At 68.5% G+C, this 95,973-nt stretch carries 90 protein-coding genes, 3 tRNA genes and 2 pseudogenes (1 of these 95 running past the window's edge); 50 read left to right on the plus strand and 45 right to left on the minus strand.

Annotation, left to right across the window (positions count from 1 at the left end):
* Positions 1-193, plus strand: partial view of a hypothetical protein gene (locus KZC52_RS10560; RefSeq protein WP_247624009.1) — the 3' portion only. 1,010 nt of this gene lie to the left of the window's left edge; 193 of the gene's 1,203 nt are visible here — the last part of the coding sequence; its start codon lies beyond the left edge, outside the window; the stop codon is at positions 191-193.
* Between the two features lie 66 nt (positions 194-259).
* The gene (locus tag KZC52_RS10565; protein WP_247624010.1) at positions 260-1,870 is read left to right on the plus strand and encodes a hypothetical protein; all 1,611 of its coding nucleotides are present in this window, start codon (positions 260-262) and stop codon (positions 1,868-1,870) included.
* A 24-nt stretch (positions 1,871-1,894) separates the two neighbouring features.
* Here the strand turns inward: KZC52_RS10565 and KZC52_RS10570 are convergent, their stop codons facing one another.
* From KZC52_RS10570 to KZC52_RS10590, 5 genes are all read right to left on the minus strand, one after another.
* Positions 1,895-2,473, minus strand: a complete 579-nt coding sequence (locus KZC52_RS10570) for a DUF4291 domain-containing protein (protein WP_247624011.1) — start codon at positions 2,471-2,473, stop codon at positions 1,895-1,897.
* Between the two features lie 154 nt (positions 2,474-2,627).
* Positions 2,628-3,422, minus strand: a complete 795-nt coding sequence (locus KZC52_RS10575; protein WP_247624012.1) for a hypothetical protein — start codon at positions 3,420-3,422, stop codon at positions 2,628-2,630.
* Positions 3,419-4,066: a hypothetical protein gene (locus KZC52_RS10580; RefSeq protein WP_247624013.1), complete on the minus strand. Its 648-nt coding sequence runs from the start codon at positions 4,064-4,066 to the stop codon at positions 3,419-3,421. The genes KZC52_RS10575 and KZC52_RS10580 overlap by 4 nt, the downstream gene beginning before the upstream one ends.
* Positions 4,067-4,163: 97 nt before the next feature.
* Positions 4,164-5,153, minus strand: a complete 990-nt coding sequence (locus KZC52_RS10585) for an aldo/keto reductase (protein ID WP_247624014.1) — start codon at positions 5,151-5,153, stop codon at positions 4,164-4,166.
* A gap of 44 nt (positions 5,154-5,197) precedes the next feature.
* Positions 5,198-5,995: a siderophore-interacting protein gene (locus KZC52_RS10590; RefSeq protein WP_247624015.1), complete on the minus strand. Its 798-nt coding sequence runs from the start codon at positions 5,993-5,995 to the stop codon at positions 5,198-5,200.
* An 80-nt stretch (positions 5,996-6,075) separates the two neighbouring features.
* On the opposite strand from KZC52_RS10590, the gene KZC52_RS10595 reads away from it, so the two are divergent.
* Complete coding sequence (locus KZC52_RS10595; protein WP_247624016.1) at positions 6,076-6,597, plus strand: hypothetical protein; 522 nt, start codon at positions 6,076-6,078, stop codon at positions 6,595-6,597.
* Positions 6,598-6,653: 56 nt separating this feature from the next.
* On the opposite strand, the gene KZC52_RS10600 is transcribed toward KZC52_RS10595, so the two are convergent.
* The gene (locus tag KZC52_RS10600) at positions 6,654-7,445 is read right to left on the minus strand and encodes an SDR family NAD(P)-dependent oxidoreductase (protein ID WP_247624017.1); all 792 of its coding nucleotides are present in this window, start codon (positions 7,443-7,445) and stop codon (positions 6,654-6,656) included.
* Between the two features lie 85 nt (positions 7,446-7,530).
* Between KZC52_RS10600 and KZC52_RS10605 the strand changes: the two genes are divergently transcribed.
* Complete coding sequence (locus KZC52_RS10605) at positions 7,531-8,016, plus strand: MarR family winged helix-turn-helix transcriptional regulator (RefSeq protein WP_247624018.1); 486 nt, start codon at positions 7,531-7,533, stop codon at positions 8,014-8,016.
* Between the two features lie 86 nt (positions 8,017-8,102).
* Here KZC52_RS10605 and KZC52_RS10610 read toward each other — a convergent pair.
* Positions 8,103-8,185 (minus strand) — tRNA-Leu (locus KZC52_RS10610).
* A 178-nt stretch (positions 8,186-8,363) separates the two neighbouring features.
* On the opposite strand from KZC52_RS10610, the gene KZC52_RS10615 reads away from it, so the two are divergent.
* Genes KZC52_RS10615 through pknB form a run of 7 tightly spaced genes read left to right on the plus strand, consistent with a single transcriptional unit; the run spans position 8,364 to position 17,281 of the window.
* Positions 8,364-9,080: an FHA domain-containing protein gene (locus tag KZC52_RS10615; protein WP_247624019.1), complete on the plus strand. Its 717-nt coding sequence runs from the start codon at positions 8,364-8,366 to the stop codon at positions 9,078-9,080.
* On the plus strand, positions 9,073-9,609 hold the full coding sequence (locus tag KZC52_RS10620) for an FHA domain-containing protein FhaB/FipA (RefSeq protein WP_247624020.1): 537 nt from the start codon (positions 9,073-9,075) through the stop codon (positions 9,607-9,609). Before KZC52_RS10615 ends, KZC52_RS10620 begins: the two co-directional genes overlap by 8 nt.
* Before the next feature lie 7 nt (positions 9,610-9,616).
* Entirely contained in the window at positions 9,617-10,924 is a 1,308-nt protein-coding gene (locus KZC52_RS10625) for a PP2C family protein-serine/threonine phosphatase (protein WP_247624021.1), read from the plus strand.
* A complete protein-coding gene (locus KZC52_RS10630; protein ID WP_247624022.1) occupies positions 10,921-12,306 on the plus strand; it encodes an FtsW/RodA/SpoVE family cell cycle protein in 1,386 nt (461 codons plus the stop codon). Before KZC52_RS10625 ends, KZC52_RS10630 begins: the two co-directional genes overlap by 4 nt.
* Positions 12,303-13,757, plus strand: coding sequence for a penicillin-binding transpeptidase domain-containing protein (locus tag KZC52_RS10635; protein ID WP_247624023.1), 1,455 nt, complete (start codon positions 12,303-12,305; stop codon positions 13,755-13,757). The genes KZC52_RS10630 and KZC52_RS10635 overlap by 4 nt, the downstream gene beginning before the upstream one ends.
* Complete coding sequence (locus KZC52_RS10640) at positions 13,754-15,532, plus strand: serine/threonine-protein kinase (protein ID WP_247624024.1); 1,779 nt, start codon at positions 13,754-13,756, stop codon at positions 15,530-15,532. The genes KZC52_RS10635 and KZC52_RS10640 overlap by 4 nt, the downstream gene beginning before the upstream one ends.
* Before the next feature lie 54 nt (positions 15,533-15,586).
* Positions 15,587-17,281 (plus strand): Stk1 family PASTA domain-containing Ser/Thr kinase, encoded by a 1,695-nt coding sequence (pknB, locus tag KZC52_RS10645; RefSeq protein WP_308194254.1) that lies wholly within the window; start codon positions 15,587-15,589, stop codon positions 17,279-17,281.
* Positions 17,282-17,290: 9 nt separating this feature from the next.
* On the opposite strand, the gene KZC52_RS10650 is transcribed toward pknB, so the two are convergent.
* The 3 genes from KZC52_RS10650 to KZC52_RS10660 are packed head-to-tail and all read right to left on the minus strand — an operon-like array spanning position 17,291 to position 18,883.
* Positions 17,291-17,920: an anthranilate synthase component II gene (locus tag KZC52_RS10650; protein ID WP_247624025.1), complete on the minus strand. Its 630-nt coding sequence runs from the start codon at positions 17,918-17,920 to the stop codon at positions 17,291-17,293.
* A complete protein-coding gene (locus KZC52_RS10655; RefSeq protein ID WP_247624026.1) occupies positions 17,917-18,072 on the minus strand; it encodes a hypothetical protein in 156 nt (51 codons plus the stop codon). The genes KZC52_RS10650 and KZC52_RS10655 overlap by 4 nt, the downstream gene beginning before the upstream one ends.
* A 16-nt stretch (positions 18,073-18,088) precedes the next feature.
* On the minus strand, positions 18,089-18,883 hold the full coding sequence (locus KZC52_RS10660; protein ID WP_247624027.1) for a class E sortase: 795 nt from the start codon (positions 18,881-18,883) through the stop codon (positions 18,089-18,091).
* 102 nt (positions 18,884-18,985) lie between these two features.
* Between KZC52_RS10660 and KZC52_RS10665 the strand changes: the two genes are divergently transcribed.
* Positions 18,986-19,225 carry a cell division protein CrgA gene (locus tag KZC52_RS10665; RefSeq protein WP_247624028.1) on the plus strand — a complete coding sequence of 80 codons (240 nt, stop codon included), beginning with the start codon at positions 18,986-18,988 and terminating at the stop codon, positions 19,223-19,225.
* A gap of 183 nt (positions 19,226-19,408) precedes the next feature.
* On the opposite strand, the gene KZC52_RS10670 is transcribed toward KZC52_RS10665, so the two are convergent.
* Together KZC52_RS10670 and KZC52_RS10675 are read right to left on the minus strand one after the other, a co-directional pair.
* On the minus strand, positions 19,409-20,311 hold the full coding sequence (locus KZC52_RS10670) for a rhomboid family intramembrane serine protease (RefSeq protein WP_247624029.1): 903 nt from the start codon (positions 20,309-20,311) through the stop codon (positions 19,409-19,411).
* A 21-nt stretch (positions 20,312-20,332) separates the two neighbouring features.
* The gene (locus KZC52_RS10675) at positions 20,333-20,890 is read right to left on the minus strand and encodes a peptidylprolyl isomerase (protein WP_247624030.1); all 558 of its coding nucleotides are present in this window, start codon (positions 20,888-20,890) and stop codon (positions 20,333-20,335) included.
* A gap of 146 nt (positions 20,891-21,036) precedes the next feature.
* Between KZC52_RS10675 and KZC52_RS10680 the strand changes: the two genes are divergently transcribed.
* Together KZC52_RS10680 and KZC52_RS10685 are read left to right on the plus strand one after the other, a co-directional pair.
* Positions 21,037-21,561 (plus strand): DNA helicase, encoded by a 525-nt coding sequence (locus KZC52_RS10680; protein WP_247624031.1) that lies wholly within the window; start codon positions 21,037-21,039, stop codon positions 21,559-21,561.
* Between the two features lie 65 nt (positions 21,562-21,626).
* Positions 21,627-22,055 carry an aminoacyl-tRNA deacylase gene (locus tag KZC52_RS10685; RefSeq protein WP_247624745.1) on the plus strand — a complete coding sequence of 143 codons (429 nt, stop codon included), beginning with the start codon at positions 21,627-21,629 and terminating at the stop codon, positions 22,053-22,055.
* A 25-nt stretch (positions 22,056-22,080) separates the two neighbouring features.
* Here the strand turns inward: KZC52_RS10685 and KZC52_RS10690 are convergent, their stop codons facing one another.
* Positions 22,081-22,503, minus strand: a complete 423-nt coding sequence (locus KZC52_RS10690) for an NUDIX hydrolase (protein WP_247624032.1) — start codon at positions 22,501-22,503, stop codon at positions 22,081-22,083.
* A 136-nt stretch (positions 22,504-22,639) separates the two neighbouring features.
* On the opposite strand from KZC52_RS10690, the gene KZC52_RS10695 reads away from it, so the two are divergent.
* Together KZC52_RS10695 and KZC52_RS17580 are read left to right on the plus strand one after the other, a co-directional pair.
* Positions 22,640-23,101: a DUF1801 domain-containing protein gene (locus KZC52_RS10695; RefSeq protein ID WP_247624033.1), complete on the plus strand. Its 462-nt coding sequence runs from the start codon at positions 22,640-22,642 to the stop codon at positions 23,099-23,101.
* A gap of 27 nt (positions 23,102-23,128) precedes the next feature.
* On the plus strand, positions 23,129-24,244 hold the full coding sequence (locus KZC52_RS17580; protein ID WP_247624034.1) for a M24 family metallopeptidase: 1,116 nt from the start codon (positions 23,129-23,131) through the stop codon (positions 24,242-24,244).
* A gap of 37 nt (positions 24,245-24,281) precedes the next feature.
* Here KZC52_RS17580 and KZC52_RS10705 read toward each other — a convergent pair whose 3' ends face one another.
* Both KZC52_RS10705 and KZC52_RS10710 read right to left on the minus strand, forming a co-directional pair.
* Positions 24,282-24,731 (minus strand): NUDIX hydrolase, encoded by a 450-nt coding sequence (locus tag KZC52_RS10705; RefSeq protein WP_247624035.1) that lies wholly within the window; start codon positions 24,729-24,731, stop codon positions 24,282-24,284.
* Between the two features lie 199 nt (positions 24,732-24,930).
* A complete protein-coding gene (locus KZC52_RS10710) occupies positions 24,931-30,975 on the minus strand; it encodes a GH92 family glycosyl hydrolase (protein WP_247624036.1) in 6,045 nt (2,014 codons plus the stop codon).
* Positions 30,976-31,166: 191 nt separating this feature from the next.
* Here KZC52_RS10710 and KZC52_RS10715 point away from each other — a divergent pair, with 191 nt between their 5' ends.
* Positions 31,167-32,177: a LacI family DNA-binding transcriptional regulator gene (locus KZC52_RS10715; protein WP_247624037.1), complete on the plus strand. Its 1,011-nt coding sequence runs from the start codon at positions 31,167-31,169 to the stop codon at positions 32,175-32,177.
* A gap of 70 nt (positions 32,178-32,247) precedes the next feature.
* Here KZC52_RS10715 and ilvD read toward each other — a convergent pair whose 3' ends face one another.
* The gene (gene ilvD / locus KZC52_RS10720) at positions 32,248-34,152 is read right to left on the minus strand and encodes a dihydroxy-acid dehydratase (RefSeq protein WP_247624038.1); all 1,905 of its coding nucleotides are present in this window, start codon (positions 34,150-34,152) and stop codon (positions 32,248-32,250) included.
* 82 nt (positions 34,153-34,234) lie between these two features.
* Here ilvD and KZC52_RS10725 point away from each other — a divergent pair, with 82 nt between their 5' ends.
* Positions 34,235-35,059, plus strand: a complete 825-nt coding sequence (locus KZC52_RS10725) for a helix-turn-helix transcriptional regulator (RefSeq protein ID WP_247624746.1) — start codon at positions 34,235-34,237, stop codon at positions 35,057-35,059.
* A 72-nt stretch (positions 35,060-35,131) separates the two neighbouring features.
* On the opposite strand, the gene KZC52_RS10730 is transcribed toward KZC52_RS10725, so the two are convergent.
* The gene (locus tag KZC52_RS10730; RefSeq protein ID WP_247624039.1) at positions 35,132-35,401 is read right to left on the minus strand and encodes a hypothetical protein; all 270 of its coding nucleotides are present in this window, start codon (positions 35,399-35,401) and stop codon (positions 35,132-35,134) included.
* A gap of 170 nt (positions 35,402-35,571) precedes the next feature.
* On the opposite strand from KZC52_RS10730, the gene KZC52_RS10735 reads away from it, so the two are divergent.
* Complete coding sequence (locus tag KZC52_RS10735; RefSeq protein ID WP_247624040.1) at positions 35,572-36,069, plus strand: DUF3253 domain-containing protein; 498 nt, start codon at positions 35,572-35,574, stop codon at positions 36,067-36,069.
* A gap of 16 nt (positions 36,070-36,085) precedes the next feature.
* Here KZC52_RS10735 and KZC52_RS10740 read toward each other — a convergent pair whose 3' ends face one another.
* The 15 genes and pseudogenes from KZC52_RS10740 to dnaA form a co-directional block, all read right to left on the minus strand.
* Complete coding sequence (locus tag KZC52_RS10740; RefSeq protein ID WP_247624041.1) at positions 36,086-36,619, minus strand: hypothetical protein; 534 nt, start codon at positions 36,617-36,619, stop codon at positions 36,086-36,088.
* Between the two features lie 242 nt (positions 36,620-36,861).
* Positions 36,862-36,934, minus strand: a tRNA-Ala gene (locus tag KZC52_RS10745).
* A gap of 25 nt (positions 36,935-36,959) precedes the next feature.
* Positions 36,960-37,033: transfer RNA gene (locus KZC52_RS10750), tRNA-Ile, on the minus strand.
* An 85-nt stretch (positions 37,034-37,118) separates the two neighbouring features.
* Positions 37,119-38,069: a hypothetical protein gene (locus KZC52_RS10755; protein WP_247624042.1), complete on the minus strand. Its 951-nt coding sequence runs from the start codon at positions 38,067-38,069 to the stop codon at positions 37,119-37,121.
* The gene (locus KZC52_RS10760) at positions 38,066-38,755 is read right to left on the minus strand and encodes a LuxR C-terminal-related transcriptional regulator (RefSeq protein ID WP_247624043.1); all 690 of its coding nucleotides are present in this window, start codon (positions 38,753-38,755) and stop codon (positions 38,066-38,068) included. Before KZC52_RS10760 ends, KZC52_RS10755 begins: the two co-directional genes overlap by 4 nt.
* Positions 38,743-40,011 carry a sensor histidine kinase gene (locus tag KZC52_RS10765; RefSeq protein WP_247624044.1) on the minus strand — a complete coding sequence of 423 codons (1,269 nt, stop codon included), beginning with the start codon at positions 40,009-40,011 and terminating at the stop codon, positions 38,743-38,745. The genes KZC52_RS10760 and KZC52_RS10765 overlap by 13 nt, the downstream gene beginning before the upstream one ends.
* 187 nt (positions 40,012-40,198) lie before the next feature.
* Complete coding sequence (locus tag KZC52_RS10770; protein ID WP_247624045.1) at positions 40,199-40,603, minus strand: DUF3566 domain-containing protein; 405 nt, start codon at positions 40,601-40,603, stop codon at positions 40,199-40,201.
* Complete coding sequence (gyrA, locus tag KZC52_RS10775) at positions 40,600-43,158, minus strand: DNA gyrase subunit A (RefSeq protein ID WP_247624046.1); 2,559 nt, start codon at positions 43,156-43,158, stop codon at positions 40,600-40,602. Before gyrA ends, KZC52_RS10770 begins: the two co-directional genes overlap by 4 nt.
* A gap of 77 nt (positions 43,159-43,235) precedes the next feature.
* On the minus strand, positions 43,236-45,320 hold the full coding sequence (gene gyrB, locus KZC52_RS10780; RefSeq protein ID WP_247624047.1) for a DNA topoisomerase (ATP-hydrolyzing) subunit B: 2,085 nt from the start codon (positions 45,318-45,320) through the stop codon (positions 43,236-43,238).
* A gap of 118 nt (positions 45,321-45,438) precedes the next feature.
* The gene (locus tag KZC52_RS10785; protein WP_247624048.1) at positions 45,439-45,966 is read right to left on the minus strand and encodes a DciA family protein; all 528 of its coding nucleotides are present in this window, start codon (positions 45,964-45,966) and stop codon (positions 45,439-45,441) included.
* On the minus strand, positions 45,963-47,141 hold the full coding sequence (gene recF / locus KZC52_RS10790; protein ID WP_247624049.1) for a DNA replication/repair protein RecF: 1,179 nt from the start codon (positions 47,139-47,141) through the stop codon (positions 45,963-45,965). Before recF ends, KZC52_RS10785 begins: the two co-directional genes overlap by 4 nt.
* A 90-nt stretch (positions 47,142-47,231) precedes the next feature.
* Positions 47,232-49,043, minus strand: a complete 1,812-nt coding sequence (locus KZC52_RS10795; RefSeq protein ID WP_247624050.1) for an amidase family protein — start codon at positions 49,041-49,043, stop codon at positions 47,232-47,234.
* A gap of 50 nt (positions 49,044-49,093) precedes the next feature.
* Positions 49,094-49,858, minus strand: a complete 765-nt coding sequence (locus KZC52_RS10800; RefSeq protein ID WP_247624051.1) for a cohesin domain-containing protein — start codon at positions 49,856-49,858, stop codon at positions 49,094-49,096.
* A gap of 159 nt (positions 49,859-50,017) precedes the next feature.
* Positions 50,018-51,163 carry a DNA polymerase III subunit beta gene (gene dnaN / locus KZC52_RS10805; RefSeq protein WP_247624052.1) on the minus strand — a complete coding sequence of 382 codons (1,146 nt, stop codon included), beginning with the start codon at positions 51,161-51,163 and terminating at the stop codon, positions 50,018-50,020.
* A 515-nt stretch (positions 51,164-51,678) separates the two neighbouring features.
* Positions 51,679-52,953 (minus strand): annotated as a pseudogene (gene dnaA / locus KZC52_RS10810) (chromosomal replication initiator protein DnaA); the annotation flags it as partial.
* A gap of 437 nt (positions 52,954-53,390) precedes the next feature.
* Between dnaA and rpmH the strand changes: the two are divergent.
* The 12 genes from rpmH to KZC52_RS10870 all read left to right on the plus strand — a co-directional run bounded on the left by rpmH (position 53,391) and on the right by KZC52_RS10870 (position 63,493).
* The gene (gene rpmH / locus KZC52_RS10815) at positions 53,391-53,528 is read left to right on the plus strand and encodes a 50S ribosomal protein L34 (RefSeq protein WP_013584598.1); all 138 of its coding nucleotides are present in this window, start codon (positions 53,391-53,393) and stop codon (positions 53,526-53,528) included.
* A gap of 6 nt (positions 53,529-53,534) precedes the next feature.
* Positions 53,535-53,882: a ribonuclease P protein component gene (gene rnpA / locus KZC52_RS10820; RefSeq protein ID WP_247624054.1), complete on the plus strand. Its 348-nt coding sequence runs from the start codon at positions 53,535-53,537 to the stop codon at positions 53,880-53,882.
* Entirely contained in the window at positions 53,879-54,229 is a 351-nt protein-coding gene (gene yidD, locus KZC52_RS10825) for a membrane protein insertion efficiency factor YidD (RefSeq protein ID WP_247624055.1), read from the plus strand. The genes rnpA and yidD overlap by 4 nt, the downstream gene beginning before the upstream one ends.
* Positions 54,230-54,232: 3 nt before the next feature.
* Positions 54,233-55,297 carry a membrane protein insertase YidC gene (gene yidC, locus KZC52_RS10830; protein ID WP_247624056.1) on the plus strand — a complete coding sequence of 355 codons (1,065 nt, stop codon included), beginning with the start codon at positions 54,233-54,235 and terminating at the stop codon, positions 55,295-55,297.
* Entirely contained in the window at positions 55,297-55,788 is a 492-nt protein-coding gene (locus KZC52_RS10835) for a Jag family protein (protein ID WP_247624057.1), read from the plus strand. Before yidC ends, KZC52_RS10835 begins: the two co-directional genes overlap by 1 nt.
* A gap of 31 nt (positions 55,789-55,819) precedes the next feature.
* Entirely contained in the window at positions 55,820-56,446 is a 627-nt protein-coding gene (rsmG, locus tag KZC52_RS10840) for a 16S rRNA (guanine(527)-N(7))-methyltransferase RsmG (protein ID WP_247624747.1), read from the plus strand.
* A 15-nt stretch (positions 56,447-56,461) separates the two neighbouring features.
* On the plus strand, positions 56,462-57,019 hold the full coding sequence (locus KZC52_RS10845; protein WP_308194255.1) for a GNAT family N-acetyltransferase: 558 nt from the start codon (positions 56,462-56,464) through the stop codon (positions 57,017-57,019).
* Between the two features lie 2,102 nt (positions 57,020-59,121).
* A complete protein-coding gene (locus KZC52_RS10850; protein WP_247624058.1) occupies positions 59,122-60,045 on the plus strand; it encodes a ParA family protein in 924 nt (307 codons plus the stop codon).
* Positions 60,045-61,022, plus strand: a complete 978-nt coding sequence (locus KZC52_RS10855; RefSeq protein WP_247624059.1) for a ParB/RepB/Spo0J family partition protein — start codon at positions 60,045-60,047, stop codon at positions 61,020-61,022. Before KZC52_RS10850 ends, KZC52_RS10855 begins: the two co-directional genes overlap by 1 nt.
* Before the next feature lie 146 nt (positions 61,023-61,168).
* Positions 61,169-62,617, plus strand: a complete 1,449-nt coding sequence (locus KZC52_RS10860; RefSeq protein ID WP_247624060.1) for a sugar porter family MFS transporter — start codon at positions 61,169-61,171, stop codon at positions 62,615-62,617.
* Positions 62,618-62,627: 10 nt separating this feature from the next.
* On the plus strand, positions 62,628-62,963 hold the full coding sequence (locus tag KZC52_RS10865; protein WP_247624061.1) for a tryptophan synthase subunit alpha: 336 nt from the start codon (positions 62,628-62,630) through the stop codon (positions 62,961-62,963).
* Positions 62,964-62,974: 11 nt separating this feature from the next.
* Entirely contained in the window at positions 62,975-63,493 is a 519-nt protein-coding gene (locus KZC52_RS10870) for a GrpB family protein (protein ID WP_247624062.1), read from the plus strand.
* Between the two features lie 193 nt (positions 63,494-63,686).
* Here the strand turns inward: KZC52_RS10870 and trxA are convergent, their stop codons facing one another.
* The 4 genes from trxA to KZC52_RS10890 all read right to left on the minus strand — a co-directional run bounded on the left by trxA (position 63,687) and on the right by KZC52_RS10890 (position 68,914).
* Positions 63,687-64,010 carry a thioredoxin gene (gene trxA, locus KZC52_RS10875; RefSeq protein WP_247624063.1) on the minus strand — a complete coding sequence of 108 codons (324 nt, stop codon included), beginning with the start codon at positions 64,008-64,010 and terminating at the stop codon, positions 63,687-63,689.
* Between the two features lie 66 nt (positions 64,011-64,076).
* On the minus strand, positions 64,077-65,051 hold the full coding sequence (gene trxB / locus KZC52_RS10880) for a thioredoxin-disulfide reductase (protein WP_247624064.1): 975 nt from the start codon (positions 65,049-65,051) through the stop codon (positions 64,077-64,079).
* A 93-nt stretch (positions 65,052-65,144) separates the two neighbouring features.
* Positions 65,145-66,761 (minus strand): murein biosynthesis integral membrane protein MurJ, encoded by a 1,617-nt coding sequence (gene murJ, locus KZC52_RS10885; RefSeq protein WP_247624065.1) that lies wholly within the window; start codon positions 66,759-66,761, stop codon positions 65,145-65,147.
* Positions 66,758-68,914: a DUF6049 family protein gene (locus tag KZC52_RS10890; protein ID WP_247624066.1), complete on the minus strand. Its 2,157-nt coding sequence runs from the start codon at positions 68,912-68,914 to the stop codon at positions 66,758-66,760. The genes murJ and KZC52_RS10890 overlap by 4 nt, the downstream gene beginning before the upstream one ends.
* Before the next feature lie 123 nt (positions 68,915-69,037).
* Here KZC52_RS10890 and KZC52_RS10895 point away from each other — a divergent pair, with 123 nt between their 5' ends.
* From KZC52_RS10895 to KZC52_RS10910, 4 genes are all read left to right on the plus strand, one after another.
* Positions 69,038-70,519, plus strand: a complete 1,482-nt coding sequence (locus KZC52_RS10895) for a DUF7059 domain-containing protein (RefSeq protein WP_247624749.1) — start codon at positions 69,038-69,040, stop codon at positions 70,517-70,519.
* 29 nt (positions 70,520-70,548) lie between these two features.
* Entirely contained in the window at positions 70,549-71,607 is a 1,059-nt protein-coding gene (locus KZC52_RS10900; RefSeq protein ID WP_247624067.1) for an LLM class flavin-dependent oxidoreductase, read from the plus strand.
* 154 nt (positions 71,608-71,761) lie between these two features.
* The gene (locus tag KZC52_RS10905) at positions 71,762-72,412 is read left to right on the plus strand and encodes a dihydrofolate reductase family protein (RefSeq protein ID WP_247624068.1); all 651 of its coding nucleotides are present in this window, start codon (positions 71,762-71,764) and stop codon (positions 72,410-72,412) included.
* Between the two features lie 59 nt (positions 72,413-72,471).
* Positions 72,472-74,484 (plus strand): MSCRAMM family protein, encoded by a 2,013-nt coding sequence (locus tag KZC52_RS10910; protein WP_247624069.1) that lies wholly within the window; start codon positions 72,472-72,474, stop codon positions 74,482-74,484.
* Between the two features lie 93 nt (positions 74,485-74,577).
* Here KZC52_RS10910 and KZC52_RS10915 read toward each other — a convergent pair whose 3' ends face one another.
* Both KZC52_RS10915 and KZC52_RS10920 read right to left on the minus strand, forming a co-directional pair.
* Complete coding sequence (locus KZC52_RS10915; protein ID WP_247624070.1) at positions 74,578-75,054, minus strand: ASCH domain-containing protein; 477 nt, start codon at positions 75,052-75,054, stop codon at positions 74,578-74,580.
* Between the two features lie 21 nt (positions 75,055-75,075).
* Positions 75,076-76,872: an alkaline phosphatase family protein gene (locus tag KZC52_RS10920; protein ID WP_247624071.1), complete on the minus strand. Its 1,797-nt coding sequence runs from the start codon at positions 76,870-76,872 to the stop codon at positions 75,076-75,078.
* A gap of 73 nt (positions 76,873-76,945) precedes the next feature.
* On the opposite strand from KZC52_RS10920, the gene KZC52_RS10925 reads away from it, so the two are divergent.
* The 5 genes from KZC52_RS10925 to KZC52_RS10945 all read left to right on the plus strand — a co-directional run bounded on the left by KZC52_RS10925 (position 76,946) and on the right by KZC52_RS10945 (position 82,217).
* Positions 76,946-77,239, plus strand: a complete 294-nt coding sequence (locus KZC52_RS10925) for a hypothetical protein (protein WP_247624072.1) — start codon at positions 76,946-76,948, stop codon at positions 77,237-77,239.
* A gap of 35 nt (positions 77,240-77,274) precedes the next feature.
* Complete coding sequence (locus KZC52_RS10930; protein ID WP_247624073.1) at positions 77,275-78,702, plus strand: CCA tRNA nucleotidyltransferase; 1,428 nt, start codon at positions 77,275-77,277, stop codon at positions 78,700-78,702.
* A gap of 144 nt (positions 78,703-78,846) precedes the next feature.
* The gene (locus KZC52_RS10935; protein WP_247624074.1) at positions 78,847-80,169 is read left to right on the plus strand and encodes a GAF domain-containing protein; all 1,323 of its coding nucleotides are present in this window, start codon (positions 78,847-78,849) and stop codon (positions 80,167-80,169) included.
* A 108-nt stretch (positions 80,170-80,277) separates the two neighbouring features.
* Positions 80,278-81,828, plus strand: a complete 1,551-nt coding sequence (gene exaC, locus KZC52_RS10940; RefSeq protein ID WP_247624075.1) for an acetaldehyde dehydrogenase ExaC — start codon at positions 80,278-80,280, stop codon at positions 81,826-81,828.
* Positions 81,828-82,217: a DUF779 domain-containing protein gene (locus KZC52_RS10945; RefSeq protein WP_247624076.1), complete on the plus strand. Its 390-nt coding sequence runs from the start codon at positions 81,828-81,830 to the stop codon at positions 82,215-82,217. The genes exaC and KZC52_RS10945 overlap by 1 nt, the downstream gene beginning before the upstream one ends.
* A 93-nt stretch (positions 82,218-82,310) precedes the next feature.
* On the opposite strand, the gene KZC52_RS10950 is transcribed toward KZC52_RS10945, so the two are convergent.
* The 3 genes from KZC52_RS10950 to KZC52_RS10960 form a co-directional block, all read right to left on the minus strand.
* Positions 82,311-82,952 carry a Pr6Pr family membrane protein gene (locus KZC52_RS10950; RefSeq protein ID WP_247624077.1) on the minus strand — a complete coding sequence of 214 codons (642 nt, stop codon included), beginning with the start codon at positions 82,950-82,952 and terminating at the stop codon, positions 82,311-82,313.
* Between the two features lie 307 nt (positions 82,953-83,259).
* Positions 83,260-84,387 (minus strand): DUF3137 domain-containing protein, encoded by a 1,128-nt coding sequence (locus tag KZC52_RS10955; protein WP_247624078.1) that lies wholly within the window; start codon positions 84,385-84,387, stop codon positions 83,260-83,262.
* Positions 84,384-85,358: a hypothetical protein gene (locus tag KZC52_RS10960; RefSeq protein WP_247624079.1), complete on the minus strand. Its 975-nt coding sequence runs from the start codon at positions 85,356-85,358 to the stop codon at positions 84,384-84,386. Before KZC52_RS10960 ends, KZC52_RS10955 begins: the two co-directional genes overlap by 4 nt.
* 47 nt (positions 85,359-85,405) lie before the next feature.
* Here KZC52_RS10960 and KZC52_RS10965 point away from each other — a divergent pair, with 47 nt between their 5' ends.
* On the plus strand, positions 85,406-85,762 hold the full coding sequence (locus KZC52_RS10965; RefSeq protein WP_247624080.1) for an avidin-fold protein: 357 nt from the start codon (positions 85,406-85,408) through the stop codon (positions 85,760-85,762).
* A gap of 5 nt (positions 85,763-85,767) precedes the next feature.
* On the opposite strand, the gene KZC52_RS10970 is transcribed toward KZC52_RS10965, so the two are convergent.
* Positions 85,768-86,355: an Lrp/AsnC family transcriptional regulator gene (locus KZC52_RS10970; protein ID WP_281731253.1), complete on the minus strand. Its 588-nt coding sequence runs from the start codon at positions 86,353-86,355 to the stop codon at positions 85,768-85,770.
* 152 nt (positions 86,356-86,507) lie between these two features.
* Between KZC52_RS10970 and KZC52_RS10980 the strand changes: the two genes are divergently transcribed.
* The 5 genes from KZC52_RS10980 to KZC52_RS11000 are packed head-to-tail and all read left to right on the plus strand — an operon-like array spanning position 86,508 to position 91,689.
* Entirely contained in the window at positions 86,508-88,091 is a 1,584-nt protein-coding gene (locus KZC52_RS10980) for an ABC transporter substrate-binding protein (RefSeq protein WP_247624081.1), read from the plus strand.
* 14 nt (positions 88,092-88,105) lie between these two features.
* Positions 88,106-89,167 carry an ABC transporter permease gene (locus KZC52_RS10985; protein ID WP_247624082.1) on the plus strand — a complete coding sequence of 354 codons (1,062 nt, stop codon included), beginning with the start codon at positions 88,106-88,108 and terminating at the stop codon, positions 89,165-89,167.
* Positions 89,164-90,072 (plus strand): ABC transporter permease, encoded by a 909-nt coding sequence (locus KZC52_RS10990; RefSeq protein ID WP_247624083.1) that lies wholly within the window; start codon positions 89,164-89,166, stop codon positions 90,070-90,072. Before KZC52_RS10985 ends, KZC52_RS10990 begins: the two co-directional genes overlap by 4 nt.
* A complete protein-coding gene (locus KZC52_RS10995; RefSeq protein ID WP_247624084.1) occupies positions 90,069-90,857 on the plus strand; it encodes an ABC transporter ATP-binding protein in 789 nt (262 codons plus the stop codon). Before KZC52_RS10990 ends, KZC52_RS10995 begins: the two co-directional genes overlap by 4 nt.
* Positions 90,850-91,689 carry an ABC transporter ATP-binding protein gene (locus KZC52_RS11000; protein ID WP_247624085.1) on the plus strand — a complete coding sequence of 280 codons (840 nt, stop codon included), beginning with the start codon at positions 90,850-90,852 and terminating at the stop codon, positions 91,687-91,689. Before KZC52_RS10995 ends, KZC52_RS11000 begins: the two co-directional genes overlap by 8 nt.
* Positions 91,690-91,746: 57 nt before the next feature.
* Here KZC52_RS11000 and KZC52_RS11005 read toward each other — a convergent pair whose 3' ends face one another.
* On the minus strand, positions 91,747-92,457 hold the full coding sequence (locus KZC52_RS11005) for a hypothetical protein (RefSeq protein WP_247624086.1): 711 nt from the start codon (positions 92,455-92,457) through the stop codon (positions 91,747-91,749).
* A 202-nt stretch (positions 92,458-92,659) separates the two neighbouring features.
* Here KZC52_RS11005 and rpsF point away from each other — a divergent pair, with 202 nt between their 5' ends.
* The 4 genes from rpsF (at position 92,660) to rplI (ending at position 94,334) form a co-directional block, all read left to right on the plus strand.
* Positions 92,660-93,028 carry a 30S ribosomal protein S6 gene (rpsF, locus tag KZC52_RS11010; protein WP_029264265.1) on the plus strand — a complete coding sequence of 123 codons (369 nt, stop codon included), beginning with the start codon at positions 92,660-92,662 and terminating at the stop codon, positions 93,026-93,028.
* 5 nt (positions 93,029-93,033) lie between these two features.
* The gene (locus KZC52_RS11015; protein WP_050723584.1) at positions 93,034-93,540 is read left to right on the plus strand and encodes a single-stranded DNA-binding protein; all 507 of its coding nucleotides are present in this window, start codon (positions 93,034-93,036) and stop codon (positions 93,538-93,540) included.
* A gap of 75 nt (positions 93,541-93,615) precedes the next feature.
* Positions 93,616-93,870, plus strand: a complete 255-nt coding sequence (rpsR, locus tag KZC52_RS11020; RefSeq protein ID WP_017829850.1) for a 30S ribosomal protein S18 — start codon at positions 93,616-93,618, stop codon at positions 93,868-93,870.
* Positions 93,871-93,881: 11 nt separating this feature from the next.
* The gene (rplI, locus tag KZC52_RS11025; protein ID WP_247624087.1) at positions 93,882-94,334 is read left to right on the plus strand and encodes a 50S ribosomal protein L9; all 453 of its coding nucleotides are present in this window, start codon (positions 93,882-93,884) and stop codon (positions 94,332-94,334) included.
* Positions 94,335-94,567: 233 nt separating this feature from the next.
* Here the strand turns inward: rplI and KZC52_RS11030 are convergent, their stop codons facing one another.
* Positions 94,568-95,056: a hypothetical protein gene (locus KZC52_RS11030; RefSeq protein ID WP_247624088.1), complete on the minus strand. Its 489-nt coding sequence runs from the start codon at positions 95,054-95,056 to the stop codon at positions 94,568-94,570.
* Positions 95,057-95,428: 372 nt separating this feature from the next.
* Positions 95,429-95,973: pseudogene (locus KZC52_RS11035) on the minus strand (hypothetical protein); the annotation flags it as partial.

Below are 95,973 nucleotides of genomic sequence, written 5' to 3' on the forward strand. Positions count from 1 at the left end.
GCAGATCGTCCGAGCCGCGGAGCGCTCCCTGCGAGGTGAGCGCCGCCCGAGCGACTCCCCCCGGCCGCACGACGACGAGGAGTGGACGGCGCAGCAGTGGGAGGCGAACGACGACCGCCTGCTCGACGCCGGCATCGAGCACGACCGCCCCGTGCTCGAGCGGATCACCGACCTCAGCGATCCGCGGGCGTGACCGGCTACACGCTCTGGGACGAGGGGTAGCGCGCGGGCGAAGGCACGCCGTTAGCCTGGTGGGGTTATGAGCGAAACGCGAGCGATCGACGAAGCCCCTCTCTACTCCGCCGAGTTCCTGATGACGGCGCTGCCCGACTTCCTCGAAGAGGTCTGGCGTCGGGACTCACGGCGGCCCGACGACCTTCTCGCCGCCGTCTCCGCGGTGGGCCTGACCGTCGATGACGACGCCCGTGTCGCCGCGGTACGGCCGGCTGCACCCTTCCGGTTCCGACTGGCGGAGGCGGGAGAGGCGACGCTCGAACGCAAGCTGAGGGCTGCCGTCACGAAGCGCCTGGGCAAGGCATCGGGCGACGACCGAGCCTGGAACATCGGCCGCTTCCGTGCCGGACTGATCGCCTCGGCGACGCGCGTGGAGGTGCGCCTGTTCGCCGTGTACGCGGTGACCGAGATGCGTGCGGCGGCGGTCGAATGGCTCGAGGGAACGGATGCCGAGGACTGGGCGATCCGCCACCGCTTCATCGATGGCCGGTCGCCGTCGGAGCAGGCGGCCGACGCCTCGCGTGAGCACTTCGTGCCCCGCTCGTACCTCGACCTCGACGACGAGGAGAGCCCGCGCGTCACGCTTCTCCTCCCGGCCACCACGCGTGCGCCCGGCTCCCGTGCGGCCGATGATGCGGGTCGTCTCGCCGACATCGAGAGCTACGTCACGGAGGCGCTCGGCCCCGCCACGGAAGAGGGGCGATGGGCGCGGGGCGCCCGCGAGTTCACCCTTCGACCCGGCGCCCCGACGAGTCGACGCCCCTACGTCAACGCGGCGTTCTCCACGGTCGCCACGGCGGGCCCGGCGGGCCCGGCGGGCACGTCAGGCCCGGCGGCCACGGCCCCGGCGGCGGCCCCGGCGGCGAGCGACGCACCCCCGGCGACCGCGCCGGAGTCCGCCCGACCGAAGGCGCCGGAGTACTCCCCCGACCACCTGCTGACCGCGATCCCCGCTCTGATCGACGACCTCTGGCGACGGGAATCGCGCGACGCCGACGCGATCCTCGCGGCTTTCGAGGCGAACGGCCTGGCCGCCGACGACGTACGACCGGAGCTCTCGTCGCTGCATCCGTACGTCCATCTCGTCTTCACCGCCGAGCCGGATGCCGGCTTCGAGCGGCGTCTGCGCGCCGCGATCACGAAGCGGGTCGGCAAGCCGTCCGGCACCGACAAGCACTGGAATCTCGGGCACCTCACCGCCACGGTCACCGCCACGAACCGCAGTCTCGGCCTGCGTCTGTCGCCGGATTACTCGGCGATCGAGCTGCGCGACGCCGCGGCCGACTGGCTCCAGGGCGCGGAGGCCACCGCCTGGGCAACCCGCCACCGCTACCTCGACGATCGCTCCCCGCTCGACAGGGCCGCCGATTCACCACCGCGCTTCTTCCCCTCGGCGGTGCGTGTGTACCTCGACGCGTCGCCCGGCCCGCGCGCAACGTTCTTCATGGCACCGGGCACGCGCGCCCCGGGCACCCGGCCGGACGATGACGACGCGCGCTTGGCGTCGGTGGAGCAGTACCTGACGGAGGCACTGGGACCGGCCGAGGGTCCGGGGCGCTGGGTGCGCGAGAACCGTGTCTTCACGATCCGCCGCATGCGCAGCCGCACCCGATCGATCGAGTTCAGAACGCTCTGAGCGGCGGGTGTCCGGCCCGACGGATCAGCGGTCCGAGGGTGTGATCCGCCGCGTCAGCGCCGGCGGCAGCGGGTAGGCGCGCTCCGGGGGCAGCAGACGACGCGCGCGATCGGCCTGACCGCTCTGCACGAGCGTGGCGATCTTGCGGACGGTCGGCGTGAGGTCGTCGATCCCGAGCGTCCACTCGTCGGCGAGCGTGCGGATGAGCCCGCGACCCACGCCGACCTGGATGCTGTAGTGGTCGAGTGCCGCACCGCGGATCGAGCGCTCGGGGTCCCACTGCACGTGCACGGCCGCGTCGGCGACGGCATCCGGATGCGACGTCGTCAGCACCGATCGCGAGAGGGCGGTCTCCCACCCCTCCCTGCTGAGGCGCACCGCCAGGATGCGTTGCTGGCCCGGCTTGCGCGCCCAGTTGCTGCGATGCATGAGCCAGAGGAACGACGGCTTGATCCACGTCATCCGCGTGAACGAGAAGGGGGTGACGAAGCGGCCGTTCGCGAGCGCCGCATCGGCGATCGCGTCGGAGTACGCCTGGTACATCACGATGCTGTCGGTGTCGTGATCGGCGCGGATGCCGTACATGCGCGGCGACTGAGCCATCGGCCCTGCTCCCCTCCACGGCACGCCGAACGCGTGCTCCCCAGGAAGGAAGACGAGTCAGTGCCCGAAATGTGACGCGGATGCCGTGCACGACGACGCGAAGAGCCTGGGTCCCTGAGCCTGTCGAAGGGTGCCGCCCGAGAAACCCGTCTCCTCACCGATCGGCGAAGACCTCGATGCGGTCGCCGCGCATGATCAGTTCGAGGCCGGTGCCGTCGCCGAAGCGGTCGCGCAGCGCCTGGGGCTGAGCGGACGTGACCTCGATCCGGATCACCGGCGGGAACGACCCGGCGTCGCACCCCCACGCCGCGATCTGGAAGCCTCCGGAGTCTCCGAGGAGCTCCTCCGTGTCGATCGCGACGATGCACATCGCGTCCGATTCATCGAACGACAGCCACTCCACGCCGCGGGCGATCGTCAGACCGGCGAACTCCTCGAACAGCGCCGCGTCGGGCCCCTTCTCGCCGAACGACTCGGGCCACGAGGCATCCGGGTCGACCGCGATCTCGGCCACCAAACGCGGGTCGGCCGACCGCACGGCCGCCGCGACGGCCGCGGATCCGAACGCGGCGAGCGCGATGCACGCCGCGCCCAGCCACAGCCAGGGTGCCGACGGCCGCGGCGTGAAGAGGGTGCGCAGGCGGGAGGGCGACGGATGCTCGGGCTCCGCGTTCTCGGCGTCGATCGCCGGCGGCTCACCGGTGCGAGGGAGTTCGCCGCTGCGGCCGAACTCATCGGGCGCAGCATCCGTCGCCGACTCCTCGACCGGCGGCGCGGGGGCGACCGAAACGACGGGAACCTCACGAACCGGCGCCGTCACGACCAGCGCCGCCGGTGCCGCCTGCGCCTCGAGCGCGCGCAGCCGGGCGATCGCTGCGGGGTCGCCGTCGATGTCGGCATCCCGCCCGTAGGCCCGCGCACGCAGGGCCCGCAGCTCGTCATCGCTCATGCGTCGGCCCGTCCTCCGAGCACGACGACCGAGTCCGCGCGCGATCGGGCGGCCCGCAGGGCCACCGCCCCCAGCGCTCCGGTCGCGACGATCCGGGTGAGCAGGAGGACGTTGGCGACGAGCACGATCGCGTTCATGTCGGTCACCGTTCCCGAGAGCAGGAAGAGCTCCATGAGCGAGGCGAGCACGACCGCGGCGAGCACTGCCGCCGGGGTGTACCGCCACGGGTCGGGCAGGGTGCTGCGAGTGAAGCCCGCGACGACCACGCCGCTCAGCGCGATCTTGACGATCGCGTCGATGAACACGGGCGCCGAGGAGGACACGCCGAACACGGCGAGCAGCAGGGGCGGGCCGGCGACGATCCAGACGGCCAGAAGGCCCAGGGCGACGATCGCGCTCCTGCGCAACCCGACCGACGGATGCCTCACCCCGGCGATCGCCGCGGTGATCAACGCGAGACCGAACCCCGCCGACGTCGCCACGCTCAGTGCGCTGAGCACGCCCCCGTCGAGCGTGCCGGGCAGACTGCGATACGCGGCGAGCAGGGCCGTCAGCAGGAACAGCGCTCCCGAGGACACCCACCAGCGCGACCACCGCACCGGTGCACTCTCGACGGCGATCGGCGGGGTCTCCGGTCGGCTCATCGCCCATCACCGTCCTTGGTCATGTGTGTTCGCAGCTCTCTCCCGAGCGTACCGACGCGCTCGACCTGCGGCGCCCCTCAGAACCCTGCGGCGCCTCTCAGAACCCCTCGGCCTCGCGGGGCGTGTAGGCGCTTTCGAGCGCGTCGATCTCGGCGGGTTCGAGACGGATGCCGACAGCCGCGACCGCGTCGTCGATGTGGGCCGCACGGGTGGCGCCGACGATGGGCGCGGTGACCGCCGACTGCTGCGCGACCCAGGCAAGGGCGATCTGCGCGCGGGAGACGCCCCGATCGGATGCCACACGGGCGACGGCCTCGACGATCGACCGGTTGGACTCCTCTTCGCGGTGGTAGAGCGTCGCGCCGAAGGCATCCTTCCCCGTGCGATTCGTCGTCTCGTCCCAGTCGCGGGTCAGGCGGCCCCGCGCGAGCGGCGACCACGGCAGCACCCCGACGCCGGAGTCGAGGCAGAACGGATGCATCTCCCGCTCCTCCTCACGCTGCAGCAGGTTGTACTGGTCCTGCATCGACACGAACGGGGTCCACCCGTTCTGCACGGCGACATGCTGCGCCTTCGCGAACTGCCACGCCCACATCGACGAGGCGCCGATGTACCGCGCCTTGCCCGAGCGCACGATGTCGTGCAGCGCCTCCATCGTCTCCTCGATCGGCACCTCGGGGTCCCACCGGTGGATCTGGTACAGGTCGACGTAGTCGGTGCCGAGGCGCCGCAGGCTCGCGTCGATGCCCGAAAGGATGTGCCCGCGGCTGAGGCCGGCCTGGTTCGCGCCGGGTCCCATGCGCCCGTGCACCTTGGTGGCGAGCACGATCTCGTCGCGGCGGGCGAAGTCGGCGAGCGCACGGCCGACGAACTCCTCGCTCGTGCCGTCGGAGTAGACGTCAGCGGTGTCGAACGTCGTGATCCCCGCTTCGAGGGCCTGCCGGATGAGGGGTCGGCTCGACTCCTCATCGAGCGACCAGCCGTGCGCGCCGCGATCCGGGGCGCCGAAGCTCATGCATCCGAGCACGACGGGCGAGATGCGCAGCCCCGATCGTCCGAGTCGTACGTGGTCACCGGGCTCGATCATGAGTTCTTCCTTCTCGTGGGTGTTCGACGGATGCCGGACGGCGACTACTCGATCTGTCCGATCGGCTCGCGCTTCTCGGCCTGGAACTGGTCCTCAGCGCGACCGCGCGCCCAGTACGCCGAGATCGAGAGCGACTCGCGGGGCACCTCGCGCTGCTTCAGCAGGGCGCGCACCTCCTTGATCGTGCCGCGCTCCCCGTGGGCGAAGACCCCGGGGGTGCCGTCGGCCCAGGGCAGGTCGGCGAGGGCGGTGAGCAGTTCATCGTCGGTGGCGGTCCAGCGCACGCTCACGCCGGAGGGCGCCGCGGGCAGCACCCGGTCCGACGGGTCGGCGACCGTCAGGATCACGTGGCCGACGGCATCCGATTCCATCGCTTCGATCGCCGAGGAGATCGCCGGCAGCGCCGTGTGGTCGCCGACGAGAAGATGCCAGGGCGTCGACGGCTCGGGCCGATACCCGCCCCCGGCACCGCTCACGACGAGGGTGTCGCCCGGCTGCGCCCGGCGGGCCCACGGACCCGCGACGCCCTCGTCACCGTGCACGACGAAGTCGATCACGATCAGGCGCGCCTCGGGGTCGGCCGAACGGACCGTGTAGGTGCGCCGCGTCGGGAGCTTCTCGGGGCTCTCCTCGCGCAGCTGCGCCAGATCGTACGGCGGCACGAGGCCGTGACGGGGGTCGGCGAAGAGGATCTTCACGTACTTGTCGGTGTAGACGTTGTCGGTGAAGTCCGAGTAGCCGTCGCCGCCGGCCGTGATGCGGATCAGATCGGGACTGACCTGCTCGACCTCCTGCACGGTGAGAACTGCTTGTGCGGGTGGCTTACGAGGCTGGTCGGTCATCTGCATCTCCCGAGGTGTCGAACGTTCCCTCCAGTCTGCCCGGGATGCGAGGGCTGAGGGCGCCCTGACATGATGAGCGGGTGATCTTCCAGCCCCGACGCGGTGTGATGGCGGGCGCGGTCCTCCTGGCCGCAGCCGTCGTGCTGAGCGCATGCGCGGCCACGCCCTCGCCCGCAGCCCCGTCGGATGCCCCGGCCATCGAGACACCGATCACGGCCTCCCCTCTCCCGAGCGCAACGCCGTCCGGCGACCTCGGCCCGGTCGAGAGCTTCCTCGCCTGGCTCGAAGCCTCGCGCGCCCCCGACGCCGAAGCGGCGTGCGCCGGTCTCTCCCCCGAACTCGCCGCGCGCATGATCGCCGAACTCAACGGCAGCGGCGCGTTCGCGGTGAGCACCTGCGCCGAGATGATCACCGCCACCGCCGACCTGTATCGCGCGACCGCGCAGAGCAGCGAGGTCGATGTGACGATCCAGGAGCAGACAGAGAACGACGCCACCCTCTTCGTGACCTACCTCGCCTCCGGCGATTGCGGCACGGTCGTCATGACGCGCGAGGTGACCGGTTGGATCATCACCGAGAGATCCGAGGAGTGTGCCGTCTGATCCGTTCGCGCTGATCCGTTCGCGGCTGATCCATTCGCGGCTGATCCGTTCGCGGCTCACAGCATCGCGGTGAGCACGCCTCCGTCGGCGCGGAGGGCGGCACCGTTGGTCGCCGAGGCGACGGGGCTCGCGAGGTACGTGACGAGGCTCGCGATCTCGGTCGGTTCGAGGAATCGCTCGAGCAGCGTCGTGGCGTTCTGGCCGATGATCGCCTGCTTCATGGCGTCGGCGGGCAGCGACTGCGCTTCGGCCACCGCCGCCACGGTCGCGGCCACCCCGTCGGAGTACGTGGGTCCGCCGAGCACCGTGTTCACGGTGACCTCGGTGCCGCGGGTGAGCTTGGCGAGGCCGTTGGTGAGGGCGATCATCGCCGCCTTGGTCACGCCGTAGTGCACCATGTCGGCGGGAACGTTCACGCCGGACTCGCTGCTGATCGAGACGATGCGCCCCCACCCGCGATCGAGCATGCCCCCGAGAACCTGCCGCGACAGGCGCACGGCGCTCATGAGGTTCACGTCGAGGTAGCGCGACCACTCGTCGTCGGAGGTCGCCGAGAAGTCGGCCAGGCCGAACAGTCCGACGTTGTTGACGAGGATGTCGACGTCGCCGAGATCGGCGAGAAGGCGCGCGACCTCGTCGGGCTTCGCGAAGTCGGCGACGAGACCGTTCGGGTGGGATTCCGGATGCTCCGCCCCGAGCCGCGCGACGGCGCTGTCGAGGCGCTCGGCGTTGCGACCGTTGAGCGTCACCTGCACGCCCTCCGCGGCGAGCGCTGCGGCGATGGCGTAGCCGATCCCCTGGGTCGAGCCGCTGACGAATGCCTTCCTGCCTGCGAGTCGCAGATCCATGTTCGATGTCCTTTCACTTGCTTGAGCAAGTCACGGTACAGACTTTCACTTGCTCAAGCAAGTCAATTCGGGATACCCTGGGGCCATGCCGAACACGAACGCCGACCACGGCCTGAGCTCCGACGAGCTCGCGATCTGGGCCCCGCTCGCCACCCTGCTCGAGCGCCTGCCCACCGCCCTCGACGCGCAGCTGCAGCGCGACAGCGGGCTCACGCACTTCGAGCACGGCATCCTCTTCGCCCTGCGCAGCGCCCCCGAGCGCACCCTGCGTCTCAGCGTCCTCGCCGCCTACGCGAGCTGCACGCTGTCGCGCCTGTCGCGCGCGGTCTCCCGACTCGAGACGAAGGGGTGGGTGCGTCGCGAGATCGACCCGAGCGACGGACGCTTCACCCTCGGCATCCTCACCGACGCCGGCGCGCAGGTGGTCGCCGAGTCGACCCCCGCCCACCACGCGCTCATCCGCAACCTCGTGTTCGACACCCTCACGGATGCCCAGGCGCGGCAGCTGGGGGTCATCAGTCGGAAGGTGGCGGAGGCCGCGGGGCCGGGCGGTGTGTGGAGTCCGGCGTGAAACGACGCGAAGCCGCATATACGGCCGGACTTCTCCGCACGCGAAAGGCCCGGTTCCACAAAGGAACCGGGCCTTTCAACTCGCTGTGCGCGAGGGGGGACTCGAACCCCCACGCCCGCAAGGACACTGGCACCTGAAGCCAGCGCGTCTACCATTCCGCCACTCGCGCGAGTGTCTCGTTCCGAAGAACTCAACCTCGTAAGGCTATCACGCGTCGCGACCCCACGAGAAACTCCCCCCATACCCCAGAAAACCCCGGAAATCCGCGACTCCGAGCCCGTCGCGGGGCGGATCTTCAGCACACCTGGCTACGATGTCCCTACCAGTTGGCATGCCAGAGGAGCCCAGTGGGACTACTTGACAGCTTTGAGAAGGGTCTCGAGCGCGCCGTGAACGGCGCGTTCGCGAAGACCTTCCGCAGCGGCATCCAGCCGGTGGAGATCGCTTCGGCGCTGCGGCGCGAGGCCGATACGAAGGCGGCGGTCGTCAGCCGCGACCGCATCATCGCGCCCAACAACTACGTCGTGCGCCTCAGCGCCGACGACGCCGAGCGGATGCGCGGACTCGGCGGCGCTCTGACCGACGAGCTGCACGCCCTGCTCACGAAGCACTCGAAGTCGCAGGGCTACAGCTTCGGCGGCCCGCTCTCGATCGTGCTCGAACCCGACGAGAAGGTGTCGACGGGTACGGTGCGCGTCAGCTCCGGAACGGTCGAGGGCCGTGTGAGCTGGGAGGCCGTGGTCGACGTCGACGGTCGCCGGCACCGCATCACCCGCGCGCGCACCGTCATCGGACGCGGCACGGATGCCGACATCACCATCGCGGATGCCGGATCGAGCCGTAAGCACGCCGAGATCCTCTGGGACGGCGAGCGCGCCATGATGCGCGACCTCGGCTCCACCAACGGCACCAAGGTGAACGGTCAGAAGCTGCGCGAAGCGGCCCTCCCCTCCGACACCACGATCACGATCGGTCGCACCGATCTCGTCTTCCGCGTGGTGCCGCAGACGGTACCTGCGCGTGTCAGCGACGCCACCCGTGCGTTCGGAGGCATCCATGAGTGAACTGGTCCTCCTGCTCCTGCGCATCGGTTTCCTGGTGCTGCTGTGGTTCTTCGTGTTCGGCGTGGTCTACTCGCTGCGCGCCGATCTCTTCGGCGTGAAGGTGCGCAAGCTCCCCGCCGAGGCCGCTGCGGGTGCCCCGGCATCCGGCTCCGCGGCTCCGGCCGCCCCCGTCGCGAAGCCGGCCTCGGCGAAGCCCGCCTCCGCCAAGCCCTCCACGGGTCCGGCGACCGTCGCGACCGCCCAGCGTCTCGTCATCACCTCGGGCCCGAAGGCGGGGCTCGAACTCCCCCTCGGCAACGACACCCTCACGATCGGCCGCTCGAGCGAGTCCGCCCTCGTGATCCGTGACGACTACACGTCCAGCCACCACGCCCGCCTGATCCTGCGCGGCGACGCGTGGGCGGTGCAGGACCTCGACTCCACCAACGGCACGTTCGTCGCGGGCCAGCGCGTCGGCAACTCCCCCGTCTCGCTGTCGCTCGGCACCCCCATCAAGGTGGGCGCCACGACCTTCGAGCTGCGAGCCTGACGCCGGCATGGTCTTCGAGGGCTCGAGCGCCGCGATCTCCCATACGGGCAAGATCCGCTCCAACAATCAGGACTCCGGGTACTCCGGAGCCAACCTGTTCGTCGTCGCCGACGGCATGGGCGGTCACGCCGGCGGTGACGTCGCATCGAGCCTCGCGATCCAGCGCCTCGAACCGCTCGATCAGGCGTACGCCTCGACAGACGACGCGCAGGCATCGCTGCAGGCCGCGGCGACGACCGCGGCGGGCGATCTCATCCGCGCCGCGAAGGACCGCCCCGAGCTCGCGGGCCTGGGCACCACGGTCAGCGCGATCATCATGGTCGACGAGTACGCGGTCATCGGCCACATCGGCGACTCGCGCATCTACCTGTACCGCGACGACGCCCTGACGCAGATCACGGCCGACCACACCTTCGTGCAGCGGCTCGTGGACTCGGGCCGCATCACGCCCGAGGAGGCGCGCTACCACCCGCGTCGCTCGGTGCTCATGCGCGTGCTCAGCGACATGGACTCCGACCCCGAGCTCGACATGTTCGTCATGCCGACGCAGCCGGGCGATCGCTGGCTGCTCTGCTCCGACGGCCTCTCGGGGGTCGTCGACGAGAACCGCATCCTCAAGGCGATGCGCCTGGGCCTCGCGCCGGGGCGCACGGCCGACAACCTCCTCAAGCAGGCCCTCGACGGCGGCGCCCCCGACAACGTCACGATCGTGATCGTCGACGTCGGCGGACAGCATCCGCTCTCCTCCGGAACGCCCACGATCGTCGGCGCGGCCTCGAACCCCTCGGGCATCATCGTGCCGCCCGTGCGCGCCCCGCGCGGCAACTGGCTGCACCCGGTGCGCCAGGCGGCCAACGATCCCAGCCACTTCGAACCGGCCGCCGAGTACCTCGAAGAGCTCATCGAGGAGGATCGTCGGCGCGCGACCCGTCGCCGCGTCGGCTGGATCGCCGCGATGCTCCTGGTGCTCGCGATGCTCGGCTTCGCCGCGTTCGCGGCCTACAGCTGGACGCAGACCCGCTACTTCATCGGCGCCGACGACGACAGCGTGGTGATCTTCCAGGGCGTGCAGCAGAACATCGGCCCGATCACCCTGTCGACGCCCGTCGAAGACACCGACATCCTGCTCGCGAACCTGCCGGAGTACCAGCGCGCGTCGGTCGAGCGCACGATCACCGCCCGCTCGCTGTCGGATGCCATGGCCATCGTCGACCGTCTGCGGGCGGGTGCCGATGCCAACGCGCTTCCGACCCCGCTCCCCACACCGACGCCGACGCCTTCCGAGACTCCCGCCGAGGACGGAGGTGACGGATGAGCACCGACGTCTCCGCCGACACCGCGGTCCTCAAGGCGCTCAAGCGCATCCGCACCCCGCAGAAGCAGCGCAACCGCGAGTTCTGGCTGCTCCTGTTCGCCGTGCTGATCGCGGGCTCCGCGCTCACTCTCGTGCAGCTCGGCGCCCTCGGCACCGTCGACCCCGTCATCCTCGCGATCGGCGGCGGCCTGGCCGTGCTCGCCTTCGCCCTGCACATCGTGCTGCGGGTCGTGGCGTCGGATGCCGATCCCTTCGTCGTCCCGATCGCGACTCTGCTCACGGGCCTCGGCATCGCGATGATCTACCGGATCGACATCGCCAAGTCGTTCACCGGGTGGGATGCCTATTCGACGAAGCAGCTCGCCTGGACCGGCATCTCGTTGGCGGGCGCGATCGCCGCGGTGATCCTGCTGCGCAACTACCGCGTCCTCTTCCGCTACACGTACATCTTCGGCTTCGCGGGCATCGTGTTCCTGCTGCTGCCGTTCGTGCCCGGCCTGCGCATCCCCGACGCGAATGCGGCCGTGTGGGTGTCGCTCGGCGGGGCGTTCGCCTTCCAGCCGGGTGAGATCGCGAAGATCTGCCTCGCGATCTTCTTCGCGGGCTACCTCGTGCGCACGCGTGAGAGCCTCACCTCGGTCGGCACGCGCTTCCTCGGCATGACCTGGCCGCGCATGCGCGAACTGGGTCCGGTGCTGGTGGTGTGGCTGATCTCGCTCGGCATCATCGTGCTGCAGCGCGATCTCGGTACCGGAACCCTGATCTTCGGCATGTTCGTGGCGATGCTGTACGTCGCCACCGGCAAGACCAGCTGGGTCGTCATCGGCCTCGGGCTCGTGGCGGCGGGCGTCGCGCTCGCGACCCAGATCCTCAGCTACGTGCGCGGGCGCTTCATCAACTGGCTGTTCCTGTTCGACCCGAACCAGGTCGACCCCGAACGTGCCGGCTACCAGCCCATGCAGGGGCTCTTCGGTCTCGCGCACGGCGGGATGCTCGGTACCGGTTGGGGCCAGGGCCGCCCATGGGTCACTCCCCTGGCCCACAGCGACTACATCATCACCAGCCTCGGTGAGGAGATCGGCCTGATCGGCCTTTTCGCGATCCTCTGCCTGTACATGGTGTTCGTCAGTCGCGGGGTGCGCATCGGTCTCGCCGGTCAGGACGACTTCGGCAAGCTGCTCGCGATCGGGTTCTCGTTCACGATCGCCCTCCAGGTCTTCATCATGGTCGGCGGTGTCACCCGCCTCATCCCGCTGACGGGTCTGACCACGCCGTTCCTCGCCGCGGGCGGTTCGTCGCTCGTCGCCAACTGGCTCATCGTGGCACTGCTGCTGCGCATCTCCGACGGCGTACGCCGCCAACCGAGGGTGGTGATCGGATGACCCGTGAGTTGCGTCGCCTGAGCATCGTGATGCTCTTCATGTTCATCGCGCTGTTCGCCGCCACCAGCTGGATCCAGGTCGTCGACGCCGATGCGCTGGCCCAGAACGACAACAACCAGCGCACGCGCCTCGACAGCTATGAGATCCAGCGCGGCTCGATCATCATCGACGGTACGAACGTCGCCACCTCCGTGCCGTCCGACGATCGCTATCAGTTCCAGCGCGTGTATGCCGACGCCGGCATGTGGGCGCCCGTCACCGGATACTTCAACGCCGCCCTCGATTCCCGCACCGGCATCGAGCAGGCGATGAACGCCGATCTCTCGGGAACCGGATCGAGCGCATTCTTCTCCGAGATCGAGCGCATCCTCTCCGGGCAGCCGCAGACCGGCTTCAGCGTCGAGCTCTCGCTCGATGCCGCGGCCCAGAAGGCCGCCTACGATGCGCTCGGCGGGCTGCAGGGCGCGGTCGTCGCGATCGAACCCAGCACGGGCCGCATTCTGGCGATGGTCTCGACGCCCGGTTTCGACACGAACCTGCTCGCCACGCACGATGCGGATGCCGCGAACGCGACGTACGACCAGCTGGTGCAGGATCCGCTCAAGCCGCTCTCCAACCGCGCGATCGCCGGCGACCTCAACCCGCCGGGCTCGACGTTCAAGCTCGTCGTTGCGGCAGCCGCCTACGCGAGCGGTGACTTCACGCCCGACTCCACGCTCCCGAACCCCGCGTCGTACACGCTTCCCGGGTCGAGCAACCGCGTCTCGAACGCATGGGGAGGCACCTGCGGCGGCGGTGAGACCGTCACGATCGCCGAGGCGATCCGCCTGAGCTGCAACATCCCCATGGCCGAGCTCGCGGTGAAGCTCGGAGACGACGCGATCCGCGAGATGGCGGAGAAGTTCGGCTACAACCAGAGCTTCGAGACGCCGCTCGTCTCGACCGCCTCGAGCTACCCGCGCGCGCTCGACGACGCGCAGACGGCCCTCTCCGGATTCGGACAGGGACAGGTCACGGCGACGCCGTTGCAGGTCGCGATGATCTCGGCCGGAATCGCGAACGACGGCCTGGTGATGAACCCGCGGATGGTCGATCAGGTGATCGGCAACGACCTCTCGGTCGTGCGTTCCTACGACGACACCGAGTTCGGCCGTGCGCTCGAGCCCGACATCGCCGACGAGGTGACGGATGCCATGGTCGCGAGCGTCTCAACGGGCGCTGCGCAGGGTGCAAGAATAGACGGGATCGACGTGGCCGGTAAGACCGGCACCGCTGAGAACGGAAACAAGCCGCACACGTTGTGGTTCACCGGCTTCGCGCCGGCGGACGACCCCGCTGTGGCGGTGGCAGTCGTCGTCGAAGACGGCGGAGGACAGGGTCAATCCGGATCCGGCGACACGATCGCCGCTCCGATTGCGAAGAAGGTCATAGAGGCGGTGCTGGGCAGATGAGACCGACGCAGGGTGTGTCGTTCGGTGGTCGTTACGAGCTGCAGTCGCGTATCGCGATCGGTGGCATGGGTGAGGTCTGGGAGGCGACGGATCACGTCATCGGACGTACCGTCGCGATCAAGATCCTCAAGGACGAGTACATGGGCGACCCCGGGTTCCTCGAGCGCTTCCGCGCCGAGGCCCGTCACGCCGCACTCGTCAACCATGAGGGCATCGCGAGCGTGTTCGACTACGGCGAGGAGAACGGCAGCGCCTATCTCGTCATGGAGCTCGTGCCCGGCGAGGCGCTGTCGACCGTGCTCGAGCGCGACGGCGCGCTGAGCGCCGACAAGACTCTCGACATCGTCGCCCAGACGGCATCCGCTCTGCAGGCCGCGCACGCGGCGGGTCTCGTCCACCGCGACATCAAGCCGGGAAACCTGCTGATCACGCCCGACGGCCGCGTCAAGATCACCGACTTCGGTATCGCGCGCATCGCCGACCAGGTGCCGCTCACGGCCACCGGTCAGGTCATGGGAACCGTGCAGTACCTGTCGCCCGAGCAGGCCTCGGGTCACCCGGCCTCCCCCGCGACCGACACCTACTCGCTCGGCATCGTCGCCTACGAATGCCTTGCCGGGAAGCGCCCCTTCACGGGCGAGTCGCAGGTGGCGATCGCGATGGCGCAGATCAACGAGCAGCCGCCGCCGCTGCCGCCGACCGTGCCGATCCCCGTGCAGAACCTCGTGATGGCGATGATCGCGAAGAAGCCGAGCGACCGTCCGTCGTCGTCGGCCACCGTCGCACGCGCCGCCCAGGCGCTGCGCCGCGGCGACCTGAACTCCGCGGCGATCGCCGTGCCCGCCATAGCGACGGGCGGCGTCGCCGACGACGCGACGCGCATCCTCACCGCGAGTGGCGACGACGGGGCTACCCGCGTGCTGCCGACCACGGCGCAGCTCCCCACCGGAGCCGGCGACGACGAGGCGACCGACGGCAAGAAGAAGAAGCGCAGCCCGTGGACGTGGCCGCTGGTCGCTCTGATCGCCCTGCTGGTGATCGTGCTCGGCGGAACCGTCTTCGCGCTCATGAACCAGGGCGACAGCGACGCCGACCCGACGCCGAGCACGTCGACCTCTCGCACCCCCACCCCGAAGCCCACTCCGACAGAGACGGAGACGCCCGCCCCGGAGCCGGTCGACGTCGATGCCCTGCAGTTGCCGGGTATGACGTGCGACGCGGCTCTCGCCGCCGCACGCGGTGCGGGCCTCGTCCCCAACTGCGTGACCGGAACGACCGTCGCCCCGTCCGCCGACCTCGTCGGCGCTGTCGAGCGCGTGGAGCCCCGTGGCTCGGTGGATGTGGGCAGTGACATCACGCTCTACCTCTACGCCGACCAGGCCGCGGTCGGAGCCCCGACCAACGCGCCGACGTTCTCGGGCACGTTCCTCGAGGGCGGCTCTGCGACGATCAACTGGACGGCGTTCTCCTGCCCGAACGGCACCGGAACCCTTTCCTCTTACGAGGTGACGATCACGAACGCATCCTTCGCGGGTCCCGGCCAGCCGGCCGTGACCACGAAGAGCTTCGGACCGAACGAGACCACGGCGGGAATCTCGATCAACACCGGCACGGCCGGGCAGGTCGTGACCGGCACCTACAAGGCGTTCTGCGGCGACCGCGAGTCCGGAAACTCCCCGCAGGGGCAGTCGACCGCCATCCAGGGAGCGGCCGTCGATCCGGGCAACGGCGACGACGGCGGAGACGGTGGGAACGGCGGGAACTCAGGCAACTGAGGGTAGCCTTTACTCCACCACACATCACGTCCAGTTGTCCCAGGGGGGTCATCCGTGTCCACAGAGCCACGCGTTCTCGCGGGTAGGTACCGCGTCGACGAGCTCATCGGGCACGGCGGCATGGCGAAGGTCTACCGCGGGTACGACCTGACCCTCGGGCGCGAGGTCGCGATCAAGATCCTCGATCCCGACCTGGCGCGCGACACCGCGTTCCGCACCCGGTTCCGGCTCGAGGCGCAGGCGGCGTCGCGCATGTCGCACCCCTCGATCGTGCGCGTCTTCGACGCGGGCGATTCGGCGGCGGACGCCTCGTCCGACGATCCGCCCTACATCGTGATGGAACTCGTCAAGGGGACGCTGCTCAAGGACATCATCGCGGCCGGCCCCGTGCCCCTCGACGACACGATCCGCTACGTCGACGGCATCCTCGAGGCGCTGAACTACTCGCACCGTGCCGGCGTCGTGCACCGCGACATCAAGCCGGGCAACGTCATGGTCACGCCCGACGGCAAGGTCAAGGTGATGGACTTCGGCATCGCCCGTGCCGTCTCGGACTCCTCGTCGACGGTCGCCGAGACCACGCAGATCATCGGAACGGCCGCGTACTTCTCCCCCGAGCAGGCCAAGGGCGAGCCCGTCGACGCGCGCGCCGACCTCTACTCCACCGGCGTGGTGCTCTACGAACTGCTCACCGGTCGTCAGCCCTTCCGCGGCGAATCGCCCGTGGCCGTCGCCTACCAGCACGTCAGCGAGACCCCGGTGCCGCCGACCGAGCTCAACGAGGACTCCCCGGGCGCCCTCGATCCGATCGTGCTGCGCGCTCTCGCCAAGGACCCGTACCAGCGGTACCCGGATGCCGCGCACTTCCGCTCGGCCCTCGACGCCGCGGTCGCGGGCGAGGCTCCGACGCGCAAGCAGCTGGGCGCACTCACGAGCGAGCTCTACGGTGCCAACCCGCGCCAGGCGCAGGAGACGGCTCGATCGCTGCGCCAGCTCAGCACCGACACGACGATGGCGCGCACGCAGTCCGGCCCGCCGGTGGCGTGGATCTGGGCCGGTGTGGCCCTTCTCGCCGTGCTCATCGCCTCGGTGCTGTTCTGGGTGGTCACAATGCGTCCCCCCGAGGTGCCGCAGACCGCTCGCGTGGTGCCCGACCTGGTCGACGTCGCCTCCGACCGCGCCCAGGCCGATCTCTCCGAACTCGATCTCGAGGCGAAACTGGTGCTCGAGACGAGCTCCGACATCGCCGAGGGCAACGTCACGCGCACCGATCCGCAGGCCGGTGTCGCCGTCGCGAAGGGCGACCTGGTCACCATCTACGTCTCGACGGGTCAGGAGACGGTCGCCGTCCCGGCCATCGAGGGCATGGCGCTCGATGCCGCCCGTCAGGCACTGGCGGATGCCGGACTCGAACTCGGCACGGTCATCCAGAGGAACGAACCCGAGATCGCGGGCGACACGGTCATCGAGTCGAGCCAGCCCGCCGACGCCGAGGTCGCGCCCGGAACCGTGGTCAACCTCGTCGTCGCGAGCGGCAAGATGGCTCTCTATAACCTCGCGGGCTTCACGGTCGACGCGGCGAAGCAGGAGCTCGAGAAAATCGGTCTCGTGCCCAGCCCGGTCGACCAAGGTGAGTGCGCGCCGAAAGAGGTCCCGAACACTGTGCTGTCGATGTCCGCGGCGCCCGGTGACGTGGCGATCGGGACAACCGTCGAGCTGCGCTTCTGCTCGACCGCCCCCGCAGGCTGACCCCGGCGGTCACACCAGGGCGGTGAGGCCCGCCGACCGCGCCACGGCATCCGTGTCGCCGGCGAGGGCGAGCCAGTTCGCCAGCAGGCGATAGCCGCTCTCGGTGAGCACGCTCTCGGGGTGGAACTGCACACCGACGATCGGAAGGTCGCGGTGCGCGATGCCCATGACGGTGCCGGACGCCGTGTGCGCGGTCACGCGCAGCGCCTTGGGCAGATCGGATGCCGCGACCCCGAGCGAGTGATACCGCCCGACGTCGAAGGGGGAGCGGATGCCGTCGAACAGCGCCGACCCGTCGTGCACGACCGCCGACACCATGCCGTGCATGAGCTCGGGCGCAGCGGTCACCGGGGCGCCGAAGGCCTCGCCGATCGCCTGGTGCCCGAGGCAGACGCCGAGCAGCGGCATCCGTCGTTCGGCCGCGAGTCGTACGGCATCCACCGACACTCCGGCGTCCGCCGGGGTGCCGGGGCCGGGGGAGAGGAGCAGGGCGTCGAACTCCGGAAGGAGCGCGTCGAGTTCGGCGGCGTCGACGGCGTCCGCCTCGATCATCGAGGTCTCGGCGCCGAGCTCGTGGAGGTAGCCGACCAGGGTGTGCACGAAGCTGTCGTGGTTGTCGACCACGAGCACCCGGGTCATTCGAGGTCGACCTCGCCGGGGTTGATGATGGGGCTGATCCACGGGAAGACGTACCAGAACAGCCCGTAGAGGATCGCGGCGACGGCGACGAGCACGATGAGCAGGCGGATCCACCAGGGGCCGGGCAGCAGGCGCCAGATTGCGGCGTACATGTTTCTCCTCGTGCCTCTAGATGGACGGTGCGGCCGGGGGCGGCGGCGGGTCGGTCAGTGCCGGGGGCGGACCCTCGGCACGGGGCTGGAAGCTCTCGAACACTCCGTAGGCGACGATGCGCTCAGCCAGCGAGTACAGGGGAGAGCACGCGGTGAGGGTGATGTAGCGCTCACCGGTCGCGACCTCGGGCATCTGCGGCACGTCGGCGAGCACGTCGGTCTGCGTCGGCTTGACGTACTCGAGGGTGCGGAAGCGGTAGGTGAACCAACCGTCCTTCGTCTCGACGACGATCGCGTCGCCGATCTGGAGCTTGTCGAGCTGGTTGAACGGCTTGCCCCAGGTCGTGCGGTGCCCGGCCATCGCGAAGTTGCCGACCTCGCCCGGCATCTTCGAGTTCGTGTAGACGCCGATGCCGAGGTTGTCGAGCGTGCGGGCACGCGTCGTGCCGCCGTAGATGCCGTAGTTGTAGTCGGCACCGAAACGCGGGATGTGCATCTGACCGAGCTGCTCGGTGTCGGCCGGTGCTGCGGGGATCACCGGCTCGTAATACGTCGAGCCGTCGTCGCCTTCGACGAGCGGGGGGAGCTCGGGCGTGGGACCTGCGGCCCACTCCGCCGAGACGGCCGCGCCCTCTTCGTTCTTCTGGGCGGCGATGATGATGTCGCCGATCCACATCTGCCACGCGACGAACAACAGAACGAGTACGCCGGCGGTGAGCAGGAGCTCCCCGAGAACGCTCGCGAACGTGGCGCGCGAACGTCGACGGGACCGTCGCGCGCGTCGCCCCCCAGGCACGACGGATGCAGTCATGGCGTGATCTTATCCCGTCGCGCTGTGGGTGCGCCGCGACCGTCGAGGAGCGCCCCGGCATCCGCACTCGGGATCATCACTCGATTTCGGTACAATGCTGGAATGGCACGAGACCGAAAGACCGAAGAACCCGCTGTCGAGCGCGCCGAAGGCGACGCCGCTCCCAACGCCGTGTGGTTCAAGCCGGTGATGATCGGCTTCATGCTGCTGGGCCTCGCGTGGATCCTCGTGTTCTACATCTCGGGCCAGCAGTTCCCGATCCCGGGCCTCGGCAACTGGAACCTCGGCATCGGCCTGGGCATCGCGCTGATCGGTTTCCTCATGACCACGCGCTGGCGCTGAGTTCAGCACCCACGACTTCCGAAGGCCCCTCGCTCCGGCGAGGGGCCTTCGTCGTTCCGGGCGGGGCTGTATCCCCAGGAACTCACAAGCCGCCCACAGAGTTATCCACAGGTCTATCCACACCTGGGGAGAATTACACCGGTGTTATTCACAGGTGTTAACAGAGTTGTTAACAACCCCTCATCAGGCCAGAATGATCAGCGGTGGAACGACGAAGACCACGACGAGCAGCACGACCGTCAGCGCCGCCAGAGCGACGATCTGCCAGATCCGCTGCTCTCGCCGCTTCGTCTTGACGATGATGTAGGCCACGAGCGCGCCCACGACGAGTCCGCCGAGATGGGCCTGCCACGAGATGCGCCCGCCGCCGAAGAAGAGTCCATAGACGAAATTGATGCCCAGGATCACCAGGAGTCCGGTGACATTGGCTCCGATGTGGCGGCCGATGATGAGCAGAGCCGCCATCATGCCGAAGATCGCACCGGATGCTCCGACCGTCGGCTGACTCGGGTCGAGAAGGGCGACCATCACCGAGCCACCGAGACCACTGATCAGGTAGAGCGCGAGGAAGCGCACCCGCCCGAGCATGGGCTCGAGGCTCTGGCCGATCAACCACAGCGCGAGCATGTTGAGGGCGAGATGGATGAACCCGCCGTGCGCGAACACCGCCGTGAGCAGGCGCCAGGGCTGGAAAGGCGCTCCGGACAGATCGGGGTAGAGGTACGCCGCCGCGAACACCATCTGCTGCGTGAGCGCCTCGCCCACCCCGGGAATGAGCTGGATGAGACCGACCAACGAGGTCACCGCCAGGAGGGCGTACGTGACCAGAGGGCGTCCGCTGCGGGTGGTCCCCATGACGGCGGCCGTCGAACCGCCACCCCAGCGTCGCTCGGCGCGCTTCTGCGCGGGGGTGCGGTTCTTGCGCTCGGCCTTCATGCACTCGGGGCAGATCACCCCGACCGCGGCGGGCGTCTGGCATTCGCCGCAGATCGTGCGCAGGCAGCGCTGGCAGAGCACGAAGCTCTGCCGATCCGGATGCCGGTAACAGAAGTTGTCGCGATTGCTCGCGAACTCAGGCGTCGTCATCCGGATCGGCGATCGCTGTCGTCAGGCCGCGACGATGTCGATCGACTGGAGCACGACGGGCTCGATCGGGCGGTCGCCGGCAGCGGTGGGAACCGAGCCGATCTTGTCGACGACGGCCTTCGAGGCGTCATCGGCGACCTCGCCGAAGATCGTGTGCTTGCCCTTGAGCCACGGGGTCGGGTCGGTGGTGATGAAGAACTGCGAGCCGTTCGTGCCCTCGACCTCGCCCGTGATGGCGTTGCGGCGCAAGCCGGCGTTCGCCATCGCGAGGATGTACGGCTGGTCGAAGTTGAGCTCGGCGTTGATCTCGTCGTTGAAGTTGTAGCCCGGACCGCCGACGCCCTGACCGAGCGGGTCGCCGCCCTGGATCATGAAGTTCGGGATGATGCGGTGGAAGATGACGTCCTTGTAGAGGGGACCCTCGCCCGGCTTACCGGTCGCGGGGTTCGTCCACTCCTGGGTGCCGTCGGCGAGGCCGACGAAGTTCTTGACCGTCTTCGGGGCCTGGTCGCCGAAGAGGTTGATGACGATGTCACCGTGGTTGGTGTGCAGGGTTGCGACATGGGAAGCGTGAGGCATACGACCATTCTCGCAGAGCTTCCGGTGTGTTCGCCGGGTTCTCCTGCACATCTCGGGATAAGTCAAGGGGTGGGCGATTCCCTCCCCCCGTACAGACTTGTCTGGCAGGATGGGGAACCCGTACTCCACATCGACAGGAGAGCATCGTGAGCCTCAGCCGCAAGCGGAAGAAGCAACTGCGTCGTCTTCAGAAGGACGCGAACCAGCTCTGGGAGGCGCAGCAGGAGCTCGTCGGGCACGCTGCCGGCGTCGCCCGAGAGGCCAGCCACCAGCTCGGACACTCCTACCGGGAGCAGGTCGTGCCGGTCGTGCAGGACGCCTACAACCGTCGCGTCGCCCCCGTGGTCGACCGCGGCGTGAAGATCGGCAAGCACGTCGTCGACGACAAGGTCGTGCCGATCGTCGGAGGCGTCGTGGGCACGGCACTCAGCGCCTGGGACGTCGCCAACAACAAGCGTCACGGCATCGTCGCCCCGGTCTCGAAGAAGATCAAGAAGGCGCAGAAGGCCCACCAGAAGAAGCAGCAGCAGAGCTCGGGCCTCGGCTCGATCGTCGCGCTGATCCTCGGTGCCGCCGCAGCCGCCGCTGTGCTCTACGCCGCATGGACCGCTCTGCGTGCGGACGACGAGCTCTGGGTCGCCGACGACCCGCTCTCCGCGCCCGACGCGTGAGCGCCGAACACTCCACCGACCCGCACGCGCGGGTCACCGACGCCGCCGCCGCTCGCGGTCTCGACATCGAGATCCGCGAGCGGCCGGAGGCGCGGAGCCTCTTCGAGGCAGCCGAGCTCCTGGGGCTCGACCCGTCCGGCATCGTGAAGACCCTCGTGGTCAAGCGCGCCGACGACACCTATCTGTTCGCCCTGATCCCGGGTGGACGCTCGATCTCGTGGCCCAAGCTGCGCGCCGTCGTGGGCGTGAACAAGCTGCGGCTCCCCGAGGCCGACCTGGCACTCGCTGCCACCGGTTACGAACGGGGAACCATCGTGCCGATCGGCAGCACGACCGACTGGCCCGTCTTCGCCGACGAGTCGATCGTCGGACAGCGCATCGCCATGGGAGCGGGAGCGCACGGATACAGCCTGTTCGTCGACGCCGACGACCTCATCGCCGCCTACGGCGCCACCGTCGCCGACATCTCGGTTCCCGAGGAACCCCGGGCCTGAGCATCCGCTCGCTCGCGTGTCGCGGTCAGAAGATCCCGGCCATGCGCAGCGAGATGTCGACGAGCTTGACCCGCTGAAGCTCCGCGACCGCCGAGCGCGTGAACCATCCCGCCATGTCGGTCGACCCGTCGGTCTCGTAACGCAGCTTGCCGCCCGTCACGGTCGCCCGATAGACGATGCGGAGGGTGTGCAGCGGCTGATCGGCCTTGTGCACGCGCTGGCTCGCGGGAATGACCCGGGAGTGGATGCCGAGCAACTCGCCGACCTTCACGGTGTACCCGGTCTCCTCGCGGAGCTCGCGGCGCACGGCGTCTTCGGGAGACTCCCCGGCCTCGAGCCCTCCACCGGGCATCGTCCACGCGACGCGGCGGCCCTCGATCCAGCGCGCGAGGAGCAGGCGGTCGTCGTCGTCCGTGACGACCGCGTATGCCGCCACACGCAGGTCCATTCCCCCACACTAACCGGCGCTCACCGGGGGATCTCCGCGTATGACGGATGCCGCGGGCGATCGATCACGAATCGAGAAGCCACGCGGCCCCCGGCGTCCTTACGCTGAGATCACCGCACCGATGAGAGGAGTCGTCATGGCCGACGACAAGAAGACCGACACGAAGAACTTCACCGCCGAAGAACGCGAAGCCATGCAGGCCGCCGCCCAGGAGGCCAAGGCGAAGCGCTCCCGCGCGAAGAAGACGCCCGAGGAGCAGCGCGCGGCAGGGGAGGCCGACCTGCGGGAGGCGATCGCCAAGCTGCCCGACGAGAACGACAAGAAGCTCGCCACCGCGCTGCACGAACTCGTCATGGAGGTCGCGCCCGACCTCATGCCCCGCACGTATTACGGCATGCCCGGGTGGGGGAAGGACGGCAAGGTGCTGTGCTTCTTCCAGCCCGCGAGCAAGTTCAAGGTGCGTTACGGCACGTTCGGCTTCGAGCCCATCTCGAACCTCGACGAGGGCACGATGTGGCCGACCGCCTATGCTCTGCTCGAACTCACCCCGGCGAACCGCACGCTGCTCACCGAGCGCATCCGTCTCGCCATCAGCTGAGGCCCGCGGCGGAGTAGCGTGGGCCGGGTGAGCACTCCGCCCTTCTCCTCCTCCGTATACTCCGCCCGTCTCGAGCGAGCATCCGCTCTCGCCGCCGAAGCGGGGCTCGACGCCGTCATCGTCGGCCCCGGTCCCGACCTGCAGTACCTGATCGGGGTAGAGGGAGACACGATCGAGCGGTTGACCGCTCTCGTGATCGGGCCCGGTGTCGCGCCGACCGTGGTCGTGCCCCGCATGGAACTCGCGAAGGTGCGCAGCACGGCGGTCGGCACGCTCGGCCTCGCGGTGTCGGACTGGGTCGACGGCGAGAACCCGTACGACCTGGTCGCGGACGCCGTCGGATCGGTGGCGCGGGTCGGGGTGTCCGATGCCCTGCCCGCCCTGCACGTGATCCCGATCGGCGAGCGCCTGGGCGTGCGTCTCGAGCTCGCGACGCCCGTGCTGCGGGAGGGTCGCATGATCAAGGATGCCGCCGAAATCGCCGAGCTGCGTCGGGCGGGCGACGCGATCGACGCCGTGCACCGCCGCGTGCCCGAGTGGCTGCGCGCCGGTCGCACCGAACGCGAAGTCGCCGCCGACATCGCCCGGGCCATCGTCGCCGAGGGTCACGAGACCGTCGAATTCGTGATCGTCGGGTCGGGGCCGAACGGCGCGGACCCGCATCATGAGGTGTCGGATCGCGTGATCGAAGAGGGCGACATCGTGGTCGTCGACATCGGGGGAGCGGTGCCCAGCGGCTACAACTCCGACAGCACGCGCACCTATGCGGTTGGCGCCCCCGATCCGGAGGCGGCTGAGCGCATCGCCGTACTCGTGCGCGCGCAGCAGGCGGCAGTGGACGCCGCACGGCCCGGGGTCACGGCATCCGAGGTCGACGCCGCCGCCCGGCAGGTGCTCGCGGATGCCGGGCTGGGCGAGGCCTTCCTGCACCGCACGGGTCACGGCATCGGCGTCTCCGTGCACGAGGAGCCCTACATCGCGCCCGGAAACGACCTGGTGCTGCGCGAGGGCATGGCCTTCAGCATCGAGCCCGGCATCTACTTCTCGGGGGAGTGGGGCGCCCGCATCGAGGACATCGTCGTGCTCACCGCCGACGGCTGCGAGCGCCTCAACACCTCCGAGCATTCCCTGCGCTCGGTCTGAGCGCTCGCGCGGGGTGGGGGCGCTGGGACGGGAGAAATCAACTGGCGAGTGGGTGCCAGTGGCGTTCGGTCAGCGTCGCGAGATCGACCCAGGTGCCGTCGATGATCGGGGCATCCGGAGACGCCCACACGCCGAAGTGGGCGCGCGGAGTCGGCCAGGGGTAGTCGTCCACCGGACGCTCGACGACGTTGCGCACGGCACCGACGAACGCGAGATCGGCACCGAGACCCGCCACCTCCGCGGCGAGCGCGCGGATCGCGACCGATCCGTCGAGATCGTTCGCAGCCGTCAGTCCCGTCGGGAGGTCGAGCTTTCCCGTCTCCGCCCGGGGGACGCAGAACACCTCGTCACCGCGGCGAAGGAGCAGCCTCACCATCGACATCGGGCTCGACGGACTGTCCCGCCGCACGACTTCGGCCCGGCCACCCGGCGGGAGCCACGGGGCATCCGACGTCACGCGGACGACGATCTCGTGCTCGGCATCCATCCCGTGAGCGTATCGGGCGGTCACGTGGTGGGACGCTTCGACAGGCTCAGCGACCCAGCGGACGTGCCCTGACCCAGCGGACGTGCCCTGACCGCAGGAACTGGGTCCCTGAGCCTGTCGAAGGGCCCGCCACGAGAAAGGCGAAGCCGCCCTCCCCCGGGGGCGGGGAGGGCGGCTTCTGTGGGGAGTGGAGCGGGGGTTAGGACTCCACGCGGCGTCGGCGCAGCACCAGCACGCCACCGGCGGCGAGCAGGAGCAGCAGCACCGCGATCGCGGCGATCGGGACGGTTCCGCCGGTTCCGGCGAGCCCGTCGCCGCCACCACCGCCACCGACCGGTGCGGCAGTGATCGTGAGAGCGCCTTCCGCGGTCAGACCGGAATCTGCTCCGACGGCGATCAGCGTGTGGGCGCCGACCTCCGCGTTCGTCGGGATCGTCACCTGGAGTCGGAATGCTCCGGACTCGTCGGCGACGGCATCCGTCAGGTGGATCGGCTCGGAGTGCAGCGTCAGCGACACGACCTCGCCCGAGGCGAACCCGCGACCGGTCACCTGCACCGTGCCACCCTGCTGAACGGTCGACGCTCCGATCACGAGCTCGGCCTCGAGCACCGGGGTGTCGCGCACGTCGATCGTGAGAGGCGCCGACTCCGAGGCGCGGAACGCCGTGTCGTCGGCCGGCACGAACCGGGCGATGTAGGTGTGCGCACCCGAGGTCGCGATGGTGACGTCGGCCGTGGCCGTGCCACCGGTGACCTCCGCCGAGCCGACGATCTCGTCGCCCTCGAAGAAGTCGACCTTGCCGGCGGCGCCCGCGGGCTTCACCGTCGCGATCAGCGGGATCGACTCGCCCGCGACCGGGTCGTCCGATCCGGCCGACAGCGAGACCGACGTGTTGCGCGGGGCCGTCGGGTCGACGGCCACCTGGACCGCTCCACGAGCCTCGACCTTCGAGACGTCGCCGAGCGCCACCACCGGGTGCGCGCCGTCGATGGCATCCACCGGAACCGTGATCTCGGCACTGATCGCACCGTTCCCATCGGCCTTCACGACCACCGGGGTCTCCGAGTCGATGCGCACCGACACGTTCTCTCCGGCGGCGAAGCCCGAACCCGTGATGGTCACCCGGTCTCCCGGGGCGACCGTGCCCTCGGGCACCTGGATCTCGGGGGCGTACTCGGGCTCGGGGTCGACGACCCCGATCTCGAGCTGCGCATCCGCCGACCGCACGCCGTCGTCGGCCGTGACCGTCACCGTGTAGGTGCCGGCGGTGGCGTAGGTGTGCGTTCCCGTGACCGCGCCGTCGGCGATCGTCACTTCGGCGACAGGAGTTCCGTCACCCCAGTTGACGAGTGCCGACGTCTCGCCCTGACCACCGGCGATCGTCGCGAGCGTCGCGTCGAACTCCTCGCCCGCGATCTGACCGTCGACCGTTCCGGCCGTGACGCTCAGGGGAGCGGCTGCCGTGCGGTCGCCGTCCGAGGCGAGAGCGAAGATGTGCACGCGTCCGTCGTTGAGCGAACCCGCCTCCTTCGGCATCGTGAGCGACTCGACGACCTTCGGCGCACCGTCTCCATCGACCGCCAGCGGGATGCCGGCGGTGGCGTAGATGGCGGTGTTCTTCACCGAACCCTCGGGACCCGTGCCCGAGAGGCGGCCCTCCGAGATCGTCAGCACCGTGTTGCCCTTGTAGGGGTTGCCGGATGCGCCGACCCAGTCGCCCAGGCTGATCGTCACCTGCTGCGTCGTGCCGTCGGTGAAGTGCAGCGTCGCGACCGAGTCGCGGTTGCTCTCGGTGGCGGTTCCGATGAACGCGATCTGCGTGGCACCGGTGCCGAGCGACACCTTGACCGTCTGACCCTCGCCCGTGATGTTGTCGGGCTGGCCGGCCGGGATCGCCGGCAGGTCGTAGGTCAGCGTCGTGTTCGGGACGGTCAGGGTCTGACCCTGCACGAAGCCGTCGGCGTTGATCTTGTCGCGGAAGTACCCGTGGCCCTGCGAGTCGCAGTTCGCGGCCGTGACGCCCAGATCACCGATGCAGACGTTGTTGAAGGCGCCGACCAGCGTCTCATCGCGGAACGCGGTCACCATCGCCGTGGTCTGGGCCACCGCTCCGGCCGAGTCCCGCACCGTGATCGCTGCCGAGTACGTGCCCGGCTTCGTGAAGGTGTGCGGTGCGCTCACCTTCCAGCCACCCAGGTCGTCGCGCGTCAGCGTCACGTCGGTCACCGCGACGCCGTCGCCGTAGTCGACCGTGACGGTGTAGCCGGAGGCATCCGTCTCGGTCCCGACGATGGTGGCGAGGGTTCCCGTGAACTCGGTGTCGACCGCGACCCGCTGCGGCGATCCGGCCGAGATGGCGAGACCGTCGGCGGCGGATGCCGAGGCGAACAGTTCGACCTCCGAGAGCGCGAGCGTCGCGGCATCCGTCTTCAGCGTCAGCTTCACGCTCGTGAAGCCGTCCTGGTTCGCGGTCGTGAACGGTCGCGTCTGCGTGTCCCAGGTGAAGGACTGCGCCGTGCGGCTGTCGATCTCGGTCCAGGTGGTGCCGTCGACCGAGCCCTCGAGCGTCCAGCTCGACGGCGCGTTCGCCCTGTTCGCACTCGTGAGTGTGTACTGGCCGATCGAGACCGGACCGGACTGAGACGTCCAGACGAGTTCGGCGGTGTCGCCCGTGAACGCCACGTTGGAGCTCATGTTGTCATCGACGAGCGACCCGACGGGGGTTCCGTCGGTGGCCGTCAGCACGCCGCGTCCGGCCTTCGTCGCGTCGACCAGGGTCGCGGGCACGTCGAGCTCCTCACCGAGGTCCTTCGCACCCCACGCCGAGGGCGTGTCGCTCATCGTGAAGTCGAGCGTTCCGCCCGCGCGGACGAGGTCTCCGTCGAAGGTGGTCTCGGTGATCGGGGTGCCGTTGATGCTGGCGCCCGCCACGTAGTCCTTGCCCGCGGACGCCCCGGGGGCGTTGATGACGAGCTTCTTGCCGCCGATGTTCAGTGTCGCGCTGTCGAATAGCGGCGTACCGATCGTGTAGTCGCCGGAGCCGACCTCGAGCGGGTAGAAGCCGAGCGCCGAGAAGACGTACCAGGCCGAGAACTCGCCGTTGTCCTCATCGCCCGGGTAGCCCTGGCCGATGTCGTCGCCGATGAAGAGGCGGTCCTGGATGTCGCGGATCAGCTCCTGCGCACCCGAGGGGTCGCCCGCCTCGGCGAGCACGTAGGGGATGTGGTGCGCGATCTGGTTCGACATGCCGAGCATGCCCAGTCGCACGTCACGCGCCTCGCGCGCCTCGTGGATGCCGGAGTAGTCGGCCTTCTCGCGCACGGTGAGGAAGTCGTGCATCACGTCGACCAGGCCCTGGCGTCCGCCGTAGAGCGCGGCCAGGCCGTCGACGTCGTGCGGCGCGTGGAAGCCGAAGGTCCAAGCGCTCGCCTCGGTGAAGGCACCGCCCCACGCCTTCTTGTCGAAGTCGGCGCCCGAGGTCCACGAGCCGTCGGCGTTGCGCGAGGTGAACGTGCCCGCCTCCGGGTTGAACATCTCGCCGTAGTGCTCGGCGCGCGCCTCGAAGTACGTCGCCTCCTCCTTTAGCTGAGCGACGCGGTCGGCGGGGGTGTTCGGGTCCTCCGACAGGGCCTTCGCCATCTCGGCGATACCGAAGTCGTTGATGTAGCCCTCGAGACCCCACGACGCGCTCTCGTGGGTGGTGGCCTCGGTGTAGCCGAGGAAGATCGACTGCCCGAGTCCCTTGCGGCCGACGGCGTTGGATGCCGGCAGCACGGTCGCGTTCTTCACCGCGGCGTCATAGGCCTCGAGTGCCGTGTCGGTCGAGAGGGCGCCTGCGAGGTACGCCTCGGCGAACGCGACGTCGGAGCTCGTGCCGGTCATCAGGTCGGCGTAGCCGGGAGACGACCAACGTGCGATCCATCCGCTGTCGCGGTACTGCTGCACGAAGCCGTCGACGAGTTCTTCGGTCACGTCGGGGTAGAGCATCGAGTACAGCGGCCAGGCGGTGCGGTACGTGTCCCAGAAGCCGTTGTTGACGTAGATCTTGCCGTCGACGATCTTGGCGTTGGTCTGGGTGTCGCTCGCCGAGCCGGTCGTGCCGGCCACGGGGCTCGCGTACTTGTAGACCGGGTCCGCCTCGGTGCCCGTGTTCTCGAACTGCGAGTTCGGGTACAGGTTGAGCCGGTACAGGCTCGAGTAGAGCGTGATGAGCTGCGTGTCGGTCGCGCCCTGCACGTCGTCGACGACCGAGAGGCGCTCGTTCCAGGCATCCTTCACCGCGGCGTGGGCGTCGTCGAACGAGACGTCCTTCAGTTCGAAGTCGTGGTTCTTCTTCGCCTGGTCCTGCGAGATGAACGACGACGAGATGCGCAGCTCGACCGAGCGGTCACCGGTCGTGTCGAACGAGGCGAAGCGCGCGGTGCCGTTGCGGTCGCCGACGGTCGTCGGGCCGGCCGTCGCGGGTGCGCGGTCGAAGGTGCCGTAGACGAACATGCGGGTGCGTCCGGGCCAGCCGGAACCTCCGTCGACCCAGCCGCTGACCGTGTCGCCCGAGATCGAGAGCTTCGACGAGTTCACGAGCTGATCGATGAGGATCGAGCTCGCGTCGCCGGCGAACTCGAAGCGGTAGATCGCACCGTGGTCGGTGGCGGTCACCTCGGTGCGGATGCCGTTGTCGAAGGTGACGTCGTAGATGTCGGGCCGCGCGATCTCGTTCTCGTGCGTGAACGTGAGCTTGCGGTCGTTCAGGTTCGAGGTCGGGTTGGCGTTCGCGGCGGGGAGCACGGCGAGCTGGTTGCGGTCGCCCATCCAGATGCTCGGCTGGTGCGAGAAACCGATGCCGTTGAGTCCGGGCTTGTTCTGCGCGTTGTTGGCGCGCTGGTACTGGTAGATCGTTCCGGTGTTGTCCGCGTTCGTCATCGGGGTGATGAAGTTGAAGCCGTTGGGCCAAGCCGTCGCGGGCAGGTTGTTGCCGCGGGAGAAGCCACCGGTCGAGTTCGTGCCGCGGCGGGTGTCGACGTACGACACGAGTCCGTCGGAGTCATCGAGCGGGGTCGCGGCGTCGATCTCGACGTCGTCGAGCCAGCCGGTGAACGCGGTGGCCGCGGTCGGCGCCTCGATGTTCTTCACGTCCGCGCCCGGGTGGGAGTACGTGAAGCGGATGTCTTCGACGGTGCGACCCTCGAAGGCTCCGAGGTCGACGGTGACCTTGTTCCACTGGTTGGGCCAGAGCCTGTTCGAGCGGCCCTGCTCGGTGGCGGTGACGGGGTAGCCGTACGAGTCGGTCACGCCGGGCGTCGCGGCGAGCGTGGTGCCGTCGTCGAAGGCGAGATCGACGGCCACGAAGGTGGCCGCGTACGTCTGCTCGCCGTCGAGCACGGGGAAGACGAGGTACGACAGCTGGCTGTCGCCGTCGACGATCACATCGACGTTCTCGTAGAGGGTGGTGGTCGACGATGCGGCGCCGGCGTCGAGGTGACGGCCCGAGTACTGCACGGCCTTGGTTCCGGTGAAGCCGACGCCGGTCTTGGCGGTGTCGGACGCCGTCGGACCGTTGCCGACGACGACACGCAGGTCGCTCGCGGTCGGGGCGCCGTCGCTCACCGCGATGGGCTCGAAGTCGGCGAGCTGGATGAGGTTGGTGGTGGGCGTGCGGTTCTCGGTGATGTCGAGACGGTAGTAGAGGAACGGCGCGCTCGGCGCAGCCAGTTCGAACGTGCGGGTCTGACCGCGCGCGGTGAACATCTCCCCGGTCCGCTCGTCGACCGGGGTCCAGTCCGTGCCGTTGTTCGAGCCCAGCACGCGGAAGTTCTTGGGGTCGCGCTCCTGCGCGTCGCCACCCGAGGTGAGCGTGTACTTCTGCAGCGGCTGCGCGGCGGTGAGCTGGTACTGCAGCCACCCCTTGTTGACGAAGGCGAGCCACTTGGTCGAGGCGTTGGCGTCGGCGGCGAACACGGCGGCTTCGTTCGGCGCGTTCTGCGCCGAGGCCGTGACACCGTTCGGCGCGATCGCGGGCAGCATGCTGCCGGGGGCGAAGCGGTCGCCGGTGATGTTGACGGCTTCACCGGTGCCCGCGAGTGCGGGCACCGCATCCGTCGATTCGAAGGACGACGAGAACGTCCCTCCTGCTGCAGCCGCCGCGGGGAGCGGCGTCAGCATGGCCAGGGTCACCGTCACGGCGGCGCCGGCGGCCGCCCAGATGCGACCTGCGGGTCGTGCGTTCCTCTTACGGGGAACAGTCATGGTTGCTCCTCAAACTCCACTGCGGTGTGTCGTTCGCCTGTCGCAGATACCGGGGGGCGGGCTGCGCGACGTTTATGACATCGCTGTCATAGATCGAGACACTAACACAGCGGATGCCGTGGGCGGAAGATGCATCCCCCATCGGATGACCCGTCATAATGAGCAGATCGCTCGAGGCGGTAGAGGAACAGATGACACCACACGAAGACGGGGCCGCACCCCGCCCCACGCTCGCGCAGGTCGCCGCACGCGCCGGCGTGAGCCTGAAGACGGCATCGCGTGCACTCGGAGGCGAGTCGTACGTCAGCGAGAAGACCCTCACGAGCGTGCTCGCCGCAGCCGCCGAGCTCGACTACCAGCGCAACGCTGCCGCGAGCCTCCTCGCCAGCGGTCGTCTCGCGGATTCGCTCGGACTCATCACCGGAGACTTCACCAACCCGTTCTACTCGGCTCTCGCCCAGGCCGTCGAAGACGAGATCCGCCCGCGCGGTATGCACCTGTCTGTGGCGAACTCCCGCGAGTCCGCCGAGCAGGAGAAGCGCGTCGCGCACGACCTCGCCGACCGGCAGACCAAGGCGGTCATCACGGTCTCGGCGATGACCGATCACGCCGACTACGCGACGCTGCAGGCCCGCGGCATCCCGGTCGTCTTCGTCGACCGGCCGGCCGAGAATCTCGCCGCCGACTCCGTCGTGTTCGACAACCGCGAGGGCGGGCGCCTCGTCGCCCAGCACCTGATCGATCGCGGACACCGGCGCATCGCGTTCATCGGCGACTACGCCTGGCTGCCCACCTACCGCGCCCGTCTCGCCGGCATGGGCGACGTGCTCGACGGGTCGCCGGTCGCCTGGCGCGAGCTGCTGCGCACCGACGCGCACGACGTCGCATCGTCGCGCGAGTGCGTGCGCGAACTGCTCGCCCTCGACGAACCTCCGACCGCGATCGTCGCCGGCAACAACCGCGTGCTGCTCGGCGTCATGGAGGAGATCGCGACGACGGATGCGCCGCCCGCCGTGATCGGCTTCGACGACCCGGAGTGGGCGACGGTGCTCGGGATCAGCGTCGTGACCGGCGACGTCGAAGAGCTCGGGCGGTCGGCCGCACGCCTGGCGCTCGCCCGCCTCGGCGACCGGACCCGTGAGCCCGAGAGCGTGGTGGTGCCGATGCGCCTGATCGAACGGACGTCGACCCGCTCACAGTGATCGTGAGGGGTCAAGACACGCCGCAGGCGTGCAGTCGCGTGCGGCGTGTTCTGACCCCTCAGCGTCGGGTTCAGACGAGCGCGGACGCCCGGCGAACCTCCTGCTCGCGCAGGGCGTTCTCGACCGCCTCGACGTCGCGCACCGCACCGCGGTCGGCCGAGGTCGCCATGGCCGCGTAGGCGCGCAGCGCCAGGGAGACGGGGCGCTGACGGTCGACGGGACGGTACCCACCGGCGTCCAACAGGCGCGCACGACGCTGCTCGAGTTCGGCCTCGCTGACCTCGAGGGTCATGCCGCGGGTGGGGATGTCGATCGAGATGATGTCGCCGTCCTCGACGAGCGCGATGACGCCGCCGGATGCCGCCTCGGGCGAGACGTGCCCGATCGACAGACCCGAGGTGCCGCCCGAGAAGCGGCCATCGGTGATCAGGGCGCACACCTTGCCCAGTCCGCGGCCCTTGAGGAACGACGTCGGGTGCAGCATCTCCTGCATGCCCGGGCCGCCCTTGGGACCCTCGTAGCGGATGACGACCACGTCGCCCGGCTGGATCTTCTTGCCGAGGATCTTCGCGACCGCCTCCTCCTGCGACTCGCACACCACCGCCGGGCCCGAGAAGACCAGGATCGACGGGTCGACGCCCGCGGTCTTCACCACGGCGCCGTCGACGGCCAGGTTGCCGCGCAGCACGGCCAGACCACCGTCGACCGAGTAGGCGTGGTCGACATCGCGGATGCATCCGTTCTCGCCGTCCTCGTCGAGAGCCGCCCAGCGCTCCGACTGCGAGAACGCGCTCGACGAGCGCACGCCACCGGGAGCCGCGAACCACAGATCCTTCGCGACGTCGGTCGCCTTTCCGCCACGGATGTCCCAGTCGTCGAGCCAGGCCGCGAACGACTCCGAGTGGATGGTGCTCACGTCTTCCTTCAGCAGACCGCCACGACGCAGCTCGCCGAGCACGGCGGGGATGCCGCCCGCGCGGTGCACGTCCTCCATGTAGTACATGCGGCCGTAGGCCGGGTTCGGGGCGATCTTGGCGAGGCAGGGCACGCGACGCGAGATCGCATCGATCTCGTCGAGGCCGAAGTCGATCCCGGCCTCGTGGGCGGCGGCGAGCAGGTGCAGGATCGTGTTCGTCGATCCGCCCATCGCGATGTCGAGCGCCATCGCGTTCTCGAACGCGGCGAAGCTCGCGACCTCGCGCGGCAGCACCGAACGGTCGTCCTCGTCGTAGAAGCGACGGGTGATCTGCACCGCGACCTCGCCGGCCTTCTCGTACAGCGCGCGACGAGCGGTATGGGTGGCGAGCACCGAACCGTTGCCCGGCAGGGCGAGGCCCAGCGCCTCGACGAGGCAGTTCATCGAATTGGCGGTGAACATGCCCGAGCACGATCCGCAGGTCGGGCAGGCGTTCTCCTCGATGCGCTGGATGTCGGCATCCGACACCGTGTCGTTCGCCGCCTCGGAGATCGCGTCGACCAGGTCGAGGGTGCGCACCGATCCGTCGACCAGCGTCGCGCGACCGGCCTCCATCGGACCGCCCGACACGAACACCGTGGGGATGTTCAGGCGCAGCGCGGCCATGAGCATGCCGGGGGTGATCTTGTCGCAGTTCGAGATGCACACGAGCGCGTCGGCCTGGTGCGCGTTGACCATGTACTCGACCGAGTCGGCGATCAGGTCGCGCGAGGGCAGCGAGTAGAGCATGCCGCCGTGACCCATGGCGATGCCATCGTCGACGGCGATCGTGTTGAACTCGCGGGGGATGCCGCCCGCCGCCGAGATCGCGTCGGAGACGATGCGTCCGACCGGCTGCAGGTGCGTGTGGCCGGGCACGAACTCGGTGAAGCTGTTCGCCACGGCGATCATCGGCTTGCCGAAGTCGGCGGCGTTGACGCCGGCGGCGCGGAAGAGGGCGCGGGCTCCGGCGGCGTTGCGGCCATGCGTGACGGTGCGGGAACGAAGAGGGGTGGGCATGGTTCCACTTTCGTGGGACGGGACGGATGCCGGAAGACGGCGCTGACACTAGTAGTGAGAGCACTAGGTTTGTTCTGTGGCCGTGGACGAGGAGCAGCGCAGAGAACTGGGCGCGTTCCTCCGTGCCCGGCGCGAGCAGCTCGACCGCGGCGCCTACGGCCTGCCGCCCGCGGGGCGCGGCCGCACGATCGGTCTGCGCCGTGAGGAGATCTCGTACCTCTCGGGCGTCAGCGTCACCTGGTACACCTGGCTCGAGCAGGGGCGTGACATCAATCCCTCGCGGCAGGTGCTGGATGCCGTCGCCACGGCGCTGCACCTGACCGTGGCCGAGCACGACTACGCGCTGCGCCTGGCCGGGTTCGCACCCGCACGGCCCGGCACGGGTGAGGCGGTCGAGACCGCACCGGCCCACGTTCAGCGCTTCCTCGATGCGCTGGAGGAGCACCCGGCCTACGCACTCGCGCCCGACTGGGGCGTCGCCGGGTGGAACGCCGCTTACGAGGCGCTCTATCCGAACGTCGCCACCACACCGCCCGAGAAGCGCAACCTGCTCTGGCTGATCTTCACCGACCCCGCCGTGCGCGACCTGCTCGACGACTGGGACGACACCAGCCGCCGCTTCCTCGCCGAGTTCCGCGCCGAGGCGGGGCCGCGACTCGGTGACCCGCGCTATCGCGACCTCGTCGGGCGGCTGATGGAGGCGAGCCCGGAGTTCCGCGAACGCTGGGAGAGCCACGACGTGCGGGGGTTCGAATCGCGCGAACGCGTGTTCCGGCATCCGTCACTGGGCAGGCTCGTGTTCGAGCATCACCAGCTGCGGCCGTCCGACCAGACCGACATCCAGCTGGTCGTCTACACCCCGGCGGATGCCGCCGCCCGCGCGAGGTTCTTCCGCCGGAGGGACTGAGTTCCTATCGGTGAGGAGTCAAGACACGCCGTGCCGAGCCGCACGCTCGGGGCGTGTCTTGACCCCTCACGATCAGGAGTCGACGGGCTTGCCCAGCAACCCGTGCTTCTCCTCGATCTCGACCTGCTCGTAGAGGCCGGCATAGTTCTCGCGGTGGTCGGGGTCGTCGGTGAGGTTCTCGCGGATGTGCATCTCCCACACCACGTTCTCGAACTCCGTCTCGAGCATCTCCCGCACGCGGCGGTGCAGTTCGTCGAAGACCTCGGGCGGGGCGAGGAATCCGATCGAGAGCTCGGCCAGGTCGAAGGTGCTCGCGTCGGTCAGGTCGCTGTTCTCGGTCATGCGCGCCAGGCTAGTCGCGGTACCTGCGTGTCGTCCTCGCGAGAGGTCAGAACACGCCGTGCCCGAGCGGACGATGACGGCGTGTCTTGACCCCTCAGGCGCTGTGCACGGCTTCGCACCCGCGCGTCAAGTCCCTTCATCTCCGAGGGAACCGCGCGCAGAGTGACTCCATGTCCACCTCCACCGACCACCGCACCGAGCCCGAGCGCACGCCGGACGGCCACCACTTCGTGATCGACGGACGGCGTTGGCGGGCGACGGATCCGTCGATCCCCGACTCGTTCCGGCAGGAGCTGGTCGACGAACTGATGGCCGCACGCCGCGCCGTCAAGGACGGGGAGACGGATGCTCGGGGGCGCGTCCAGGACGCGAAGGTCGCTCTCGGAGAGCGCGGACACCCGTGGTGGGAGCAGCGAACCGGCAGCGGGTTCGACGAGAGGATCGCCGCCGCCATCCGCACTCTCACGCGCCGACGGGAGGGTTCGTCGATCTGCCCGAGCGACGTCGCCCGCACCGTGGGTGGCGACACGTGGCGCGATTCGATGGACGACGTGCGCCGGATCGCCGGAGCCCTCGCCGCGCAGGGCGACGTCGTCGTCACGCAGAAGGGCGAGCCCGTGCGCATCGATCACGTACGCGGACCGGTGCGGATCAGCGCCATCCGCTGAGAAGTGCGCGGGACGGTCACTCGACCCGCTGGAGGGCGACGGCGTAGACGGTGGGAGCTCCGTCGAGATCGAGCATCACGCTCATCCCGGTGCCGGTGGTGGTGAGGTCGAAGGCGATGGTGGCGTTCGTGCACTCGATCGGTTCGGTGCTCGGGTCGCTGTCGAGTTCGCCCGCCTGGAGGGTGATGGTGCCGTCGCCGCGGCAGGCGATCTGCCCCTGGTACGTGCCGGCGGGCACCGACGAGAAGCTCGTCAGGTGGTGCGCGGAGGTGTGCTCACTCAGCCAGCCCGAGAACGTACCGGTGCCCTGGGCGTCGTCGGCCCAGGTGATGGCGGTGTTCGCCCAGTCCTTGATGTCGTCGACGGGAATCGGCAGCAGGGCCGCGTCGGTGTCGGCATCCGCGGTCGGAGTGGGCGTCGGGGTCGGGGCGGCCGAAGCGGATGCCGAGGGCGCAGGCGTCCCGGCATCCGTCGGCGCACCCGTGCACCCGGTGAAGGCGATGCCGACCGTCAGCAACGCACCGATGGTGAGTCCTCGTCTGATGTCCATGCGTCCCACGCTACGGAGATCGACCCACGGGATCGAGTCGATCGCCCGCACTCGGAGGAGGTACGGAGGTTCGCTCCGACGCTCAGGTTGGGGGCGGAGGCGGGAACAGCGGCGATGGAATATCGGTGCTCTCAGAATCCGGCAGCAGACGCCCGAAGAGTTCTTAACAGAGTTGTTAACACCTGTGGAAACGAGAAGGCCCCGCACTCGGCGGGGCCTTCTCGAACTGTCTCAACACAGTGTGGAGCCTAGGAGATTCGAACTCCTGACATCCTGCTTGCAAAGCAGGCGCTCTACCAACTGAGCTAAGGCCCCGAGGGGTATTTCTTGAGTTGATGTGTGGGCCCACCAGGACTTGAACCTGGGACCTCTTCATTATCAGTGAAGCGCTCTAACCACCTGAGCTATGGGCCCGTCAACCTCCGAAACTTTACCGGAGATTCGCCGAAACTCCCAATCGAGCGCGGGGACCCGGGCGAGTCCCCGCGCTCGTGGGCGGTCAGCGGCCCGGACGGATCGTCACGCCACCGGCCGAGAGCGAGACCTCGATGCTGCGTCGGGCGCTCGCGGACTGCTCGACCCGAGCATCGAGGGACCCGGCGTCGACGCTCTGGGTGATGTCGTACGCGACATCCGGCACCGTGAGATCGACCGAACCCGCGCTCACCTCGACCGTCGTCCGCGTCGGGGCGGTTCCGGTCAGTTCGACATTGAGTTCTCCGGCCGAGACGCTCAGCGATGCGTCGTCGACGTCGGCGAGGACGATGTCGGCACGGCCCGCGCTCATGTCCACCGCCAGAGCGGTCGCCGACCCTTCGACATCGAGCGCCCCCGCGCTCACGTCGATGTCGAGAGCACCGAAGTCACCGACGACGTCGAGGCTTCCGGCGTCGAGCGTCAGGTCGGCGTCGATCGCGTCGGTGCGAAGAGCCTCCGGCAGGGTCAGCACGGCGACCTCGCCCTCACGGCCCCAGTCGCCGAACCACCAGTCCCAGCGATTGTCGGGACTGCGCACCACCAGTTCGTCACCGTCGCGCTCGATGGTCCAGTCCGGGCCACGGCGGTTCGAGATGGAGAGTTCCGCCTGATCGACGTCGCCGAACTCCACACGCATGCTGCTGGCATCGGCGTCGACGGTGAGGGAGTCGATGCCGTCGACGTCGATGCCCTGCACGGTGTCACCACCCGCGTTGCTCGCGACACTGACGTTGCTCATCGCCCCGATCGCCGCCGTTCCCGCCGTACCGACGAGGGCGATTCCGCCGACCACCGCGGTGACGATCGCGATCGCGGTCACCCCGCCCGATCGTGCACCGGTACCGGCCGGCCCGCCGGGCGCGGTCGGCGGGGGTGTGGGCGGAACGGATGCCGTCGGCTGGGGCGGCGCGGATGCCGGCGGGGGAGTGAGCGGGATGTGTCCGCCCTGGTGGTCGTTCTGGTCGGTGCTCATCGCGCCGCTCCGTTCTGGGTGGCCGGCGGGATGGGACCGCCGGTGTTCTCGATGTGGGCGAGGGCGGCGAGCACGCGGCGGTTTCCCGACTCGTCCTGCTCGAACCCGAGCTTCTGGAAGATGGAGGTGATGTGCTTCTCGACGCTCGCCTCCGAGACGAAGAGGAGTCCGGCGATCGCCTGGTTCGACTTGCCCTCCGCGATCAACGCCAGCACGGTGCGTTCGCGCTCGGTGAGCCGCAGCATCCGATCGTCGCGATTGCGCCGCGTGAGCAGCTGCGCCACCACCTCGGGGTCGAGCACGGTCGCGCCCTCCGCGATGCGCTGCACCGACTGCAGGAACTCGGCGACATCGGCGACCCGGTCCTTGAGCAGGTAGCCCAGCGGGCCGCCCTGTGCGGCGATCAGATCGGAGGCGTAGCGCTCCTCGACGTACTGCGAGAGCACGAGGAGGGCGAGCGACGGATGCGTCGACCGCAGTCCGAGCGCCGCACGGATGCCCTCGTCGGTGAACGTCGGGGGCAGCCGCACATCGAGGATGCAGAGTTCCGGATCCGTCGTGGCGACCGCCTCGGTGAGTCCCGAGGTGTCGGGGAGTGCCGCGACGACCTCGTGGCCGGCGTCCTCGAGCAGACGCACGAGACCCTCGCGCAGCAGGACCGAGTCCTCGCAGATCAGGATGCGCATGGCACGTTCACCTCCAGGCTGGTCGGGCCGCCCTGCGGGCTCTCGAGGCGGAAGGTGCCTCCCGCGGCGAGCACGCGGTTGGCGATCCCGTCGAGTCCGCCACCGGGCTGCACCTGCGCGCCGCCCATGCCGTTGTCCTCGACGCGGGCCCAGAGCGTGTTGCCCTCGCGGATCCGCACCGTCACTCGCGCTTCGCTGGCCCGCGAGTGCTTCGCGGCGTTGGTCAGAGACTCGGCGATCGAGAAGTACATGGCCGCCTCCGCCTCACGACTGCATCGTCCGTCCATGCGGACGTCGAGCGAGACCGGGATGTGCGAGCGACCGGCGAGTGCCGACAGGGCCGCGTCGAGTCCCCGGTCGTCGAGCACCGAGGCGTGGATGCCGCGGGCGAGCTGTCGGAGTTCGGTGATGGCGGCCTTCGTGGACGTGTGCGCCTCGGCGATCAGTTCCTTCGCCGCATCGGGATCGGTCTCGATCTTCTGCTGGGCGAGCCCGAGCGTCATGCCGACCGAGACGAGTCGCGGCTGGACGCCGTCGTGCAGGTCTCGCTCGATGCGGGTGCGTTCGACGTCGGCGGCGCGCACGGCTCCCTCACGCTGCGCGGTGGTCGTGCGCACCTGCTCGGTGAGTTCGGCCTCACGGCTGCGCACCACGATCGCGAGCGACAGTGTGCGGTGGAGAAGGGCGAGACCGATCATGCCGGCGACCGACGCGGCGATCCCGAGGATGCCGACGAGCGGGGCCCAGGCGACGAGCAGGGCGCCACCGCCGAACGGACCGACCACCGATTCCGCGGAGGTGAGGGGCGCGAAGGAGATCACGACCGACCACGCGAACGCGGCGGCGAGACGCAGCACGATGAAGCCCAGCACCACGGCGATCGCGAAGTTCGCGAGCGCCCGCCACATGCGTCCGTCGATCGTCTGGCGGCCGAGAGCACGGAGCCACCCGCCGAAGCCGGGCCGTTCGCGCGGCCGCAGACGCAGCGGCGCGATCGGCGTGCGGTAGAGCGCGCTCACCCGGGCGACCTCGAACCAACCGACGCCGAAGAGCGCGTAGACCAGGCCGACGAGGAAGACCACCCCGATGCCGAAGGCGAAGAGCAGTCCGAGGCCGGTTCCGAGTATCCCGCCGAGAGCGGAGAAGATGATGCCGCCGATGACGCCCACTCCCGCGAGATGCAGGATGGTGAGCGGGATCCTCAGCGGCGGCTTCACGGCCGTCGCCTGCGGCGGGGTCGCAGTCTGTGTCGTCATGATTCCAAGGTACGGGCGCGCAGATCGCGCCGACACCGAGGAACCCGGACACCTGGGTTCGGGTTTTCCCTACCCCCGCGCGCCCTTCGTCTCGTCGCTACGCTCCTCGCTCGGGAACCGGTCCCTGAGCGAGCGAAGAACGACGAAGGGGCGGATGCCGCAGCATCCGCCCCTTCATGAAAATCGGTCAGTTCGACATGAAGCCGACGAGCAGGCCGCCGGTGACCTTCACCGCGAGGTTGTAGATACCCGCGATCACGGCGCCGAGCACCGTGAAGACGATGAGGTTGAGGATCGCGACGACGGCAGCGAAGGCCATCACCTGCGGAAGTCCGACGACCTCGGTGAGCTTGAACGCGTTGTCGGTGATGCCCGCGAGGAACGAATCGGCCGTGGTCAGCACGTTCGTCGCCTGCAGCACGAGGTAGATCAGGAAGAACGACACCATCGTGACGACCGCGAGGGCCACAGCTCCGAGGAAGGAGAGCTTCACGGCCGACCAGAAGTCGACGTAGACCAGGCGCAGGCGAACCTGCTTGCCACCGGTCTTACGGGTGGATTTCTTCGCGAGCTTGTCGGCTACCGTGCTCATGCGTCCGTGCTCTCCTCGGGGGTCTCTGTCGTCTCGGTGACGTCTGCTGCGGCATCCGCCTCATCCGTGTCGTCTTCGTCGGAGAGGCCACGTTCGCCGTTGCGGGCGATCGCGAGGATCCGGTCGGCTTCCGTCGTCCGGGCGAACACCACTCCCATGGTGTCTCGGCCCTTGGCGGGCACCTCGGCCACGGCAGAGCGTACCACCTTGCCGCTGGACAGAACCACAAGGACCTCGTCGTCTGCGGAGACGATCAGACCACCCGCGAGAGTGCCCCGATCGTCGTGCAGCTTGGCCACCTTGATGCCGAATCCGCCGCGTCCCTGGACGCGGTATTCCTCGACGGCCGTGCGCTTCGCGTACCCGCCGTCGGTGACGACGAACACGAATCGGCCGGGGGCGGCGACGGATGCCGAGAGCAGACTGTCGCCCTCGCGGAACTTCATGCCCTTCACACCCGCGGTCGCTCGACCCATCGGACGCAGTGCCTCATCGGTGGCCTGGAAGCGCACCGACATTCCCTTGCGGCTGATGAGGAGGATGTCGTCCTCGGCATCGACCAGCAGAGCGCCGACCAGTGCATCGTCGTCGTTCAGGCGGATCGCGATGACGCCGCCCTGACGGTTGGTGTCGTACGCCTCGAGGCGGGTCTTCTTGACGAGACCGTTGTGCGTGGCGAGCACCAGGTACTCGGCGACCGCGTAGTCGCGGATGTCGAGGATCTGAGCGATGCTCTCGTCGGGCTGCATCGCCAGCAGGTTCGCGACGTGCGTGCCCTTCGCGTCGCGGCCGGCCTCGGGCACCTCGTAGGTCTTGGCGCGGTACACGCGACCCTTGTCGGTGAAGAACAGCAGCCAGTGGTGCGTCGTCGTGACGAAGAAGTGCTCGACGATGTCATCCGCTCGCAACTGGGCGCCCTTGATGCCCTTGCCGCCGCGGTGCTGGGAGCGGTAGTTGTCGCTGCGCGTGCGCTTGATGTAGCCGTCGCGCGTGACGGTGACGACCATCTCCTCCTCGGCGATGAGGTCTTCCATCGAGACGTCGCCGTCGTAGCCGTGCAGGATGTGCGTGCGGCGCTCGTCGCCGAACTTGTCGACGATGCCGGTGAGCTCTTCGCGGATGATCGTGCGCTGGCGGCCCTCGTCGGCGAGGATCGCCTTGTAGTCGGTGATGAGCGCTTCGAGCTCGTTCGCCTGATCGATGATCTTCTGACGCTCGAGCGCGGCGAGGCGACGGAGCTGCATCTGCAGGATCGCCTCGGCCTGGATCTCGTCGATGTCGAGGAGCTTCTGGAGTCCCTCGTTCGCCTCCTGCGTGGTCTGCGACCGGCGGATGAGCGCGATGACCTCGTCGAGAGCGTCGAGCGCCTTCAGATACCCGCGCAGGATGTGCATCCGCTTCTCGGCCTCGTTGAGGCGGAACTGCGTGCGACGCACGATCACTTCGATCTGGTGCGCGATCCAGTGGCTGATGAACCCGTCGATCGCGAGGGTGCGGGGCACGCCGTCGACGATCGCGAGCATGTTCGCGCCGAAGTTCTCCTGCAGCTGCGTGTGCTTGTACAGGTTGTTGAGCACGACCTTGGCGACGGCATCGCGCTTGAGCACGACGACCAGTCGCTGACCCGTGCGGTCGGAGGACTCGTCGCGGATGTCGGCGATGCCCGTGATCTTGCCGTCGCGGGCGAGATCGCCGATCTTGACCGCGACGTTGTCGGGGTTCACCTGATACGGCAGCTCGGTGATGACCAGGCAGGTACGACCCTGGATCTCCTCGACGTTGACGACGGCGCGCATCGTGATCGATCCGCGGCCGGTGCGGTACGCCTCGTGGATGCCCTTGGTGCCGAGGATCTGCGCGCCGGTCGGGAAGTCCGGGCCGGGAACGCGCTGGATCAGGCCGTCGAGCAGTTCTTCGCGGGTGATGCCGGGGTTGTCGAGGGCCCAGAGCGCGGCCTCCGACACCTCGCGCAGGTTGTGCGGCGGGATGTTCGTGGCCATACCGACCGCGATACCGACCGAGCCGTTGACGAGGAGGTTCGGGAACCGGGCCGGGAGGACCGTCGGCTCCTGGGTCTGACCGTCGTAGTTGTCGGTGAAGTCGACCGTGTCCTCTTCGATGTCGCGCACCATCTCGAGCGCGAGCGGGGCCATCTTGGTCTCGGTGTATCGCGGGGCGGCGGCTCCCATGTTGCCGGGCGACCCGAAGTTGCCCTGGCCGAGTGCCAGCGGGTACCGCAGCGACCACGGCTGCACGAGACGGACGAGGGCGTCGTAGATCGCCGAGTCGCCGTGCGGGTGGTACTGACCCATGACCTCGCCGACGACACGGGCGCACTTCGAGAACGACTTGTCGGGGCGGAACCCGCCGTCGTACATGCCGTAGATCACGCGGCGGTGCACCGGCTTGAGGCCGTCGCGCACATCCGGCAGCGCGCGGCCGACGATCACGGCCATCGCGTAGTCGAGGTAGCTGCGCTGCATCTCCGACTGCAGGTCGACCTGGTCGATCCGGCCGTGGTCGTGCTCGGGGACGGGGCGTTCTTCGTCAGTCATGTGGTTTTCGATTCCGGTCGTTCAGTCTTGTCGAAGCATCCGGGACCCTTCGACAAGCTCGGGGACCCAGGGTGGCGTCAGATGTCGAGGAAGCGGACGTCCTTGGCGTTGCGCTGGATGAAGGTGCGGCGCGATTCGACGTCCTCACCCATCAGCACGCTGAAGATCTCATCGGCGGCCGCGGCATCCTCGATCGTCACCTGACGGAGGGTGCGGGTGGAGTGATCCATCGTGGTCTCCCACAGCTCCTTGGCGTTCATCTCGCCGAGACCCTTGTAGCGCTGGATGCCCGCATCCTTCGGGATGCGCTTGCCGTTGTCGAGGCCGTACTTGAGCAGCGCGTCGCGCTCGTCATCGCTGAACACGTACTCGTGCGGCGAGTTCGACCACTTCAGGCGGTACAGCGGCGGCATCGCGAGGTACACGAAGCCGGCCTCGATGAGTCCGCGCATGTAGCGGAACAGCAGGGTGAGCAGCAGCGTCGTGATGTGCTGGCCGTCGACGTCGGCATCCGCCATCAGGACGATCTTGTGATAGCGGGCCTTCTCGATGTCGAAGTCCTCGCCGATGCCCGTGCCGAAGGCCTGGATCATCGCCTGGACCTCTTTGTTGCCGAGGGCCTTGTCGAGGCGCGCGCGCTCGACGTTCAGGATCTTGCCGCGGAGCGCCAGGATCGCCTGCGTGTGCGGGTCGCGACCCTGCACCGCGGAACCGCCGGCCGAGTCACCCTCGACGAGGAAGATCTCGCTGATCGACGGGTCCTTGCTCGTGCAGTCCTTGAGCTTGTCGGGCATCGCGGCCGACTCGAAGACGCTCTTGCGACGCGCGGTCTCACGCGCCTTTCGAGCCGCCAGGCGCGCGGTCGCCGCATCGATCGCCTTGCGGATGACGTTCTTCGCCTGGCTCGGGTTGCGCTCGAACCAGTCGCCGAGCTGATCGCCGACGACCTTCTGCACGAACGCCTTCGCCTCGGTGTTGCCGAGCTTGGTCTTGGTCTGTCCCTCGAACTGCGGCTCGCCGAGCTTGATCGAGATGACGGCGGTGAGCCCCTCGCGCACGTCGTCGCCCGAGAGGTTGTCGTCCTTCTCCTTGAGCAGGTTGTTCGCACGCGCGTACTTGTTGACCAGGGTGGTCAGTGCGGCGCGGAAGCCCTCTTCGTGCGTTCCACCCTCGTGCGTGTTGATGGTGTTCGCGTAGGTGAAGACGTTCTCGGTGTACGAGGTGGTCCACTGCATCGCGACCTCGAGCGAGATCTTGCGCTCGGTGTCCTCGGACTCGAACGCGATGATCTCCTCGGTGACGACCTCGGCGTGACGCACCTTGTTGAGGTACTCGACGTAGTCGACGAGTCCGCGCTCGTAGAAGAAGACGTCGCCAGGCTGCTTCTCGATCGTCTGCCCGGCCTCCTCGATCTCGTAGGTCGAGGACGGACGCTCGTCGCTCAGCTCGATGCGGAGTCCCTTGTTGAGGAACGCCATCTGCTGGAAGCGCGTGCGCAGGGTGTCGTAGTCGTACTCGGTCGTCTCGGTGAAGATCGATCCGTCGGCCCAGAAGGTGATCGCGGTTCCGGTCTCGTCGGTCGCCTCACCCTTCTCGAGCTGCTGCTGCGGGGCGCCGCCGTCGGCGAAGCTGTGCCGCCAGACGAAGCCCTTCTGCTTGACCTCGACCTCGAAGCGCGTCGACAGCGCGTTCACGACCGAGGAGCCGACGCCGTGCAGACCGCCCGAAACGGCGTAGGCGCCGCCGCCGAACTTGCCACCGGCGTGCAGGATCGTGAGCACGACCTCGACGGTCGACTTGGTCGGGTCGGAGGAGTGCGGATCGACGGGGATGCCGCGGCCGTTGTCGACCACGCGCACGCCGCCGTCGGCGAGGAGGGTCACCAGGATCGTGTCGGCGTAGCCGGCCAGCGCCTCATCGACCGAGTTGTCGACGATCTCGTAGACCAGGTGGTGCAGACCGCGCGGACCGGTGGACCCGATGTACATGCCGGGGCGCTTGCGCACGGCCTCGAGACCCTCGAGGATCTGGATCGAGTCGGCCCCGTATTCGGGGAGATCGCCCGCGGGTGCGTTCGATGTTCCTCCGGTCGCACCCGTCGAAGGGTCGGGGGTTCCCCCGGTGGTCGATTCGGACTCGTCGGCGGGGGATTCAGGCGTCATCAGAAGACATTCTCCACATCGATATTGCGAACTCCCAGTCTAGCCGGGTTTTCGCTCGAAATATCGCTCAACGGCCGCGTGTGGGCCTCTGAGAGGTTTTACCCCCTTGCATGGTGCCCTACCCGTAGGTATCGCGCGGGCCCCGCCCTGGAACGACTCTGGGACCCCATTTCCAGGAGGGGACGTCCGGTCCGATGAAGCGGAGGTTCTCGACGCCGGCATCCGGATACCGTCGTCCGATCTCGGTGAGGATGGTCGCCCGCATGTACTGCAGGTTCTTCGCCCACGCGGTGGAATCGCACTTCACCGTCAGCAGCCCGCGCTCCAGCGAGACCGGTTCCGAGTGCTTCGCGGTATCGGCACCGGCGAGATCGGCCCATTGCCGCACGAGGTCCTCCCGGGCGAGGGTGATCTGCCAACCGGAGTCGCGGCTGAGCTTGTCGAGCACGGCGCCGAGGGCACCGGGGTCGCGGCCGGGAGCGAACGGGGCGTTCTCGTCGTCGATCGAGACGCGCTTCTTCTTGCGCCAGTTCTTGGCGCTGGGCTTGAGTCCTCGCAGACGCAGGTAGGTCGCCACCGTCTCGGGCGCTTCGGGGGCCGGTACCTCGGATGCCGGAAGGGATGCCGGATTCACGATGTCGTTCATTCGTCGCCCCCCGACCGCTCGTCGCTGATGGTTCCCGCGGTGATCCGCACGACGTGCGCATGCAGCACCTCGGGGATATCCTCCTCCACGGCCGCGGTCACCACCACCTGCTCGTAGCCCGCGGTGAGCGCAGCGAGCCGCTGACGACGGTCGGCATCGAGCTCGGCGAAGACGTCGTCGAGGATCAGCACCGGGTCGCCGGCCGGGGATTCGCTGCGCAGCAGCTCGGCCGAGGCGAGACGCAGCGCGAGCGCGACGGACCAGGATTCGCCGTGCGAGGCGTAGCCCTTCACCGGGAGCGAGCGGACGCGCAGCACCAGATCGTCTCGATGCGGACCCGTCAGCGTCAGTCCCCGGTCGAGCTCGTTCGAGCGCTTCGACGCGAGCGACGCGCGGAACTGCTCGGCGACGGCCGCCGGCGTCACGGCATCCTCGGGCGCGGTGGCGGCATCGTCTTCGTCTTCTTCGGGATCCCCGCCGCGGATCGACAGCGCCCACTCGAGCTGGGGTCGATGATCGGCGCCCGCGATCGCGGCGTACGCATCGGCGACCGGCTGCTGCAGGTCGTTGGCCAGGCGCTGGCGCGCGACGATGATCTCGGAGCCGAGCGCGACCAGCTTGTCGTCCCAGACGTCGAGAGTGCTCAGGCCCTCACCTCGGATGCCGCGGGCCCGGGCCGACTTCAGCAGCGCGTTGCGCTGCTTGAGCACACGGTCGTAGTCCGCGAGCACGGCGGCGAGGCGAGGCGTGCGCTGGATGAGCAGCTGGTCGACGAAACGGCGGCGCGACGACGGGTCGCCACGCACGATCTGAAGATCCTCCGGGGCGAAGAGCACGACGTGCGCGTAACGCGGCAGCTCGTTGGTCTTCGACGGGGATCCGTTGATGCGCGCCTTGTTCGAGCCCTGCCGATTCACCTGGACCTCGGCGAGCACCTTACGCTCCCCGTGCGAGAGTCGCGCGCGGATGATCGCGAACTCCTGTCCGTCGCGCACCATGGGGGCGTCGGACGAGACCCGGTGCGAGCCCAGCGTGGCGAGGAAGACCACGGCTTCGGCGAGATTCGTCTTTCCCTGCCCGTTCCGGCCGACCAGGACGTTCGGTCCGCGGTGCAGAGCGAGTTCGGCGGTCGCGTAATTGCGGAAATCCACCAGACTCAGATGCTCCACGATCACGGAGTCAGCCTACCTTCGGGGTCGGACATCTTCCCCGGCGGAGCCGGACCGGCGACTGCCCGAGCTGTTCGAGCAGTCGCCGGTCGTGGATCACGGCAGCGGGCCGTAGAGCGACGGCGCCGTGCGGGCATCCGTCGCCTGCTCGAACGCGTACGCCAGACCGAGGAGGGTTCCCTCGTCGAAGTCGCGTCCGAGGAACTCGAGGTTCACGCCGCTGCCGGGCAGCGTCTCACCCGCGATCGTCTGCCCCATCGGCACGGTGACCGACGGCATCCCGGTGTTCGGGCTCAGCCGCATGTTGGTCCCCTGGGTCCCGTAGGCGTTCGTGCTCGGATAGACGATCGCGTCGAGGTCGAGATCCTCCATCATCTGCGTCACGAGCGTCTTGCCGGCCGCGAGCTGCACGGTGTGCGTACCGGTCTCGCCCGCCCAGCCCTGGTAGGTCGCTTCGGTGACCGCATTGCGCGCGACGTAGATCGACCGCCGCGAGGTGACGAAGCTGTTCGTCGCGAGGATGTCGGTGAGAGTGCGCGCCTCGACATCGGGGCCGAGATGCGTGGCGATGTACTCGTCGAGATCGTGGAGGAACTCGTTCGTCGACCCGGAGCCCTCGTTCAGAACGGCGGAGAACCCGGACGGAGGAGTGATCGGCACCACGGTCGCGCCCTGCGCGGTCAGCGCTGCGGTCGCCTCGGAGAAGAGTCGCACGGTGCCGGCGTTGGTTCCCACCATCGACGAGACGTAGCCGATCCGCGCGCCCTGGAGCGCATCCGTGTCGAGGAACGAGGTGTACGACTCGGGCACGAGGCCCTCCTGTCGTGCGGTGACGGGATCGGCGTCATCGACTCCCACCACCGCATCCAGAGCGACGGCGGCATCGATGACGGAGCGAGCCATCGGCCCACCGGTGTCCTGCGAGAGAGCCAGCGGGATGATGCCGTCGCGGCTGGCCAGACCCACCGTGGGGCGGACACCGACGAGCTGGTTGTACGACGACGGGACACGGATCGACCCGCCCGTGTCGGTGCCGAAGCCGATGCCCGCGAGGTTCGCGGAGATCGCGGCTCCCGTGCCACCGCTGGATCCGCCGGCCGTCCGGGTCGTGTCGTACGGGCTCGCCACGAGTGACGTCGCTCCCGGCTCCTGGAACGAGGAGAACTCCGAGACGAATCCGTAGGCGAACTCGTCGAGGCTGGCCTTCGCGAGGATCACGGCGCCGTCGCTGCGGAGTCCGCGCACCATCGACGCGTCGGTCGCGGTCTGGTTCTCGTTCCAGCAGGCGCATCCACCGGTGGTGACCATGTCGACCGTGTCGTAGTTGTCCTTCAGCGCGATCGGCACGCCCAGCAGCATGCTCGTCATGCCGTCGGATGCTCGGATCTCGTCGGCCGCAGCCGCATCGGCGAGGGCCTTCTGGTTCACCGTGATGATCGAGTTGAGCGGACGGCTTCCGCCGGGCACGACCGTGCGGTCGTACGCGGCGATCCGGTCGAGGTATTCCTGCGTGATGCTCTGGGAGGTCGCGACTCCCGCATTCATCGCCGCCTGCATGTCGATCACGGATGCTTCGACGAGCTCGAAGGGACCGTCGTCGTAGATGATCCGCTGCGAGAGATCGGCGAGATCGAGGATCGTGAGCTCGCCGTCGGCATCGGTATCGAGGACGGCCACTCGGGACCAGTCCGGCGACGACGCCGTGAGGCCGAGGGATTCGGCGGCGACGGACAGATCCGCGGCCGTCACCATCTCGTCACCGGTCACGTCGAGCTCGCTGTAGTACGGCGGGAGGCTGACGGTCGCCGGTGCCGCCGCCGTCGCTGCTCCGCTCGCCATCCCGGCCGCGACGATCGTGGAACCCACGACCGAGACGGCGGCGACGATCCGCAGGGTGGTCTTCTTCACAGTGGTGTCTCTCCTGGTTCTCGGCTTCTCTGCTCGGGTGTCGTGCGCGGTCATCGGGTCCTCCGTCGAACGGCGATGACGGTGCCCGACGCGATGGCGGCGATGGCTCCCGCACCGAGGATCAGCCAGGGTGCGGCATCCGCGCCCGTGACGGCGAGCGAGCCGTCCGTCGTCGTGCCCGATCCGGAACCGGAACCCGAACCCGATCCGGTGTCGGGATCGCCGCCATCGGAGCCACCATCGGAGCCTCCGTCACCGGGCCCCGGCTCGGTGTCCTCATCGGCGGTGATCTCCACCGTCGTCGACGTGCCCGGCGCGTCGGAATCGACCGTCGACGATGCGGTGCTCGAGTCGACGATGCGTCCGTTCGCGATGTCGAGCGAGGCGTCGCCCGCCTCGAGTGCGGTGAAGGTGAGTGTGACCAGGGTCTGCGTGCCGGTCAGACCGGGTGAGGTGCCGAGCCGGGTCGCGGCGACCGCGATCTCACTGCCCGAGTCGGTCGCCGATCCGAAGCCGCCGGTCGGGAGGATCTCGCTGTCGGCGACGAACGCGAGGAGGTCGGGGTCGTAGGCGATGTCGAGCTCGTACGCGTAGGCGTCGACCAGGCCGGTGAACACCGCGCTGACGGTGATCGTGTCACCGACGGACACCGACGTCGGAGCGGCGGTGAGGGTGGCGGTTTCGTAGGAGTCGGGCACCACCACGGCCGAGGCGGGTGATGCCGCACCGAACGCGAGGAGCGTCGCGGCCGTGAATGCGACGCCGGATGCGAGCGCTCGCAACCGGCGGAATCGGGCAGGGGGGATCTCGGGCATGCGGAGCGTCTTTCGTCTGGAGAGACGAGCTCGGCTGCACGGCTACGCGGAGCAGCCGTGCTCAGGGGGTACGGCTGACTCTCGCAGTCGGGTGTTTCGCATTCTGAGCGCTATGGTTTCCGGCGCGTAACGGCCGGAACCGGGGCTCAGCGCAGGGGCTCAGCGCAGCAGGAGGTTCGGCTGCAGGAGGTACTTGAACGAGTCGAGACCCGCCTGGTCGACCGAGGTCTGGCTCGTGATCAGCACCGGGCTGAGCTTGTTGGCGTTGTCGCTCGAGGTGAACGTGACGCGCACGAACTCGCTCTTCACGGCTCCGAGCGCCTCGATCAGGTACTGCGGGTTGAGGCCGAGCACGACCTCTTCGCCACCGGAGAGGATCGCGTCGACCGACTCGGAGGCGCGAGCGTGCTCGCTGCCCGAGGCATCCATCGTCACGCTGTCGCTCGAGAACGTGAACCGCAGCGGAGCCGCGCGATCGAGCACGAGGGCGACACGACGCACGGCCTCGATGAGGTCGGCGGTGTTGACGACCGCGTAGTGGTCGGTCTGCTCGGGGAACAGGCGGCGCACGGGCGGGAAGTTGCCCTTGATCAGCAACGAGGTGACGGTCTTGTTCCCCGCGGTGAACGCGATGATCTCGCGGTCGCCGGCACCCGAGAACGCGATCTGGATGGTTCCGGCGTGGCCGAAGGTCTTCCCGACCTCGACGAGCGTGCGGGCGGGGACGAGCGCGGTCTGATCCCCAGCGGATTCGCCGTCCCACGGCACGTCGCGGAGCGATACGCGGTAGCGGTCGGTCGCGACGAGACTCAGACTCTGGCCCGATACCTCGAGCTGCACACCCGTGAGAACCGGGGTGACGTCGTCACGCGAAGCGGCGAAGCCGACCTGGGCGATCGCCGTGCCGAAGTCGTCGGCCGGGACGACACCGGAGGAGCCGGCGACCTCGGGGATCGACGGGTACTCCTCGACGGGCATGGCCGCGAGGGTGAATCGGGCGGATCCGCAGGTGACCGTGATGCCGCCGTCTTCCTCGACCGCGATCTCGATCGGAGCGTTCGGCAGACGGCTGGCGATGTCGGAGAGCAGACGGCCGTGCACGAGGATCGTGCCGGGGGTGTCGACGGTGGCCTCGATCGTGGTGCGTGCGGATGCCTCGTAGTCGAAGGCCGAGAGGGTCAGCCCTGAACCGTCCGCCTCGATCAGCACTCCGGCGAGGATCGGCTGCGGGTTGCGCTGCGGCAGAAGCTTGACGACGAACGACACTGCCTCGCTGAAGACATCGCGGTTGACCTGAAACCTCACGGGTGCTCCCTTGTCGTCGATCTAGGACGGTGTCGTCGGTACTGCTGCGAGGTGGGCCCACCGCAGGGCTTCCCATGCTAGCCCCAGAGACCTTCGGATCCCTACGCCGACGGGAATCTGTCGTTCGGGGTGGTTCTCCCCACCGTCTGGTGATCGGATCGCGCCTTAACCGGGTTAACTCCTTAACGGTGTTAACAGCTGTGGATACTGTGGATAACTCGGTGGATAGTAGTCGCGAGTAGGGAACTACACGCTTGTCAGTTGTGGAATCCCTGAGGAAACCGCGGGTTCGAGGCATCCGACCGTCCGGTCCGTCCCCCGAAGTTATCCACAGGTTTGGGTCTTCGGACCTCATTCATCCCGATGTGATTCACAACCATCCACAAGTTATCCACATGTGCATAGAGGCATTTATCGGATGCCGCGGATCGTCGTCAAGTCCGAAAAAAGGGGGACACGACCCGCGAACGGATGCCGTGTCCCCCTTCTCGAGGCGCTGACTGCGGTGCGAGCGGTCAGCGACGACCGAGCTGCGTGGTGATCTCGGTCACCTGGTTGTAGATGGAGCGACGCTCTTTCATGAGGTCGCTGATCTTCTTGTAGGCGTACATCACCGTGGTGTGGTCGCGGTTGCCGAACAGCTGACCGATCTTCGGCAGCGAGAGGCTCGTGCGTTCCCGGCAGAGGTACATGGCGATCTGACGCGCCGTCGCGATCTGCTGCGAGCGACTCGATCCGTACAGGTCGTCGACGGTGAGCTTGAAGTACTGAGCGGTCGCCGTGATGATGTCGGTCGGCGAGATGATGTTGTCCTCCGCCGTGTCGACGATGTCTCGCAGCACCGTCTGGGCGAGGGAGATGTCGAGCGCCGAGCGGTTCAGGCTCGCGAAGGCCGAGACACGGATGAGTGCGCCCTCGAGTTCGCGGATGTTCGACGACACCACGGTCGCGATGTACTCGAGCACCTCGTCGGGGATGTGGAGGGCCTCGCTCTGCGCCTTCTTGCGCAGGATGGCGATACGCGTCTCGAGGTCGGGCGCCTGCACGTCGGTGATCAGACCCCACTCGAATCGGCTGCGCATGCGGTCCTCGAAGCCGGTGAGGTGTTTCGGCGCGACATCGCTCGTGATCACGACTTGCTTGTTGTGATCGTGGAGGGTGTTGAAGGTGTGGAAGAACGCTTCCTGCGTCTCGGCGCGACCCTGCAGGAACTGGATGTCGTCGATGAGCAGGATGTCGACCTCGCGGTAGCGCGCCTGGAACGCGGCGCCGCGGTTGTTCGCGATCGAGTTGATGAAGTCGTTCGTGAACTCCTCGCTCGAGACGTAGCGCACCTTGACTCCCGCGTAGAGGGACTGGGCGTAGTCGCCGATCGCGTGGAGGAGGTGGGTCTTACCCAGCCCCGAGTCGCCGTAGATGAAGAGGGGGTTGTACGCCTTGGCCGGCGCCTCGGCCACGGCGACCGCCGCCGCGTGCGCGAAACGGTTGGACTGACCGATGACGAAGTTGTCGAACGTGTACTTGGGGTTGAGGCGCGACTCGTGGCGCAGCGGCGTCGGCTGCTCCATCGGCGACTCGACGCGCACGTTCTCCTGTCGCCCGAAGTCGGCCACGGCGATGGGGGCGGTGGGCTGCTCGGCGAGCTCGTGGTTGACCACGACGCGGAAAGAGGTGACCTCTTCACCGATGTGGGTGAGGGCCTCCATGATCGGCAACCGCAGACGCTTGTTGATCTGTGCGGCGGTGAGGTCGTTGGGCACCTCGAGATAGAGGGTGGCCGACATGACCCCTGCCGGGACGGCGAGACTCAGGAAGCCCTGCAGCTGCGGCGTGACCCGATCGTCATCGACCAGCAACTCCTGCACCGTGGTCCAGATCGGGACGTCGGGCTGGGCAGGTGAGGACATGACGCTCCGGGCGGGGATCGGTGAGGGGCTGCGAGACGCGGGTCGCCCCTGTGGATAACTACGGATGCCAACGGTAGTCATCGCAGCCGGGAACGGCAACCTGCCCTGGAAAATCAACGCGCGTGTTGTGTCACGCCCGGCGTTCGAGGTTGTGGATAATGGCTGTGCGGTACTCACCGATCCACCGCGGCGAAGCGCGCAGATTTGCTCTGTGCGCCGCCGCGACGTACCCTTAGTCGGTTGACTTATGCCTTTTCGGCAGTTCCCAAAATTGTCTCCGGTCGCAGTGAATCCGGTGGCAGCATTCCCGGAGTGATCTTATGAGCAAGCGCACCTTCCAGCCCAACAACCGTCGTCGCGCCAAGAAGCACGGCTTCCGCGCCCGTATGCGTACCCGTGCGGGTCGTGGCATCCTCGCCGCGCGTCGTGCGAAGGGCCGCACCGAGCTCTCCGCGTAATCCGCTGTGCTCGCCCGCGCCTATCGGCTGACCCGCGGGAGCGACTACCGGTTGGTCGTTCGTCGCGGTTCACGCTGTGGCGGGGCGCGCGTCATCACCTCGATGATGACGACGGATGAGAGCAGGGCCGCGCGTTTCGGCTTCATCATCAGCAAGCAGGTCGGCGGGGCGGTGGTTCGAAACACCGTGCGGCGTCGACTCAAAGCTGTGTGCGCCGAAGCGCTGTCGCGCGTACCCCAGGGCACGGATGTCGTCATCCGTGCCCTTCCGTCGTCCGCGACCGCGACCTACGCCGAGCTCCAGGCCGATGTCGAGCGCTGCTTCTCCCGACTCGCACCGACGGACGCGCGATGACCGCGCTGCCGGCATCCTCCATCGGGACGGGACACCTGCACACGGGTGACCTGATGCGCAGCATCCCGTTGATCCCGCGCAATCTCGTGCTCGGGTTCCTCACCGGGTACCGCAAGGTGATCTCCCCGATGTACGGAGATGTCTGTGCGTACTACCCGTCCTGTTCGGCTTACGCTGTAGGTGCGGTGCAACAGCACGGTGCCGTGCGGGGAACACTGCTCTCGGCATGGCGCATCCTCCGTTGCAATCCCTGGACCCGCGGGGGCGTCGACGACGTGAAACCGCACGAACACTTCCGCCACGACCTGACCGCCCATGGTTTCGTCGTTCCCGCTCGAAAGGACTGACCGGTGGGTCTCGACCTTCTGCTCGCCAGCGTCTCACCGTCGCCGGCCCCCTCCTCCGGAGGTTTCGATCTGATCGGAACCATCCTCTGGCCGCTCAAGTGGCTGGTCGAGCTGGTGCTCGTCGCCTGGCACTGGCTGTTGACCGCCGTCGGCCTGCCGGCAGCGTCGGGGATCACCTGGGTCCTGTCGATCGTCGGTCTCGTCATCGTGGTGCGTGCTGCTCTGATCCCGCTCTTCGTGAAGCAGATCAAGAGCCAGCGAAAGATGATGGAAATCGCTCCTGAACTGCGGAAAGTCCAGGAGAAGTACAAGGGCAAGCGCGACCAGCTCAGCCGTGAGGCCATGAGTCGCGAGACGATGGCCCTGTACAAGAAGCACGGCACGACGCCGATGTCGAGCTGTCTCCCGCTCCTCGTGCAGATGCCGGTCTTCTTCTCGCTCTTCAGCGTGCTCAGCGATGTCACCAAGCACCACGCGGCCGGCATCGGCGGTGTGGGCCTGCTCAACGCCGAGCTCACGGAGCAGTTCTACGACGCGAAGCTCTTCGGCGTCGCCTCGCTGCACGAGACGCTGGGCAACGCGGTCGACGCCGGCAACACCACGGCGATCATCATCCTGGTCACGCTCGTGGTGCTCATGATCGGTTCGCAGTTCTTCACCCAGCTGCAGATCATCTCGAAGAACCTGTCGCCCGAGGCCAAGACCGGCCAGGCGTACCAGATGCAGAAGATCATGCTCTACGTTCTGCCGCTGGGCTTCATCTTCTCGGGTATCTTCTTCCCGCTCGGCGTCGTCGTGTACTGGTTCATCTCGAACCTGTGGACGATGGGGCAGCAGTTCCTCGTCATCCGCGAGATGCCGACCCCCGGATCCGAAGCAGCCAAGGCCCGCGAGGAGCGCCTCGCTCGCAAGGGCAAGGCGATCGACTCCTCGGGCAAGGTCGTTCCGATGGCCGCTTACGAGGCCGAGCAGAAGCGTCTGTTCGACGAGGCGGAGAAGGCCAAGGCCGAAGCCCCGAAGCGTCAGCAGCCGGTGGGTAAGAAGCGCGCGAAGAAGAAGGGCTCCTGATGAGCGAGAGCGTGACCGAGAACGTCGAGCCCACGGTGGCCGAGCTCGAGAACGAGGGCGACATCGCCGCGGACTACCTCGAAGAGCTGCTCGACATCGCCGACATCGACGGTGACCTGAATCTCGATGTTCGTCAGGGACGTGCGTACGTCTCGGTCGAGGCGGAGGGCGACGGCCTCACCCTCCTGTCGGCTCCCGACACGGTTCAGGCGCTGCAGGAGCTCACGCGCCTCGCCGTGCAGAGCAAGACCGGATCGTTCTCCCGCCTGATCCTCGACATCGGCGGTTCGCGCGACACGCGTCGTCGTCAGCTCGAGACGCTGGTGGATGCCGCTGCAGCGAAGCTCGATGAGGGTGCGTCTCAGGCGTCGCTGCCCTCGATGTCGAGCTACGAGCGGAAGCTCGTGCACGACATCGCGGCGGAACGCGGACTCGTCTCCGAGTCGTACGGCGAGGGCGCGGACCGTCACACGGTTCTGCGCCGTCGCTGACATCGAACGATCGATGTCGGATGTACTCGGCATGAGTGGGCTCGAGGTGGAACCAGCCGTTGCGGCCACGCTCTTCGGTGATCGGATCGACACCGCACGTGCCTTCACCGACGCCCTCGCCCGTGAAGGAGAACAGCGTGGTCTGATCGGCCCGTTGGAACTGCCGCGACTGTGGACGCGTCACATTCTGAACAGCGCGATCGCCGCACCTCTCTTCCACGGCCGTGTCGCCGACATCGGCTCTGGAGCGGGACTTCCGGGTCTGGTGCTGGCGATCGCCCGACCGGATGTGCACTGGACCCTCATCGAGCCCATGGAACGACGCGTGACGTGGTTGACCGAGCAGGTCGACGAGCTCGGCCTCGAGAACGTGGAGATCCTGCGCGCTCGCGCCGAGGATGTGGGCCGACCCGGCGCCTTCGACGTGGTCACCGCGCGTGCCGTCAGCGCTCTGCGCACACTGCTCCCTCTCACTGCCCCGCTCGTGCGCGATGGGGGAGAGGTGACACTCCTCAAGGGGATGAACGCGGCGAACGAGATCGACGCCGCGCAGAAGCAGATCAAGAAGTACAAGCTCAGCGACGTGCGAGTGGAGGTGCTCGGTGAGGGCGTTCTCCCGGAGATCACCCGCGTGATCCGGGCCTTCGTACGCGCCTGAGCGCGGATGTTTCACGTGAAACATCGCATCGCCGAGGGAGGGGTCACGCCTGAGGTCGACGATGTTTCACGTGAAACGTCGCGCGGATTCGCTTTAGATCAGAGTGTTCGCGGTCGGGAGGGTATCGACATGGGCTGGACGTTGCGCACGAGCACATCGACCGATGCGGCGTGGATGGCCGAGCTGCGCGCCGTGGTGATGCGTCCGGATCTCGAGCGACTCGACAGGTACGACCCGACCTGGGTGCGTGAACGCTTCCTGAGGGCTTTCGTGCCGGAGAACACCTGGGTCATCGTCCTCGATGGGCGCGACGTGGGATCCGTTGCCGTTCGCGACGAGCCGGATGCCGTATGGATCGAGCACTTCTATCTGGACCCGAACGTGCAGGGCAAGGGTGTGGGGACTGCGGTGCTCACTCACCTTCTCGAGAAGCATGACACCGGGCTCCCTTTGCGCCTCAACGTGCTGCAGGGGAGTGCCGCTCGGCGTCTCTATGAGCGTCATGGGTTCAGGCTCGAGAGCGAGGATGCCGTGGACGTCTTCATGGTTCGTGGGGGAGTGGAGTCCTCGTAGTTCTGCTGTTTCACGTGAAACGTCGGTGACTGCTTTCGTGCGTTTCTTGTGGGTGTGGAGGCGGCGTACTCCCTTCGTTCGCAGAGCGGGGACCCTCCCGCTTCGCGGGCCCCTCCCGATGCTCACTCCCGGGAGTACGCCACCTCCACACGGTGGCTTGTAGGCCTGTGCGAGCAGGGAGGAGCGGGCGCTGACGGCCTCTGGACATCTGTGTTTCACGTGAAACATCGTTCTCGATGAAGATCGTTATCTCCAGTGCGAAGACGTAGGGAGCGGCAGGGTTGGTCGGTTGGGTTGCGGCTCTCGAGTACTTCTCGCTCGTGCGAGGAGCGCTTGAGGCGTTGCTACCCCGCGAGTTCGTGTCGATGCTCAGGTGAGGGAGCGCACTAAGCTCGCTCAATCTGATGCAGCAGCGCGCGGAGGGCGAGTGCGTTGAGGGGCTGCTGGTGTCGGATGGCTTTGTTTCACGTGAAACATCTGGTTAGAAAGCCCGATCAGAGGGTTTGAGGCAGCTGGTGCGCAGTGGTGGTGTTCCCTTCGCTTGTGACTTCGTTCGCTTCTTCTTGTTTCATGTGGCCCACTCGCGCAGTGATGGCGGGGGTCGCTGGGCCGCGGGTCGCGCGACGATAGGTCCTGGAGCACCCAGTCACCTCTGCGGTCCACGTCACCTGTCGTTGCGCGTTGCGCCGTTCCCGGGGCTCTGAGGGCGATGTTCCACGTGAAACATGTGGTGCTGCGGCCGGGATAGCGACGAACAGTGGACGGAGTGTGGGGGAGGTGCGGGGACCGGTGGCGCTCGTTTCGGCCCTTCGCCTTTCGGCCCGTCGCCTTGCGCCGCGCCACTTCGCGCCCTCCGCCCCTCCCCCCGTAGGAGAGCTCGGTGAACCGGAACGAAACGCGGCAAGCCGGCACGAAACGAGGCATGGGGATGCGAAGCGCGGCAAAGCGGGATGACGCGAAGCGGGATCGCTCAAAGCAAGACGCAGCGAGGCGAAGCGGGACGAGGGGGACGCCGGGGGGACGCGGGGAAGGGCACGGCGGGAGGCGGCGGGGCGGCGGTACGGCACGGGTGGACGGGACGGGGCGGGGTGGGGCGGGCGCCGCGTCGCGGGCTACCGCTGCCGGCTGGTGGAGTGCCTCACTTCCGTTCGGCGGAAGCAATCGGTGATGATCAGAGCTCGAAGCGCCGCAGCTTGGGGCCATCTGACCTTGTTTCACGTGAAACATACGATTCCTCATCGCCGAGACGGCGGCCGGGGACTGGCGAGGAGCGCGGGGAACGTGGCGAGGAGTGCGGAGCACGTGGCGAGAGAGGCGGGGAGCGTGGCGAGGGGAGGGGAGAGGGGAGAGGGGAGTGGGGAACGCGGGATGGAGATGACGAGGGAGGTACTGCGCGGGGGCGCGTAGCTGACTGTTCCTCGCTGGCGGCCCTTCGTCTCGCTTCGCTCGCTCAGGGACCGTGGGTTTCGCCCACCCCGGGCCCGCTAGACACTCATCCCCCTGTGTTTCACGTGAAACACGCATTCAGCCGAGGCGGCTAACACTGCGCCTGTGCGACTCCGAGCAGTAGGCAACCAACTGACTGGTCCGCTAAGCGAGTCCCCACTACGGCTCCAGAGGAGCGCACCCGCACCTTGAGGCGGAGGTCCGGCACGTCAGCTGCAAGAGGTGCATGTCGATGAGGGCGACTCCGGATTGAGGGCACCAACTCCGACAGACGCCAGCCCGGTAGATCGCGAAGTTTGCGAGGGGTCGCCGGACCCCTGGCCACCGGTGCTCCTCCCGCCGCGCAGCAGTGTTTCACGTGAAACGTTGTAGAGATGCCGACACCAACCTCGACTGATTGACGCGATCGAGCCGTGTGGAGGTGAAGTACTCCCGGGAGTGAGCATCGGGAGGGGGCCGCGAAGCGGGAGGGTCCCCGTTCTGCGAACGAAGGGAGCGCTTCACCTCCACACCCCCAGGGGCTACTGCACCCCCACACCCCAAAGAGCACCCAGAAAACCCGAGATACAGCCCCCGGACAGCCCGAGGAACCCCACCCTCGGCGTTCCGACGTCGGTCCAAGCGATTAGAGTGGAACGCGGCCCCGAAAGGAGTGGATGTTTCACGTGAAACAGTCCGAGAAGGCATCCCCGAGTGAATCATTCGGGATGGATACACCGCTCGCGCGGGAGCTCGCCGACCTGTCAGCTCGACGTCGTGCTCTGGAGTCCACGAAGGTGGAGTTCTCCGGAGAGACGCGGGTGATGACGGTCTCCAACCAGAAGGGTGGGGTCGGTAAGACCACGACTGCGGTGAACGTGGCTTCGGCCCTCGCCGGACTGGGGGCGAAGGTCCTCGTGATCGACCTCGATCCGCAGGGAAACGCGTCGACGGCGCTCGGAGTTCCACACAATGCGGAGACCGCGAGCATCTACGACGTCCTGATCGAGGGCACGCCCCTCGCTGAGATCGTCCAGCAGAGCCCCGAAGATGAGAACCTCTTCTGCGCGCCGAGCACGATTCACCTCGCCGGCGCCGAGATCGAGCTCGTGGCGCAGGTCGCGCGCGAGCATCGACTGCGCACAGCACTCGACGAGTACCTCAAGAGCACGCCGATGGACTTCGTGATCATCGACTGCCCGCCGTCGCTCGGTCTCCTCACGATCAACGCGTTCACCGCGGCATCCGAGGTCTTCATTCCCATTCAGTGCGAGTACTACGCGCTGGAGGGTCTGAGCCAACTGCTCGGCAGCATCCAGATGATCCAGAAGCACCTGAACCCGGGTCTCCACCTCTCGACGATCCTGTTGACGATGTACGACGGGCGTACCCGCCTGGCGCAGCAGGTGGCCGAAGAGGTGCGCGGTCATTTCCCCGAGCAGGTGCTCGAGACGATGATCCCGCGGTCGGTGCGCGTGTCGGAAGCCCCGAGTTTCGGCCAGACGGTGATCGCCTACGACGGTCAGTCCGCCGGCGCGATCGCGTATCGTGAGGCCGCTGTCGAAATCGCGTCGCGTGCGGCGCAGAGCAAGGAGAAATGATGGCGAAGCGCACTGGTCTGGGCCGCGGAATCGGCGCACTCATCCCCACGGCCGATCAGACGGAGCGTCCGGTCGACGTGTTCTTCCCCGGCGCGAGCATCCGTCCGTCGGAGTCGACGACCACGACCGAGGCACCGGCCGAGGGCGCGGATGCTGCGGACCTCACCGTCGTGCCGGGAATCCACCTCGTGCAGGTCGACCCGAACAAGATCGTCGCCAACCCGCGCCAGCCGCGCACCCACTTCGACGCCGATGATCTCGCCGAGCTGGTGCACAGCGTGCGGGAGTTCGGCGTGCTGCAGCCCGTCGTCGTGCGCACCAACTCCGAGGGCGACTACGAGCTGATCATGGGGGAGCGGCGCACGCGCGCCGCTCGGGAGGCCGGCCTCACCGCCATCCCCGCGATCGTGCGCGAGACCGCCGATGAGAATCTCCTGCGCGACGCGCTGCTCGAGAACCTCCACCGTTCCGAGCTCAACCCTCTGGAAGAGGCATCCGCCTACCAGCAGCTGCTCGAGGACTTCGGCATCACGCAGGAGGAACTCGCGACGCGCATCGGTCGTTCCCGTCCTCAGATCAGCAACACGATCCGTCTGCTCAAGCTGCCGGTGCCCGTGCAGCAGCGTGTCGCGGCGGGCGTGCTGACCGCGGGCCACGCTCGCGCGATCCTCAGCCTCGAGACGCCCGAATCGATGCAGCGCCTCGCCGACAAGGTCGTGAACGAAGACCTCTCGGTGCGCGCGACCGAGGAGGCCGCGAAGACGCAGTGGAGCAGTGGCACCAAGACGACGAAGGCGACGCCGGGAGCGCGCCGCGCCTACCTCGACGAGGTCGCCGGCAAGCTCGGGGATCGCCTCAACACGCGGGTCAAGATCTCCCTCGGATCGCGCAAAGGCCAGGTCACGATCGATTTCGCCTCGATCCAGGATCTCAACCGCATCCTCAGTGAACTCGGCGAGGAGAGCTACGGCAACTGAGCCGGATCCACCGCAGAGAACCGCGTCCGACCCCCTGAATCACGGGGAGTCGGGCGCTTTTCTCGTCGACGGCCCTCGATGTCAAGCACCCCCGCGAGATTCTCCGGAGTTCTAGACTCGCTGAGGACGACCCATGGGAGGGCAACATGTCAGCGACAGCATCCGGATCCGGCATCAAGGGGAAGGTGATCGCGATCAGCATCGCCGCGGCCCTCGGCGGATTCCTCTTCGGATTCGACACAGCGGTCATCAACGGCGCGGTGGATGCTCTCGCCGGCAACCAGTCGGGCTTCGACCTCGGCGCCGGCCTCAAGGGCTTCGCCGTTTCGTCGGCCCTCATCGGTTGTGCGGTCGGCGCGTGGTTCGCCGGTCCGCTGGCGAACCGGTACGGACGCATCCCCATCATGGTCGCGGCTGCGGTCCTCTTCCTGGTGTCGTCGATCGGTTCCGGCCTGGCGTTCAGCGTCGTCGACCTGATCATCTGGCGCATCGTCGGTGGCCTGGGTGTCGGCGCGGCATCCGTCATCGCGCCGGCGTACATCGCCGAGGTCTCTCCCGCCAGCATGCGCGGTCGACTCGGCTCGCTGCAGCAGCTCGCGATCGTGAGCGGTATCTTCGTCGCCCTGTTGTCGGACGCCCTGCTCGCCGAGGTCGCCGGCGGCGCCGCCGAGTCGCTCTGGGGTCTGTACGCCTGGCGATGGATGTTCATCGCGGAGGCGATCCCGGCGACCGTCTACGGCATCATGGCGCTGAAACTCCCCGAATCCCCGCGCTATCTCGTGCGCAAGGGCGACATCGAGAAGGCATCCGAGGTGCTCACGACCGTCACGGGCACGGTCGATGTGAAGGCCAAGATCTCCGAGATCACCGGCACGATCGACACGGAGAAGAAGGAATCCCTGCGCGACCTGCGCGGCAACCGCTTCGGCCTCAAGCCGATCGTCTGGGTCGGCATCCTGCTGTCGGTCTTCCAGCAGTTCGTCGGCATCAACGTCATCTTCTACTACTCGACGACGCTGTGGCAGTCGGTCGGCTTCGGTGAGTCCGAGGCGCTGCTGATCACGGTGATCACTTCCGTCACGAACATCGTGGTGACGATCGTCGCGATCCTGCTCGTCGACAAGGTCGGCCGCCGCATCATGCTGCTCGTCGGATCGGTGGGCATGACGATCTCTCTCGGCCTCATGGCTCTCGCGTTCTCGTTCGGCACCCTCGATTCCGCCGGTGCCGTCACGCTGCCCGAGCCCTGGTCGACCGTGGCGCTGATCTGCGCCAACGCGTTCGTCGTGTTCTTCGGTGCCACCTGGGGCCCGCTCGTGTGGGTGCTGCTGGGCGAGATGTTCCCGAACTCGATCCGCGCGGGCGCTCTCGCGGTCGCAGCGGCGGCGCAGTGGGCGGCGAACTTCTTCATCTCGACGACGTTCCCCGCGTTCGCCAACATCGGCCTGCCGTCCGCCTACGGTTTCTACGCGTTCTTCGCACTGCTGTCGTTCTTCTTCGTGTACTTCAAGGTCGCCGAGACCAAGGGCAAGGAGCTCGAGGACATGAGCGAAGATGTGAAGGTCGAGCGCCGACCCCGTCGCGCACGCGCGTAGGCTGGAAGGCATGAGCGAGTCCGTCCCCCGTCGCGCCAGCCTGGAAGTACTGCGTGCCGAGGCATCCGACGAACTCGCCGTGATCGTGCAGGAGCGGTTGCTGGGCGGGGAGGACCCGTGGGAGTTCATGGAGGAGCTCCCCAGCATCGATGAGCTCGTCGTCTACCTGCTGCGCGCCGACAACATCAGCGCGAACGACGGCGTGCGGCCGAACGAAGCCCGGCACTACCGGGTGCTGCGGCAGATCGCCCTCGAGTACCCGGAGCTGACGCCGGCCGTGTGGGGCCTGCTCGACGAGAAGCAGCGCTACCGCCGGTGGGACCCGACGGTCGCGGACGCCTCCTGACGATGCCACGGATGCTCGTCGCCTACGACCCGTCGTGGCCCGAGCAGTTCGCGGATGCTGCCGCCCTGTTGCGCTCGCACGGCGACCCGGACTGGGTCATCGAGCACATCGGTTCGACCGCGATCCCCGGCATGCGCGCGAAGCCCATCATCGACCTCGCGGTGCGGGTTGCGGATCCTGCGGACTTCGAGCGGCATCGGAGTGCGCTCGAGAGGTCGGGCTGGCGGCGGGGGAGCGCGGTGCGCAGTCACCCGGTGATGCTCCGTGAGAGGGACGGCGTGCGCACGCATATCGCGCACTTCTTCACCGCGGCAGACTGGGATGCCGTGAACCAGAGGATCCTGCGGGACTGGCTGCTCGAGCACCCCGCGGATGCCGATCGCTACCGGCACGCGAAGTGCGATGCCGTGGCCGCCGCTGCCCGCGGTACCTCGAGCTACAGCGCCGCGAAGACCCCGGTGATCCAGGAGATCGTGGATCGCGCGCGCACGGCCCGGGGGTTGCCGCGGATCGAGGTGTCGGACAAGTAGCCGCGGGGTGGGGCCTTGCACAAGCCCAGGGACCCAGCTTCTGTCGGGAGGGGCCCGCGAAGCGGGAGGGTCCCCGTTCTGCGAGAGAGGGGAACATCCCGGAGCCCGTCACCGAAAGCATCCGTAGAACAACGGCAAGAACGAGAAAGGCCGCCACCCTCCGAAGAGAGTGACGGCCCGAAACTTCTCAGACTCAGCCGATGAAGGCCGCGAGGTCCTTCTCGAGGGCCGGCTTCGGCTTCGCGCCGATGATGGTCGTCTTGACCTCACCGCCCTGGAACACCTTCATCGCCGGGATCGACGTGATCTGGTACTTCATCGCCAGCTCGGGGTTCTCGTCGACGTTGAGCTTGAGGATGGTGATCTTGTCGGGGTTGTCGGCCTGGATCTGGTCCAGGACCGGGGCGACCATACGACACGGTCCGCACCATTCGGCCCAGAAGTCCACGAGAATGGGACCTTCGGCCTGCAGTACGTCCTGCTCCCAGGTCGCCTGGCTCGTAGCCTGTGCACTCATCAGAGTTTCTCCTTGTTCGAGGTTCGTCGGATACAACAGCCGACCGGAGGAAAGTGTTCCCGTAGGTCAGGCGGTGATGATCTCGGCCGCTTCGGCGGCCGGGAACTCGACGGAGGCGTCTTCGAGGTCGGCGAGGAAGTGCTCGGCGTCGAGGGCGGCGACCGTTCCGGAACCGGCAGCGGTGATGGCCTGACGGTAGGTGGGGTCGATCACGTCGCCGGCGGCGAAGACACCGGGAACCGAGGTGACCGAGGAGCGGCCGTCGACCCAGATCGTGCCCTCGGCGGTGAGCTTCAGCTTGTCGTGCACGAGGTGCGTGCGCGGGTCGTTACCGATCGCGACGAAGAGACCGTCGAGGGGCAGTTCGCGCAGCGTGCCGTCTTCGGTGGAGCGCAGCTGCACGCCCTCGACCGAGTCCTTGCCGAGGATCTCGGCGACTTCGCTGTTCCAGATGAACTCGATCTTCTCGTTCGCGAAGGCGCGCTCCTGCATGATCTTCGACGCGCGGAGGGTGTCCTTGCGGTGGATCACGTAGACCTTGTCGGCGAAGCGGGTGAGGAACGTGGCCTCTTCCATCGCCGAGTCGCCGCCGCCGACGACCGCGATCGTCTTCTCGCGGAAGAAGAAGCCGTCGCAGGTGGCGCACCACGAGACGCCGTAGCCGGAGAGGCGCTCTTCGCCTTCGATGCCGAGCTTGCGGTACGCCGAGCCCGTCGCGTAGATGAGGGTCTGGGTCTCGTGCACCGTGCCGCTGCCGAGGGTGACCTTCTTGACCGGTCCGTCGAGCTCGAGCGACGCGACGTCGTCGTAGACGACCTCGGTGCCGAACTTCTCGGCCTGCTCCTGGAACTTGGCCATGAGCTCGGGGCCCTGGATGCCATCGGGGAAGCCGGGGTAGTTCTCGACCTCGGTGGTGTTCATCAGCTCACCGCCGACCTCGACCGAGCTCGCGATGAGCAGCGGCTCGAGGTTCGCGCGCGCCGCGTATATGGCGGCGGTGAAACCGGCGGGGCCGGAGCCGATGATGACGACCTGACGCATGAAATGCTCCCTGTGAGAACTGCAATGCCATCGAATGATGTCCGACAGCTTCAACCCATGGTAACCGCGCGGCATTCCCGCGACGGGAGACGCTCAGCGACCGGGCAGGAAGCGCCGGGCGAGGGCTCCGGCGGCCTTCAGTTCGGGAGCGCGGAGCAGGGCGAGGATGCCGAGGTAGACGACCACGACGACGAGTCCGACGATCGCGGTACCGAGGGCGCCCTGGAACTTGTCGGCCATCGTCCAGCCGTCGACACCGCCCAGCAGCACGAAGGCGCCCCATCCGGCGAAGCCCGCGGGGATGCCGGCGAGTGCGAAGCGGCCGATCGCGGCCATCCAGGAGCGGATCTGCAGGCCGCCGATCTTGCGGTGCAGCAGCCAGGTGGCGACGATCGTCTGCACAATGCTCGCGATCGATTGGCCGAGGGCCACGGCGGCGGCGAGCGAGGTCAGCGGGATGATGCCCGCCTCACGCAGGCCGAGAGCCCCGAGGGCCGTGCCGACGATGAGCACGCACTGGAAGATCGTGAACCAGAACGGCGTGCGGGTGTCGTCGTAGGCGTAGAAGGTGCGCTGCACGATGAACAGGATCGTGAGCGGGATGAGGCCGAACAGATAGGCGATCAGCACGAGGGCGGCCGCCTGGGCGTCGTCGGCGTTGTCGGTGAAGACGCGGGACGCGGGGATCGCGGCCGCGGCGACGGCGGCGGTGGCGGCGACGATGAAGAACAGCAGGGTGCGGATGCTCTGCGCGATGTCCGCGCGAACCTCGTCGTCTCGTCCGGCTGCCGCGTGCGCGCTGATCTGCGTGAAGTACGGGGTGCCGATCGAGAGCACGATCACCGAGTAGGGGAGCATGAAGATGAGCCAGGCGTTGGCGGTCACGGTGGCCGAGGCCCCGAGGCCCGACACCTCGCTCACGAGATAGCCCTGGTACATGCCGGCCGCAAGGCTCGCGAACGCCATGAGGAACGTCCATCCGGCGAGCCGGCCGACGTTGCCGAGACCCACACCGCGCCAGCGGAAGTCGGGCTTGAGGGCGAGTCCGGTGCGGCGCCAGAACACGAGCAGCACGAGGGCCTGCAGCGCGATGCCGAGCGTGGCGGTGCCGCCGAGCACGGTGATCATCTCGGGCGTCCAGTCGGCCGCCTTGGTGGAGACCGGGCCGAAGAGGGCGCCGAGCGCGAGGAAGCCGGCGATCGAGACGATGTTGTTGACGACGGGGGCCCACGTGAAGGGACCGAAGATCTTGCGCGCGTTGAGCGCCTCGCCCAGCATCGCGTACAGGCCGTAGAGCAGGATCTGCGGCAGGCACCAGTAGGCGAGAGCGGTGGCCAGCGCCAGCGCATCATCGCTCGCCTTGCCGGCCACGAGGTGCACGAGCCAGGGCGCGGCCGCGGTGGCGATCGCGGTCACGACCACGAGCACGACGGTGCCCAGGGTGAAGAGCTTCGAGATGAAGGCGTTGCCGCCGTCGGCATCCGCGGTGGCCTTCACGATCTGAGGGACGATCACCGCGGTGAGGATGCCGACCGAGATCAGGGAGAAGACGCTGTTCGGCAGCTGGTTCGCGTAGGTGAAGGCGTCCGCCGCCTCGGAGGCGACCGATCCCAGCACTCCGACGAGCACGATGCTGCGGAGCAGCCCCGTGATGCGGGAGACGAGGGTGCCGGCGCCGATGATCGCGCTCGCGCGCCCGAGACTGCTCACGTGGTTTCTTTCTCTCCGGATTCGTCGAGGGCCTCAGTATCCGCCGCGGCATCCGTCTCGCCACCCTCGACCGACGACTCCCGACGTCGACGGAGCACCGTGCGGATCACGCCGCCGACGATCAGCAGCACGGCGAGACCGCCGAAGATGACGAGACCGATCGTCTCCCACTCGGCGCGCACCGCGACGCGCACCGTCTGCGGACCGTCGATCAGTGCGCCGGTGGGGCTGTAGAGGTTCAGGCGCAGATCGAGCTCGCCGCTGCCGACGCGCGCAGAGACGGGAACCTTCACCCGGGCGCTGGAGTTCGCCTGCACGACGACCTCGTTGCTGCCCTGCACCTCGAGGCGGGGGTCGGTGGGCGCGACCGTCAGGCGCAGATTGACCGGCCACGGCAGGTCGTTGCGCACGCTGAACGGGAGGTCGGCGTTGGCGCTGAGCAGCTGGATCGTGCTCGACGGGGGGATGCTGACGGCGTGGAGCGTGTCGTTCGTCGCCGCACGGTGCACGGCGACGTTGGTGCTGAACTTCGTCTCGGGCACGCCGACCGCGATCTCGCGCAGCACGCGGATGCGCTCCCGGCCGAGCAGCACCTGCGGGTCGTCGAGGATCGTGGCGAAGGTGGCGAGCGTGCCCTCGTCGACCAGCATGTTCTGGAGAGCGCTGACGCGGAGGTCGTCGACGGCACCCGTGAGCGCGACGCCCGCGGCAGGAGCCGAACGCACCGACGACAGGTCGAAGCCGGGGGAGTCGACCGCGGCGATCGCCTCACGAAGCGCTGCGGCGTCTCGGGTCTCGTCGCGGTCGAGGCCGACCAGGAGCGGGCCCTGCGGCGCCGCCTGCCCGGCGAAGTAGAGCTGTGCACTCGCTGCGGCGAGCCAGCGCTGCCGGGCGCCCGAAGCCGATTCGCCCGCGGCACCGGAGATCGCGGCGGAGATCGCCTCGTCGACGACGAGCAGGTCGTGCCCGTCGGTCGTCGCGTGCGCGGTGTCGACGGCATCCGTCGCGGACGACGAGACGATCGTCGTGACCTCGCCGCCGAAGTAGGAGGTGAAAGTCGCGAGGTCTTCGGAGCGGGCGCCCGCCAACGGCCAGACGATTCCCTCGATGGCGTCGTCGATGGTCGTGAGCGCCTCGTCGTCGGGCAGCACGGGCGCGTCGGTCGCGGAGGGCGTCGGAGACGGCGTGGAGGTGCCGGGGGTCGGCGTGGCCGTCGCCGGGTTGCTCGGGAAGTTCAGGGGGTTCACGAAGGGCGCGAGGGTCGTGGGCTGCAGCAGCTCCGGCAGCTGCGCCTGCGCCTGCACCGTCGCATCGGCGTCGCCGAACTGCAGGGCGAAGCGCTCGTTGGGGAGATCGTCGAAGCGCTCGAGCCAATCGGTCGCGTTCGCCGGCGCCGAGGTGCCGAGCACCCGGATCGCCGCGACGATCGCGGGGTCGATGGCGATCACGGCCGCCGTGCCCGAGACGCCCTCGAGAGCAGCCGTGAGAGCCCCGTCGGCCGCCGTGAGCTCGGCGAGCTCGTCGGCCGTGAGCAGCACGCCGTCGGCAGGAGTCGCGGTGATGGGCACGATCACCCCGACCTGCACGGCATCGGCGGTCACGACGAGCACGCTGTCGGCCGAGACGTTGCGCGACACGAAGTCATCGCTGCCGACCGTGCCGGTGCTCGCTCCGCTCAGTCCCGCCCGGATCGGATAGACACCGGGAGCGAGCTCGGCGAGGGACTCCGGCGGGATGTCGACCGAGACGCGATCGGAGCCGCCCGCCTCGACGGCATCCGTCGCCTTCGATCCGAGCGTCTCGAACTCTCCGGGCGCCGACGTCTCATCGAGCCAGGTCGAGACGGCCGTGCCGTCGGAGAGCGGAGTGCGGTTGATCTCGACCGTGACGGTGCCGGTCGACAGGCGGGCATCGGTGTCGTTCTGCAGCGAGAGGGATGCCGTGGCCGACGCACCCGGGGTGATCCTGCCGTGCGAGCCGATCGCGACGGAGAGCTCGACGATGCCGGCATCCGTCGTCTCGTCGTCGCCGTCGGCCGCCATCGCCGGAGACGCGAGCGCGCCGAGACCGGCCGCGAGGGTGAACGCGGCCGCCGCGCTCGTGAGTCGCCGAAGACGCGCACGGAGGCGTCTGTCGGGGGTGCTCGCGGTCATGAAGGTCTTCCTCGAACGCCCGGGAAGAGGGCGGAATCGTGAGTACTGACCTTGTGATTCTAGAAGGCGCGCCGGAGGAGAACCCTGAAGACGCGTAGAGTGACGGCCGTGTCCGCCTCTGCCATGCCCGTTCCCGACCCGCTCGGATGCGCTTCGCTCGCCGCCGACCTCGACGCCGCCGACCTGCGCTCCGCACCGTTGCGCCGCCTGTGGGGCGAAGAGGCCGACGACGCCCTGGCCCGCGGCATGCGCGAGCCCATCCTGCGCGCGATCGAGGGTGACGAGAGAACTCTCGCGACCCTGGGGCGCTTCTTCGTGCTCGGGATGCCGCAGCCGCGACGCTCCGTCGAGGAGGCGCTTCCACGTCTCGGCGTCGACGGGCTGACGGCTCTCGGTCTCGCCACGGCATCCGACACCGTCGTCACGCCCACCGCGCTCCTGCGCCCGCAGTCGTTCGTCGACGCGGACGGGGTCGGGGAGTGGTGGATCGCGAGCGACCTCGACGAGGTCGCGCTCGGCACCGCGCTGCCCGCCGACCACGTGCTCGGAGTGGGCGGCGCCTCGCGCACCCTCGCCGAGATCGTCGTGCCGATCGAGGTGGAGCGCGCGCTCGACCTCGGCACCGGATGCGGCATCCAGGCGCTGCTCGTATCGCGCCGTGCCGGACGGGTCGTCGCGACCGACATCTCCTCTCGGGCCCTGGCCTACGCCGAGCTCAACGCACGACTGAACGGGATCGGCAACATCGAGTTCCGTCTGGGCAGCATGTTCGAGCCCGTCGCGGGGGAGGCTTTCGACCTGATCGTCTCGAACCCGCCCTTCGTCATCACGCCGCGCACCGAGGGCGTGCCCGAGTACGAGTACCGCGACGGCGGACTCATCGGAGACGCGCTCGTCGAACAGTTCGTGCGCACCGCACCCGCCTTCCTCACCGCGGGCGGAAGCGCCCAGCTGCTCGGCAACTGGGAGTCGCGCGACGGGGTGAAGGGCCTGGCGCGGTTGGACGCCTGGGTGCCGGGCGACCTCGACCTCTGGGTCGTCGAGCGGGAGGAGCTCTCGCCCCTCGCCTACGCCGAGCTGTGGATCCGCGACGGCGGCACCACCCCGCGCGATGCGGAGTTCACGCCGCTGCTCACCGCCTGGCTCGACGACTTCGCCGCACGCGGGGTGACCGCGATCGGCTTCGGATACGTGCTCATCCGTCGCGGAGACGCCCCCGTGCTCCGACGCAGCGAGCACGTCGGCCAGGCCGTGTCGGGTGTGGGCGAGGCGCTGGGCCGCGGACTCGTGGCGCACGACCTGCTCGCGAGCGGAATTCCCGCGACCCTCGTCACGGCATCCGATGTCACCGAGGCCCGGCACCTGCTGCCCGGCAACGACGACCCCAGCGTGATCGAACTGCGTCAGGGCGGCGGCTTCGGACGCACGGTGAACGTCGACCCGGCGCTCGCCGCATTCGTGGGCGCCTGCGACGGCGAGCTGACGGTCGGGCAGATCGCCGCGGCCCTCGCCGACCTCTTCGACGTTCCGCTCGCCGATCTCTGGGCCGAGCTGGAGCCGCGCATCCGGGCGCTGCTGATCGACGGGTTCCTCGCGGCGGAATAACCCGCGGCATCCATGCGTTCGAATACACCATGAAGGCTTTCGGATTCCTCTCGTTCGGTCACTACGCCGATGTCCAGGGTTCGGCGACCCGCACCGCGGGCGACATGCTGAAGCAGACCATCGAGATCGCCGAGGGCGCCGATGAGATCGGGGTGAACGGCGCCTACGTGCGCGTGCACCACTGGGCCCGCCAGGCCGCCTCGCCCATGCCGCTGCTGTCGGCGATGGCCGCGCGCACGAAGCGCATCGAGGTCGGCACCGGCGTGATCGACATGCGCTACGAGAACCCGTTCCAGTTCGCCGAGGAGGCGGCCGCCCTCGACCTGATCGCCGACGGACGCATCGCGCTCGGCGTGAGCCGTGGGTCACCCGAGACGGCTCTGCGCGGCTACGAGACGTTCGGCTTCCACGACGAGGAGGATCCCGAGCGCGGCGGTGTGATGGCCCGCGAGAAGTTCGACCTCTTCCTGCGCGCGATCGACGGCGAGGGCCTCGCCCCGGGCGACCCTCGGATGGTCGGCGCCGGACGCTACCTGCAGATCGAGCCGCAGTCGCCCACGCTCCGCGACCACATCTGGTGGGGCTCGGGATCGCGGGCCACCGCCGAGGAAACCGGGCGCAAGGGCCTCAACATGATGAGTTCGACGCTGCTCACCGAGGCCACGGGCGTGCCGTTCCACGAACTCCAGAGCGAGCAGATCGCGCTGTTCCGTGCGGCCTACAAGGAGGCCGGTCACACCGGCTCGCCGCGCGTCTCGGTGAGCCGCAGCGTCTTCCCGCTGATCACCGACATGGACCGGGCGTACTTCGGTCTGCGCAGCGAGGACAGCGGCGACCAGATCGGCATCATCGACGGTTACCGGTCGACCTTCGGCAAGACCTACGCCGCCGAACCCGACGTGCTCATCGAGCAGCTGAAGAACGACTCGGCCGTCATGGCCGCCGACACCCTGCTGCTCACGATCCCGAACCAGCTCGGCCCCGCATACAACCTGCACGTGCTCGAGTCGTTCGCGAAGCACGTCGCGCCGGCGCTCGGCTGGAAGCCGAACACCGAGGGCCCGGTGCAGGGCGACCCCGTCGTCTGAGACGCGGCGGGCGCGGCATCCGTTCCCGGTTCGGCGTCTCGAGGGCGGGCGTTCGCCGGGGCCGGCCGGCCGTTGACACGGCGCGCGGGATGGTCGACAGTGGGTTCGCCGTGTCGGATGCCGCGGCATCCGCTCCTCGGACATCGGAGAACCCATGACCCGCGTTCGCGTCGATCTCAACATCTCTCTCGACGGCTTCGCCACGACCACCGACCAGACCCCGGAGAACCCGTTCGGCGAGGACTGGGGTCGTCTCACGGCGGCGTATGCCGCGACGCGCACGTTCCGTGAGCGGGTGTTCCACGACACGAGCGGTGCGGGCACGACCGGGGTCGACGAGAAGTACGCCGCACGCTATTTCGAGAACATCGGCGCCGAGGTCATGGGCGCCGGGATGTTCGGTCTGCACGCGAACCCCGACGACCCCGACTGGCGCGGCTGGTGGGGCGACGAGCCGCCCTTCCACGCGGCGGTGTTCGTGCTCACGCACACTCCGCGCGAGCGCATCGAGTTCGCGAACGGCACGTCGTTCGAGTTCATCGACGCGGCGCCCGAAGAGGCGTTGCGACGCGCGGTCGAGGCTGCGGAGGGTGCAGACGTGCGGGTGGGCGGCGGAGCGACGACCGTGCGCGAATACCTGCGCGCGGGTCTCGTCGACGAGCTGCACGTCGGCATCACCCCGATCCTCATCGGCAGCGGCATCCGCTTGTGGGACGACCTGCGCGGACTCGAGTCCGGATACTCCGTCGCGTCGGAGACGGCCGAGTCGGGGGTCGTGCACCTGACGTTCTCGCGCGCGAACTGACCGCCGATCAGGCGGAAGTTCTTCTTCGCCTCGCTGGTATACCGATGTAGCCTGGCGCCATGCGCGCGAAGCGAAGCAGCATCGTCATCGGAGTCCTGGCCCTGGTGGCTGCCGTCGCGGTGGTCGCGAGCCCCGCGTCGGCCGCGACCACGACCCAGTGGGCGACCTGGCAGCCACTGACCGGCACGAGCGGTGCGTATGCGACCTCGGTGCAGATCACTCCCGACCCGTCCATGGTCGCGATCGTCACCAGTACCTCGCGCTCCGGCCAGGTCGGCGTGATCTCGGGCGCATCGACGTGGCTCTCGCAGGGCACCCCCGTCGGCGCGAAGTACGGATCCAGCCGGGACCAGCCCTATCTGAACCTGCGCCCGCAGGCCGACACCCCCACCGGATCGTCGACGACGACGTACTCCTTCCTCGACCCGACACCCACCGCAGGCTGGACCTTCGTGCTCGGCGACATCGACGCCGACTCCGTGCGCATCCAGGCCACCGGTCCCGACGGACAGGCGCTCACCGCCGACGAGCTCGGGTTCCGCGGCGGCTTCAACTACTGCGCTCCCGGCGTGGTCGGCAAGCCGTCATGCACCGGATCGGCCACCGATGTGCCCACCTGGGACGACACGACCCTCACGCTGACCGGCAACGCCGGTGCGGTCGACACCTCGGGTGCGGCGGCCTGGTTCGAACCCTCCGCTCCCATCACGACCCTGAGCTTCGTCTTCACCCGCCGCTCGGGTCTGCCGGTGTACCAGACGTGGTTCGCCTCGCTCGCGCGCGACGTCAGCGGAACCGTCGTCGACGACGCCGATGCACCGCAAGCGGATGTGGATCTCATACTGACCGATGCGAACGGTCGGGTCGTCGCCTCGACGACGACCGGCGCCGATGGCACCTATTCCTTCCCCGGCATCCAAGGCAGCGGCGGGTACACCGTGCGAGTGAGCGCACCCGAGGGAAAGATCGCGGAAGGCCCCTCGACCCGACCCGTCGACCTCAGTGAGACGGATGCCGTCGGCGTCGACTTCGTCGTGCGCGACATCGTGCCGGTCGCGGTCTCCGGACGGGTGGTCGACGAGAGCGGCAACGGTGTCGGCGGGGTCACCGTGGTCGTCGACGGGACCGAGCTCACCGCGATCACGGAGTCGGACGGGCGGTACCTCTTCGACACCGTGCCCGTCGGTGACCACGTGGTGCGCGTCATCCCACCGGGCGGCTTCTCGACCGCCGCCGACACGCGCTCGATCTCGGTGCCGGAGGACAGTGAGGAACCGATCACCATCCCGCCGGAAGAAGACTTCGTGCTGCTGACGAACGCCGATCTGAGTGGCGTCGTCACATCGCCGGCGACGGGTATCGGCGTGAGCGGGGCGGTGGTGACCGTCACCGACCCCGACGGGAACATCGTCGCGACGACCGTGACCCGCCCGCTCGGGGAGTACACGATCCCGCGCCTTCCCCCGGGTGACTACACGGTCACGATCGCGCCGCCGAGCGGCTATGCGCCACTCGGACCCACCAGCGCGACGGTCGAGCTCGGCAGTGAGTCGCTGACCGACGTGAACTTCGAGCTCGCGCTGCTGGGGAGCTTCTCGGGAACCGTGCGGGATGCATCGGGTGCCCCGGTCGCCGGGGTCGCCCTCACGCTCGAGGGTCCGGGGGGAACGCGGCAGCTCGTGTCGGCGGAAGACGGCTCCTACAGCCTCGGCGGTCTCGCGCCGGGAGACTACGTCCTGACGGTCGTCCCGCCCGAGGGCACGCAGGCGGTCGACTTCGCGCGCCGCTCGTTCGGTTTCCTGCCACAGGGCGGCGGCACCGTCATCGCCCAGGACTTCGTGCTCGCCGCGGTCGTGGTCGAGCCCAGCCCGTCGCCCGATCCTGACCCGCCGACGACGCCCGTCGTACCGCCGGCGCCGGGCACGGGTGGTGCGGGCACCGGAACCCTCCCCGGAACGGGCCTCGGCCCCGAGACCTTCGCGTGGGCGGCCGGCGGAGCAGTCGTGCTGCTGCTCGGTGCGACGCTGCTCATCGTGTCGCGTCGGCGGGCGCGCGGTCGCGACGAGGGGTGAGGCATCCGTTCTTCGCGTTCACAACTCCTGAGAATTTGGGCGTTCAAGGCCGGATTCGATGTGTTCGGAGTGCTGAAGCAGTTTTCTCCGGAGTTATGGACGCCCGGCCGGGTGCACCAGCCGGAACAGCTCGCACACGACCGGCATATCCGGCGCGAAACCCCGCGGATTCTCGGAGTGCGCGCGCCAGTACCGCTCGTGCGCGGCGCGCCAGTACTCGAGCGTGCGGTCGCCCTCGCCCTCGGCGTGGGCATGCGCGGCCTCGACCTCGTCGAAGGGGACGATGCGGATGCTCGTCGTCTCGATCACCGCGCGCGGTGCTCCGGTGCCGTCGAGGATGATGCTCAGCTCGCCCTCGACGGGGAGTGGATCGCCTGCGGCTTCGTAGTCCCAGACCGACGAGGCGGTCCCCGTCTTGATGCCCTCGAGCACCAGGGCCAGCAGGTCATCCGCGTGCGCGGGGGTCGCGCCGAAGGCCCAGGCCAGGGGCACGGCGGTGGGAAGCTCCGGATGCTCCGACCGCACCTCTTCCCAGAACGAGGCGAGGGCGGTGGGGTCGGCGGTGATCATGACCTCAGCCTAGGCATCCGATCAGGAGGCGGGCGGCCCGAACAGCTCCTCGCCGTGCTCGTGCAGCAGACGGTAGGCATCGGCGAACGTCTCGGGGTCGGGCTCTCCGGGCTTCCCGTAGCGCGACAGCAGCAGTCCGAGGAGTCCCCGCGCGGGCGGTGTGAGGGGCTTCATGCCGGAGGGGTCTCCCGGCTTCGGCTCGAGCTCTTCGGGGTTCGGCGGCGTGTAGGCGGGAGTCGTGACGGGCCAGTCCGAAGGATGCCGCGGCTGATCGAGGTTGATGGCCTCGAACAGCGTGTTCGCCGAGGCGTCGCGGTCGTTGAGAGGCTTCAATCCGTGGAGCCGCGAGAGAGTGGCGGTGACGGTGCCGTGATGCATCTCGTCGTGCACGATCGTGCCGCGCTTCGTGTACGCCGACACGGCGATCGCGGGAACGCGGCATCCGAGGCGGTCGAAGGTGAACCCCATCTCGCCGGCACCGGTGTCGGCGGTCGGCTTGGTCGCGGCGGGCGGCGGCACGTGGTCGTAGCATCCGCCGTGCTCATCGAAGGTGATGAGCAGCAGGGTGTTGACCGCGTTCGACCCCTTCGGTGAGGCGCTCGTGCGCACGGCCTCGTAGATGTCGTGGATGAGCCGGTCGCCGGCGCGCACGTCGGAGATCGCACTGTCGTAGACCGGCTCTCCGTCGACCGTGCTCTCGCGGGGCGAGCCGAACGGCGGGTGGAAGTCGTTGTGGTCGTAGACCATGCGCGGCTCGATGAACGCGTAGGCGGGGAGGGTGCCGTTCTTCGTGTCGGCGTAGAAGTCCTCCATGGTGCCGAAGTGGTCGGTGCGCCAGTACTTCTCGAGCACGGCGGCATGCAGCATCCCGGTGAACGAGACGAGCTGCAGCTTGTCGATGTAGATCTTCCAGCTCAGCTTCTTCTCTTCGAGCCGGTTGAAGACGGTCGGGGCGGCGGGCGCATCGAGCCACTTCTTGTAGCCGCCGCCTGCCTGGTTGGTGACGAAGCCGTGCGAGGTCGACGCGTGGAAGAAGGAGCGGTTGCAGAAGGTCTGCGAGGGCACGCCGGCGTACCAGTGGTCGAAGACCGCGAACTCGCTCGCGAGGGTCGAGAGCACCGGCAGCATCTCGGGCGAGAACGAGCCCATGATGCGCGCGGCCTCTTCGGGCTTCGGCTCCGTGCCCTTGCGCAGGCGACGGAAGTTGATGATGTAGTCCTCGAGGAACCCCGACATCGTGGCCTTCTCACCGTGCGTCGGGGCGTTGAACGGGGCGGTCATCTCGTCGACGAACAGATCGGCGTTTCCCTTCGGGTCGACCGTGCCGAAGATCTGCGTGTTGACGTGCGGGTATTCCTCGCCCGGGTCGGGATCGGGCAGGCTCATGATGCGATCGGTGTCGCCGGTGTACACGTGGGCGTCGACGACGGTGCCATCGGATGCCGTGTTGCTGTGCTTCCCGAACGCGAGCCCCTCGAACGTCTCGCCGGCCGGCAGCGTCTGCTGCGAGTACAGGTAGCCGAGCAGGTTGTCGAAGGAGCGGTTCTCGCCCATGACGACGACGAGGTGGTCGAACCCGGGTTCGCTGCGCGGGGTGAGGGCGGCGAAGGGGTCGGGTTCGGACGCGAACCCGTTACGGGAATTCTGCGCGGCGACGGATGCGCCGATGGCCGCTCCGGCCGCACCGCCGACGACGGCGCCGGCGAACGCGGCCCCACCCATCTTGAGGAACCCGCGCCGCGACGGGGTGCGGGCGGCGTGGGGATTCCGGTCGGATGCCGGATCGGATGCCGGGGGAGGGGTGCTGTCGTCGGCCATGGGGTGATCCTATGGCGGGGACGTCGGCGGCGGAATGCTGGAACGCATCCCGTCGCATCGGTACCGTGGATGCATGAGCCACGCGGGAGACTCCTCTGTCGATGCACGGGTCAGAGCCGTCGAGAAGGACTACCTCTCGCGCCAGACCCGCCTCTTCATCACGTTCGCGCTGATCGAGGGGCCGGTCCTGCTTCTCGGAGCAGTGCTCATCTACGGGTTCGAGCTCATCGACCCCGAGGTCGGCATCTGGTTCCTCGTCGCGGTGGCCGTGATCGGCGGCGGCGTGCTGAGCATGATGCTGCTGCGCCTCATCCAGGGCCGGGTGCAGGCGATCGACCGGGCGCGGGGCGAGAACCCGCTGTTCTGAGGGCACGACCACACCGCCCGACTACGCTGGAACCCATGCTCAACATGGCCGAAGGCCTCGACCGTCTCGGCGCGCTCGCCGCGCATCCGGTGGTGCGCACCCTCGCCACGGCGTTCGCGGATGCCGGGTTCGACCTGGCCGTCGTCGGCGGTCCCGTGCGCGATGCGCTGCTGGGGCGTCCGACCCACGACCTCGACTTCACGACCGATGCTCGGCCCGACGACATCCTGCGCATCGTCACCCCGATCTCGACCGCGCAGTGGGACATCGGCCGCGCGTTCGGCACGATCGGTGCGCGCGTGCAGAAGGAGCAGGTCGAGATCACGACCTACCGCGCCGACAGCTACGACGGGGTGACGCGCAAGCCCACCGTCGAGTTCGGCGACACGATCGACGCCGACCTGGTGCGCCGAGACTTCACGGTCAACGCGATGGCGCTGCAGGTGCCCTCGGTGAAGCTCGTCGACCCGACCGGCGGGGTCGAAGACCTCATCGCGGGAGTGCTCCGCACCCCGACCGACCCCGACGTCTCGTTCAGTGACGACCCGCTGCGCATGCTGCGGGCCGCCCGGTTCAGCGCACAGCTCGGCTTCCGCATCGACGACGACACCGCCGACGCGATCACGCGGCTGCGGGCGACGCTCGAGATCGTCAGCCCCGAGCGCATCCAGTCCGAGCTCGTGCGCCTCATGCAGACCGACGACCCGGTGCGCGGCATCCGCGCTCTCGTCGAGACCGGACTGATCGATGAGTTCCTGCCCGAGGTGAGCGCCCTCAAGCTCGAGGTCGACGAGCACCACCACCACAAGGACGTCTACGAGCACTCCCTGACGGTGCTGCGCCAGGCGATCTCGCTCGAGCACTCCCGGCATCCGGGTGCCGAGCCCGACGTGGCGCTGCGCATCGCGGCTCTGCTGCACGACATCGGCAAGCCCCGCACCCGCAAGCTCGAAGACGGCGGAGCGGTCACGTTCCACCACCACGACATCGTCGGCGCCCGCATGGCGCGCAAGCGCCTGCAGGCCCTGCGGTTCGACACCGCCACGACGGATGCCGTCGCCACCCTCATCGAGCTGCACCTGAGGTTCTTCGGCTACGCCGAGGGCGCCTGGACGGATGCCGCGGTGCGCCGTTACGTGCGCGATGCGGGCCCCCTGCTCGAACGCCTGCACATCCTCACCCGTGCGGATGTGACCACGCGCAACAAGCGCAAGGCGGCGCGACTGTCGTCGGCGTACGACGACATCGAGTCGCGCATCGCGGCGCTCGCCGAACAGGAGCAGCTCGACGCGATGCGTCCGGAACTCGACGGCAATCGCATCCAGGAGGTGCTCGGCATCCGTCCCGGTCGCGAGGTCGGCGAGGCCTACAAGTTCCTGCTCGACCTGCGCCTCGACGAGGGCGTGCTCGGTCCGGAGGTCGCCGAGGAGCGTCTGCGCGCCTGGTGGGCGGCGCGCGCCTGAGCCGCCGAGGCGGGCGGTGGTGGCGGCGGCGGACGGTCTTTCGCCTCGCGGCAGAACCTCCTCGATCACCCGTGGGAGGGTTCCCACGGGCGACCTCGGCTCCTACACTGGGAGCACGCTCCACCCCCGAGGAACGGAGTCCCTGTGCCGTCGCAGTGGCAGTCTTCGCCTGAGGCCTCTCGCCTGATCATCGAGCGTGCGCACGAAGAGCTGCTCGCCGGCAACCTCGATGACCAGCGCCTGCAGCAGGTGCGCCCGCTCGTGCGGGCGTCGTGGGAGCGGTCGTGGCGCGGACGCGTCGGCCCCGAGAGCCCGCCCGCGCTCGAACTCGGCCTCGACGAGCTCGAGGAGTATCGGCGTGCGCACCCGCTCGCCGCCGTCATGGACACGATCCGCGGCCTGCTGCTGCCGGGCACTCCGGAAGACGCGGGAGTGGTGATCGCGATCGGCGACCAGGCCGGTCGACTGCTGTGGATCGAGGGAGACCGCCAGCTGCAGAGCCTCACCGACGACATGGGTTTCGTCGCGGGCGCGAACTGGGCGGAGGATGCCGTCGGCACGACCGCCCCGGGCACCGCGCTCGCCCTCGGACAGCCGGTGCAGATCCGCGGCGCCGAGCACTACAACCGCCTGGTGCACCCGTGGTCGTGCACGGCGGCACCGGTGCGCGACCCCGAGACGCAGCGCGTGCTCGGAGTGATCGACATCACGGGTGGTTCGGAGGTCGTGACCCCGCAGGCGCGACTGCTCGTGGATGCAACCGCCCGTGCCGTCGAGTCCGAACTGCTGATCACCCGCCTGCGCGCCCGGGCCGAGGTGGCGCCCCGGGTGCACCCTGCGCCGACGCGCACCCGCGCCGCGGCGCGCGCGACCCTGCACGTGCTCGGGCGCGACAGGGCGCGGCTCGAGACGGCATCCGATCATGAGGAATCGGTCATCGAGCTCAACGCCCGCCACGCGGCCATCCTGCTGATGCTCGCCGTCCACCGGCAGGGGCTGTCGGCCGAGCGCCTCACCGAGCTCGTCTACGGCGCCGACGTCTCGCCCGACACGCTGCGCCCCGAGATGGTGCGGCTGCGCAAGGTGCTCGAGCAGCGGATGCCGGAGCTGGTGCCCGAGTCGAGACCGTACCGTTTGCCCGTGACCCTCGACACCGACGCACAGGACGTGATGTCGCTGCTCGACCGCGGCGCGCACCGGGTCGCGCTCACCGCCTACCGGGGTCCGGTGCTGCCCGAGTCGGCCTCGCCCGGGGTCGAGGAGTTCCGTGAGACGGTGCGGGCGGCGCTGCGGGAGGCGATGCTGTCGGAGGCGAGCCTCGACGTGCTGCTCTCGTACGCCGAGATCCCCGAGGGGCAGTCGGATGCCGAGGCGCTGCGCCTCGCGCTCGAGATGCTGCCGGCACGCTCGCCGAAGCGGCCCGGACTGGTCGCCCGGATCGAGCGACTCGAGCGCGCGCAGGCCTGAGGAGCATCCGCAACCGGGCGCAACGTTGCGCACCCGGGTGCAACGTCGCGCGACCTACCTTCGGAGGACAGCCGCGCACCGAGGCGCGGCCCAGCCCGAGGAGTCACGATGACCATCGTCGAAGAAGACGTGTCCACTGCCTACGCCGCCCCGGGTCAGCCGGGATCCCTGGCCGACTACCGCCCCCGCTACGGCCATTACATCGGAGGCGAGTTCGTCGAACCCGCGAAGGGCCAGTACTTCGAGAATGTCAGCCCCGTCAACGGCAAGCCGTTCACCGAGGTCGCCCGGGGCACGAGTGAAGACATCGACCGCGCGGTCGACGTCGCCTGGAAGGCCTTCGCCTCCTGGGGCAAGACGAGTCCCGCCGAGCGCTCGGTCATCCTGAACAGGATCGCCGACCGCATCGAGCAGAACCTCGAGCGCATCGCCGTCGCCGAGACGTGGGAGAACGGCAAGCCGGTGCGCGAGACGCTCGCCGCCGACATCCCGCTCGCGGTCGACCACTTCCGCTACTTCGCGGGTGTGCTGCGGGCGCAGGAGGGCGGCATCAGCCAGCTCGACGAGAACACCGTCGCGTACCACTTCCACGAACCGCTGGGTGTGGTCGGGCAGATCATCCCGTGGAACTTCCCGATCCTGATGGCCGTCTGGAAGCTGGCCCCGGCGCTCGCCGCGGGCAACTGCGTCGTCATCAAGCCGGCCGAGCAGACACCGGCATCCCTCCTGTTCCTGTTCGAGATCATCGGCGACCTGCTGCCCGCGGGCGTCGTGAACATCGTCAACGGCTTCGGCATCGAGGCCGGCGCCCCGCTCGCGCAACACAAGCGCATCCGCAAGGTCGCTTTCACGGGCGAGACGACGACCGGCCGGCTCATCATGCAGTACGCCTCGCAGAACCTCATCCCGGTGACGCTCGAGCTCGGGGGCAAGAGCCCGAACGTGTTCTTCGAAGACGTCGCGCGCTCGACCAGCGACCCGTTCTACGACAAGGCACTCGAAGGCTTCACGATGTTCGCGCTCAACCAGGGCGAGGTCTGCACCTGCCCGTCGCGGGCGCTCATCCAGCGATCGATCTACGACGGATTCCTCGCCGACGGGCTCGAGAGGGTCGGGAAGGTCATACAGGGCAATCCGCTCGATCCCGCGACGATGATCGGTGCCCAGGCATCCAACGACCAGCTCGAGAAGATCCTGAGCTACATCGACATCGGAAAGCAGGGCGGTGCGCGGCTGCTCACGGGCGGCGAGCGGGTCGACCTCGGCGGCGATCTCAGCGAGGGCTACTACGTCGCGCCGACCGTGTTCGAGGGCACCAACGACATGCGCATCTTCCAGGAGGAGATCTTCGGCCCGGTGCTGTCGGTCACCTCGTTCGACGACTTCGACAACGCGATCGACATCGCCAACGACACCCTCTACGGGCTGGGCGCGGGGGTGTGGAGCCGCAGCGGCGACACCGCCTACCGCGCGGGTCGGGCGATCGAGGCCGGGCGCGTGTGGACCAACACCTACCACCAGTACCCGGCGCACGCCGCGTTCGGCGGGTACAAGCAGTCGGGCGTCGGTCGCGAGAACCACAAGATGATGCTCGACCACTACCAGCAGACGAAGAACCTCCTCGTCTCGTACGCGGAGGGCCCGATGGGCTTCTTCTGATGGTCGACATCGGCACCTACCAGCGGGTCGCGGTGACGGATGCTGCGGCATCCCTCATCCGCGACCTCACGGCGCAGCACGGCCCGCTCATGTTCCATCAGTCGGGCGGATGCTGCGACGGCTCGTCGCCCATGTGCTACCCGGTGGGGATGTTCCTCACCGGGCCGGGCGACGTGCAGCTCGGGAGTCTCGACGTCGGGCTGGACGCAGAGGTCGAGGTCTTCATGTCGGAGTCGCAGTTCGAGTACTGGAAGTACACGCACCTCACCATCGACGTCGTGCCGGGGCGCGGTGCGGGGTTCTCGGTGGAGGGGCCGACCGGGATGCGGTTCCTGATCCGGTCGCGGATGCTCGACGACGCCGAGCTGGAGTACTTCGGGTTGGCGTGAGGTTCGCGGACGTCCCTTAGTCTCGTCGCTGCGCTCCTCGCTCAGGAACCGGTTCCTGAGCGAGCGAAGCGAGACGAAGGGCCTTCGACAGGCTCAGGGCCCCGGGCTCTTGCGACGGACGAGACGGAAGCGACTCGCGAGCCAGACCAGTGCGCCGAGGGCGAGCAGGGCGGCGAGGAGCCCGGCGACATGCGCCGCGAGCACGGCGGGGCCGTGCGACGGCAGGAGGAATCCGTACGGCACCCAGCCGTCGGTCGCGCCGCGGATGAGCACGACGACGATCCACACGAGCGGGTAAACCGTGACGACCCAGAGGTGTCGCCAGGCCAGCGACGGGCGGTCGCGGATCAGCAGCCAGTCGAGCGCGACGAGCAGCGGGAAGACGGCGTGCAGCACCGCGCTCACCCACGCCGGCGCCGATCCGGTGCCCGGCACGATCAGGTTGTAGATCACGGCCACGAGCAGCATGCAGGTGACGGCGACTCCGCGCGCGTACGACAACCAGAGCGGATGCCGTCGACCGCGCAGCGCGAGCGCTCCGGACGCGAGGAGCAGGGCGCTCGTGAGCAGGCTCGTGAGGTTCGTGAAGTATCCGAAGTAGTCGATCAGGCTCGTGCGCCCGGCGCTGATGCCCAGCAGATAGGTGTGGACGAGCACGGTGATGACGGAGAGCCCGACGACGATTCGGGTGAGGCCGACGGCGCGCGAGGGGACGGGTGCGGGTGCGTCGGGCATGACGTTCACCCTAGTGAGGGTGGGCCCTTCGTCTCGCTGCGCTCGCTCAGGAACCGCGTGGAGCGCGGACGCGACCGACTGTTCGTGAAGACTGAATAACTGTGCAACGAAATGCAACGTGGCCCGGCATACCATTTTCACAAGCGCCGATATACCGCTTGTCCCCAGCAGGCGAAGGCGTTGACGGCAAAGGCCGTCTGCAGAGGGAGAGTCGAACTTCTTCTGATCCCGAGGGGGGATGGGGTGGGCGCTGGTCCCCAGAACGGCACCCACCCCCACACTCGATACCGGCGTCCGCCGAACCGGGTCAGCGCATCGACATGAACGCGTACGCGACGCCGATGAGGATCACGATGACGAGCGGGATCCACGTCACCCGGCGCTTCAGTCGTCGGCCCTGCGGGGCGACGCCCGGTGGGGGAGTGAGCAGCCCGGCCGGCGGCGCGAACGGCAGGGGTGCGGATGCCGCGGCACCCGGCGCGACGGCATCCGATATCTGCCGATGCTGCGCACGCAGGCGGTCGTCGCGCCAGCGCGCCCACTGGTCGAACTTCGTCATCAGCGCACCGACGACGCCGAACAACCAGGCCCACGTCGCCGGGTCGAGCGTCGACGCCTGGCGCCTCGTGTAGAGGAACATCCAGTCGTCGACGATCTCGACATCGAGCTGGGCGGCATGGTCGATGAACCGCGCCATGATGTCGGGCGTGAAGAGGTAGAGGGCGTCCTGCTCATACCCCTCGGGGCAGTACAGCGTGAAGTGCCGGTCGAAGTCTCCCTCGAGCGACAGGCGCTGCGCGCGCTGGAACGACGCCGGCAGGTTCGAGCCGAAACCGTTGTTGCCGAGCGCGTCGAGCACGATGTTCGGCAGCGGCACGTCGAGTTTCACGGCGATGTAGCCCCAGCGGTACGTGGTCGAGCTCTTGCCGTGCTTGACCGTGTACTGGTAGTTGCCGAACTCGACGAACCGCGGCTGCGTTCCGCGCACCAGGTCGGTCGCCAGCCGCCCCGAGCCGAGGCTGAAGATCATGCCCGGCAGCGGCGGGTTCGCGATGCGCTCGGTGTAGCTCATGCCGTTCGCCTGAGCGAACATGCCGATCCGATAGCGGCGGATGCGGTTGGCGCGCACCGTGAAGAACGTGATCACGGCGGCGGCGCCCAGGGCGAGCACCAGGAGCACGGCGAAGATCGAGGCGCCCGTCGACCCTCCCGTGCGCAGGGTGCTGGTGACGACTCCGCCGAGCACGACGACGCCCACGAGAGCGGCGAATCCGAGCGCGATGACGCCGATCACCGTTCCGGCGATCGTGCCGGCGGACGCCGGAGCGCGTCGTGCCTTGAGGTCGGCCGTGAACGCCCCGACCGCCCGCGGATCGACCGGGCCGGTCAGTGCGCGGGCGTCGAAGGCGGATGCCGGATGCTGCGGCGAACTCATCGATTCACCTCGTCGGAATCCCAGGTCAGCGCAGAACCCTCACCCAGCGGGAGGGCCTCGATGCGGTCGTCGGTGCACAGCGCGCGGATGAGGTCGCCGGACCCGGCGATGACGGTCGAGTCGGCGTCGATCTCGGTGACCATCACCCAGGCCCGGTCCTCGGGCCAGATCAGATTCGGACTCTGCGCGTAGGCGGGGAAGCCGTCCTGTTCGGACGGGCGGTCGCGCCACGGCGCGTCGAGCACCCAGTCCGGGTCGGCGAACGCGCGCGGCCCGGCGGAGAAGAGCACGTGGGCACGGTCGGGCAACTCCAGCCGCGGTCCTTCGGAGACCTCGCGGGGCAGCAGACCCTCCTGCCAGGTCGGCTTGCGGAAGACGTTGTTGAACGGATCGTGCGTGCTGCGTCCGAGCATCGCCTGGTGGTGCGGGTCGTCGCCTCCGGACGGACCGAACAGGCCCGGATTCGCGGGCATGCCGAGGTGGCCCACGAGGTTGCCCCACCCCTCCCAGAGCGCTGCGAACCCGGCATCCGGCGTCGAGGTGTGCGCGGCGAGCACGTCGGCCACCACGGGCAGGAGCGACGGATCGAGCTCGCCCTCGGTCGGGGCGTCGAACTCGCGGCCGTCCGGGGCGATGCGCGTGCGCCAGTCGCCGGCCATCGGAGTGCGCACGAGGCGATGCCACTGCGCGAGCGCATGCATCGTCGTGCCGAACGCCGCAGCGGTCTCGGCCCAGGTGACCTCGGCGTCGACGAACTCGCCCTGCAGGCGCTCGCGCTCGGCGTTCGGCATCCGTTCCCACTCCTCGGGAGCGGGGACCGCCCGACCGGGGAGTGACCGGGTGAAGCCCCGATGGAACACGCGCGCATAGGCCTCGAACCCGTGCGGGACCGCGGCGTGCATGGTTCCCGTGCGAGTGTCGAGCCGCGCCCGCAGCCAGTCGCCGACGGTCGGGTTCGCGATCCACTCCATGCGACCACGGTACCCGGGAGGTGTGATGCGCCCGCCATAATCGAAGGGTGACTGCGACTGCAACCCTTCCCTCGCTCGATGGCCGCCGCTTCCGGATGATCTCGTCCACGACCTCGGCGGTCGACCCCGAGGCTCCGAGCATCTTCGAGTATTTCGAGAAGGACGGTGCGATCTGGGGCGGGTACACCGGCGACACGGTGACCTTCGGCAAGTTCGTGGGGACCCGCACCGCCGACACGATCTGGGTGTCGTTCGTGCACGTGCTCGTGGCCGACGGCCAGGTCGTCACGGGCGACGGGGAGAGCGAGCTCGAGCTCACCGACGACGGACTCATCCGCCTCGTCGAGCACTACGAGATGCACGGCCTGCCGCAGCTGAGCGTGTGCGAGGAGATCCCCGCCTGACCGGGTCAGCGGGGCGGTAGCGCGTCGCGCCCGGGGGATGCCGGCGTCCAGCGCGTCATGCCGAGGGGGATCTCGGCGTGACGCTCGGGGATGTCGGAGGGCAGCAGGTAGGGCCGACGGATGACCTCGTCGAGCACCACGACGCTGACGACGGTGCGCACCTCGGGCAGCTGCGCGATGACCCCGGTCGAGAACTCGTGCACGCCGCTGACGTCGACGGCGCGGATGAGCAGCATGGCATCGTGCTCGCCGGTCGTGATCGCGCACCACTCGACGTCGGGCATCTCGCTCACGCGATCACGGAACGACGCCCAGGCCTGCGGCAGCACCGTGACGAAGACGAGGGCGCCGATGGAGAGACCCGCCTTGGCCTGATCGACCCGGGCGCTGAACCCGGTGATCACGCCGTCGCTCACCAATGATTCGACTCGCGAATAAGCGCTGGCGCGGGATATCCCCACCCTGTCGGCGAGTGCGGCGATCGAGATGCGACCGTTATCACGGAGCACTTCGAGAATCTTGTATGCGATCTCGTCCAACCCGGTGGCACTTCGTCCAGAATGCTTCGATGCTTCAGCATCCTTGCTGGACATATTGCTCCCCACGGTTGATGATCTGGACAGACCGTGTCGGTCATCCCGACACTTGCTGGACACATCGTCGCATATGATGCGAATCTGATCCACGGTCGTCCACACCAGTGGCGGCCGACACCCGAATGTACTCCTCGCCCTTGGAGGCTCACATGTCGTCACGCCGCACTCTGCCTGCGCTCGCGTTCGGAGCGGTCGCGCTCCTCGCGCTCGCCGGTTGCTCGGGAGGAAACTCCGCCAACAACGGCGATGACTCGTCGGGCTCCGGCTCGCTGGTCATCGACACCGCGTTCTCGATCGAGACGACCGACCCGGGTCACACCTACGACCCGACCGGCAACATGATCGCCAAGGCGATCTACGAGACCCTCGTCGACTTCGAGGGCTCCGACGTCTCGACCCCGGTTCCCGGACTCGCCTCCTGGGAGCAGAACGACACCGCGACCGAGTTCACGTTCACGCTCGAGGGCGACCGCGTCTTCTCCGACGGCACCCCGATCGAGGCGAAGGACGTCGTCTTCTCGCTGCAGCGCATCCAGGGCATGGAGGACGCCAAGCCCAACTTCCTGCTCGCCGGCATCACGATCACCGAGGTCGACGACAAGACGATCACCTTCACGTCCGAGACCCCGCTGCTGCAGCTGCCCGCGATCCTCGCGAACCCGGCGCTCGGCATCGTCAACTCCGACGTCGTGATCGAGAACGGCGGCGCGACCGACGGCTCCGACAGCGCGCAGAGCTTCCTCGACGGCGAGTCGGCGGGCTCCGGTCCGTTCGTGCTCGACACCCTCGACCTCTCGTCGCAGGTCGTGCTCACCAAGAACGACGAGTACAACGGCGACGAGGAGTCGGCCTACGACCGCGTCGTCGTGCGCAACGTCTCGGAGAGCGCCACGCAGCTCGCCAACCTCAAGGGCGGCGACTCGATGGTCGCGATGGACCTGAACGGCGACCAGGTCGCGGGCCTCGGCGATGACCTCACGGTCGACTCCGTGCCCTCGGGCCAGACGATCTTCCTGCTGCTCAACCAGGGCGAGGCGGGAGGCGACCTCGCGAACGTCAAGATCGCCGAGGCGATCCGCTACGCGCTCGACTACGACGCGCTGCTCGAACTGGCCGGTGCCGGCGCGGTGCAGGCGACCGGCGTCATCCCGCCCGGATTCGAGGGCTCGCTCGACGGCGGCGTCTCGCAGGACCTCGACGCGGCGAAGGCCGCTCTCGCCGAGGCCGGCTACACGGGCCAGACCCTGAAGCTGCAGTTCCCGAACGACTACCCGGTCGGCGGCGTGGAGTTCACCCCGCTCGCCGAGCGCATCCAGGCGCAGCTCGAGGATGCCGGCATCGCGGTGGAGCTCGCCCCGGCGCCGTTCGCCACCGAGCTCGACGCCTACGTCAACGGCACCGAGGGCTTCGGCCTGTGGTTCTGGGGTCCGGACTACGCGGACTCCGCGAACTTCCTGCCGTTCGGCCCGGGCCTGAAGGTCGGCCTCCGTGCCGGCTGGGCAGCCGAGGCGAACCCCGAGATCGCCGAGATCGCCGCGAACGCGGCCAGTGCGACGGATGCCGACGAGCGCACCGCCCTGTTCACCGAGTTCGCCGAGGCCATGCAGGCCGAGGGCCCGTTCGTGCCGCTCATCGTTCCGGGTCGCAACATCGCCTCGGCATCCGCCGTCTCGGGCGCCGTGTACAACTCGGTGTGGGAGATGGACATCGCCGAGATCACCCCGGCCGGCTGAACGGATAACGACGCATGACAACGGTGGCGGTGCAGAGACAGGCGCGCAGGCGTCGGTCTCCCCTGATCGGATACCTGCTGCGGCGGGCCGGCACCTCCCTGCTCCTGTTGGTGGGCGTGACGATCGTCACGTTCCTGCTCACCAACCTGGTGCCGGGAGACCCGGTCTCGGCCGCGCTCGGTGAGGGCGCATCGCAGAACCCGGCGACGCGAGAGGCGTTCATCCGGGAGCACGGACTCGATCAGCCGTTGATCGTGCAGTACTTCATCTATATGGGGAACCTGCTCCGCGGGGACCTCGGGACGTCGCTGGTGACCGGCCGTGCGGTCACCAGCGACCTCTCCACCGCCGTGCCGGCGACGATCGAGATCGCCATCGGCGCGATCATCCTGAGTCTGGTCGTCAGCATCGTGCTCGGCACGCTCGCCGCGTACCGTCGCGGACTCGTGACCGACCAGGTCATCCGCGTCGTCACGCTCGTCGGCCTCAGCGTGCCGACCTTCTGGCTCGCTCTGGTCAGCTTCTACGTCTTCTTCCTCGAGCTGCGCATCGCCCCCGGGTCGGGCCGCATCTCGCCGTCGATCACCCCGCCGCCGCGCGTGACGGGTCTTTACACGGTCGACTACCTGCTCAACGGCGACGCCGTCGGCTACTTCGACGCCCTCGCCCACCTCGCCCTGCCGGTCATGGTGCTGTCGCTCGTCACCATCGGCCTGCTCACCCGCTTCATCCGCACCTCGGTGCTCGAGGTGCTGGGCAGTGACTACGTGCGCGCCGCCCGCGCCAAGGGCCTCCCCGCGATGCGCGTCATCCTCGACTACGTGCTGCGAGGAGCATCCCTCCCGATCCTCACCGTCGTCGGCGTCGCGTTCGGAACCCTGCTCTCGGGCACCGTGCTCGTCGAGTCGGTGTTCGCGTGGCCGGGCCTGGGCACCTACGCGTACAACTCCGCCGCGAACCTCGACCTGCCCGGCATCATGGGCGTCGGCCTCGTCGTCGGGTTCATCTATCTCCTCATCAACTTCGTCGTCGACATGCTCTACGGCGTCCTCGACCCGAGAGTGAGGATCGCATGAGCCGCATCGACGTCGCATCCGGGCCCTGGCGGTTCCGCTTCCGTTGGCCGCGCGCCTGGCGCACGCCCCTCGGCATCATCGGCACCGTCATCGCCGGTGCCTGGGTGATCGTCGCCTTCACCGCGCAGTGGTGGGTGCCCTACGGCCCCAACGCGCAGATCTTCCCGCGCCTGCAGGAGCCCGGGGTCGAAACCCTGCTCGGCACCGACGGCAACGGCCGCGACATCTTCTCGCGCCTCATGACGGGTGCGACCGTGAGCCTGCCGCTCGCGCTCATGCTCGTCGTCGCCGCCATGATCATCGGCACCCTCATCGGTGCGCTCGCCGGATACTTCGGGGGCTGGGTCGACGAGACGCTCATGCGCATCACCGACCTCTTCATGGCGTTCCCGACGGTGATCCTCGCGATGGTGGTCGCGGCCTCCCTCGGACCGTCGCTGTTCAACGCGGTGATCGCGGCCATCGTCGTCTCGTGGCCGCAGTACTCGCGTGTGACCCGCAGCATCGTGCTCGGCCTCCGCGGGCAGAACTACGTCATCGCCGGACGCCTGCTCGGCCACTCGCCGCTGCGCACGCTGTTCGTCGACATCCTGCCCAACATCGCCGGTCCCGTGCTGGTGCTCGCGACGCTCGACATCGGTGCCGCCATCCTGCTGCTGTCGGGGTTGTCGTTCCTCGGCCTCGGCGCGCAGCCGCCCACGGCGGAATGGGGTTCGATGATCTCGTCGGCCATGCAGAACTTCGACGCCTGGTGGCTCGGGGTCTTCCCGGGTCTCGCGATCCTCACGGTCGTGCTGGCGTTCAACTTCCTCGGTGACGCGATGCGCGACATCCTCGACCCGACGGCCGAAGTGACGCACGAGAAGCAGGCCGAGAAGACGGATGCCGCGGGGGTGCCCGCATGACCGCGCTGAGCATCCGCGATCTGACGATCGACATCGGCCGCCCGCTCGTGAAGGGGGTCTCGCTCGACCTCGAGGCGGGCCGCATCCACGGTCTCGCCGGCGAATCCGGCTCGGGTAAGACCCTCACCTCGCTCGCCGTGCTCGGACTGCTGCCGCGACAGGCGAAGACCGGCGGATCGATCACCCTCGCGGGCGAGGAGCTCGTCGGGCTCACGCGTCGGGCGATGAACCGCGTGCGCGGCAAGCGCATCGCGATGGTGTTCCAGGACCCCTCGGCATCGCTGCACCCGCAGCTGCCCGTCGGCCGCCAGCTCACCGACCACATGCGCGTGCACCTCGGTCTCCGCGGTGCGGCGGCCCGCGAGAAGGCCGTCGAACTGCTGCGGACCGTGCAGGTGCCGAACCCCGCCGAGGCGCTGAAGCGCTACCCGCACCAGTTCTCGGGAGGTCAGCGCCAGCGCATCGCGATCGCGTGCGCCCTGGCCTGCGACCCCGACGTGCTGCTCGCCGACGAGCCGACCACCGCGCTCGACGTCACGGTGCAGGCCGGCATCCTGCAGCTGCTGCGCGACCTCGCGATCGAGCGCCGGCTCGCCGTGCTGCTCGTGACGCACGACCTCGGCGTGATGAGCGCGATCGCCGACGAGGTCGCCGTCATGAAGGACGGCCTGATCGTCGAGAAGGCCGATCGCGAGACGCTGTTCCGCGACCCGCAGCACGAGTACACGCGGATGCTGCTCGCCGCACTGCCCGGTTCCCGCATCGAGGAGGACGCTGATGAGTGAGGTCTCCGTCCTCGACGCCCAGGACATGGTCGTGCGCTACCCGGGCAACCCGCCCGTGATCGCCGTGAACGGGGTGTCGATGACCGTCGCCGCGGGCGAGACCGTCGCCCTCGTGGGCGAGTCCGGCAGCGGCAAGTCGAGCTTCGCTCGCGCCGTCGTCGGCATCGAGAAGACCGCGGGAGGGACGGTGCTGTTCAACGGTGCACCGGTCTCGCCCCTCGGCATCCGTCGACGCTCGATCGCCCTCACCGGCATCCAGATGGTCTTCCAAGACCCGTCGACCTCGCTCAACCCGCGCCGGCGGGTGGGCGACCAGATCTCCGACGGCATCGCCACCGCCCGAGCGCGCGGTGCCGCCGGATCCACCGTCGAGGAATGGCTCGAGCGCGTCGGCCTGCCGACCTCGGTCGCCTCGCGCTTCCCGCACCAGTTCTCGGGCGGGCAGAAGCAGCGCATCGCGATCGCCCGGGCGCTCGCCGCCCGGCCCTCGCTGCTCGTCGCCGACGAGCCGATCTCGGCCCTCGACGCGTCGACCCAGACCAGCGTCGCCGGCCTCATGCGCGACCTCGTGGCGGAGTCCGGCGCGGGGATGCTCTTCATCTCGCACGACCTCGCCGTCGTGCGACGCATCGCCGACCGCACGTTCGTCATGTACTCCGGGCGCGTGCTCGAGTCGGGGCCGACCGATCGGCTCTGGGCCGCGCCCCAGCATCCGTACACCCAGGCGCTGCTCGCGGCGATCCCCGAGCCCGACGGGGCCGGCCGCATCCCCGACGCCCCGTCCACCGAGGACCGCGAGGTGTGGTCGGAGATCCCACCCGTCCTGAACTGACGCGACGCAGAAGGGCCCGGCATCCACCACGGATGCCGGGCCCTTCCGCGTCGCCGATCAGATCGGGGCGACGATGTCCTGCTTCACGTCCCAGTCGGTGATCTCGAGGACCGACTCGATCGCCTGACCCTGCACCTCGGTCTTCGTCGAGGTCGCGAGCATGATGTAGTCCGCGGTGACCTCGAAGGTCGCGTCGACCTCGACTCCCTGCGTCTCAGCGGTGCCCGTGACGAGGTAGACCTTCTGGCCGAGGCGCTCGCCGGTGCCGGTCACGGTGAACTCGCCCGAGAGAGCGGCGGCCGCCGTGGCGGGATCGAGCGACGCGGCGTTCTGCGCGGCCGTGCTGAGCGCAGCGATCACGGGGTCGCTGGCGTTCGGGTCAGCGGCCTGCCATTCGCTGGTCGGGCTCTTCACCCAGGTGTCGTCGCCGATGATGATCATCGAGCCCATGTCGGAGATGACCTCGGTGGCGTCGTTGGCCGAGTCGTAGCGCGCGGTCGAGACCATTCCCATGGTGGTCGACGTGGCCGCATAACCGGCGGATTCCTTCATCCGGTCAGCCGAGCAGGTGCTGAGGTCGGCGATGTCGATCGTCTCGCCCTCCTTCAGCTCGGGGCAGTCGGATGCCGTCGACGTCTCCTCCGACGACGAGGAGCTGCTTGAGCTGCTGGGCTTGCTCTCGTTGCCATTCCCGCTCGGTGCCGAGCATCCTGCCAGCAGGATCGCGGCGGCGACGACGGCTCCGGCCTTCCACATGTTGACGCGCATGGCGTCCCCCCTTCACGTGGCCGATGACGGTCACCGGCCACCGCAGACAAGCATGCCAAAGAGCGAGCGTCACGCGCGGTGGAAGCTCAGGGTTGCGTCCGCTAGACTGTGCAGGTTGTCTGCCTTCTGGCAGGCACGTTCACACACCCTCCTGCTTTCGAGAAATCCTCGGAAGCCGTTCTAGTCCGAAGGAGGTGGGTAAGTGACGCACCAGTACGAACTCATGGTCATTCTGACCCCCGAGATCGACGAGCGCCAGGTCGCACCTACGCTCGACAAGTTCCTGAAGGTCATCACCAACGATGGTGGCTCGATTGACAAGGTCGACATCTGGGGTAAGCGCCGTCTGGCCTACGAGATCCAGAAGAAGAACGAGGGCATCTACGCCGTCGTCAACTTCACCGCTACCAGCGAGGCCACGCAGGAGCTCGACCGTCAGCTCAAGCTGAACGAGCAGATCATGCGCACCAAGGTCCTCCGCTCGGAAGAGGCTCAGGCGATGGTCGCTTCGGAAGCCAAGCGCTCCGAAGAGAAGGCTGCTCGCAAGGCCGCCAAGGCTGCGAAGGCCTAAGTCCCATGGCCGGCGAAACCGTCATCACCGTTGTGGGAAACCTCACGGCCGACCCCGAACTGCGTTACACGCAGAACGGGCTGCCGGTGGCGAACTTCACCATCGCATCGACGCCTCGGAACTTCGACCGTGCCGCGAATGAGTGGAAGGACGGCGAAGCGCTGTTCCTCCGCGCATCCGTCTGGCGTGAGTTCGCCGAGCACGTGGCAGGTTCACTGACGAAGGGCATGCGCGTCATCGCGCAGGGCCGTCTGCGTCAGCGCTCCTACCAGGACCGCGAGGGCAACCAGCGCACCGCGATCGAGCTGGAGGTCGACGAGATCGGCCCCTCGCTCCGTTACGCGACCGCGCAGGTCACCCGTGCGGCCTCGAACGGCGGTGGCGGCGGAGGACAGTCTCGCCCCGCACAGCAGCAGCAGGTGTCGGAGGAGCCGTGGTCTACCCCCGGCTCGTCGACCAGCGCCGATGCCTGGAGCACTCCGGGCAGCTTCGGCGACGACACCCCGTTCTAATTCTCTGGCCCTGAGCTCGTGACCCGCGTGGGTCCCTGAGCTTGTCGAAGGGCCGCTCATAACTAAGGAAAAACCATGGCTGGAAAGTCGAGCGGCGACCGCCGCAAGCCGCGGAAGGGTGGCAAGCCCACCGCTCCCGCGAAGTCGATCCGGGTCGGAGTCATCGATTACAAGGATGTCGCCACCCTTCGCAAGTTCGTCTCGGAGCGCGGCAAGATCCGTGCCCGTCGTATCACCGGTGTCTCGGTGCAGGAGCAGCGTCTGATCGCCACGGCGATCAAGAACGCGCGCGAAATGGCGCTCCTGCCCTACGCTGGCGCCGGCCGGTAAGGGGTATCGAGATGGCAAAGCTGATTCTCACGAACGAGGTCGCCGGGCTGGGTAGTGCCGGTGACGTGGTCGAGGTCAAGAACGGGTACGCCCGTAACTACCTCATCCCCCAGGGCTTCGCTACGGCGTGGACCCGTGGTGGCGAAAAGCAGGTCGCATCGATCCAGGCCGCGCGTCAGGCACGCGCGATCCACGATCGTGACGACGCTGTCGCACTGAAGAACGCCCTCGAGGGCACCAAGGTCCGTCTGGCCGTCAAGGCCGGCGCCGCTGGTCGTCTCTTCGGCTCGGTCAAGACCGAGCACGTCGCAGACGCCGTCGCCGCTGCGGGCCTCGGCTCGATCGACAAGCGCAAGGTGCACATCACCTCGCCGATCAAGTCGACCGGTGACCACGAGGCCACGGTTCGTCTGCACGACGACGTGACCGCAGTCATCACGCTGCAGGTCGTCGCCGCGAAGTAATTCCGTCTTCGCTGGGTCACTGAGCCCGTCGAAGTGCGAACGCCCTCTGTCCTTCGGGACAGGGGGCGTTCGGCGTTTCTGGGGTGTGGGTGTGGGTGTGGGTGTGGGTGGGGTGTGCACTAACTCAGGAAAAGCGCGGGTCTGGGGCTGGTTTCGGGCTGATTCGGGGGAGTTCGGTGAGGGATTTCCTGAGTTAGTGCACGTGCGCGAGGAGCCGTGAAGGGTCGGTTCCGTCAACGGAGGCCGAGCTCGGCGGCGCGGGACGGGTGCACGGGCAGGTCCGGGTCGACGTCCACCGCCCGCGACCATCCCCCGTCACCGAGGAGCAGACCGAGATGCTGCAGCGCGCCGACGGCCTCGTCGACCGCCGAGACGAACTCCGCTCCCACCTCGTGTCCGCGCACGAGCGAGACGATGACCCGAGTCGTGGCGGCATCCTGCTCGCCCGCCCAGACCACGACCACACCGAGCGCGGATAGCGGTCCGATGCGGCGCGTGACGAGCGAGAGTCCGGTCCCTCCGAACAGCACATCGGCTGCGAGAGATCCCCGTCGGTAGTAGCGCACTGCACCCGTCGCCGTGTCGACCGAGCGAGCGCGGAAATGCGCGGCGGGAATCGCGCGGTCCAGTGCGCGAAGGACCACCGGCACGGCGTCGGTCGGGACGGTGAAGGTGCGCGCCCCGCGCAGGGTGCCGCGGCGAATGTGCCGGTCGTCCACCATCGTTCACCACCTGCCCCATTCCTGTCCGCAACCGTCGCGGAGACGTCTTCCGCCTGGAGTCTATGGCGCGCGGAGATGGTTCCGAGCGAACCGTCGGGTGGGTGGGGGCCGTCACGGTTCACAACTCCGGAGATTTCGATCGGATGCGGTCGATACGCGCCCGCGAGCTTCGATGCCTGGTCCGTTCCCGGAGTTGTGAACGGGCGCGACGGATGCCCCGCGCTGGGGGCACGGGGCATCCGCCCTTGCAGCCGCGTCGGAGGTCGACGCCGGGCTGGGGACCCGGGGGTAACTCGTCGCTCCCTCGGCGACGCGGCGCGCCGGTGGTACGGCGCCTCCTCCCTCCAGGGCGCCGGACAACCGGGGTCCGCGTTACGCCGTGCGGCGGCGCAGCAGGCCCGCTCCCGTCAGGAGCAGGAGAACGGCGACGAACACCGGGGCGAGCGACGCTGCGCCACCCGTGGTGGCGAGGGCGTCAGCTCCTCCGGACGAGGTCGCCATGCCCGCGGCCATCGTGCCGCCCGAGCTCGGTCCGACTCCGGCGTCCGTACCCGGCGTCACACCGGGGTCGGTTCCCGGATCCGTGCCGGGGTCGGTGCCAGGATCCGTGCCGGGGTCCGTCCCCGGGTCCGTGCCGGGGTCGGTCCCAGGATCGGTTCCCGGGTCCGTGCCGGTCGGCGTCGTCACCGTGCTGTCACCGATCACCGAGATCGCGTTGTCGCCGATCGTCACCGGCAGCGTGATCGGAAGGCCGATCTGCGTGCCGCCGAGGATGCCGTCGTCACCGGTGGTGGTGCTGCCGGTGGTGGGGGCGCCCGGGGTGGTGCCGGTGCCGTTGCCGGTGGTGCCGCTGACGTCGCTGTCTCCGGTGAGGGAGATGGCGTTGCCGGTGACGTCGATGGGTGCGGTGACGGGGG

It is taken from the genome of Microbacterium galbinum (assembly GCF_023091225.1).
GTDB classification, from domain to species: Bacteria; Actinomycetota; Actinomycetes; order Actinomycetales; family Microbacteriaceae; genus Microbacterium; species Microbacterium galbinum.

What these genes read in the sequence shown, in the direction of transcription:
- KZC52_RS10565 (WP_247624010.1), top strand. Translation starts at nt 260, where the DNA reads ATGAGCGAAACGCGAGCGATCGACGAAGCCCCTCTCTACTCCGCCGAG.
- KZC52_RS10570 (WP_247624011.1), bottom strand. Translation starts at nt 2,473, where the DNA reads ATGGCTCAGTCGCCGCGCATGTACGGCATCCGCGCCGATCACGACACC.
- KZC52_RS10575 (WP_247624012.1), bottom strand. Translation starts at nt 3,422, where the DNA reads ATGAGCGATGACGAGCTGCGGGCCCTGCGTGCGCGGGCCTACGGGCGG.
- KZC52_RS10580 (WP_247624013.1), bottom strand. Translation starts at nt 4,066, where the DNA reads ATGAGCCGACCGGAGACCCCGCCGATCGCCGTCGAGAGTGCACCGGTG.
- KZC52_RS10585 (WP_247624014.1), bottom strand. Translation starts at nt 5,153, where the DNA reads ATGATCGAGCCCGGTGACCACGTACGACTCGGACGATCGGGGCTGCGC.
- KZC52_RS10590 (WP_247624015.1), bottom strand. Translation starts at nt 5,995, where the DNA reads ATGACCGACCAGCCTCGTAAGCCACCCGCACAAGCAGTTCTCACCGTG.
- KZC52_RS10600 (WP_247624017.1), bottom strand. Translation starts at nt 7,445, where the DNA reads ATGGATCTGCGACTCGCAGGCAGGAAGGCATTCGTCAGCGGCTCGACC.
- KZC52_RS10605 (WP_247624018.1), top strand. Translation starts at nt 7,531, where the DNA reads ATGCCGAACACGAACGCCGACCACGGCCTGAGCTCCGACGAGCTCGCG.
- KZC52_RS10620 (WP_247624020.1), top strand. Translation starts at nt 9,073, where the DNA reads ATGAGTGAACTGGTCCTCCTGCTCCTGCGCATCGGTTTCCTGGTGCTG.
- KZC52_RS10625 (WP_247624021.1), top strand. Translation starts at nt 9,617, where the DNA reads ATGGTCTTCGAGGGCTCGAGCGCCGCGATCTCCCATACGGGCAAGATC.
- KZC52_RS10630 (WP_247624022.1), top strand. Translation starts at nt 10,921, where the DNA reads ATGAGCACCGACGTCTCCGCCGACACCGCGGTCCTCAAGGCGCTCAAG.
- KZC52_RS10635 (WP_247624023.1), top strand. Translation starts at nt 12,303, where the DNA reads ATGACCCGTGAGTTGCGTCGCCTGAGCATCGTGATGCTCTTCATGTTC.
- KZC52_RS10640 (WP_247624024.1), top strand. Translation starts at nt 13,754, where the DNA reads ATGAGACCGACGCAGGGTGTGTCGTTCGGTGGTCGTTACGAGCTGCAG.
- KZC52_RS10650 (WP_247624025.1), bottom strand. Translation starts at nt 17,920, where the DNA reads ATGACCCGGGTGCTCGTGGTCGACAACCACGACAGCTTCGTGCACACC.
- KZC52_RS10655 (WP_247624026.1), bottom strand. Translation starts at nt 18,072, where the DNA reads ATGTACGCCGCAATCTGGCGCCTGCTGCCCGGCCCCTGGTGGATCCGC.
- KZC52_RS10660 (WP_247624027.1), bottom strand. Translation starts at nt 18,883, where the DNA reads ATGACTGCATCCGTCGTGCCTGGGGGGCGACGCGCGCGACGGTCCCGT.
- KZC52_RS10665 (WP_247624028.1), top strand. Translation starts at nt 18,986, where the DNA reads ATGGCACGAGACCGAAAGACCGAAGAACCCGCTGTCGAGCGCGCCGAA.
- KZC52_RS10670 (WP_247624029.1), bottom strand. Translation starts at nt 20,311, where the DNA reads ATGACGACGCCTGAGTTCGCGAGCAATCGCGACAACTTCTGTTACCGG.
- KZC52_RS10675 (WP_247624030.1), bottom strand. Translation starts at nt 20,890, where the DNA reads ATGCCTCACGCTTCCCATGTCGCAACCCTGCACACCAACCACGGTGAC.
- KZC52_RS10690 (WP_247624032.1), bottom strand. Translation starts at nt 22,503, where the DNA reads ATGGACCTGCGTGTGGCGGCATACGCGGTCGTCACGGACGACGACGAC.
- KZC52_RS10695 (WP_247624033.1), top strand. Translation starts at nt 22,640, where the DNA reads ATGGCCGACGACAAGAAGACCGACACGAAGAACTTCACCGCCGAAGAA.
- KZC52_RS10705 (WP_247624035.1), bottom strand. Translation starts at nt 24,731, where the DNA reads ATGGATGCCGAGCACGAGATCGTCGTCCGCGTGACGTCGGATGCCCCG.
- KZC52_RS10710 (WP_247624036.1), bottom strand. Translation starts at nt 30,975, where the DNA reads ATGACTGTTCCCCGTAAGAGGAACGCACGACCCGCAGGTCGCATCTGG.
- KZC52_RS10715 (WP_247624037.1), top strand. Translation starts at nt 31,167, where the DNA reads ATGACACCACACGAAGACGGGGCCGCACCCCGCCCCACGCTCGCGCAG.
- ilvD (WP_247624038.1), bottom strand. Translation starts at nt 34,152, where the DNA reads ATGCCCACCCCTCTTCGTTCCCGCACCGTCACGCATGGCCGCAACGCC.
- KZC52_RS10730 (WP_247624039.1), bottom strand. Translation starts at nt 35,401, where the DNA reads ATGACCGAGAACAGCGACCTGACCGACGCGAGCACCTTCGACCTGGCC.
- KZC52_RS10735 (WP_247624040.1), top strand. Translation starts at nt 35,572, where the DNA reads ATGTCCACCTCCACCGACCACCGCACCGAGCCCGAGCGCACGCCGGAC.
- KZC52_RS10740 (WP_247624041.1), bottom strand. Translation starts at nt 36,619, where the DNA reads ATGGACATCAGACGAGGACTCACCATCGGTGCGTTGCTGACGGTCGGC.
- KZC52_RS10755 (WP_247624042.1), bottom strand. Translation starts at nt 38,069, where the DNA reads ATGAGCACCGACCAGAACGACCACCAGGGCGGACACATCCCGCTCACT.
- KZC52_RS10760 (WP_247624043.1), bottom strand. Translation starts at nt 38,755, where the DNA reads ATGCGCATCCTGATCTGCGAGGACTCGGTCCTGCTGCGCGAGGGTCTC.
- KZC52_RS10765 (WP_247624044.1), bottom strand. Translation starts at nt 40,011, where the DNA reads ATGACGACACAGACTGCGACCCCGCCGCAGGCGACGGCCGTGAAGCCG.
- KZC52_RS10770 (WP_247624045.1), bottom strand. Translation starts at nt 40,603, where the DNA reads ATGAGCACGGTAGCCGACAAGCTCGCGAAGAAATCCACCCGTAAGACC.
- gyrA (WP_247624046.1), bottom strand. Translation starts at nt 43,158, where the DNA reads ATGACTGACGAAGAACGCCCCGTCCCCGAGCACGACCACGGCCGGATC.
- gyrB (WP_247624047.1), bottom strand. Translation starts at nt 45,320, where the DNA reads ATGACGCCTGAATCCCCCGCCGACGAGTCCGAATCGACCACCGGGGGA.
- KZC52_RS10785 (WP_247624048.1), bottom strand. Translation starts at nt 45,966, where the DNA reads ATGAACGACATCGTGAATCCGGCATCCCTTCCGGCATCCGAGGTACCG.
- KZC52_RS10800 (WP_247624051.1), bottom strand. Translation starts at nt 49,858, where the DNA reads ATGCCCGAGATCCCCCCTGCCCGATTCCGCCGGTTGCGAGCGCTCGCA.
- rpmH (WP_013584598.1), top strand. Translation starts at nt 53,391, where the DNA reads ATGAGCAAGCGCACCTTCCAGCCCAACAACCGTCGTCGCGCCAAGAAG.
- yidD (WP_247624055.1), top strand. Translation starts at nt 53,879, where the DNA reads ATGACCGCGCTGCCGGCATCCTCCATCGGGACGGGACACCTGCACACG.
- KZC52_RS10835 (WP_247624057.1), top strand. Translation starts at nt 55,297, where the DNA reads ATGAGCGAGAGCGTGACCGAGAACGTCGAGCCCACGGTGGCCGAGCTC.
- rsmG (WP_247624747.1), top strand. Translation starts at nt 55,820, where the DNA reads ATGAGTGGGCTCGAGGTGGAACCAGCCGTTGCGGCCACGCTCTTCGGT.
- KZC52_RS10850 (WP_247624058.1), top strand. Translation starts at nt 59,122, where the DNA reads ATGTTTCACGTGAAACAGTCCGAGAAGGCATCCCCGAGTGAATCATTC.
- KZC52_RS10855 (WP_247624059.1), top strand. Translation starts at nt 60,045, where the DNA reads ATGGCGAAGCGCACTGGTCTGGGCCGCGGAATCGGCGCACTCATCCCC.
- KZC52_RS10860 (WP_247624060.1), top strand. Translation starts at nt 61,169, where the DNA reads ATGTCAGCGACAGCATCCGGATCCGGCATCAAGGGGAAGGTGATCGCG.
- KZC52_RS10865 (WP_247624061.1), top strand. Translation starts at nt 62,628, where the DNA reads ATGAGCGAGTCCGTCCCCCGTCGCGCCAGCCTGGAAGTACTGCGTGCC.
- KZC52_RS10870 (WP_247624062.1), top strand. Translation starts at nt 62,975, where the DNA reads ATGCTCGTCGCCTACGACCCGTCGTGGCCCGAGCAGTTCGCGGATGCT.
- trxA (WP_247624063.1), bottom strand. Translation starts at nt 64,010, where the DNA reads ATGAGTGCACAGGCTACGAGCCAGGCGACCTGGGAGCAGGACGTACTG.
- trxB (WP_247624064.1), bottom strand. Translation starts at nt 65,051, where the DNA reads ATGCGTCAGGTCGTCATCATCGGCTCCGGCCCCGCCGGTTTCACCGCC.
- KZC52_RS10890 (WP_247624066.1), bottom strand. Translation starts at nt 68,914, where the DNA reads ATGACCGCGAGCACCCCCGACAGACGCCTCCGTGCGCGTCTTCGGCGA.
- KZC52_RS10895 (WP_247624749.1), top strand. Translation starts at nt 69,038, where the DNA reads ATGCCCGTTCCCGACCCGCTCGGATGCGCTTCGCTCGCCGCCGACCTC.
- KZC52_RS10900 (WP_247624067.1), top strand. Translation starts at nt 70,549, where the DNA reads ATGAAGGCTTTCGGATTCCTCTCGTTCGGTCACTACGCCGATGTCCAG.
- KZC52_RS10905 (WP_247624068.1), top strand. Translation starts at nt 71,762, where the DNA reads ATGACCCGCGTTCGCGTCGATCTCAACATCTCTCTCGACGGCTTCGCC.
- KZC52_RS10910 (WP_247624069.1), top strand. Translation starts at nt 72,472, where the DNA reads ATGCGCGCGAAGCGAAGCAGCATCGTCATCGGAGTCCTGGCCCTGGTG.
- KZC52_RS10915 (WP_247624070.1), bottom strand. Translation starts at nt 75,054, where the DNA reads ATGATCACCGCCGACCCCACCGCCCTCGCCTCGTTCTGGGAAGAGGTG.
- KZC52_RS10920 (WP_247624071.1), bottom strand. Translation starts at nt 76,872, where the DNA reads ATGGCCGACGACAGCACCCCTCCCCCGGCATCCGATCCGGCATCCGAC.
- KZC52_RS10925 (WP_247624072.1), top strand. Translation starts at nt 76,946, where the DNA reads ATGAGCCACGCGGGAGACTCCTCTGTCGATGCACGGGTCAGAGCCGTC.
- KZC52_RS10930 (WP_247624073.1), top strand. Translation starts at nt 77,275, where the DNA reads ATGCTCAACATGGCCGAAGGCCTCGACCGTCTCGGCGCGCTCGCCGCG.
- exaC (WP_247624075.1), top strand. Translation starts at nt 80,278, where the DNA reads ATGACCATCGTCGAAGAAGACGTGTCCACTGCCTACGCCGCCCCGGGT.
- KZC52_RS10945 (WP_247624076.1), top strand. Translation starts at nt 81,828, where the DNA reads ATGGTCGACATCGGCACCTACCAGCGGGTCGCGGTGACGGATGCTGCG.
- KZC52_RS10950 (WP_247624077.1), bottom strand. Translation starts at nt 82,952, where the DNA reads ATGCCCGACGCACCCGCACCCGTCCCCTCGCGCGCCGTCGGCCTCACC.
- KZC52_RS10955 (WP_247624078.1), bottom strand. Translation starts at nt 84,387, where the DNA reads ATGAGTTCGCCGCAGCATCCGGCATCCGCCTTCGACGCCCGCGCACTG.
- KZC52_RS10960 (WP_247624079.1), bottom strand. Translation starts at nt 85,358, where the DNA reads ATGGAGTGGATCGCGAACCCGACCGTCGGCGACTGGCTGCGGGCGCGG.
- KZC52_RS10970 (WP_281731253.1), bottom strand. Translation starts at nt 86,355, where the DNA reads ATGTCCAGCAAGGATGCTGAAGCATCGAAGCATTCTGGACGAAGTGCC.
- KZC52_RS10980 (WP_247624081.1), top strand. Translation starts at nt 86,508, where the DNA reads ATGTCGTCACGCCGCACTCTGCCTGCGCTCGCGTTCGGAGCGGTCGCG.
- KZC52_RS10985 (WP_247624082.1), top strand. Translation starts at nt 88,106, where the DNA reads ATGACAACGGTGGCGGTGCAGAGACAGGCGCGCAGGCGTCGGTCTCCC.
- KZC52_RS10990 (WP_247624083.1), top strand. Translation starts at nt 89,164, where the DNA reads ATGAGCCGCATCGACGTCGCATCCGGGCCCTGGCGGTTCCGCTTCCGT.
- KZC52_RS10995 (WP_247624084.1), top strand. Translation starts at nt 90,069, where the DNA reads ATGACCGCGCTGAGCATCCGCGATCTGACGATCGACATCGGCCGCCCG.
- KZC52_RS11000 (WP_247624085.1), top strand. Translation starts at nt 90,850, where the DNA reads ATGAGTGAGGTCTCCGTCCTCGACGCCCAGGACATGGTCGTGCGCTAC.
- KZC52_RS11005 (WP_247624086.1), bottom strand. Translation starts at nt 92,457, where the DNA reads ATGCGCGTCAACATGTGGAAGGCCGGAGCCGTCGTCGCCGCCGCGATC.
- KZC52_RS11015 (WP_050723584.1), top strand. Translation starts at nt 93,034, where the DNA reads ATGGCCGGCGAAACCGTCATCACCGTTGTGGGAAACCTCACGGCCGAC.
- rpsR (WP_017829850.1), top strand. Translation starts at nt 93,616, where the DNA reads ATGGCTGGAAAGTCGAGCGGCGACCGCCGCAAGCCGCGGAAGGGTGGC.
- rplI (WP_247624087.1), top strand. Translation starts at nt 93,882, where the DNA reads ATGGCAAAGCTGATTCTCACGAACGAGGTCGCCGGGCTGGGTAGTGCC.
- KZC52_RS11030 (WP_247624088.1), bottom strand. Translation starts at nt 95,056, where the DNA reads ATGGTGGACGACCGGCACATTCGCCGCGGCACCCTGCGCGGGGCGCGC.